The organism is Microbacterium sp. AK031, from assembly GCF_024807145.1.
GTDB lineage: Bacteria > Actinomycetota > Actinomycetes > Actinomycetales > Microbacteriaceae > Microbacterium.
Genome location: NZ_JANUCA010000005.1, coordinates 113,391 through 225,917 on the forward strand (window position 1 = coordinate 113,391; position 112,527 = coordinate 225,917).

At 66.4% G+C, this 112,527-nt stretch carries 114 protein-coding genes, 1 tRNA gene and 3 pseudogenes (2 of these 118 running past the window's edge); 29 read left to right on the forward strand and 89 right to left on the reverse strand.

What is annotated here, in order from left to right; translation table 11 throughout:
* A protein-coding gene (locus HDC95_RS11145) for a DUF3043 domain-containing protein (protein ID WP_259063551.1) crosses the window boundary here: on the forward strand, positions 1–491 show its 3' portion. 73 nt of this gene lie to the left of the window's left edge; the window shows 491 of its 564 coding nt (coding positions 74–564); its start codon lies beyond the left edge, outside the window; its stop codon occupies positions 489–491.
* Here the strand turns inward: HDC95_RS11145 and HDC95_RS11150 are convergent.
* The 25 genes from HDC95_RS11150 to HDC95_RS11270 all read right to left on the reverse strand — a co-directional run bounded on the left by HDC95_RS11150 (position 466) and on the right by HDC95_RS11270 (position 27,176).
* A complete protein-coding gene (locus HDC95_RS11150) occupies positions 466–1,500 on the reverse strand; it encodes a quinone-dependent dihydroorotate dehydrogenase (protein ID WP_259063552.1) in 1,035 nt (344 codons plus the stop codon). The two genes, HDC95_RS11145 and HDC95_RS11150, sit on opposite strands and share 26 nt — an antisense overlap.
* A gap of 10 nt (positions 1,501–1,510) precedes the next feature.
* Positions 1,511–1,987, reverse strand: coding sequence for a transcriptional regulator NrdR (nrdR, locus tag HDC95_RS11155; RefSeq protein WP_259063553.1), 477 nt, complete (start codon positions 1,985–1,987; stop codon positions 1,511–1,513).
* Between the two features lie 4 nt (positions 1,988–1,991).
* On the reverse strand, positions 1,992–3,275 hold the full coding sequence (hisD, locus tag HDC95_RS11160) for a histidinol dehydrogenase (RefSeq protein ID WP_259063554.1): 1,284 nt from the start codon (positions 3,273–3,275) through the stop codon (positions 1,992–1,994).
* A 46-nt stretch (positions 3,276–3,321) separates the two neighbouring features.
* Positions 3,322–4,587, reverse strand: coding sequence for a hypothetical protein (locus HDC95_RS11165; protein ID WP_259063555.1), 1,266 nt, complete (start codon positions 4,585–4,587; stop codon positions 3,322–3,324).
* A 117-nt stretch (positions 4,588–4,704) separates the two neighbouring features.
* Complete coding sequence (dnaE, locus tag HDC95_RS11170) at positions 4,705–8,175, reverse strand: DNA polymerase III subunit alpha (protein WP_371131271.1); 3,471 nt, start codon at positions 8,173–8,175, stop codon at positions 4,705–4,707.
* A 116-nt stretch (positions 8,176–8,291) separates the two neighbouring features.
* Positions 8,292–8,705 (reverse strand): GNAT family N-acetyltransferase, encoded by a 414-nt coding sequence (locus HDC95_RS11175; RefSeq protein WP_259063558.1) that lies wholly within the window; start codon positions 8,703–8,705, stop codon positions 8,292–8,294.
* Between the two features lie 37 nt (positions 8,706–8,742).
* On the reverse strand, positions 8,743–9,663 hold the full coding sequence (locus HDC95_RS11180) for an RluA family pseudouridine synthase (protein WP_259063561.1): 921 nt from the start codon (positions 9,661–9,663) through the stop codon (positions 8,743–8,745).
* 2 nt (positions 9,664–9,665) lie between these two features.
* Positions 9,666–10,298 carry a signal peptidase II gene (gene lspA / locus HDC95_RS11185; protein ID WP_259063563.1) on the reverse strand — a complete coding sequence of 211 codons (633 nt, stop codon included), beginning with the start codon at positions 10,296–10,298 and terminating at the stop codon, positions 9,666–9,668.
* A gap of 9 nt (positions 10,299–10,307) precedes the next feature.
* Positions 10,308–10,925, reverse strand: a complete 618-nt coding sequence (locus HDC95_RS11190) for a DivIVA domain-containing protein (protein WP_259063564.1) — start codon at positions 10,923–10,925, stop codon at positions 10,308–10,310.
* Positions 10,926–11,085: 160 nt separating this feature from the next.
* Positions 11,086–11,385, reverse strand: coding sequence for a YggT family protein (locus HDC95_RS11195; protein ID WP_259063565.1), 300 nt, complete (start codon positions 11,383–11,385; stop codon positions 11,086–11,088).
* A gap of 3 nt (positions 11,386–11,388) precedes the next feature.
* Entirely contained in the window at positions 11,389–11,865 is a 477-nt protein-coding gene (locus tag HDC95_RS11200; RefSeq protein WP_259063566.1) for a cell division protein SepF, read from the reverse strand.
* 40 nt (positions 11,866–11,905) lie between these two features.
* Complete coding sequence (locus tag HDC95_RS11205) at positions 11,906–12,613, reverse strand: YggS family pyridoxal phosphate-dependent enzyme (RefSeq protein WP_259063567.1); 708 nt, start codon at positions 12,611–12,613, stop codon at positions 11,906–11,908.
* Between the two features lie 5 nt (positions 12,614–12,618).
* The gene (gene ftsZ, locus HDC95_RS11210; protein WP_259063568.1) at positions 12,619–13,773 is read right to left on the reverse strand and encodes a cell division protein FtsZ; all 1,155 of its coding nucleotides are present in this window, start codon (positions 13,771–13,773) and stop codon (positions 12,619–12,621) included.
* 199 nt (positions 13,774–13,972) lie between these two features.
* Positions 13,973–14,926, reverse strand: a complete 954-nt coding sequence (locus tag HDC95_RS11215) for an FtsQ-type POTRA domain-containing protein (protein ID WP_259063569.1) — start codon at positions 14,924–14,926, stop codon at positions 13,973–13,975.
* Positions 14,927–14,929: 3 nt separating this feature from the next.
* The gene (murC, locus tag HDC95_RS11220) at positions 14,930–16,330 is read right to left on the reverse strand and encodes a UDP-N-acetylmuramate--L-alanine ligase (protein WP_259063571.1); all 1,401 of its coding nucleotides are present in this window, start codon (positions 16,328–16,330) and stop codon (positions 14,930–14,932) included.
* A gap of 12 nt (positions 16,331–16,342) precedes the next feature.
* Positions 16,343–17,422: a glycosyltransferase gene (locus HDC95_RS11225; RefSeq protein ID WP_259063573.1), complete on the reverse strand. Its 1,080-nt coding sequence runs from the start codon at positions 17,420–17,422 to the stop codon at positions 16,343–16,345.
* Entirely contained in the window at positions 17,419–18,612 is a 1,194-nt protein-coding gene (gene ftsW / locus HDC95_RS11230; protein WP_259063575.1) for a putative lipid II flippase FtsW, read from the reverse strand. Before ftsW ends, HDC95_RS11225 begins: the two co-directional genes overlap by 4 nt.
* Positions 18,581–20,116, reverse strand: coding sequence for a UDP-N-acetylmuramoyl-L-alanine--D-glutamate ligase (gene murD / locus HDC95_RS11235; RefSeq protein ID WP_259063577.1), 1,536 nt, complete (start codon positions 20,114–20,116; stop codon positions 18,581–18,583). The genes ftsW and murD overlap by 32 nt, the downstream gene beginning before the upstream one ends.
* Positions 20,113–21,228, reverse strand: a complete 1,116-nt coding sequence (gene mraY, locus HDC95_RS11240) for a phospho-N-acetylmuramoyl-pentapeptide-transferase (protein ID WP_259063579.1) — start codon at positions 21,226–21,228, stop codon at positions 20,113–20,115. Before mraY ends, murD begins: the two co-directional genes overlap by 4 nt.
* On the reverse strand, positions 21,225–22,637 hold the full coding sequence (murF, locus tag HDC95_RS11245) for a UDP-N-acetylmuramoyl-tripeptide--D-alanyl-D-alanine ligase (protein WP_259063580.1): 1,413 nt from the start codon (positions 22,635–22,637) through the stop codon (positions 21,225–21,227). Before murF ends, mraY begins: the two co-directional genes overlap by 4 nt.
* Before the next feature lie 28 nt (positions 22,638–22,665).
* Complete coding sequence (locus HDC95_RS11250) at positions 22,666–24,444, reverse strand: penicillin-binding protein 2 (protein WP_259063581.1); 1,779 nt, start codon at positions 24,442–24,444, stop codon at positions 22,666–22,668.
* A gap of 19 nt (positions 24,445–24,463) precedes the next feature.
* Positions 24,464–25,042, reverse strand: coding sequence for a hypothetical protein (locus tag HDC95_RS11255; RefSeq protein WP_259063582.1), 579 nt, complete (start codon positions 25,040–25,042; stop codon positions 24,464–24,466).
* Positions 25,039–25,977 (reverse strand): 16S rRNA (cytosine(1402)-N(4))-methyltransferase RsmH, encoded by a 939-nt coding sequence (rsmH, locus tag HDC95_RS11260; protein ID WP_259063583.1) that lies wholly within the window; start codon positions 25,975–25,977, stop codon positions 25,039–25,041. Before rsmH ends, HDC95_RS11255 begins: the two co-directional genes overlap by 4 nt.
* A gap of 100 nt (positions 25,978–26,077) precedes the next feature.
* Positions 26,078–26,509 (reverse strand): division/cell wall cluster transcriptional repressor MraZ, encoded by a 432-nt coding sequence (gene mraZ / locus HDC95_RS11265; RefSeq protein WP_259063584.1) that lies wholly within the window; start codon positions 26,507–26,509, stop codon positions 26,078–26,080.
* Positions 26,510–26,783: 274 nt separating this feature from the next.
* The gene (locus HDC95_RS11270; protein WP_259063585.1) at positions 26,784–27,176 is read right to left on the reverse strand and encodes a DUF3040 domain-containing protein; all 393 of its coding nucleotides are present in this window, start codon (positions 27,174–27,176) and stop codon (positions 26,784–26,786) included.
* Between the two features lie 87 nt (positions 27,177–27,263).
* On the opposite strand from HDC95_RS11270, the gene HDC95_RS11275 reads away from it, so the two are divergent.
* Positions 27,264–28,352: a polyprenyl synthetase family protein gene (locus HDC95_RS11275; protein ID WP_259063586.1), complete on the forward strand. Its 1,089-nt coding sequence runs from the start codon at positions 27,264–27,266 to the stop codon at positions 28,350–28,352.
* Between the two features lie 6 nt (positions 28,353–28,358).
* Here HDC95_RS11275 and HDC95_RS11280 read toward each other — a convergent pair whose 3' ends face one another.
* Positions 28,359–28,709, reverse strand: coding sequence for an Rv2175c family DNA-binding protein (locus HDC95_RS11280; RefSeq protein ID WP_396652697.1), 351 nt, complete (start codon positions 28,707–28,709; stop codon positions 28,359–28,361).
* Between the two features lie 130 nt (positions 28,710–28,839).
* Here HDC95_RS11280 and HDC95_RS11285 point away from each other — a divergent pair, with 130 nt between their 5' ends.
* Positions 28,840–30,036, forward strand: a complete 1,197-nt coding sequence (locus tag HDC95_RS11285; protein ID WP_259063587.1) for a LysM peptidoglycan-binding domain-containing protein — start codon at positions 28,840–28,842, stop codon at positions 30,034–30,036.
* A 74-nt stretch (positions 30,037–30,110) separates the two neighbouring features.
* Positions 30,111–32,054, forward strand: a complete 1,944-nt coding sequence (gene pknB / locus HDC95_RS11290; protein WP_259063589.1) for a Stk1 family PASTA domain-containing Ser/Thr kinase — start codon at positions 30,111–30,113, stop codon at positions 32,052–32,054.
* A gap of 31 nt (positions 32,055–32,085) precedes the next feature.
* Here the strand turns inward: pknB and HDC95_RS11295 are convergent, their stop codons facing one another.
* Complete coding sequence (locus tag HDC95_RS11295) at positions 32,086–33,426, reverse strand: class II 3-deoxy-7-phosphoheptulonate synthase (RefSeq protein ID WP_259063591.1); 1,341 nt, start codon at positions 33,424–33,426, stop codon at positions 32,086–32,088.
* A 38-nt stretch (positions 33,427–33,464) separates the two neighbouring features.
* The gene (locus HDC95_RS11300) at positions 33,465–34,151 is read right to left on the reverse strand and encodes a 1-acyl-sn-glycerol-3-phosphate acyltransferase (protein WP_259063696.1); all 687 of its coding nucleotides are present in this window, start codon (positions 34,149–34,151) and stop codon (positions 33,465–33,467) included.
* Between the two features lie 181 nt (positions 34,152–34,332).
* Between HDC95_RS11300 and HDC95_RS11305 the strand changes: the two genes are divergently transcribed.
* Positions 34,333–36,162 carry a long-chain fatty acid--CoA ligase gene (locus HDC95_RS11305; RefSeq protein WP_259063593.1) on the forward strand — a complete coding sequence of 610 codons (1,830 nt, stop codon included), beginning with the start codon at positions 34,333–34,335 and terminating at the stop codon, positions 36,160–36,162.
* 48 nt (positions 36,163–36,210) lie between these two features.
* Here HDC95_RS11305 and HDC95_RS11310 read toward each other — a convergent pair whose 3' ends face one another.
* Genes HDC95_RS11310 through HDC95_RS11320 form a run of 3 tightly spaced genes read right to left on the reverse strand, consistent with a single transcriptional unit; the run spans position 36,211 to position 42,023 of the window.
* Positions 36,211–36,702 carry a peptide deformylase gene (locus tag HDC95_RS11310; RefSeq protein ID WP_259063595.1) on the reverse strand — a complete coding sequence of 164 codons (492 nt, stop codon included), beginning with the start codon at positions 36,700–36,702 and terminating at the stop codon, positions 36,211–36,213.
* A complete protein-coding gene (locus HDC95_RS11315; RefSeq protein ID WP_259063596.1) occupies positions 36,702–38,573 on the reverse strand; it encodes a MinD/ParA family protein in 1,872 nt (623 codons plus the stop codon). Before HDC95_RS11315 ends, HDC95_RS11310 begins: the two co-directional genes overlap by 1 nt.
* A gap of 42 nt (positions 38,574–38,615) precedes the next feature.
* On the reverse strand, positions 38,616–42,023 hold the full coding sequence (locus tag HDC95_RS11320) for a pyruvate carboxylase (RefSeq protein WP_259063597.1): 3,408 nt from the start codon (positions 42,021–42,023) through the stop codon (positions 38,616–38,618).
* A gap of 93 nt (positions 42,024–42,116) precedes the next feature.
* Here HDC95_RS11320 and HDC95_RS11325 point away from each other — a divergent pair, with 93 nt between their 5' ends.
* Positions 42,117–42,929 (forward strand): ParA family protein, encoded by an 813-nt coding sequence (locus tag HDC95_RS11325; protein ID WP_259063697.1) that lies wholly within the window; start codon positions 42,117–42,119, stop codon positions 42,927–42,929.
* Positions 42,930–42,987: 58 nt separating this feature from the next.
* On the opposite strand, the gene HDC95_RS11330 is transcribed toward HDC95_RS11325, so the two are convergent.
* The 3 genes from HDC95_RS11330 to HDC95_RS11340 all read right to left on the reverse strand — a co-directional run bounded on the left by HDC95_RS11330 (position 42,988) and on the right by HDC95_RS11340 (position 44,806).
* Positions 42,988–43,533 carry a MerR family transcriptional regulator gene (locus HDC95_RS11330; protein ID WP_259063598.1) on the reverse strand — a complete coding sequence of 182 codons (546 nt, stop codon included), beginning with the start codon at positions 43,531–43,533 and terminating at the stop codon, positions 42,988–42,990.
* Between the two features lie 98 nt (positions 43,534–43,631).
* A complete protein-coding gene (locus HDC95_RS11335) occupies positions 43,632–44,321 on the reverse strand; it encodes a MerR family transcriptional regulator (RefSeq protein WP_259063599.1) in 690 nt (229 codons plus the stop codon).
* Entirely contained in the window at positions 44,321–44,806 is a 486-nt protein-coding gene (locus HDC95_RS11340; protein WP_259063600.1) for an FHA domain-containing protein, read from the reverse strand. The genes HDC95_RS11335 and HDC95_RS11340 overlap by 1 nt, the downstream gene beginning before the upstream one ends.
* A 100-nt stretch (positions 44,807–44,906) precedes the next feature.
* Here HDC95_RS11340 and HDC95_RS11345 point away from each other — a divergent pair, with 100 nt between their 5' ends.
* On the forward strand, positions 44,907–45,554 hold the full coding sequence (locus tag HDC95_RS11345; protein ID WP_259063601.1) for a copper resistance CopC family protein: 648 nt from the start codon (positions 44,907–44,909) through the stop codon (positions 45,552–45,554).
* Between the two features lie 9 nt (positions 45,555–45,563).
* Entirely contained in the window at positions 45,564–46,961 is a 1,398-nt protein-coding gene (lpdA, locus tag HDC95_RS11350) for a dihydrolipoyl dehydrogenase (RefSeq protein WP_259063602.1), read from the forward strand.
* Between the two features lie 48 nt (positions 46,962–47,009).
* Here lpdA and HDC95_RS11355 read toward each other — a convergent pair whose 3' ends face one another.
* The 7 genes from HDC95_RS11355 to HDC95_RS11385 form a co-directional block, all read right to left on the reverse strand.
* A complete protein-coding gene (locus HDC95_RS11355; protein WP_259063603.1) occupies positions 47,010–48,122 on the reverse strand; it encodes an NAD(P)/FAD-dependent oxidoreductase in 1,113 nt (370 codons plus the stop codon).
* Positions 48,109–48,825: a methyltransferase domain-containing protein gene (locus tag HDC95_RS11360; protein WP_259063607.1), complete on the reverse strand. Its 717-nt coding sequence runs from the start codon at positions 48,823–48,825 to the stop codon at positions 48,109–48,111. The genes HDC95_RS11355 and HDC95_RS11360 overlap by 14 nt, the downstream gene beginning before the upstream one ends.
* The gene (locus tag HDC95_RS11365; RefSeq protein ID WP_259063608.1) at positions 48,815–49,963 is read right to left on the reverse strand and encodes a type III polyketide synthase; all 1,149 of its coding nucleotides are present in this window, start codon (positions 49,961–49,963) and stop codon (positions 48,815–48,817) included. Before HDC95_RS11365 ends, HDC95_RS11360 begins: the two co-directional genes overlap by 11 nt.
* Positions 49,964–50,026: 63 nt before the next feature.
* Positions 50,027–50,674, reverse strand: a complete 648-nt coding sequence (locus HDC95_RS11370; RefSeq protein WP_259063610.1) for a CYTH domain-containing protein — start codon at positions 50,672–50,674, stop codon at positions 50,027–50,029.
* Complete coding sequence (locus tag HDC95_RS11375) at positions 50,664–50,879, reverse strand: response regulator (protein ID WP_259063612.1); 216 nt, start codon at positions 50,877–50,879, stop codon at positions 50,664–50,666. The genes HDC95_RS11370 and HDC95_RS11375 overlap by 11 nt, the downstream gene beginning before the upstream one ends.
* 50 nt (positions 50,880–50,929) lie before the next feature.
* On the reverse strand, positions 50,930–51,412 hold the full coding sequence (locus HDC95_RS11380; RefSeq protein WP_259063613.1) for an A24 family peptidase: 483 nt from the start codon (positions 51,410–51,412) through the stop codon (positions 50,930–50,932).
* Between the two features lie 76 nt (positions 51,413–51,488).
* A complete protein-coding gene (locus tag HDC95_RS11385; protein ID WP_259063615.1) occupies positions 51,489–51,779 on the reverse strand; it encodes a DUF1905 domain-containing protein in 291 nt (96 codons plus the stop codon).
* Positions 51,780–51,872: 93 nt separating this feature from the next.
* Here HDC95_RS11385 and HDC95_RS11390 point away from each other — a divergent pair, with 93 nt between their 5' ends.
* The 5 genes from HDC95_RS11390 to HDC95_RS11410 are packed head-to-tail and all read left to right on the forward strand — an operon-like array spanning position 51,873 to position 58,997.
* A complete protein-coding gene (locus HDC95_RS11390; RefSeq protein ID WP_259063616.1) occupies positions 51,873–52,661 on the forward strand; it encodes a hypothetical protein in 789 nt (262 codons plus the stop codon).
* Entirely contained in the window at positions 52,658–54,211 is a 1,554-nt protein-coding gene (locus HDC95_RS11395; RefSeq protein WP_259063617.1) for a DNA polymerase Y family protein, read from the forward strand. The genes HDC95_RS11390 and HDC95_RS11395 overlap by 4 nt, the downstream gene beginning before the upstream one ends.
* Positions 54,211–57,708 carry an error-prone DNA polymerase gene (locus tag HDC95_RS11400; RefSeq protein WP_259063698.1) on the forward strand — a complete coding sequence of 1,166 codons (3,498 nt, stop codon included), beginning with the start codon at positions 54,211–54,213 and terminating at the stop codon, positions 57,706–57,708. Before HDC95_RS11395 ends, HDC95_RS11400 begins: the two co-directional genes overlap by 1 nt.
* Complete coding sequence (locus HDC95_RS11405) at positions 57,653–58,576, forward strand: alpha/beta fold hydrolase (RefSeq protein WP_259063619.1); 924 nt, start codon at positions 57,653–57,655, stop codon at positions 58,574–58,576. The genes HDC95_RS11400 and HDC95_RS11405 overlap by 56 nt, the downstream gene beginning before the upstream one ends.
* Positions 58,566–58,997, forward strand: coding sequence for a GbsR/MarR family transcriptional regulator (locus tag HDC95_RS11410; RefSeq protein ID WP_259063620.1), 432 nt, complete (start codon positions 58,566–58,568; stop codon positions 58,995–58,997). The genes HDC95_RS11405 and HDC95_RS11410 overlap by 11 nt, the downstream gene beginning before the upstream one ends.
* Before the next feature lie 18 nt (positions 58,998–59,015).
* Here the strand turns inward: HDC95_RS11410 and HDC95_RS11415 are convergent, their stop codons facing one another.
* Positions 59,016–59,396, reverse strand: a complete 381-nt coding sequence (locus tag HDC95_RS11415) for a hypothetical protein (RefSeq protein WP_259063621.1) — start codon at positions 59,394–59,396, stop codon at positions 59,016–59,018.
* Between the two features lie 90 nt (positions 59,397–59,486).
* Between HDC95_RS11415 and HDC95_RS11420 the strand changes: the two genes are divergently transcribed.
* The 5 genes from HDC95_RS11420 to HDC95_RS11440 are packed head-to-tail and all read left to right on the forward strand — an operon-like array spanning position 59,487 to position 61,386.
* A complete protein-coding gene (locus HDC95_RS11420; protein WP_259063622.1) occupies positions 59,487–59,675 on the forward strand; it encodes a DUF4177 domain-containing protein in 189 nt (62 codons plus the stop codon).
* A complete protein-coding gene (locus HDC95_RS11425; protein WP_259063623.1) occupies positions 59,672–60,184 on the forward strand; it encodes a DUF2165 family protein in 513 nt (170 codons plus the stop codon). Before HDC95_RS11420 ends, HDC95_RS11425 begins: the two co-directional genes overlap by 4 nt.
* A 7-nt stretch (positions 60,185–60,191) precedes the next feature.
* Positions 60,192–60,491 (forward strand): methyltransferase family protein, encoded by a 300-nt coding sequence (locus HDC95_RS11430; RefSeq protein WP_396652698.1) that lies wholly within the window; start codon positions 60,192–60,194, stop codon positions 60,489–60,491.
* A 10-nt stretch (positions 60,492–60,501) separates the two neighbouring features.
* Positions 60,502–61,146 carry a DedA family protein gene (locus HDC95_RS11435; protein ID WP_259063624.1) on the forward strand — a complete coding sequence of 215 codons (645 nt, stop codon included), beginning with the start codon at positions 60,502–60,504 and terminating at the stop codon, positions 61,144–61,146.
* 27 nt (positions 61,147–61,173) lie between these two features.
* Complete coding sequence (locus HDC95_RS11440; RefSeq protein ID WP_259063625.1) at positions 61,174–61,386, forward strand: KTSC domain-containing protein; 213 nt, start codon at positions 61,174–61,176, stop codon at positions 61,384–61,386.
* A 10-nt stretch (positions 61,387–61,396) separates the two neighbouring features.
* Here HDC95_RS11440 and HDC95_RS11445 read toward each other — a convergent pair whose 3' ends face one another.
* Entirely contained in the window at positions 61,397–61,609 is a 213-nt protein-coding gene (locus HDC95_RS11445; protein WP_259063626.1) for a hypothetical protein, read from the reverse strand.
* A 17-nt stretch (positions 61,610–61,626) separates the two neighbouring features.
* Positions 61,627–61,962 carry a sugar ABC transporter ATPase gene (locus HDC95_RS11450; RefSeq protein ID WP_259063627.1) on the reverse strand — a complete coding sequence of 112 codons (336 nt, stop codon included), beginning with the start codon at positions 61,960–61,962 and terminating at the stop codon, positions 61,627–61,629.
* 173 nt (positions 61,963–62,135) lie between these two features.
* On the opposite strand from HDC95_RS11450, the gene HDC95_RS11455 reads away from it, so the two are divergent.
* Positions 62,136–62,840 carry an NADPH-dependent F420 reductase gene (locus HDC95_RS11455; protein WP_259063628.1) on the forward strand — a complete coding sequence of 235 codons (705 nt, stop codon included), beginning with the start codon at positions 62,136–62,138 and terminating at the stop codon, positions 62,838–62,840.
* A gap of 15 nt (positions 62,841–62,855) precedes the next feature.
* Here the strand turns inward: HDC95_RS11455 and HDC95_RS11460 are convergent, their stop codons facing one another.
* Both HDC95_RS11460 and HDC95_RS11465 read right to left on the reverse strand, forming a co-directional pair.
* Positions 62,856–63,518, reverse strand: coding sequence for a DNA alkylation repair protein (locus HDC95_RS11460; protein WP_259063629.1), 663 nt, complete (start codon positions 63,516–63,518; stop codon positions 62,856–62,858).
* 4 nt (positions 63,519–63,522) lie between these two features.
* Positions 63,523–64,200, reverse strand: a complete 678-nt coding sequence (locus tag HDC95_RS11465) for a histidine phosphatase family protein (protein ID WP_259063630.1) — start codon at positions 64,198–64,200, stop codon at positions 63,523–63,525.
* Between the two features lie 120 nt (positions 64,201–64,320).
* Between HDC95_RS11465 and HDC95_RS11470 the strand changes: the two genes are divergently transcribed.
* Positions 64,321–65,433, forward strand: coding sequence for a serine hydrolase (locus HDC95_RS11470; RefSeq protein WP_259063631.1), 1,113 nt, complete (start codon positions 64,321–64,323; stop codon positions 65,431–65,433).
* A gap of 74 nt (positions 65,434–65,507) precedes the next feature.
* Positions 65,508–66,170, forward strand: a complete 663-nt coding sequence (locus HDC95_RS11475) for a hypothetical protein (protein ID WP_259063633.1) — start codon at positions 65,508–65,510, stop codon at positions 66,168–66,170.
* Here the strand turns inward: HDC95_RS11475 and HDC95_RS11480 are convergent.
* The gene (locus HDC95_RS11480; protein WP_259063634.1) at positions 66,151–67,095 is read right to left on the reverse strand and encodes a DMT family transporter; all 945 of its coding nucleotides are present in this window, start codon (positions 67,093–67,095) and stop codon (positions 66,151–66,153) included. The genes HDC95_RS11475 and HDC95_RS11480 overlap by 20 nt on opposite strands.
* Positions 67,096–67,129: 34 nt before the next feature.
* On the opposite strand from HDC95_RS11480, the gene HDC95_RS11485 reads away from it, so the two are divergent.
* Positions 67,130–67,726, forward strand: coding sequence for a TetR/AcrR family transcriptional regulator (locus tag HDC95_RS11485; protein ID WP_259063635.1), 597 nt, complete (start codon positions 67,130–67,132; stop codon positions 67,724–67,726).
* A gap of 31 nt (positions 67,727–67,757) precedes the next feature.
* Here HDC95_RS11485 and HDC95_RS11490 read toward each other — a convergent pair whose 3' ends face one another.
* The 5 genes from HDC95_RS11490 to HDC95_RS11510 form a co-directional block, all read right to left on the reverse strand.
* Positions 67,758–68,129: a hypothetical protein gene (locus tag HDC95_RS11490; RefSeq protein ID WP_259063636.1), complete on the reverse strand. Its 372-nt coding sequence runs from the start codon at positions 68,127–68,129 to the stop codon at positions 67,758–67,760.
* A 127-nt stretch (positions 68,130–68,256) separates the two neighbouring features.
* Complete coding sequence (locus HDC95_RS11495) at positions 68,257–68,883, reverse strand: phosphatase PAP2 family protein (RefSeq protein ID WP_259063637.1); 627 nt, start codon at positions 68,881–68,883, stop codon at positions 68,257–68,259.
* Between the two features lie 396 nt (positions 68,884–69,279).
* The gene (locus HDC95_RS11500) at positions 69,280–69,819 is read right to left on the reverse strand and encodes a DM13 domain-containing protein (protein ID WP_259063638.1); all 540 of its coding nucleotides are present in this window, start codon (positions 69,817–69,819) and stop codon (positions 69,280–69,282) included.
* A gap of 38 nt (positions 69,820–69,857) precedes the next feature.
* Positions 69,858–70,928 carry a methionine synthase gene (locus HDC95_RS11505; protein ID WP_259063639.1) on the reverse strand — a complete coding sequence of 357 codons (1,071 nt, stop codon included), beginning with the start codon at positions 70,926–70,928 and terminating at the stop codon, positions 69,858–69,860.
* 20 nt (positions 70,929–70,948) lie between these two features.
* On the reverse strand, positions 70,949–71,941 hold the full coding sequence (locus HDC95_RS11510) for a DUF1852 domain-containing protein (RefSeq protein WP_259063640.1): 993 nt from the start codon (positions 71,939–71,941) through the stop codon (positions 70,949–70,951).
* Positions 71,942–72,065: 124 nt separating this feature from the next.
* Between HDC95_RS11510 and HDC95_RS11515 the strand changes: the two genes are divergently transcribed.
* Positions 72,066–73,007, forward strand: coding sequence for a LysR family transcriptional regulator (locus HDC95_RS11515; protein ID WP_259063641.1), 942 nt, complete (start codon positions 72,066–72,068; stop codon positions 73,005–73,007).
* 23 nt (positions 73,008–73,030) lie between these two features.
* Here HDC95_RS11515 and HDC95_RS11520 read toward each other — a convergent pair whose 3' ends face one another.
* Complete coding sequence (locus HDC95_RS11520; protein WP_259063642.1) at positions 73,031–73,624, reverse strand: helix-turn-helix domain-containing protein; 594 nt, start codon at positions 73,622–73,624, stop codon at positions 73,031–73,033.
* A gap of 283 nt (positions 73,625–73,907) precedes the next feature.
* On the opposite strand from HDC95_RS11520, the pseudogene HDC95_RS11525 reads away from it, so the two are divergent.
* Positions 73,908–74,192 (forward strand): annotated as a pseudogene (locus HDC95_RS11525) (integrase core domain-containing protein); the annotation flags it as partial.
* 68 nt (positions 74,193–74,260) lie between these two features.
* Here the strand turns inward: HDC95_RS11525 and HDC95_RS11530 are convergent.
* The 13 genes and pseudogenes from HDC95_RS11530 to HDC95_RS11590 form a co-directional block, all read right to left on the reverse strand.
* Positions 74,261–75,553 (reverse strand): annotated as a pseudogene (locus tag HDC95_RS11530) (IS256 family transposase).
* A gap of 239 nt (positions 75,554–75,792) precedes the next feature.
* Positions 75,793–77,529, reverse strand: a complete 1,737-nt coding sequence (locus HDC95_RS11535; RefSeq protein WP_259063643.1) for an acetolactate synthase catalytic subunit — start codon at positions 77,527–77,529, stop codon at positions 75,793–75,795.
* Between the two features lie 57 nt (positions 77,530–77,586).
* Entirely contained in the window at positions 77,587–78,498 is a 912-nt protein-coding gene (locus HDC95_RS11540) for a LysR family transcriptional regulator (RefSeq protein ID WP_259063644.1), read from the reverse strand.
* Between the two features lie 9 nt (positions 78,499–78,507).
* Positions 78,508–79,704 carry a branched-chain amino acid ABC transporter permease gene (locus tag HDC95_RS11545; protein ID WP_259063645.1) on the reverse strand — a complete coding sequence of 399 codons (1,197 nt, stop codon included), beginning with the start codon at positions 79,702–79,704 and terminating at the stop codon, positions 78,508–78,510.
* Positions 79,701–80,573 (reverse strand): branched-chain amino acid ABC transporter permease, encoded by an 873-nt coding sequence (locus tag HDC95_RS11550; protein WP_259063646.1) that lies wholly within the window; start codon positions 80,571–80,573, stop codon positions 79,701–79,703. The genes HDC95_RS11545 and HDC95_RS11550 overlap by 4 nt, the downstream gene beginning before the upstream one ends.
* Positions 80,570–81,310 (reverse strand): ABC transporter ATP-binding protein, encoded by a 741-nt coding sequence (locus tag HDC95_RS11555; RefSeq protein ID WP_259063647.1) that lies wholly within the window; start codon positions 81,308–81,310, stop codon positions 80,570–80,572. The genes HDC95_RS11550 and HDC95_RS11555 overlap by 4 nt, the downstream gene beginning before the upstream one ends.
* Positions 81,307–82,101: an ABC transporter ATP-binding protein gene (locus HDC95_RS11560; RefSeq protein WP_259063648.1), complete on the reverse strand. Its 795-nt coding sequence runs from the start codon at positions 82,099–82,101 to the stop codon at positions 81,307–81,309. Before HDC95_RS11560 ends, HDC95_RS11555 begins: the two co-directional genes overlap by 4 nt.
* Positions 82,098–83,048, reverse strand: coding sequence for a phosphotriesterase (locus HDC95_RS11565; RefSeq protein WP_259063649.1), 951 nt, complete (start codon positions 83,046–83,048; stop codon positions 82,098–82,100). Before HDC95_RS11565 ends, HDC95_RS11560 begins: the two co-directional genes overlap by 4 nt.
* A 35-nt stretch (positions 83,049–83,083) precedes the next feature.
* Positions 83,084–84,292, reverse strand: coding sequence for an ABC transporter substrate-binding protein (locus tag HDC95_RS11570; RefSeq protein ID WP_259063651.1), 1,209 nt, complete (start codon positions 84,290–84,292; stop codon positions 83,084–83,086).
* Between the two features lie 129 nt (positions 84,293–84,421).
* Positions 84,422–85,636 carry a CaiB/BaiF CoA-transferase family protein gene (locus tag HDC95_RS11575; protein ID WP_259063653.1) on the reverse strand — a complete coding sequence of 405 codons (1,215 nt, stop codon included), beginning with the start codon at positions 85,634–85,636 and terminating at the stop codon, positions 84,422–84,424.
* Positions 85,633–86,601: a MaoC family dehydratase gene (locus HDC95_RS11580; RefSeq protein WP_259063654.1), complete on the reverse strand. Its 969-nt coding sequence runs from the start codon at positions 86,599–86,601 to the stop codon at positions 85,633–85,635. Before HDC95_RS11580 ends, HDC95_RS11575 begins: the two co-directional genes overlap by 4 nt.
* Entirely contained in the window at positions 86,598–87,476 is an 879-nt protein-coding gene (locus tag HDC95_RS11585) for a 3-hydroxyacyl-CoA dehydrogenase family protein (protein ID WP_259063655.1), read from the reverse strand. Before HDC95_RS11585 ends, HDC95_RS11580 begins: the two co-directional genes overlap by 4 nt.
* On the reverse strand, positions 87,469–88,311 hold the full coding sequence (locus HDC95_RS11590) for an SDR family NAD(P)-dependent oxidoreductase (RefSeq protein WP_259063656.1): 843 nt from the start codon (positions 88,309–88,311) through the stop codon (positions 87,469–87,471). The genes HDC95_RS11585 and HDC95_RS11590 overlap by 8 nt, the downstream gene beginning before the upstream one ends.
* Positions 88,312–88,566: 255 nt before the next feature.
* On the opposite strand from HDC95_RS11590, the gene HDC95_RS11595 reads away from it, so the two are divergent.
* Positions 88,567–89,490: a fumarylacetoacetate hydrolase family protein gene (locus HDC95_RS11595; RefSeq protein WP_259063657.1), complete on the forward strand. Its 924-nt coding sequence runs from the start codon at positions 88,567–88,569 to the stop codon at positions 89,488–89,490.
* Between the two features lie 43 nt (positions 89,491–89,533).
* Here the strand turns inward: HDC95_RS11595 and HDC95_RS11600 are convergent, their stop codons facing one another.
* The 3 genes from HDC95_RS11600 to HDC95_RS11610 all read right to left on the reverse strand — a co-directional run bounded on the left by HDC95_RS11600 (position 89,534) and on the right by HDC95_RS11610 (position 92,374).
* Positions 89,534–90,910 (reverse strand): NADP-dependent succinic semialdehyde dehydrogenase, encoded by a 1,377-nt coding sequence (locus HDC95_RS11600; protein WP_259063658.1) that lies wholly within the window; start codon positions 90,908–90,910, stop codon positions 89,534–89,536.
* Positions 90,911–90,941: 31 nt separating this feature from the next.
* Positions 90,942–91,994 carry a tartrate dehydrogenase gene (locus HDC95_RS11605; protein ID WP_259063699.1) on the reverse strand — a complete coding sequence of 351 codons (1,053 nt, stop codon included), beginning with the start codon at positions 91,992–91,994 and terminating at the stop codon, positions 90,942–90,944.
* 306 nt (positions 91,995–92,300) lie between these two features.
* Positions 92,301–92,374: transfer RNA gene (locus HDC95_RS11610), tRNA-Pro, on the reverse strand.
* 187 nt (positions 92,375–92,561) lie between these two features.
* Here HDC95_RS11610 and HDC95_RS11615 point away from each other — a divergent pair.
* From HDC95_RS11615 to HDC95_RS11625, 3 genes are read left to right on the forward strand one after another with little or no spacing between them, the layout of a single operon-like run.
* Positions 92,562–93,143, forward strand: coding sequence for a GNAT family N-acetyltransferase (locus HDC95_RS11615; protein WP_259063659.1), 582 nt, complete (start codon positions 92,562–92,564; stop codon positions 93,141–93,143).
* 23 nt (positions 93,144–93,166) lie between these two features.
* A complete protein-coding gene (locus HDC95_RS11620) occupies positions 93,167–93,838 on the forward strand; it encodes a lysoplasmalogenase (protein ID WP_259063660.1) in 672 nt (223 codons plus the stop codon).
* Positions 93,839–93,855: 17 nt separating this feature from the next.
* A complete protein-coding gene (locus HDC95_RS11625; RefSeq protein ID WP_259063661.1) occupies positions 93,856–94,221 on the forward strand; it encodes an RNA-binding S4 domain-containing protein in 366 nt (121 codons plus the stop codon).
* 23 nt (positions 94,222–94,244) lie between these two features.
* On the opposite strand, the pseudogene HDC95_RS11630 reads toward HDC95_RS11625, so the two are convergent.
* A pseudogene (locus HDC95_RS11630) lies at positions 94,245–94,736 on the reverse strand (NUDIX domain-containing protein); the annotation flags it as partial.
* A gap of 80 nt (positions 94,737–94,816) precedes the next feature.
* On the opposite strand from HDC95_RS11630, the gene HDC95_RS11635 reads away from it, so the two are divergent.
* The gene (locus HDC95_RS11635) at positions 94,817–95,374 is read left to right on the forward strand and encodes a nucleoside phosphorylase (RefSeq protein WP_259063662.1); all 558 of its coding nucleotides are present in this window, start codon (positions 94,817–94,819) and stop codon (positions 95,372–95,374) included.
* A gap of 10 nt (positions 95,375–95,384) precedes the next feature.
* Here the strand turns inward: HDC95_RS11635 and HDC95_RS11640 are convergent, their stop codons facing one another.
* From HDC95_RS11640 to HDC95_RS11730, 19 genes are all read right to left on the reverse strand, one after another.
* The gene (locus tag HDC95_RS11640; RefSeq protein WP_259063663.1) at positions 95,385–95,660 is read right to left on the reverse strand and encodes a hypothetical protein; all 276 of its coding nucleotides are present in this window, start codon (positions 95,658–95,660) and stop codon (positions 95,385–95,387) included.
* The gene (locus HDC95_RS11645; protein WP_259063664.1) at positions 95,657–96,118 is read right to left on the reverse strand and encodes an alpha/beta fold hydrolase; all 462 of its coding nucleotides are present in this window, start codon (positions 96,116–96,118) and stop codon (positions 95,657–95,659) included. The genes HDC95_RS11640 and HDC95_RS11645 overlap by 4 nt, the downstream gene beginning before the upstream one ends.
* A gap of 194 nt (positions 96,119–96,312) precedes the next feature.
* On the reverse strand, positions 96,313–97,386 hold the full coding sequence (locus tag HDC95_RS11650; protein WP_259063665.1) for a Glu/Leu/Phe/Val dehydrogenase family protein: 1,074 nt from the start codon (positions 97,384–97,386) through the stop codon (positions 96,313–96,315).
* A gap of 99 nt (positions 97,387–97,485) precedes the next feature.
* Positions 97,486–97,986 carry an SRPBCC domain-containing protein gene (locus tag HDC95_RS11655; RefSeq protein ID WP_259063666.1) on the reverse strand — a complete coding sequence of 167 codons (501 nt, stop codon included), beginning with the start codon at positions 97,984–97,986 and terminating at the stop codon, positions 97,486–97,488.
* A complete protein-coding gene (locus HDC95_RS11660) occupies positions 97,983–98,357 on the reverse strand; it encodes a metalloregulator ArsR/SmtB family transcription factor (RefSeq protein WP_259063667.1) in 375 nt (124 codons plus the stop codon). The genes HDC95_RS11655 and HDC95_RS11660 overlap by 4 nt, the downstream gene beginning before the upstream one ends.
* A gap of 53 nt (positions 98,358–98,410) precedes the next feature.
* Positions 98,411–99,934 carry a ribosome biogenesis GTPase Der gene (gene der, locus HDC95_RS11665; RefSeq protein WP_259063668.1) on the reverse strand — a complete coding sequence of 508 codons (1,524 nt, stop codon included), beginning with the start codon at positions 99,932–99,934 and terminating at the stop codon, positions 98,411–98,413.
* A complete protein-coding gene (gene cmk, locus HDC95_RS11670) occupies positions 99,924–100,601 on the reverse strand; it encodes a (d)CMP kinase (RefSeq protein ID WP_259063669.1) in 678 nt (225 codons plus the stop codon). The genes der and cmk overlap by 11 nt, the downstream gene beginning before the upstream one ends.
* Positions 100,594–101,718, reverse strand: coding sequence for a prephenate dehydrogenase (locus HDC95_RS11675; protein ID WP_259063670.1), 1,125 nt, complete (start codon positions 101,716–101,718; stop codon positions 100,594–100,596). The genes cmk and HDC95_RS11675 overlap by 8 nt, the downstream gene beginning before the upstream one ends.
* Positions 101,715–102,527, reverse strand: coding sequence for a pseudouridine synthase (locus tag HDC95_RS11680; RefSeq protein ID WP_259063671.1), 813 nt, complete (start codon positions 102,525–102,527; stop codon positions 101,715–101,717). Before HDC95_RS11680 ends, HDC95_RS11675 begins: the two co-directional genes overlap by 4 nt.
* Complete coding sequence (gene scpB, locus HDC95_RS11685; RefSeq protein WP_259063672.1) at positions 102,524–103,114, reverse strand: SMC-Scp complex subunit ScpB; 591 nt, start codon at positions 103,112–103,114, stop codon at positions 102,524–102,526. The genes HDC95_RS11680 and scpB overlap by 4 nt, the downstream gene beginning before the upstream one ends.
* On the reverse strand, positions 103,104–103,976 hold the full coding sequence (locus tag HDC95_RS11690; protein WP_371131175.1) for a ScpA family protein: 873 nt from the start codon (positions 103,974–103,976) through the stop codon (positions 103,104–103,106). Before HDC95_RS11690 ends, scpB begins: the two co-directional genes overlap by 11 nt.
* A complete protein-coding gene (locus tag HDC95_RS11695) occupies positions 103,912–104,745 on the reverse strand; it encodes a ParA family protein (protein ID WP_259063700.1) in 834 nt (277 codons plus the stop codon). Before HDC95_RS11695 ends, HDC95_RS11690 begins: the two co-directional genes overlap by 65 nt.
* Positions 104,746–104,906: 161 nt before the next feature.
* Positions 104,907–106,334 carry an alpha-L-fucosidase gene (locus tag HDC95_RS11700; RefSeq protein WP_259063674.1) on the reverse strand — a complete coding sequence of 476 codons (1,428 nt, stop codon included), beginning with the start codon at positions 106,332–106,334 and terminating at the stop codon, positions 104,907–104,909.
* A 14-nt stretch (positions 106,335–106,348) separates the two neighbouring features.
* Positions 106,349–107,251 carry a site-specific tyrosine recombinase XerD gene (gene xerD, locus HDC95_RS11705; protein WP_259063675.1) on the reverse strand — a complete coding sequence of 301 codons (903 nt, stop codon included), beginning with the start codon at positions 107,249–107,251 and terminating at the stop codon, positions 106,349–106,351.
* A gap of 2 nt (positions 107,252–107,253) precedes the next feature.
* Positions 107,254–107,838 (reverse strand): NUDIX hydrolase, encoded by a 585-nt coding sequence (locus HDC95_RS11710; RefSeq protein ID WP_259063676.1) that lies wholly within the window; start codon positions 107,836–107,838, stop codon positions 107,254–107,256.
* The gene (locus HDC95_RS11715) at positions 107,831–109,528 is read right to left on the reverse strand and encodes a CTP synthase (protein ID WP_259063678.1); all 1,698 of its coding nucleotides are present in this window, start codon (positions 109,526–109,528) and stop codon (positions 107,831–107,833) included. The genes HDC95_RS11710 and HDC95_RS11715 overlap by 8 nt, the downstream gene beginning before the upstream one ends.
* A gap of 26 nt (positions 109,529–109,554) precedes the next feature.
* Positions 109,555–111,237 (reverse strand): DNA repair protein RecN, encoded by a 1,683-nt coding sequence (gene recN / locus HDC95_RS11720; protein ID WP_259063679.1) that lies wholly within the window; start codon positions 111,235–111,237, stop codon positions 109,555–109,557.
* The gene (locus HDC95_RS11725) at positions 111,234–112,157 is read right to left on the reverse strand and encodes an NAD kinase (RefSeq protein ID WP_259063680.1); all 924 of its coding nucleotides are present in this window, start codon (positions 112,155–112,157) and stop codon (positions 111,234–111,236) included. Before HDC95_RS11725 ends, recN begins: the two co-directional genes overlap by 4 nt.
* Positions 112,154–112,527, reverse strand: the end of a protein-coding gene (locus HDC95_RS11730) for a TlyA family RNA methyltransferase (RefSeq protein ID WP_259063681.1). Its footprint extends 424 nt past the window's final position; only the last 374 of its 798 coding nucleotides appear in the window; the start codon falls outside the window, past its right edge; its stop codon occupies positions 112,154–112,156. Before HDC95_RS11730 ends, HDC95_RS11725 begins: the two co-directional genes overlap by 4 nt.

A 112,527-nucleotide genomic window follows, 5' to 3' on the forward strand; every position in this document is an offset into this window, starting at 1 on the left:
CGAGCCGCGCCGAGCAGGAAGCCGCACGTCGCCGCCCGTTGGTCGCAGACACCAAAGAGGCTCGCGCCGCCGCGAAGCAGCAGATGCGCGAACAGCGCGAGCGTGCGCAGGCCGGCATGGCGGCCGGCGAGGACAAGTACCTCCCGCCGCGCGACAAGGGGCCGCAGCGTCGTTGGGTGCGTGACTACGTCGACGCGGGCTGGCACCTCTCCGAGTGGGTCATGGCACTCATGGTCGTCGTCATCCTCGTCTCGCTCATCCCCGACCCGACCTTCTCGTTCTTCGCCTTCATCGGACTGTGGGCGTTCATCGTCGTCGCCGTGATCGACATGGTGCTGCTCGGCATCCGCGTCAAGCGCAAGGTCGCTGCGAAATTCGGCAAGGACCGCATGGAGAAGGGCCTCGGCTGGTACGCAGCCATGCGCGCGCTTCAGATGCGCTTCATGCGCCTTCCCAAGCCGCAGGTCAAGCGCGGGCAGTACCCCGCCTGAGTCCCCTGTCGATCTGGCGCGCCCAGAGCGGTCCGCGGTAGAGGAACGCCGTGTAGCCCTGCACCAGCGTGGCACCGGCATCCAACCGCTCGCGGACATCTGCGGCGGTCTCCACTCCGCCGACCGAGATGACGCAGAACTCGCTCGGAACAGCGTCACGAACGACCCGCAGCACCTCCATCGCACGCTCGCGCAGCGGAGCTCCTGAGAGCCCGCCCGCACCGGCGGCTTCGACGGTGTCAGCATCCGTCTTGAGGCCTTCGCGGCTGATCGTCGTGTTGTGCGCGATGATCCCGTCGAGACCCTCAGACACGGCGAGCCGCGCGATCGCGACGATCTCCTCGTCAGGGAGGTCGGGCGCGATCTTCACCAGCAGCGGGGTCGACCCGGCCGCGGCCTTCACCGCACGCAGCAGTGGCGCAAGCGTCTCGACCGCCTGCAGGCCACGCAGGCCCGGCGTGTTCGGTGAGGAGACGTTGACGGCCAGATAGTCGGCGAGAGGCGCGAGTCTCGTGGCGCTGGCGACGTAGTCAGCGGTCGCGTGCTCGACCTCGACGACTCGGCTCTTGCCGATGTTCACGCCGATGACGGTCTTCGGACGGCGCCGACGCAGTTTCTCGAGGCGTCGTGCCGCAGCATCCGCTCCGGCGTTGTTGAAGCCCATGCGATTGATGACTGCGCGGTCCAGCACCAGGCGGAACAGTCGCGGCTTGGGGTTGCCCTCCTGCGCGATCGCGGTGATCGTGCCCACCTCGACGTGCCCGAATCCGAGGGCGGCAAGCCCGCGAACGCCGACGGCGTTCTTGTCGAACCCTGCGGCGACGCCGAGTGGCGAGTCGAATGTGAGGCCGAGCGCTTCGACCTGCTGCTCGTTCGACGGCGACGTGATCGCACGCGTGACCCAGGAGAACGGGGGCACGCCGAGCACGCGGATCACCACCATCGCGGCATGGTGGGCGAACTCGGGGTCGAAGCGCGTCAGGACGACGCGGAAGAGCAGCGGATACATCCCTGCCAGATTACCGGTCGGCGGGCTCCGTCTTGGACTGGGCGTGTTCAGCGCGCAGCTCGCTGATCACGCTCTCGAAGTCTTCCAACGAATCGAAGGCCTGATAGACGCTCGCGAAGCGCAGGTAGGCCACTTCGTCGAGATCGCGCAGGGGGCCGAGGATGGCGAGGCCGATCTCGTTGGCGTCGAGTTGGGAGACGCCGGTCTGGCGCACCGCCTCTTCGACCCGCTGAGCCAGGATGGCGAGGTCGGCCTCGGTCACCGGCCTCCCTTGACAGGCCTTGCGGACGCCGGAGATGACCTTCTCGCGGCTGAAGGGCTCCATGACGCCGGAGCGCTTGATCACGTTGAGGCTCGCAGTCTCGGTGGTGGTGAATCTCCCCCCACACTCCGGACACTGGCGACGTCGACGGATCGAGAGTCCGTCGTCGCTCGTCCGGGAGTCGATCACGCGGGAGTCCGGATGACGGCAGAAGGGGCAGTGCATGGTGTTACAGCGTAGTCGCTGGCGCGGCTGCTCCCTGGAAGCGTGCCTCGATCGCCTCGCCGTGTGCGGGCAGAACCTCGGCGTTCGCGAGCGCGACGACTCCAGCGCGCACGGACGCGAGGGCGGCGTGATCGTAGGAGATCACCTGCTGCGGTCGCAGGAACGTGTACGCGCCGAGACCCGGCGCGTAGCGCGCCTGGCCGCCGGTGGGCAGAACGTGATTGCTGCCGGCCATGTAGTCGCCCAGGCTGACGGGGGTCTGGTCTCCGACGAACACGGCACCGGCGCTGGTGAATTCGGATGCTGCGGCTTCGGCGTCCGCCAGGTGCAGTTCGAGGTGCTCGGGGGCATACGCGTTGCTGAAGGCGGTCGCCATGGCGCGGTCGTCGACCAGGACGATCGCCGACTGCGGCCCTGCCAGGGCAGCGGCCACTCGCTCGCTGTGTCTGGTGGCCGCCGCGAACTTCTCGACCTCGGTCGCGACGCGCTCGGCGAGATCCGCGCTGTCGGTGACGAGCACGGCGGACGCCTGCTCGTCGTGCTCGGCCTGACTGACGAGGTCCGCGGCGATCAGGCGTGCATCGGCAGCATCGTCCGCGACGATGAGGATCTCGGTCGCGCCGGCCTCGGAATCCGTGCCGACGACCCCGGCGACAGCGCGCTTCGCGGAGGCGACGTAGTTGTTTCCCGGTCCGGATACGACGTCGACGGGGTCGAGGTCGAGGCCGGGAACTCCCCACGCGAAAGCCCCGATGGCGCCGGCTCCCCCCATCGCGTACACCTCGGTGATACCGAGGAGCCCCGCCGCGGCGAGAATCACCGGGTGGATCCGGCCGTCCTGATCGTGCTGCGGCGGGGAGGCGAGCGCGATCTGCTCGACGCCGGCGACCTGCGCAGGTACGACGTTCATGATCACGCTGGAGGGGTAGACGGCTTTGCCGCCCGGGATATAGACGCCGACGCGCTGAACGGGCTGCCAGCGCTGGGTGATCCGCGCGCCAGGGCCGATCTCCGTCACACGATCATCCGGCACCTGGGCGGTGGACGCCTGACGCACGCGTCGGATCGTCTCCTCGAGAGCGGATCTGATCTCGGATGTGAGAGCTGCGACGGCGTCGTCGAGGTGAGACTTCGGCACACGGACGGCGTGTCCTGTGACCGCATCGAACTTCTCAGCCTGCTCTCGCAGCGCGTCCTCTCCGCGGTCACGGACGTCGTCGACGATCCGTGCCGCGGTCTCCAGCGCCTCTGCCCTGGCCTGGGTGGCCCGGGGCACGGAGGCAAGCATGTCTGCTGGCGAGAGCTGCTGCCCTCGCAGGTCGATCGTTCGCACTTCAGCCCTTCGTGATGTCTGCGATGTCGTGCAGGTAGCCGATCCGTCCGTCGTCGTGACGGATCACATACGCACCGCCACGATCTTCGATCACCAGAGCCCATGCGGTCGGCCCGATGCGGAACAACGGCTCACCGCTCTCGTCGTACACGTCGCGCTCCGTCGGCGCGAGCGCCCAGAACGGCTGCGACGACACGGCGGGCACGGCGTCGGACGCCTCGCTCGCATAGGTCGCCGACGGCGCGGGCACTGCGCGGGGCGACGTCGTGTCGAGGTCCTCGATGACGTCCGTGCGGTCATCGGCTGCCACATGTCCAGTGCCGTCCGAGAGCTGCGTGTCGTCCGAGTAGAGCGTGTCGTCCGCCCGGTCGGCCGATTCGCTTCGCGCGTCGGGTGCCACGGCATCCTGCTCGCCGTCGTCCTCGAGTCGTCCGCGCGATGTCCGCGCGTAGGCGGGAACGTAGTCACCGTCGTCGGCGCCGACTGTGGTTCCGAGACCGACATCTGCTCCGAGCCCCGACGTGCTGCGCCGTTCGCCGTTCGACGCGTGAGAATTCGACGACAGGCGATCGCCCAGCCCGAGGTGCGTCATATCGTCGGTCATGTGATCCTCGGCGAGTTCCTGTTCCACGACCGATGACTCCTGCGGCGCAGGGGCGGGCTTCTCAACACGCGGTCGCGCGATCACGGGCCGAACGGGGTTGGCGTTGCGGTGTGCGAGCGTGACGAGGCGTCCGTGGAAGTCGTCGCGCAGCCCGGGGACCAGCGGCGCGAACACTGTGAGTACGACGAGCGCGAGTGAAGTGATGAGCTGGAGGATCGTGAGCCACGTCAACGCGAACTCCCCCGTGGCCGCAGAGACCAACATGAGGTCCCAGTTGCTGGCAGCCCAGTAGAGAGCGCTCACCGAAAAGGCCACGGATGCGAACTGGTCGATTCCGAGCGAACCCACTCTGCGGATGCCGTCAGGCGAGAACCGGCGGAGCACGATGAGGAACACGGCGGCCGTCGGCAGCCCGAGAGCCAGAATCCACTGGATGCCGTGCCCCCACAGCGATGCAGAACCTTCGTACGCGTACACGGGGAAGAACGAGGTGACGAACGCGATGAACCAGACTCCGACGATGAGCAGCTCACGCAGCGTGAAGCCGGCGATTCCGTGCTGCGGGGCGACCTCTTCGTCGTAGAGCACGCCGTCGTCTTCCGTGAACGGCTCCGAGTCGGTGGAGGGCTCAGGATCGTTGGAGAGGGGGGATTCCGTGCTCATGACGCGTGGTCCTTTCATCGTGGCGCACTCGGACTGAACATGTGCGCCCAACGCGTCCCGATACTACCCTTTGTGCCCGTGCAGCGCGTCCGGAAGTGAGGGGAGAACTACCCCCGGTCATCCCAGGCATGTCGGGCCGAGAAGCGACTTCAGATCACCGAACAGGTCGGCAGAGACCTTCACCGGCATCGGCACTTCGAACACCTTCGCCGTGCTGCCTCTGTGCACCCTCAACACCACCTCGGTCTCACCGTTGTGGCGACGCAGAACCTCGGCGAGGTCGTTCATCACCCGCTCTGTCGCGCGCTGCTCGGCGAGCACCAGAGCGAGGGGACCTGCCGCATCGAACGAGCCGACATCGGGCGAGAACGCCGACTGCGCATGCAGGTTGAGGCCGTCATCCCGGCGCGACACCCGACCGCGTACCGCGAGGATCGCATCCTGCTGCAGCGTGTGCTGGAACTCGGTGTAGGTCTTGCCCATGAACATCACGGTGACCTCGCCGTTGAAGTCCTCGACGGTGATCATGCCGTATGGGTTTCCGCTGGCCTTTGCGACGCGGTGCTGCACGCTCGTCACGAGTCCAGCGACGGTGACCTGGTCGCCGTCCTGCAGGTCTTCCGAGGAGAGCAGGTTATGGATCGAGATCGAGGCGTGCTTCGCCAGCGGCACCTCGAGGCCGGCCAGAGGGTGGTCGGAGACGTACAGGCCGAGCATCTCTCGCTCGAACGCGAGCTTGTCCTTCTTGACCCATTCGGGACGAGCGGGAACCTTGGCGGGAACGGCTTCCTCGACGGCGTCGTACAGGCTGTCGAAATCGAAGCCGATGGCCCCCTGAGCCTCGTTGCGCTTCTGATCGACGGCTGCTTCCACAGCATCCTCGTGGATCTCCATCAGTGCGCGACGAGTGTCGCCCATCGAGTCGAATGCCCCGGCTTTGATCAGCGATTCCACGGTGCGCTTGTTCGAGACGTGCAGCGGCACCTTCTTGAGGAAGTCGTGGAAGGAATCGAAGTTCTCCTTCTCGCGCGCTTGGACGATGCCGTCGACGACGTTGCTGCCGACGTTGCGGACCGCGCCGAGGCCGAAGCGGATGTCGTCGCCGACTGCCGCGAAGAAGTTGATCGACTCTCGCACGTCAGGGGGCAGCACCTGAATGCCCATGCGCCGGCATTCGTTGAGGTAGATCGCCATCTTGTCTTTGGAATCGCCGACGCTGGTGAGCAGTGCCGCCATGTACTCGGCGGGGTAGTGCGCTTTCAGGTAGGCGGTCCAGTACGAGACAACGCCGTACGCGGCGGAGTGCGCTTTGTTGAAGGCGTAGTCGGAGAACGGCAGCAGGATCTCCCAGATCGCGTTCACCGCGCCGTCCGAGTACCCGTTGGCGTGCATTCCCGCCTGGAAGCCCTCGAACTGCTTGTCCAGCTCCGACTTCTTCTTCTTTCCCATCGCGCGACGGAGGATGTCTGCTTGACCCAGGGAGAAGCCGGCGACCTTCTGCGCGATCGCCATCACCTGCTCCTGATAGATGATGAGGCCGTACGACTCGTCGAGGATCTCGGCGAGCGACTCGGTGAACTCCGGATGGATCGGGGTGATCGGCTGCAACCCGTTCTTGCGCAGCGCATAGTTCGTGTGCGAGTTCGCGCCCATGGGGCCGGGCCGGTACAGCGCGATGAGTGCCGAGATGTCACCGAAGCTGTCGGGCTTCATCAGGCGCATGAGCGAACGCATCGGCCCGCCGTCGAGCTGGAACACTCCGAGAGAGTCGCCCCGGCCGAGCAGATCGTAGGCGCCCTGGTCGTCGAGTTCGAGATGCTCGAGGTCGAGCTCCTCGCCCCGGTTGGTGCGGATGTTGTCGAGAGCATCCGAGATGATCGTGAGGTTGCGCAACCCCAGGAAGTCCATCTTGATCAAGCCGAGGCTCTCGCACGAGGGATAGTCGAACTGCGTGACGATCTGGCCGTCCTGCTCGCGGCGCATGATCGGGATGATGTCGAGCAACGGCTCGCTCGACATGATCACGCCTGCCGCGTGCACGCCCCACTGACGCTTCAGACCTTCCAGCCCGACGGCACGGTCGAAGACCGTCTTCGCCTCTGGGTCGGTCTCGATCAGCGTGCGGAACTCGCTGGCTTCCTTGAATCGCGGATGCTTCGAGTCGAACATGCCGTCCAGCGGCATGTCCTTGCCCATCACGGGCGGCGGCATCGCCTTGGTCAGGCGCTCCCCCATGCTGAACGGGAAGCCGAGCACGCGCCCGGCGTCCTTCAGCGCCTGCTTGGACTTGATCGTGCCGTAGGTGACGATCTGCGCGACGCGTTCAGAGCCGTACTTCTCGGTGACGTAGTCGATCACCTCGCCGCGACGACGATCGTCGAAGTCGACGTCGAAGTCGGGCATCGAGACACGGTCAGGGTTGAGGAAGCGCTCGAAGATGAGGCCGTGCTCGATCGGATCGAGGTCGGTGATCTTCATCGCGTAGGCGACCATCGATCCGGCACCGGAACCACGACCCGGACCGACGCGGATACCGTTGTCCTTCGCCCAGTTGATGAAGTCGGCGACGACGAGGAAGTAGCCCGGGAAGCCCATCTGGAGGATGATGCCGGTCTCGTACTCGGCCCGTTTGCGCACCTTGTCCGGGATGCCCGACGGGTAGCGGTAATGCAGGCCGGCCTCGACCTCTTTGACGAGCCAGCTGTCTTCGGTCTCGCCTTCCGGCACGGGGAACCGGGGCATGTAGTTGGCCGCGGTGTTGAACTCGACCTGGCAGCGCTCGGCGATCAGCAGCGTGTTGTCGCACGCCTCCGGGTTGTCGCGGAAGAGCTGGCGCATCTCCTGCGCGGTCTTGATGTAGTAGCCGTCGCCGTCGAATTTGAAGCGATTCGGGTCGTCCATAGTCGACCCGGACTGCACGCACAGCAGCGCCGCGTGGGCATCGGCCTCATGCTGATGCGTGTAGTGCGAGTCGTTCGTGCCGACCAGGGGGATGCCGAGATCCTTGGCCAGGCGCAGCAGATCTGTCATGATCCGGCGCTCGATCGAGAGTCCGTGATCCATGATCTCGGCGAAGTAGTTCTCTTTGCCGAAGATGTCCTGGAACTCGGCTGCGGCTGCGCGCGCGGCGTCGTACTGCCCGAGTCGCAGGCGGGTCTGGATCTCACCGGACGGACAGCCGGTCGTGGCGATGAGGCCCTTGCCGTACGTCTGCAGCAGCTCGCGGTCCATACGCGGCTTGAAGTACTGGCCTTCGAGGCTGGACAGCGAACTCAACCGGAAGAGGTTGTGCATGCCCTCGGTGCTCTGGCTCCACATGGTCATGTGGGTGTACGCACCGGAGCCGGAGACGTCGTCGCGCTTCTGATCCGGAGACCCCCACGCCACGCGCGATTTGTCGCTGCGGTGCGTTCCAGGGGTGACGTAGGCCTCGAGGCCGATGATCGGTTTCACACCCGCATTGTTCGCCGCGTTGTAGAACTCGAAGGCCGCGAAGGTGTTGCCATGATCGGTGACGGCGATGGCCGGCATGCCGTAATCAGCGGCCGCCTGCGTCATCGAGTTGATCTTGGCAGCACCATCCAGCATCGAGTACTCGCTGTGCACGTGCAGGTGTACGAAGGAGTCGGATGCCACGTCTTCGAGTCTACGTCGGGGCGCCGACGTCGGCATTTTGATATGAGCAGTGCCCGACGGATCGGCCGTCAGAGATCGAGCCGCATGAGCACGCGTGGGAAGCCGTCGAGCACCGACCCGGTCTCCGCGGCCTGGCTGAACCCAGCCCCCTCGAAGAGCGCCTTCGTGCCGACGTACATCATGGTCTGATTCACCTTCTCGCCATGGTTGTCGACGGGATAGCCCTCGACGGCGGGAGCGCCGGATGCCCGGGCCGCCCAGCCCACTGGTTCATCCCCGAGATAGGCGATCACTCCTGGCGCGGGGTCGTGAGCGCGCAGCTCCCGCACCCGCTCCGCGCGGTCCGGACCGCGCAGCGCGACGTTCTCTTTGCTTCCGATCCGATAGCTCAGACAGAAGCACACATTGGAGGTCGGCTTCTTCGGCCCCAGAAGCACGGCGACATCGTCGAACACCGTCGCCGGTCGTACGTCGATACTCATATCCCCAATGTGCCGGTGGCCACGGACGATCCGCCGATCACTCCCCGCGCAGGATCTCCAACGCATGCACGAAGTCAGCAGGATACGGGGACTCGAACTGCACCCACTCCCCCGTCGCCGGGTGCGTGAATCCGAGCCGATGCGCGTGCAGCCACTGCCGGGTGAGTCCCAGCCGAGCCGCGATCGTCGGGTCGGCGCCGTAGAGCGGGTCTCCTACGCATGGATGCCGGTGAGCAGCCATGTGCACGCGGATCTGGTGCGTGCGCCCGGTCTCCAGATGGATCTCGAGAAGCGAGGCTCCTGGAAACGCCTCAAGCGTCTCGTAGTGCGTTATCGAATCCTTGCCCGAGGGCGTGACGGCGAACTTCCATGAGTGATTCGGATGCCGCCCGATCGGCGCGTCGATCGTGCCGGTGAGCGGGTCAGGATGCCCCTGCACGACAGCGTGATAGACCTTCTCGACCGTTCGCGTCTTGAAGGCGTGCTTCAACGCCGTATACGCCGATTCGGTCTTCGCGACCACCATGAGCCCGCTCGTGCCGACATCCAGCCGATGCACGATGCCGGCACGCTCGGCGGCACCGCTGGTGGCGACGCGGAAGCCCGCACCGGCGAGAGCCCCGAGCACAGTCGGGCCGTCCCATCCCTGCGACGGGTGAGCGGCGACACCGGACGGCTTGTCCACCACGACGATGTCGTCATCGTCATAGATGATCCCCAAGTCGGGTACGACGACCGGGATGATCCTGGGTTCTTCCTTGGGCTGCCACTCGACGCTCATCCAGCCGCCGGCGTGAAGCCGATCGGATTTGCCCAATGTCACGCCGTCCAGACTCACACCGCCGGCCTCAGCGACCTCTGCGGCGAATGTACGCGAGAAGCCGAGCATCTTCGCGAGGGCGGCATCGACACGTGCGCCTTCGAGTCCGTCCGGCACGGGCAGCGACCGGGATTCCATCTTCAGCCGGCCTGTTCGGGTTCAGGTTTGATCGATGCTTCAGACTTCTCGATGTCGGAGCCATGCTCCGCACCAGCGACTGCGTCAGCATCCGCATCCGCATCCGCATCCGACGCGATGTCATCCTTCTCACGGGTGCCGTCGAAACGCAGACCGAGCACGACGAGCAGGGCGACGGCGATCATGCCGCACACGATGAAGATGTCGGCGACGTTGAAGATCGCGGGCATCATCCACGGCATCGAGATCATGTCCACGACATGTCCGACGGCGAAACCCGGCTCGCGCAGCAGGCGATCCGTGAGGTTTCCGAGCACACCGCCGAGCAGCAGCCCCAGCACGACGGCCCACAGGCGAGAGCGCAGGCCGAACGACTTCCAGATGATGATGCCGGCGACGACGGTGAGTGCGATCGTGAAGATCCACGTCACCTCGCTGCCGAGCGAGAATGCCGCACCGGAGTTGCGGATGTAGTACAGCTGAAGGAACTCACCGAGAACCGGCACCACCTCGTGCAGCGGCAGATTCTCGATGGTGAGGTGCTTCACAAACTGATCGGCGGCCAGCACCAGGGCCGCGAGAACCGCGACGATGATGCCGGCCGCCGACCGACTGAGTGGACGACGTCCTGGCAAAGGGACGACCTACAGCCCGATGGCGGAGACCGGGGTGGAGTCCGTCGATGCCGACTTCTCGTCGAGATCGCGGAGCTGGCCCTCGATGTAGCCGCGGAGCTGAGTACGGTAGTCGCGCTCGAAGTTGCGGAGCTCGGTGATGCGCGCTTCCAGAGTGTTGCGCTCGCGCTCGAGGCGTGCGGACTCTTCGCGCTGCTTCGCCTGAGCCTCGGCACGGATGCGGTCGACCTCGGTCTGGGCCTCCGAGATGAGCTGGCTCTTCTTGGCCTCACCCTCGGCGACGTGCTCGTCGTGCAGGCGCTGCGCGAGCTCGATGATGCCGGCGGTCGCCGTGGTCGGGCCTCCGGCCGGGGCCTCGACGACGGGGGCGGGAGCCGCCGCGACGACCGGTGCGGGAACCTCGTCTACGACGGCGGGGGTCTCTTCGGCCGCAGCCGGAGCGGCCGGCGTCTCGCCGGACTCGTAGGCGGCGAGCTTCGTCTTCAGCTCGGCGTTCTCCTCGAGGGCCTTGCGCCACTCGACGACGATCTCGTCGAGGAAGTCATCGACCTCGTCCGGGTCGAAGCCGTCCTTGAAACGGACGTGCTGGAACTGCTTGGTGACGACGTCATCCGGGGTCAGTGCCATTGTTCTCGGCTCCTCTTTCGATGAGTTCTGTTGCCAGTGACTGAAGTGTGGCTCGGTATTGATCCGGCGCGTACCCGGGGCGCGCACCTCGGAGCAAGCATAGTCCCCGCTCGCAAGTGACGCGATGTGAGACGTGACCGACGGCGCCGGAAGGCCGCGCTCAGATGAACGCGCGCACTATCGACATCAGGATCAGCACGGCGAGCATGGTGAAGGTGAAACCGAAGTCCAGCGAGAGCGTTCCGATGCGCATTGGAGGGATGAAGCGCCGGAACAGCCGGATCGGAGGATCGGTCACCGTGTAGATGACTTCTGCGGCGACGAGGCCTGCGCCCTTGGGGCGCCATTCACGATTGAACAGCGGGATGTAGTCGAGTATCAACCGCGCGAAGAGCACGAAGATGTAGATCAGCAGGACCAGATGAATGATCGATGCGATCACCGAGACCAGTGCGGCCACGGCTTATGACTGATCGAAGCCCGCAGACTCCGGATCTGCGCTCGCGATGCCGCCATGACCCGACACTGCGATGTTCTCCGGAGAGAGCAGGAACACCTTGCTGGTGACACGCTCGATGCGGCCGTACAGGCCGAGGGAGAGACCGCTGGCGAAGTCGATCAAGCGACGCGCGTCGGCGTCGCTCATCTGCGACAGGTTGATGATCACAGGAACGCCTTCGCGGAAGCTCTCGGCGATCAGCTGCGCGTCGCGGTACTGCTTGGGGTGCACCGTGAGGATCTCGTTCACGGTGCCGGCCGAGGGCTGACGCACGGCAACGGGGCGACGCAATGGCGTCACCGGTGCCGGGGCGGCCTCTTCGTGCTCGCGATCGCGATCGCGGTGGGCCCGAACAGGGGCCGGGGCCACCTGCTCCTCGTAGGCCTCTTCCTCGTCGGCGAGTCCCAGGTACACCATGGTCTTCTTGAGCGGGTTTCCCATCGTGTCCTCCGTGTTCGACGTGGGCTGATCTGATTCGAGGTTAACCCCGGTCGGGCCGGGGTCCTGTGATTGCGGAGCCGATCCGCAGGTGTGTCGCACCTGCCGCGATCGCCTCGACGAAGTCGCCGGTCATGCCTGCGGAGATCCACGTGGCACTCGCGTCGACCGAGCGGATGTGGTCTGCAACGCCATGCAGGCGCGCGAAGGCGGATGCCGGTGCCTCATCGAGGGGCGCGACTCCCATGACGCCGCGCAATCGAAGGGACGGCAATGTGAGGATGTGCTCGGCGAGGCGCTGCGCATCGTCTGGTTCGACACCCCCGCGACCGGCATCGTCTGTGAGATTGACCTGAACAAGCACATCCAGCACGTCCTGCTCGCCTTCACCGGCCGGTGAAGCAGCTCTGTGCAGGGCATCGGCGAGCTTGATGCGGTCGACCGAGTGCACGGCATCCGCGCCTCGACGGATGGATGCGGCCTTGTTGGTCTGCGCCTGACCGATGAAGTGCCAGCGCAGACCATCGAGCGCCCGAGCGTCGTTCAGCTCGGCCCTCTTGGCCTCGAGCTCCTGCTGACGGTTCTCGCCGACGTCGCGCACCCCCACGGCGTGCAGTTCGCGCACGAGGGATGCCGGATGGAACTTCGTCACCACGATGCGGGTGATCTCTGCGGCGTCCCGCCCCGCCATGCGTGCAGCGTCCGCGATCTGCGAGTCGATCGCGGACAGCCGCTCAGCAAGCTCGGACAAGTCGCCTACTTCAGGAACTCGGGGATGTCGATGTCGTCATCTGCGAATGCCGGCTCCAGACTCGTCGCCGCGACACGCGGCGCAGGCTGCTGGGGGGCTTCGTTCCGCGTCGGTTCTGCCGCGGGTGCTTCCGTGTCGTCCGAAAGGGAGACCTCAGGCAGAGTGTCCGCCGCCGGGCGCGAGACGACCATCGGGTCGAGTCGCACTGAGGGCTGTCCGCCGTCGAACCCGGCCGCGATGACCGTGACGCGCACCTCGTCGCCGAGCGTGTCGTCGATGACCGTTCCGAAGATGATGTTCGCTTCGGGGTGAGCGGCCTCCTTCACGAGATCGGCGGCGTCGTGGATCTCGAAGATGCCGAGGTTCGATCCGCCCTGGATCGACAGCAGCACGCCGTGCGCGCCCTCGATCGATGCTTCCAGCAGAGGCGACTCGACGGCGAGCTCTGCGGCCTTGATCGCACGGTCGGCGCCGCGTGCGGAGCCGATTCCCATGAGAGCGGAGCCGGCGCCCTGCATGACCGACTTCACATCGGCGAAGTCGAGGTTGATGAGACCAGGCGTGGTGATGAGGTCGGTGATGCCCTGCACACCGGCGAGGAGCACCTGGTCGGCCGTGGCGAACGCCTCGATCATCGAGATGCCGCGGTCGCTGATCTCCAGCAGACGGTCGTTCGGCACCACGATGAGCGTGTCGACTTCTTCCTTCAGCTTGGAGACGCCGGCCTCTGCCTGGCTCTGACGGCGACGGCCTTCGAACGAGAACGGCTTGGTGACGACGCCGATGGTCAATGCGCCGATCGACTTCGCGATGCGCGCGACGACCGGAGCACCACCGGTGCCCGTTCCGCCTCCCTCGCCTGCGGTGACGAAGACCATGTCGGCCCCGGTGAGCGCCTGCTCGATCTCCTCGGCGTGATCCTCGGCAGCACGACGGCCGACCTCGGGGTCGGCGCCTGCACCGAGCCCACGGGTGAGCTCGCGGCCCACGTCGAGCTTGACGTCGGCATCGCTCATGAGCAGCGCCTGAGCGTCGGTGTTGACAGCGATGAACTCGACTCCGCGCAGGCCGAGATCGATCATGCGGTTCACGGCGTTGACGCCGCCACCGCCGACGCCGACGACCTTGATCACGGCGAGGTAGTTCTGGTTCTGGCTCATGGCCGGCCTCCGATGTGTTGAGCCTGGAAACGAATGTGAACCTTAAACCTCAACTAGAGGTGTAAAGTATTTCCCGGTATTGCGTTCTCTTGATCGAAGGTATGCGCCGCGAGGCCTCGCGGGCGCAACGACACGGGCGTGTCGCCGCTTTGACGTGCAATAACACCTGCTGCGCGCCGACCTCGGTCGGCGACGGGGATCAACCGGCGACGACGACCTCGGGAGAGGACACATCGATCTCCCGAGCGGCGGGGTTCGCGAGCATCGTCGACGCGAGCACTTCCGCCTTGAAAGCGGAACGATCCGCGCTCCCCCAGACCACCGTGAGCCCGCTTGAGAGCTTCAGCGTGACATCGTCCAGGGTCGATGCGGAGACATCGGTGACGATCGCGCGCACGTCGGCGGGCAGAGAGCGAACGACGAGGCCGACCGATTCGAAGGCATCGGATTCGATGCCCCCGTCCACGGCGATCACCGGCTGTCCCTCGGGGCGATCCGGCGTCGTCGACAGCGCGACGCCTGCCGCATCGACGAGGGTGAACCCGGCGCCGGACTCGATCACGCCGATCGGCGTGCGCTCCACGATCCGGACGACGAGATCGTGCGGAGGCTTGGCCTCGAGCGCATAGGTCTCGATCAGCGGGAACGCGATGAGCGCTGCTTTGACCTCGCTCTCGCTGACGAGCGCCAGCGGCGTGCCGACCTGGTCAGCCAGCGCGGCCTCCACGGCAGCCGCATCCAAGGCAAAGGCTCCGGCGACGGTGATCTTCTCGACGGCGAACAGCGGGCTGTATGCCGCCGCGACGCTGCCTCCGATCAGCAGTACCACGGCGCCGGTGGCGCAGAGCCAGATCAGACGACGACGGCGCGAGCGCTGGGTGAAGCGACGTATCTCTGCTCGCAGTGCCTTGCGACGGGCACGTGCGGCGCGCCAGACATCCCCGGCAGTGAGGCCGTCCGACGATTCGGGTTCTGCGCCGGCGGCATCCACTCGCGTCTCTTCGATACCCTCGACCGCCGAGGCCGCGCCCGCCGCCGGCTGTACGGCATCGCCCGATTCCGTGCGCGCATCGCGCGCACGGCGGGACGAGCGATCGGGTGCGGGCTTCGCCTGCTGCTCCGGCGGAGTCGGAAGCGGGGCCGGACGACGCATCGGTCAGGCTCCGGTCGTCCGCCGCAGTGATTCGAGCACCTGCGGGATGATCAGGTAGACGTTGCCGCAGCCGAGAGTGATGACGTAGTCGCCCTCGCGCGCGACCGTCGCCGTGTACTCGGCGGCGTCCTGCCAGGAGGCGACGTAGTGCACGCGCTCCTGGTCGCTGAACGCGTCGCTGACGAGCGCCCCGGTGACCCCTGGGACGGGGTCTTCACGCGCACCGTAGACGTCGAGCATGACCGTGTGATCGGCGTATGTCTCGAGCACTTCGGCGAACTCGCGATACATGTGCTGCGTCCGTGAATACGTGTGGGGCTGCTGAATCGCGATGAGGCGCCCGTCGCCGACGACACTGCGCGCGGCCTCGAGTGCGGCCTTCACCTCAGTGGGGTGATGCGCATAGTCGTCGAAAACGCTCACGCCGCGCTCGACCCCGTGCAGTTCGAATCGGCGTACGGTCCCCGCGAAGCCTTCGACGGCGCGAACGGCATCTACGAGGTCGTGGCCGAGCGTCAGGACCACGGCCACGGCTCCCGCGGCGTTGATCACGTTGTGCGCGCCCGGCACGACGAGCTGCATGCGTTCGCTGCGTCCCGCGTGCGTGATGGTGGCGGCAACGGGACCGGCGGTGGAGATCTCGGTGAGACGGACGTCGGCGTCGGGCGCGACGCCGAAGCTGATCACATTCTGATGAGACAGCCCCTCCCTCACGCGGAGCGCGCCGGGGTCGTCGCTGGAGATCACGACGGCTTCGCTCGCCGCGTCTGCGAAGCGGATGAACGCGTCGTGGAATGCGTCATCCGATCCGTAGTGATCGAGGTGGTCGGGGTCGACATTCGTGATCAGCGCGATCGCCGTGTCGTACAGGAGGAAAGTGCCGTCGGACTCGTCCGCCTCGACGACGAAGAGGTCATCCGATCCGGACGCGCTGGATGTGCCCAGCTGCTCGATCACTCCGCCGTTGACGAAGTTCGGGTCTGTGCCGAGCGACTGCAGCGCCGTGACGATCATGCCGGTCGACGTCGTCTTGCCGTGCGCGCCGGCGACAGAGACCAGTCGGCGTCCGCCGATGAGCCAGTGCAACGCCTGCGAGCGGTGGATCACATGCAGTCCACGCTCTTTGGCGGTGACGAACTCCGGATTCTCCGGCCAGATGGCGCCCGTGTGCACGACGGTGTCGGCATCGCCGAGGTTGGCCGCGTCGTGGCCGACATGCACGGTGGCCCCGGCAGCGGCGAGTGACCGAAGTGCGTCGCTGTCCGCGCGGTCGGATCCGGACACTCGGATGCCTGCTTCCAGGAACATCTTCGCGAGCCCGCTCATCCCGGATCCGCCGATCCCGATGAAGTGGGCTGCGGTGATGGACTCCGGGATGGGGAGGGAGAGGTCAGGTCTGATCATGTCCTGTCCATTCTAATTCGCGGCACTGAGCGCACGGTCGATCATCGCGACGACGTTCTCCGTGCCGGTGCGGGTGCCGACGTGCTCGGCGGCCGCGGCCATCCGGGTCCGGCGATCGGTGTCCCCCAGCAGCGGCACGATCGTGTCGCGGACCGTGTCACCCGTGAAGTCGCCGTCATGCTGCAGGATCGCGGCCCCTGCAGCGACCGCGGATGCGGCGTTCAGGCTTTGCTCGCCGTTTCCGACCGCGTAAGGCACGTACACGGCCGGGATGCCGAGTGCGCTGACCTCGCTGACGGTCGCAGAACCGGCGCGGGAGACGATCACATCGGCCAGCGCGAAGGCCAGATCCATGCGGTCGACGTAGCGACGCACGACGTATCCGGGGGCTTCCGGGTCCGCGAGGGCGCTGCGCTCCCCCGTCACATGCAGCAACTGCCATCCTGCCTCGAGCACGTCGCCCCAGGAGTCTGCGAACGCCTCGTTGAGACGCTGCGCGCCGAGTGAGCCACCGAAGACCAGGAGCACCGGCCGCGAGGCGTCCAACACGAAGTGCGCCGCGGCCTCCGACCGCGTCGCCGCACGATCGAGATCGACGATCTCGCGACGCAACGGCATGCCCACTACTTCGCTGCGCTTCAGCGGAGTGCCTTCGAAGGCGACGCCAACGCCGGCGGCGCTCCGCGCGCCCAGCACGTTCGCCAGCCCTGGCTTCGCGTTCGCCTCGTGGACGACGAACGGCACCTTCTCGCGGCGTGCGGCCAGATAAGCGGGTGCCGACGCGTAACCGCCGAACCCGACGACCACATCGACGCGGTGCTGTCGGATGTGCGCACGCACCTGCGCGATCGCCTTCCGGAATCTCCCGGGGAACGCCACAGCCTGCTTGTTCGGACGCCGGGGGAACGGAACCTTGTCGACGATCAGCAGTTCGTAGCCCCGTTCTGGAACGAGCCTGGCCTCCAGCCCCTCCTTGGTCCCGAGAACGAGAACGGTCGATTCCGAGTCGCGCTCCCGCAGCGAATCGGCGACGGCGAGCAGCGGATTGACGTGGCCGGCGGTGCCGCCGCCGGCGAGGAGGTACGTGGTCACCTGGTGACTTTACCCCGCGCAGGTGCGGGGATCGTGCGAGCGAAAGCGAGCAGCACGCCGCAGGCCAGGAGCACCGCGAGAAGCGCCGTGCCGCCCTGTGACATGAATGGCAGCGGAACCCCGAGCACGGGGAAGATGCCGATGACGACGCCGATGTTGATGAGCGCCTGGCCGATGATCCAGACGGTGATGCCGCCGGCCGCGACGCGGACGAAGGGGTCCGTCGTCTTGCGGATGATGTGGAAGGTGCCGACGGCGAAGAACGTGAACAGCGCGAGTACGACGAGACCGCCGATGAGCCCGAGCTCCTCGCCGACGATGGCGAAGATGAAGTCGTTCGCCGCAGCAGGGAGCCAGCCGTACTTCTCCTGCGAGTTGCCGAGACCGAGGCCGAAGATTCCGCCGTTCGCCATGCCCCAGACGGCATGGATCGACTGATAGCAGTCGTTCTCGTAGTTGGTCATATCGGTGCACACGGCCGAGATGCGTCGCATGCGGTCGGGGCTGAGCACAGCCAGGGCGGCGACTCCGACGACGCCGAGCAGCACGGGGATGATGAACAGTCGCAGCTTGACGCCGGCGAAGAACAGACACCCGAGCAGGATCAGCACCATCACCATCGCCGTGCCGAGGTCTCGCCCTGCGAGCACCGTGCCGATCACGAGCACTGCGACGGGGATCACGGGGATGAAGACGTGCTGCCAGATGCCGAGCAGCGCGCGCTTGCGCAGGAGCACGTATGCGACCCACAGCGCGAGCGCCAGTTTGAGGAACTCGGACGGCTGCATCGTGAATCCTGCGATTCGAATCCAGTTCTGGTTGCCGTCACTGCCCACACCGATGCCGGGGACGAACACCAGCAGTTGCACGATGGTGGCGAGGATCAGCGCCGGCCACGCCGTCCTCTTGAGAAACCGGAGCGGGAGTCGGCTGACCAGGAACATCAGCGGAATGCCGACGGCCGCGAACATCGCCTGCTTGATGGCGGTGTCCATCACACCGGACTCCGTGGCGCTCGTCGCCGAGATCACCATGATGATCCCGAACACCGTGAGCAGCAGCGCGGTCGAAGCGATGAGCATGTATTCATTCGACGGCGGCGTGAAGATGCGCCCGAGGGAAACTCGCGCGGCGAGCCCTCTGCCTGCTTGCCCCGCGTCAGTGCGCGGCGGGCGGGCTACCTGTGTCATCGGCGCTCCCCCGGTCGATCCACTTGCGCACCGCGTCGGCGAAACGGTGGCCACGGTCCCCGTAGCTGGTGAACTGGTCGAAGGATGCCGCTGCGGGAGCCAGCAGAACCGTTCCCCCGTCATCGGCGATCCCTGCGGCGAGTTCCACCACGCGGGTCATGACATCTTCAGTCTCGCCAGTGACCACCTCGATCACCGGCACCGCTGGCGCGTGTCGCTCGAATGCCGCGACCACCTCGTCGCGCTCGACGCCGATCACGAGCGCCGCGCTGGCGGTTCTCCCGGCATCCGCCACGAGATCGGAGAGATCCACGCCCTTGAGATCGCCGCCGACCACCCAGACGGCACCCGGGTAGGCACGCAGCGACGAGGCCGCGGCGTGCGGGTTGGTGGCCTTCGAGTCATCGACCCACGTGATGCCGGCATGACTAGCGATGACCTGGATGCGATGCTCGTCCAGCCGGAATGTCTGCAGCGCACGTCGGATCGCCTCTGGAGCCGTGCCGAGCGATCGCGCGAGCGCGCTGGCGGCGAGGATGTTCTCGACGATGTGCGGTGCGGCGAGTCCCGCCTCGGCGAGGTCTGCGACCGTGGTGAGCTCGAGCGCGCTGTGCGCGCGATCGGGGTGGAACGCGCGGTCGGCGAGGATGCCGTCGACCACACCGAGATCGCTCGGTCCTGGAACACCGAGGTCGAATCCGATCGCCCTCGCGCCCTCGATGACCTCGGCGTCCTCGACCATGATGCGCGTCGCCTCGTCGGCCTTGTTGTACACGCACGCCACGCGGGTGTTCCGGTAGACGAATGCCTTCGCGTCGCGATAGGCCTCGGCGCTCCCGTGCCAGACGAGATGGTCGTCGGCGAGATTCAGGCACACCGATGCGTACGGAACGAGTTCGCCCGCGCTGCTGCTCTGGCCGACGTACCAGAGCTGGTGGCTGGAGAGCTCCACCACGAGCACGTCGAAGCCGGCCGGATCGCGGACCGCGTCGAGCACGGGGATGCCGATGTTGCCGCACGGCGCCGCACGCAGACCGCCCTCGACGAGCAGCGTCGCCGTGAGCTGAGTCGTCGTCGTCTTGCCGTTCGTGCCGGTGATCAGCACCCATTCGGCGGGTGTGCCGTCACCGCGCACGACCTTGTCACGGACGCGCCAGGCGAGTTCGACGTCGCCCCACAGGGCGATGCCGGCGTCCTGCGTCCAGCGGATGATCGGATGCGTCGGCGAGAAGCCGGGGGATGCGACGACGACTTCCGGATCGAAATCGCGCAACACCTGCGACACCTCGTCGAGCGCGCCGAGTTCGAGGCGAGCGCCGATCACCGGCACGAGCCGTTCGTACTCCTCCTCGGCCGATTCCGACAGCACGAGCACATCGGCGCCCAGTTCTGCGAGCGTGTCCGCCACGGAGAAGCCAGTCACGGACAGCCCGAGGACGGCGACCCGCAGGCCCTTCCAATCCGCGTGCCAGCTGGTCAGGGCATCCAGTCGAGGGCTGTTCATCCGTCGACTCCAGTGAGCCATTCGACGTAGAACAGTCCGACTGCAGAGACCGCGAGCAGACCGGCGATGATCCACAGGCGCACGACGATCGTCATCTCGGACCAGCCGCGCATCTCCAGATGATGGTGGAACGGGCTCATCAGGAACAGACGCTTGCCGCGGGTGATCTTGAAGTAGAGACGCTGCACGATGACTGATCCGGAGGACAGCACGAACACACCGGCGATCACGAACAGCAGCAGCTCGGTGCGGGTGAGGATCGCCATCGCCGTGATGACGCCACCGATCGCCATCGACCCGACATCGCCCATGAAGACCTTGGCCTTTGGTGCGTTCCACCACAGGAAGCCGATGAGCCCTGCGGCGAACGATGCCGAGACGATCGCAAGACTGAACGGATCTCGGACTTCGTAGCAGGCGTCGAGAGTCCCAGGGTCAACGCCTGTACTCGTGCAGGATTGCTTGAACTGCCAGAAGGCGATCAGGCTGTACGCGCCGACGACGAAAACGCCGGCACCGGATGCGAGGCCGTCGAGGCCGTCTGTGAGGTTCACGCTGTTGGACGTGGCGATGCCGATCACGGCGATCCAGATCAAGTAGACGATCCAGCCGATGATGACACCGAAGGCGAACAGGTCCAACCAGGAGATGTCGCGGAACAGCGAGATGTAGCTACTGGCGGGCCTCTGGTCGTACTGATTGGGGAAGTTCAGGGCGACCACGCCGAACGGGATCATCACGACGAGCTGCCCGACCACCTTGCGCCAGCCGGAGAGACCGAGGCTGCGCTGGGACTTGACCTTCATGTAGTCGTCGATGAAGCCGACGGCTCCGAAGCCGACCATGAGCCAGAGCACGAGGATCGCCGACAGTGCCGGCTCGCTGCCACCGGCGTAGACACCTACAAAGTAGCCGACCATGGTGCCGACGATGAAGATCAGGCCGCCCATCGTCGGCGTTCCGCGCTTGGCGCCGTGGCTCGGATTCGCGATGTCTTCGGGGGTGCGGATCACCTGCCCCCAGCCCCACCGGCGGAACAGCCGCAGGAAGACGGGAGTCAGGAACAGAGTGAAGGCGAGCGAAATCGCAGCCGCCATGAGGAGTGATCTCACGAGAACAATTCTCCCAGACGATCGCCGAGATGCCGAAGGCCCACGGAATTGGATGATTTCACGAGCACGCGATCTCCGTCGCGGAGCTCCGTGCGCAGGTATTCGTATGCCGCGTCCTGATCAGGAAGGTGCACGGCCTCGCTGTCCCAAGACCCCTCGCCGACGACCGAGAGGTACAGGCGACGCGCCTCGGGGCCGACCACGACGATGCGCCGTATGTTCAGGCGCACGGCGAGCAGTCCGATCCGGTCGTGCTCCTCCCCTGCGCTCTCGCCGAGCTCGCTCATCGCCCCGAGGACCGCGACAGTGCGCTCGTCCGGTCCGGTGATCTGCGCCAGAGTCCGCAGAGCCGCAGCCATGGAGTCCGGGCTGGCGTTGTACGCATCGTTGATGATGCGCACGCGGTCGTTGCCGAGTGGCTGCATGCGCCAGCGCTCCGCGACCTCGACCGTCTCGATCCGGGCGACAGCGTCGGCGAGAGGCACGCCGAGAACGCCCGCGGCAGCGATCGCCGCAAGTGCGTTGGTGATGTGGTGAGCCCCGAGCACCTTCAGATGCAGGGGCAGGCTCGACTCCGCTGTCGTGATGAGCGCACGCGTGCCGTCCGCCGCCACCTGGACGTCAGTCGCGCGGACGTCTGCTGAGGAATCCTGGCCGAAGCCGACGATGTTCATATCGTGCGCCGTGGCTGTATCGCACATGGCGGCGACGCGGGAGTCGTCGATGTTCAGCACGGCGGTGCCACCGGGGCGTGAAGCCGCGATGAGTTCCGCCTTGGCCTTCGCCGTCGCCTCTATGCCGCCGAACCCCCCGACATGTGCCATGCCGACCATGAGGACGACGGCGACATCGGGCTCGACGAGGCCCGCGAGGTGGGCGATGCTGCCCGGGCCGGCGGCGCCGAACTCGCTGACCAGATACCTGGTGCTCTCCGTGACGCGCAGCATGGTGACCGGGGCGCCGACCTCGTTGTTGTACGAGTTGATCGGGGCGACCGTCTCGCCTTCGTCCTCGAGGATGCGGGCGAGGAGATTCTTCGTGGTCGTCTTGCCGTTCGATCCCGTGATGCCGACGATCTTCAGCCGGCCACCTGCGCGCACGCGCGCGACGACGGCGCGAGCGAGGTCGGCGAGAGCGGCGACAGCATCCGTCACGACCACCTGAGACACCGGGGCGTCGACGATGTGCTCGACGATCGCCAACGATGCTCCGCCTGCAGCCGCCGCGGCGACGAAGTGATGCCCGTCGGTCTCGGCACCCGGCTTGGCGATGAAGATGCCACCCGCGGTCATGTTCCTCGAGTCGGTGTCGACGGCTCCTGACACCGCGGTCTCCGCGGTGTCAGGATCTACGAGACGCAGGTCACCACCGGTGACTGCGGCGATCTCGGCAAGCGTCAGGGCGATCATGAAATCTCCATGCGCGGCTCAGTGCCGGCTATTTGAATTTGGGAAGCAGTTCGTCCATCGGGATGGTCGAGGGCGAGACGCGGTAGGTCTTCAGCACCTGCGTCATCGCCTGCTGGAAGGCGGATGCCGTGGCGGTGGACGATACAACCTTAGTCGGCTGGTCGAGCGTGACCACCACGACGTACTGCGGATCGTCCGCCGGAGCGAAGCCGACCATGCTCGTGAAGTACACCCCCTGCTTGTAACCGCCGTTCCCGTCAGGCACCTCACCGGTACCTGTCTTGATCGCGATCCGATACCCGGGGATCTCGATCATCTCGGACAGACCACCCTGCACAGCGACGTTCTCCAGCATCCTGCTCACCGTGTCGGCGGTCGATTCCGAGACGATCTGCTCGCGCTCGGGGGCATCAGGCTTCACGACGTCGCCGTCGTGGTTCGTGCAGGACTCGATGAGTGACAGATCGATCTTCTCACCACCGTTCGCGATCGCCTGATAGGCACCGGCGAGCTGCGGCGCCGTGACGGTGAAGTGCTGCCCGAACGTCGTGGTGTACAGCGATTGGGCATCCCACTCAGAGGCCGGGTGCAACACACCGGGCTCTTCACCGGGGAAGCCGATCGTCTTCTCGCCGACACCGAATTTCTGCAGATAGTCGAAGCGCACCTGCGGGTCGACCATCTCGCCGAACTTCGAGAGGGTGACGTTCGACGAGTCGATGAGCCCACCGGCGAGCGTGTAGTTCTCAGCACCGTGCACGAAGGCGTCATTGATGACGGCGCCGTTGGAGAACGTCTCCCTGCTCGCCGCGGACACTGTCGTATTTAGGTCAGCCGCGCCGGAGTCCAGTACTGCGGCGGCCGTGATCGCCTTGAATGGCGACCCCGGTTCGAACGTGTGCGTGAACAGCTTGGTGCCCCAGTCGTCGGGGGAAGAGGCGTTGAGGTCGTTGGGATCGAGGGAAGGCCATTCCGCCGCCGCACGGATCTTTCCCGTCTTCACTTCCACGACGGTGACCGTGCCGGACTGGGCGCCCATCCTCTGCGCTTCCTCCGAGATCATCTGCGTCAGGTACCACTGCAGGTCGCTGTCGATCGTCAACTGCACCGATCCACCGTCCTGCGCCTCTACCGTGCGGTCGCTGCCGGGGATGACGTTGCCATCCTTGCCGCGCAGATACGTGCGCTCGCCACTGGTGGGCGAGAGGCATTGCGTCTCGAGCTTCTCCACGCCGGACTGGCCGATTCCTGCGCTGTCGACGTAACCGATCACGTTGCCGGCGACCGCGCCGTTCGGATACACGCGCGTCTCGCGCGGTTTCATGTGCAGATAGATGAGTCCGAGGTCGCGCAGTTCCAGGAACTTCTCGGTGCTGAGGCCCTTCTTGAGCGGGTAGTACTGAGAATTCGGATCGGCCGCGAGCGTCTCAGCGACGCCTGTACGGATCTCCTCGGCATCCTGCCCGGTGATCGCTGCGATCTGGTCGGCCGCGTCAGCCCACGCCAGCTTTGGCGGGGTGTCGGCATCCTCGAGCAGCTTGATCACCTTCGGATCCAGCACAGCGTCATAGACGGTGACCCCGGATGCGAGCAGCGTGCCGTTCGCATCCACGATCGAACCGCGGCTGCCGTACAGCGGCACGGTGGAGCCGAGCTGACCGACCTGCAGCGAATCCTCTACGTGATCGTCTGCACTGACCACTTGGATGTCGACGAGACGGATGACGAATGCCGCCAGCACCGCGAGAATGACCGCGAGAGCGACGACCGTGCGGCGTCGTGGGCCGCGGGTCGCTCTTGTCGTCATGTCGCTCTCTCCCTCGTGCTCAGCGGGTCGTGGGGCTTGGAAGTCCGTCGGTGATGGGTGGGGGAAGATCCGGATCGACAGTCTCCGTCGTGCCGTTCGCGGATGTCACGGCTTCATCCGCCGCAGCCGTCGCGAGTTCCTTCTGATTCAGCAGTGCATTGTGCACGGCACCGGTGCCGTTCGGATCGATGGTGGATTTCCCGTCCGCACCGGCGTTGGCGCCCAGCACTGCGGAATCGCTGAGCCGCAGGTACGAGGCGGCGCCGGCGACCACCATCCCCAGCTCGGCTGCTTTGATCGCGAGCAGTTGGGGAGAACTCGTTCCGGCGAGTTCGTCTTCCAGAGCACTCGCCTGCAGGTTGAGCTCGCGCTGCTGAGAGGTCAGATCTGCGAGTACGAAGGAATCGTGGGTGATCGCCAAGGACAGCCCGATCTGCGCGATGCCGATGGCAGCCGCTCCCCCGAGCGCGATGAGCGCGTAGGCGAGCTTCGGCTTCGAACGCCGCGCAGGTGCGCTGACGGGCTTCAGCCGCCGAGGCGCCCGAGGCGCGGGAGCGATCGGCTCTGGCAGCAATGCTGCCGCTGACTGGCGACTCATGCTGCCTCCCGGATTCGTTCGGCAGCGCGCAGGCGCACGGGAATGGCTCGAGGGTTGCGTGCCTTCTCCTCATCACTGGCGAACTCGGCGCCCTTCGTGACGGTGCGGAAGCGCGGCGCGTGCTGTGGCAGTTCGACGGGGAGCCCTGCGGGGGCAGTCGAAGCGGATGCCGCAGCGAAGGCCTGCTTCACGAGACGATCCTCGAGCGACTGATAGCTCATGACGACGATTCGGCCGCCGACAGCCAGTGCGTCCATGGCTGCGGGGATCGCATCGGCGAGCACGCTGAGCTCAGAGTTCACTTCGATGCGCAACGCCTGGAACACGCGCTTGGCGGGATGGCCCGCGCGTTGCACAGCGGCCGGCGTCGCGGCCTGGAGCAGGTCCACGAGGTCCTGCGAACGCACCAGCGGTTTCTCGTCACGCGCCTGGACGATGAAGCGGGCATACCGTGCCGCGAGCTTCTCTTCACCATAGCGCTCGAAGATGCGCCGGAGGTTGCCCTCGCTGTACGTCGCGAGGACGTCGGCGGCGGTGGTGCCCTTCGTCTGGTCCATGCGCATGTCCAATGGAGCATCCTTGGAGTACGCGAAACCGCGCTCCGCCTCGTCGAGTTGCAGAGAAGAGACACCGAGATCCATCAGGATGCCGGAAGCGCCGTGCGCATGGATGCCGATCTCGTCGTAGACGGTGTGCACGAGCGTGATCCGGTCGGCGAAGCGCTCGAGCCGCTGGCCTGCGATGCGCAGGGCATCGGTGTCGCGGTCGAGCCCTATCAGGCGGATGTTGTCGAATCGTTCGAGCAGCGCCTCGGAGTGCCCGCCCATGCCGAGCGTCGCATCGACGAGCACTGCGCCGTCGTGCTGCAGGGCGGGTGCCAGCAACTCGACGCAGCGCTCGAGGAGGACCGGGGTGTGGATGTCGCGAAAGTTCATAATCTTTTCGGGTGACCTTCGACTCTGATCCCCCTCCGCTTCTCGACCCGGCACCGGGGAAGTGTGTCGGGGCGGGAGCGGCGGGGCATCACAGTCGAGGTCAGAAGAGTCCCGGAATCACCTCCTGTTCGAGTTCTGAGTAGTTGTCTTCGCCGGCGGCGAGGTATTCGTTCCAGGCCGCGGCATCCCAGATCTCGGCGTGTGCGCCGACGCCGGTGACGACGAGCTCCTTCTCGAGCCCCGCGTACTGACGGAGATGGCCGGGGATGGTGATGCGGTTCTGGCTGTCAGGCATCTCCGCGCTCGCTCCCGAGAGGAACATGCGCAGGAAGTCACGTGCCTGCTTGTTGCTGAGCGGAGCCTGCCGGATCCGCTCGTGCATCGCCTCGAATTCAGCCGTGCTGAAGACGTAGAGGCAACGTTCCTGACCACGGGTGACGACGATGCCGCCGCCGAGGTCCTCACGGAACTTCGCGGGCAGGATCACTCGGCCTTTGTCGTCGAGCTTCGGTGAATGCGTTCCCAACAACATCGGCCATCACCCCCTCTGCGTCCGGCCAACTCGAGGTGTCCCCCACTTTACTCCACTTTGCTCCACATTGATATGAGCAAACCGGGAAAGCATGGCATACCTGCTGCGGTCTGCGCGCGGCGGCCGCATGATTCCGCGGCAGAACTGAGCGCAAGGTCGGTGGAGGGGCGTGGAGGGAAAATGGAGGGAAGCTGTGTCGTCGGCGCTTCACAATCACCCGAGACGCAGAAAAGCCCGGATGCTCAATGCATCCGGGCTTTGGGAGGTGGGAAGGTCAGCGACCGTCTTGGCGGCGGTCCCATCGATCGTTCATACGATCCATGAACGAGGCTGAACTCTGCGGCGGCTTCGACGCTGCGCCGGCTCGGGCACGGGATGTGCCGCCGATACGCCGCACGGGAGTCGCCGCGAGAATGACGCCTGCGACCATCGCCGCGAATCCGATAACTCCGATGATGACGCTGGCGACAGCACCGAGTTGGCCACCGAGCGCGACGCCGGCCACCAGAGCGCCGATGCCGACGAGCAGCAGTACCGAGCCGTACACGAGATTGCGGTAGCTGAGCGTTCGATCGCCGGAGGGCGCGGTTACGATGTCTGCGTCGTTGTGCAGGAGATGGCGTTCCATCTCGTCGAGCAGACGCTGCTCCTGTTCAGACAGTGGCATGACGCCCCCCTTGGTTCAAGTGTCTTTCATTCTACGCTCGCAGAACCGCCGAGGCTAGTTATCAGCTGAGAACCTAAGCTGATTATCGTGCTCCCCTCCACGCCTGTCCAGGACGCGGTCTCCGCCCGCCTGGGTCGCTTCCTCACCACCATTGCATCCCAGTCGCAGGAGTACGGCCCGGATGCCGGGATGTTCATCGCGTCCGCGGCGGCCACTCTGCAGGGCGGCAAGCGGCTGAGGGCGCGGTTCTGTCACGCGGGCTGGCGCTCTGTCGCGCGCTTCTCCACGCGCGCAGCCGCAGAGTCGGATGCCCTCTGGGATCTCTGCGCCGCACTGGAGATATTCCAGTCCGCTGCGCTTGTGCACGATGATCTGATCGACAATTCCGACACCAGAAGAGGCGGCCCGGCCGCTCACCGTTCTCTCGAGCAGCAGCACCGGTCGCTGGCATGGTCCGGAGACGCCGAGTCGTTCGGACGAGCAGCCGCGATACTTCTCGGAGATCTTCTCGTCGCGTGGAGCGACGATCTGCTCGAGCAGGCACTCGCCGGCGTCGCACAGGCCCCTGAGGTACGACGCGAGTACGCCCGTATGCGCCGCGATGTCACCACCGGCCAGTTCCTCGATGTCGCAGAAGAGTCAGCCTGGCAGGTAAACCCCATCTCCGAGCACGCCGATCGCGCACTGCGCGTCGTGTCGCTGAAGTCCGCGAGGTACAGCATCGAGCAACCCCTGCTGCTCGGAGCAATGCTCGCGGGAGCGGACGAAGCCCAGCAGCAGTCGCTGCGCCGTTTCGGGCATCCGATCGGCATGGCGTTCCAACTGCGCGACGACGTGCTCGGCGTGTTCGGCGATCAATCGCTCACCGGAAAGCCGGCGGGCGACGACCTCCGCGAGGGCAAGCGCACAGTGCTGATCGCATTCACCCGCGAACAGCTGGACGCCTCGGCCCGCCGACTGCTCGACGAGCTGCTAGGGGATCCGATGCTCACTGCGGATCAGGTGGCGTCGATTCAGGCCACGATCGCCGAGTCGGGCGCGCTGGCGCAGGTGGAAGGACTCATCTCCGCTTACGCGCAAGAGGCCGACCGCGCCCTCTCGGGAGCGCGGCTCGACAACGCAGCGGTCGGCGAACTGCGAGACCTTGCGCGCGCAGCCACCGTGCGCTCCGCCTGAACCGGCTCAGGCCAGAGTGCGTGCGACGCGGCGCACCGCGCTCTTGTGCCCGTCGAGGAGTGCGGCGATCGGCGTGCGACCGAGTTCTTCCTCTTCGCTGAACAGCCAGTCGATCACCTCGTCATCGGTGAAGCCGGCATCGGTGAGGACGATGATCGTGCCGCGCAGCGAAGACAGCGGGTGTCCGTCGACGATGAACTGCGCGGGGACAGCGAACACGCCGTTCCGGCTCGATCCGACCAGATACTGCTCCGAGATCATCCGTCGCACGCGCCCCAGCGGTTCGCCGAGCCTTTCGACGAGGTGGGGCATCGTCAGCCATTCGATGGCTGTGGGTTCGGGGGCAGTCTCAGACACGTTTCGACTATCTCATCTTCGGCCCCGCATCGCACATCACCACTCCTTTCACTTCAGGCACATCAGCCACTTTGATTGACATCCGTTCACATACGTGCCAGCGTTTCAAGGTCAGTAAAGGGGGGAAACCTTGAGACCGAACACCATCAACAGACGTGCCAGATACGTCCAGCTCGGCGTTCCCGCTGCAGTTCTCGGCGTGCTTGCGAGTGGGATCAGCGCCGCACCCGCCAGCGCCGCCGCAACGTCGGAGCGCGGAGCAGAGAGTCGGCTCGCCGCACTGCCTCGGGTGCTTCCGACCGCGGCCGCACCCGCCACTTACACAGTGCAGGAGGGCGACACGGTCTTCTCGATCGCACAGCGCTTCGGCCTGCGCACGGTCGACGTGCTCACATGGAACGGACTCGGCTGGCGGTCGGTGATCTATCCGGGTCAGACTCTCACCCTCGCCGCGCCGGCGCCGGCGCCGGCGCCCGCTCCCGCAGCCCCGGCCCCCGCTGCGGCGACGCACACCGTGGTGGCCGGCGACACGATCTTCGCCATCGCCCAGAAGCACGGCACCTCTGTCGACAGCATCCTCGTCGCCAGTGGATTGAGCCGCGATTCGGTGATCTATCCGGGTCAGTCCATCGCAATCTCCGGCACGAGTGCGGCCGCGGCGGCACCCGCCATGACCCCGAGTCCTGCGGCGCCTGATCCGGCACCGTCCAGCGGTACGGCGCACACCGTGGTGGCCGGCGACACGATCTTCGCCATCGCCCAGAAGCACGGGACCTCTGTCGATGCGATCTACGCCGCGAACGGGCTGAGCGCGTCCTCGATCATCTACCCGGGACAGTCGATCGTCGTCGCGGCCGCAGCGCCTGCTCCCCTGACATCCGCACCGGCAGCGTCAGCGCCCGCCCCCGCGCAGACAGCGACTCTCAACGCACCGCAGGCCGAGAACGCCGCCATGATCATCCGGATCGGGCGCGAGCTCGGAGTCTCAGATCGCGGCATCGCGATCGCCCTGGCCACCTCGATGGTCGAATCATGGCTGCGCAACCTCGACTGGGGAGACCGCGACTCGCTGGGGCTGTTCCAGCAGCGACCGAGCACCGGCTGGGGCACAGCGGATCAGATCATGGATCGCGATCGCAGCATCCGTGTCTTCTACGGCGGCGCGCACGATCCCAACGGCACCACGACCCGCGGACTCCTCGACGTCGCCGGGTGGGAAGGCATGGCGTTCAAGGATGCTGCGCAGGCCGTGCAGATCTCGGCGTATCCGGACCGCTACGGCCAGTGGGAGGTCCAGGCCGACCAGTGGATCGCGCTGTATGGCTGATTCTCAGCCGATCCGGTGGCCGAAAGGGTGAGCCGCTCCGCTGTCTGTCAGCCACTTATTCATAGACTCTGTACGTGACGACCAATCAGCAGGCTGATCCCCTCATCGGGCGGCTTGTCGACGGCCGTTACCGGGTGCGTGCGAGAATCGCACGCGGCGGCATGGCCACGGTGTATGTCGCCACTGATCTCCGCCTCGAGCGCAGGATCGCGCTGAAGGTGATGCACGGCCACCTCAGCGACGACTCCGTATTCCAGAGTCGGTTCATCCAAGAGGCGCGGGCCGCCGCCAGACTCGCTGATCCGCACGTCGTCAACGTCTTCGATCAGGGTCAGGACGGCGAACTCGCCTACCTGGTCATGGAGTATCTTCCCGGCATCACGCTGCGCGAGTTGATGCGCGAGCAGCGCCGCCTCACGATCCCCCAGACCATCACGATCATGGACGCGATCCTCGCGGGCCTCGCGGCGGCCCACAAAGCCGGCATCGTGCACCGCGATGTGAAGCCGGAGAACGTGCTGCTCGCCGAGGACGGGCGCATCAAGATCGGCGATTTCGGTCTCGCCCGTGCCAGCACGGCGAACACCGCCACGGGGCAGCAGCTGCTCGGAACCATCGCGTACCTTGCTCCCGAACTCGTCACCCGCGGCACCGCCGACGCGCGCAGCGACATCTACGCACTCGGCATCATGCTCTACGAGATGCTCGTCGGCGAGCAGCCGTACAAGGGTGAGCAGCCGATGCAGATCGCTTTCCAGCACGCGACGGAGTCGGTGCCGCGCCCGAGCGCACGCAACCCCGGCGTACCTGAGCAGCTCGACGAACTCGTGCTGTGGTCGACCGAGAAATCGCCGGATGAGCGTCCGAACGACGCGCAGGAGATGCTCGATCGTCTGCGCGAGATCGAGCGATCGCTCGGAGTCTCCCCCGCAGCGGTCACTCCGACGACCACGCCCGTCCGTTCGCAGAGCGACTCGGGCGGCGTGACCACGGTGATGCCGTCGACAATGGTGCTCGAGGACGCGCCCGCGCAGGCGGCGTCGCAGCCTCTCGACAATGCGACCCTGTTGCGCCGACGCACGTCCAAGCGGCGTGCCCGCGGCGCGTTCCTGCTGGCGCTCGTGCTTCTGCTCGCCGTCGCCGCAGGCGGAGTCGGATGGTGGTTCGGATCAGGTCCTGGATCATTGATCGGTGTGCCGCCGGTGGCCGGCCTCAGCTATGAGGAAGCGGCCGCAGCACTGACCGAGGAGGGGTTCTCCCCTGTACAGGGCGAGGAGAACTCGACCGAGGTCGCTGCAGGCATCGCCATCCGCAGCGATCCGGCAGAGGGCACCCGTCTCGACAAGGGCACCGAGGTCACCGTCGTCATCTCCTCCGGACCCGCCGAGCATGCCCTTGAAGCGCTGAACGGCAAGACCGCAGATGAGGCGCGCGCTTACCTCGCCGACCTCGACATCACAGTCTCCGATGACGACCTCCTGCTGTACTCGAGGGCCGATGCCGGTGTGGTGATCAACGCGAGCGTCACTCCACGCGCCGGCGGAGACGCCTACGAGTGCGGTGAGGGATGCTCCGCTTTCGAGGCCGACACCGTCGACTTGATCGTCTCGCTGGGCGGACTTCCCGATGTGGTGGGGATGACAGCGTCCGAGGCGTCGTCCGCGCTGGCGGAGAAGGACATCCAGACCACGACCGTCGAGGAATTCCACGACTCCGTCGAGGAGGGCCGCGTGATCAGCGTCGCCGACCGCGAGGGCGGCGGAAACTGGCGTCCTGGCGACACGATGACGATTGTCGTCTCGATCGGGCCGCAGCTGTTCGAGGTCCCCGATGTGACTGGTCAGAATCGCGACTCTGCCGCGAAGACGCTGCGTGATGCCGGATTCGAACCGACGTGGAACCCGCTGTGGACGCCGTTCCCGAACGGACTGACCGAGGTCACCGGAACCGACCCGTCCGGCGGGGCCATGCGCCGAGCGGGCAGCGAGGTCACCCTCCTGATCCGCAGCGCCCTCTGACCGACGCTCGAACTCCCGCCTCGGGACGGACTCAGCGCTTCTCGAGCTCCTCGGCGACGAGGAACGCGAGCTCGAGGCTCTGCATGTGGTTCAGTCGCGGGTCGCACAGGCTCTCGTAGCGCGTCGCCAGGGCGGCTTCATCGATGTGCTCCGACCCGCCGAGGCATTCGGTGACGTCGTCACCGGTGAGCTCGACGTGGATGCCGCCGGGGAATGTGCCGACGGCGCGGTGCGCCTCGAAGAAGCCACGAACCTCGTCGACCACGTCATCGAAGCGACGCGTCTTGTAGCCGGTCGGCGTGGTGATGCCGTTGCCGTGCATGGGGTCGGTCACCCACAGCGGCTGCGCGCCGGACTCGCGAACGGCTTCGAGCAGCGGTGGCAGCGCGTCGCGGATCTTGCCCGCACCCATGCGGGTGATGAACGTGAGGCGTCCTGGCTCGCGGTTCGGGTCGAGCTTGTCGATGAGTGCCAGCGCCGTCTCAGGCGACGTGGTCGGACCGAGCTTCACACCGATGGGATTGCGGATCTTCGAGAAGTAGTCGACGTGCGCACCGTCGAGATCACGGGTGCGCTCCCCGATCCATAGGAAGTGCGCAGAAGTGTTGTACGGAGTGTCCGTGCGAGAGTCGATTCGCGTCATCGGGCTCTCGTAGTCCATCAGCAGACCCTCGTGGCCGGTGAAGAACTCGACGCGCTTGAGCTCGTCGAAGTCAGCGCCGGCTGCCTCCATGAACTTGATCGCACGGTCGATCTCGGATGCCATACGTTCGTACCGCTGATTGGCCGGGTTCTGCGCGAAGCCCTTGTTCCAGGAGTGCACCTCGCGGAGGTCGGCGAACCCGCCCTGCGTGAACGCACGGATCAGGTTCAGCGTCGAGGCGGCAGTGTGGTAGCCCTGCAGCAGTCGGCCGGGGTCGGCCTGGCGCGAGCCTTCGGTGAAGTCGTAGCCGTTGACGATGTCGCCTCGGTACGCGGGCAGCGTGATCTCGCCTCGGGTCTCCGAGTCGCTGGAGCGCGGCTTGGCGAACTGCCCGGCCATACGCCCCATCTTGACGATCGGCATCGACGCGCCGTACGTGAGCACCACTGCCATCTGCAGCACGGTCTTGATGCGGTTGCGGATCTGCTCTGCGGTCGCTCCCGCGAACGTCTCAGCGCAGTCACCGCCTTGCAGTAGGAACGCCTGACCGGATGCCGCGCGCGCGAGGCGCTCGCGGAGGTTGTCGACCTCACCCGCGAACACCAGCGGCGGAAGAGTCGCGATCTGCGAAGACACGTCTGCGACGCGGTCCGCATCGGGCCAGGACGGCTGCTGCTTGATGGGAAGTGCGCGCCAAGCATCCAGGGCGGCGTCGTGCTGCTGAGGCATCTCCCCAGCTTACTGGCCGGGAGCGCCCCGCTCTGTCGTCAGGAGCGCGCCGGAATCCGATCCTTCACCGACGAGGCGTAGACGTCGTCGTACTGCTGCTCACCCAGTCGCTGCAGAGCGACCATGATCTCGTCGGTCACTGAGCGAAGGATATAGCGATCGTTCTCCATGCCCTCGTAGCGGGAGAAGTCCAAGGGCTCACCGATGACGATTCCCACCCGTACGATGCGTGGCACGGTACGACCGATCGGCATCGCGGTGTCGGTGTCGACCATGACCACGGGAACCACGGGAACCTTCGCCTCGAGCGCCATCCGCGCGATCCCGGTGCGGCCTCGGTACAGTTTTCCGTCGGGGCTGCGCGTGCCCTCCGGGTAGATACCGAGCAGATCTCCTCGGCCGAGCACCTGAAGCCCCGTGTTCAGCGAGGCCTCGGAAGCCTTCCCCCCGGATCTGTCGATCGCGATCTGACCGCTCGCCTTCATGAAGAAGCGCGTCGCCCAGCCCTTGATGCCTCGACCGGTGAAGTAATCGCTCTTTGCGAGAAAAGACATCCTTCGGTCGATCAGCACCGGCAGGAACACCGAGTCGGAGACGGACAGGTGGTTGCTCGCAAGGATCGCGGCGCCGTTCTTGGGCACGTTGCTGCGACCCACGATCCAGGGACGGAAGATCGCCTTGACCGCGGGGCCGATCACGACGTACTTCATCAGCCAATAGAACATCGTCACGAAGTCTATCGTCGGGCTCGCCGCCGTCTGTCGTGACACTCGTGAACCGATGCCGCAATGCGCGCGACTGAGTCTCAGTGATCGCGTGACTCGATTCCAAAATAGCCCCGATTCGGCAACCTTTGTGCCCTAGACTCAGGGAAACCCGTGCCCGACCGGTACCGAAGGAGTTGCCGTGGTTCAATTCGAAGTTCCCGCGATCGTCCCTGCTGATCCCGATGCGAACGTCACCGATCTGCTGGCCAAACGAGTCGAAGCAACCCCTGACCGGGCGCTGTTCTCCGTGCCGAGCGGTGACGGATGGCGAGACATCAGCGCCGCCGATTTCCAGACAGCCGTGGTCGCTCTCGCGAAAGGCTTCGTCGCCGTCGGCGTCGAGCCGGGCGAGAAGGTCGGCTTCCTCGCGCGCACCACCTACGAGTGGACGCTGGTCGACTTCGCGCTGTTCTACGCCGGGGCCGTGATGGTGCCGATCTACGAGACCAGCTCGCCGTCGCAGATCCAGTGGATCCTCGAGGATTCGGGAGCCACGGCGCTCATCGCGGAGTCCGCTGATCATTTCGCGAAATTCGACGAGGTCCGCGGCGATCTTCCGCTGATCCGCGAGGTCTGGCAGCTGCACCTCGGAGCGATCGACACCCTAACGGCCGCCGGTGTCGCCGTCGAAGATGCGGAGATCGAGCGACGTCGCAACATCGCCGTCGGATCCGACATCGCCACCCTCATCTACACGTCGGGCTCGACCGGCCGCCCCAAGGGCTGTGTGCTGACCCACAGCAACTTCGTCGAGCTGTGCCGCAACTCCGCCAAGGCGCTCAATGCCGTCGTGGAGACCCCAGGGGCATCCACGCTGCTGTTCATCACCACGGCGCACATCTTCGCCCGGTTCATCTCGCACCTCAACATCCACGCCGGCGTGCGCACGGGACATCAACCGGACACGAAGCAGCTGCTGCCGGCCTTGGGTTCGTTCAAGCCGACCTTCCTCCTCGCGGTGCCTCGCGTGTTCGAGAAGGTGTACAACTCCGCGGAGCAGAAGGCCGAGGCCGGCGGCAAGGGCAAGATCTTCCGCGCCGCTGCGACCGCGGCGATCGAGCACTCGCGCCTCCTCGAAGAGGGCAAGAAGATTCCGTTCGGCCTGAAGATCAAGTTCGCACTGTTCGACAGGCTCGTCTACAGCAAGCTTCGCGCGGCCATGGGCGGCAACATCGTCTATGCCGTGTCCGGCTCGGCTCCCCTCGGTCCGCGACTCGGCCATTTCTTCCACAGCCTCGGCGTCGTGATCCTGGAGGGCTACGGCCTCACCGAGACCACGGCTCCCGCGACCGTCAACCTCGCCGACAAGTCGAAGATCGGAACGGTCGGTCCCGCACTCCCCGGCGTCGGAGTCCGCCTCGCAGACGACGGCGAGATCGAGGTCAAGGGCATCAACGTCTTCAAGGAGTACTGGAACAACCCGGAGGCCACGGCCGACTCCTTCCACGACGGCTGGTTCCGCACCGGCGACATCGGCAGCTTCGACTCGGAGGGCTTCCTCACGGTCACTGGCCGCAAGAAGGAGATCATCGTCACTGCCGGCGGCAAGAACGTCGCGCCGGCCGCGCTGGAGGACCCGATCCGCGCCAATCCGATCGTCGGTCAGGTGGTCGTCGTCGGCGACCAGAAACCGTTCATCTCCGCACTGATCACGCTCGACTCGGAGATGCTGCCGACCTGGCTCGGGAACAACGGCCTCCCCGCCGGGATGACGCTGGCCGAGGCGTCGAAGAACGACGCAGTCCGAGCCGAGGTTCAGCGCGCGGTCGACATCGCCAACGGCAACGTCTCGCGTGCGGAGTCGATCCGCAAGTTCACGATCCTCGACAAGGAGTGGACCGAGGACAGCGGACACCTCACCCCGAAGATGTCGATCAAACGCAACGTGATCATGTCGGACTTCGCCGATGAGATCGCCGCCATCTACGACGAGCCGGTCAACACCACCAACGTCCCGATCGGCGGCTGAACCCGTCGCGATGAGAAATGCCCCCGCCGAGGCGGGGGCATTTCTCGCTCAGAACCAGTCGCTCTCGCGAACCTCGCGCATCGCGATCTTGCGGTCCTCCGGCGAAAGCCTGGTGAGGTAGAGCCTGCCGTCGAGATGATCTGTCTCGTGCTGCAGCGCCTGAGCGAGGAGCCCCTCCCCCTCGAGCACCACCGCGTTGCCTTCCAGATCGATCCCCTCGACGCGTGCCCACGGGTGACGCAGCGCGTCGTGCCAGAGACCGGGCACCGAGAGGCACCCTTCCCCGGTGGGGACCGGCTCGCCGCGCACCTCGGTCAGCACGGGGTTGAGAACGTAGCCGATGTCGCCGTCGATGTTGTAGCTGAATGCCCGTGCGGCCACGCCGATCTGCGGAGCCGCGACACCCGCGCGCCCAGGCAGCTCCACTGTTTCGACGAGGTCGGCGACGAGCGCTCGCACGCCGTCATCGATCTCATCGATCGGCGCGCACACCGTGCGAAGGACGGGGTCGCCGAAGATGCGGATCTCGCGAACCGCCATCAGTTAGCGCTCGCGCGAAGGCCCTCGACGAGGGATGCGGCAAGCTCACGAGCAGCCTGCCGCGTCTCGGGCTGCAGATTGGTGAACACGATCGCACCGCCACCGGCGATCTGCGAGTCGTACGGCATGCGCACGACGTTCTTCGCACGCGTGGCGAAGTGCGCCTCCAACTCGTTCAGCCGCACGAGCGGGCTGCCCGGCGTGGACTGGTTGAGCACGACGATCGAGCGTCGTGCCAGCTCGGCGTAGCCGTTCGTCTCCAGCCATGTCAACGTCTCGGAGGCGAGCCGCGCCTCATCGACGCTGAGCCCGGAGACGATGATGAGCTGATCCGCCAGATCGAGGGTGGCTCCCATGACGGAGTGCACGATGCCGGTGCCGGTGTCAGTGAGAACCAGTGAGTAGTAGTGCGCCGCGACGTTCGCGACATCACGGTAGTCCTCATCGTTGAACGCCTCAGCGATGCGCGGGTCCGCATCCGACGCGAGCACGTCGAGCCGGGTGGAGTCACGGGCGACGATCGAGGAGACGTCGTGATATCCCTTGACCTCATCACGGATGCGCACGAGGTCGCGCACCGATCGGGTGTGCGTGCGCACGATGCGGTCGGCCAGCGTGCCACGGTCGGGGTTCGCGTCCACCGCGATCACGCGGTCATCGCGAGCATCCGCCAGCGCCATTCCGAGCAGCGCCGTGATCGTCGTCTTACCGACACCGCCCTTGCGTGACAGCACAGGCACGAATCGCGCGCCTCCAACGAGGGGTGCGGAGATGCGTGCGGTGAGGGCCTTGCGCGCGCGAGCGCGTTTGCCGTCACCGATGTTGATGCGTCGCCCCGACGCCGCATAGAGGAAGTGGCTCCATGCACCTTCCGGCTCCGGCTTCGTCACCTGATGAGGATCGAGCAGCCGGTCGGCGGTCAGCAGGTCAGCGGACTCGCGCGTCGACTGCCCGAGCTGGTCGCCGAGCCGCTTCGAGGTCAGCGCGACCTCGGGTCGAGCCACGGCCGGCCGTTGCGCGATCGTCGCCTCTGCGGGTTTCGGATCTTCTTCGGAGTTCGTCACGATCTCGTTCTTCGCTTTCTCTGCCGGAACGGATGCCGCGGGCGTCGGTGTCGGGGATGCCGAAGCATCCTGCTTCAAAGCGGCGGCGATCCACGCCGAGGTCGCACTCTCGCCACGCTGGGACGGCTCTTCTGTCGTTTCCGCTGGGGCGGGCTTGGCCGGTGCAGACTTGGGCAGCGCAGGCTCGGCCGGCTCGGGCGCGGTGCTCGTCGTGGGTCGCGCGCGCGGCTTCTTCTTGGCCTTCGGCTTCGCGTCCGCTGGGGTCTCGGCGGGCGCGGCCGCAGCGATGACGACCGGATCGACGATCACGTCGGCTGTCAGGGCCTGAGAATCTGCTCGTTCTTCGGGCGCAGCATCCGCCGGCTCGTCCGATATGGTCTCTGAATCGTCCGTCGCCGCTGACACGGGCTCGGCCTCGCGCTCCGGCTCCGCGACCGGCTCGACGATGCCTTCCTCGACCTCGTCCGCCGGGTCTTCCGACGTCGATCCGACGGATGTCGCTGCGGGCTCTTCCGCCGGCAGCTCGATGATGATCCCGATCCGATCGTCTTGGATGCGACCTACGTGCGCGTCGGCCGCAGGTGCCTCCGCGATGTCGATCGGCGCGTCGATGACGAGCTCCGAGAGTATCTCGCCGTCCACAACCGCATCGTCGACAAGATCGTCATCCTCATGCTGAGGAAGGGCGACGCTCACCTGCGCGGTCTGCCCGAGTATGCCGATGCCGGTGGTGTCCAACGAGGCGGCCTCGTCGAGCACGCCGCGGCTGTCGTCCTCCGCGGAGTCTGTTTCGTTCTTCGGTGTCACTGTGTCACTCCAAGCTTGTGCGAGCGTGTCGCCCGCACAAGATTACTGGGCAGGACGTATGACGACCAAAAGGTCGCCGGCATCCACCTGCTGAGTGGCGCCGATCGCGAGACGGTCGACGACGCCGTCCACGGGAGCGGTGATGGCCGCCTCCATCTTCATGGCCTCGATGGATGCGACCGGTTCGCCGGCACGCACAGCGTCGCCGACCTCGACCTTGAGCGACACCACACCAGAGAACGGCGCGGCCACCTGACCTGGCTTGGATGTGTCGGCCTTCTCGACTTCGTGCGCATCGACCGCGATCGAACGGTCCCGCACGAAGACCGGTCGCAACTGCCCGTTCAGCGTCGTCATGACGGTGCGCATGCCGCGATCATCCGCTTCGCCGATGGCCTCGAGTCCGACGTACAGCTGCACGCCGCGATCGATCTCGACGAGGTGCTCCTGGCCCTGTACGAGGCCGTAGAGGTAATCACTGGTGTCGAGCACCGACAGGTCGCCGAACACCTCGCGCTGCTGTGCGAACTCGAGCGTCGGCGCGGGGAACAGCAGCGCGTTCAGCCGCTCACGTCGCTCCAGGCTGGAGCCGGCCAGCGCCTTCTCGTCGTCGGCGGAGATCTCGGTGAGACCGACGCGCACCTCACGCCCGGCGAGCACCTTGGTCCGGAACGGTTCGGGCCACCCGCCAGGGAGATCGCCCAGCTCCCCCGCCATGAATCCGACGACCGAGTCCGGCACGTCGTACTTCTCCGGGTTGGCCTCGAAATCGGCCGGGTCGGCGCGCACCGCCGCAAGATGCAGGGCGAGATCGCCGACAACCTTCGATGAGGGCGTCACCTTGGGGACGCGGCCGAGAATGCGATCGGCTGCGGCGTACATGTCCTCGATGAGTTCGAAGTCATCCGCGAGGCCGAGTGCCTTGGCCTGCTGGCGCAGGTTGGAGAGCTGTCCGCCGGGGATCTCGTGGTGGTACACGCGGCCGGTGGGCCCTGGCAGTCCGGACTCGAACGGCGCGTACTGGTTGCGCACCGCCTCCCAGTAGGGCTCGAGGTCGGAGACGGCATCCAGGTCGATGCCGCTGTCGCGTTCGGTGTGCACGAGCGCTGCCACGAGGGACGACAGCGAGGGCTGACTCGTCGTGCCGGACAGCGGTGCGGATGCCGCATCCACCGCATCGACACCCGCTGCACTCGCGGCGAGCAGGGTCGCGAGCTGCCCACCTGGGGTGTCGTGCGTGTGCAGGTGCACCGGCAGGTCGAAACGCTCGCGCAGAGCCGTGACGAGCTTCGCTGCTGCGGCCGGCCGCAACAGCCCTGCCATGTCCTTGATGGCGAGAACATGCGCCCCGGCATCCACGATCTGCTCGGCGAGGCGCAGGTAGTAGTCCAGCGTGTACAGATCTTCGGCCGGGTTCAGAAGATCGCCGGTGTAGCAGAGGGCGACCTCGGCGATCGATGTACCGGTGGCACGCACGGCGTCGATCGCTGGACGCATCTGCGAGACATCGTTGAGCGCGTCGAAGATGCGGAAGATGTCGATGCCACTCGCCGCGGCCTCCGCGACGAACGCCTCTGTGACCGCACTCGGGTACGGCGTGTAGCCGACCGTGTTCCGCCCACGGAGCAGCATCTGGATGTTGATGTTCGGCAGTGCCGTGCGCAGCTTGTCGAGCCGCTCCCACGGGTCCTCCCCGAGGAAACGGAGCGCGACGTCGTACGTCGCCCCTCCCCAGGCTTCCACCGACAGCAACCCTGGAGTGAGCCGAGCGAGATAGGGAGCGACGGCGACGAGGTCGCGTGTGCGCACACGGGTGGCCAGCAGCGACTGATGCGCGTCGCGGAAGGTCGTGTCGGTGATGGCCAGCGCAGTCTGCTCTCGCAGGCTCCTGGCGAAGCCCTCCGGCCCCAGCTCCAGAAGTCGCTGGCGTGACCCGGGGGCAGGCTCTGCGTTCAGATCGACGCCCGGCAGCTTGGTCACTGGGTCGGGGACACCGGGGTGTGCTCCGTTCGGCTTGTTGACTGTGACGTCGACGAGCCAGTTCAGCAGCCTCGTGCCGCGGTCCTTCGACACACGCCCCTGGAGCAGGTCTGGACGCTCGTCGATGAACGAGGTACTGATGTCGCCGGAGACGAACGCGTCGTCGGCCAGCAGCGCCTGCAGGAAGGGGATGTTCGTGGAGACGCCACGGATGCGGAACTCGGCCAGCGCCCGACGTGCGCGGCCGACTGCGGCCTCGAAGTCGCGCCCGCGGCAGGTGAGCTTGGAGAGCATCGAATCGAAGTGCGGGCTGATCTGGGCGCCCTGGTGCACGGTGCCGCCGTCGAGGCGGATGCCGGCGCCGCCTGGCGAACGATAGGTGGTGATCTTGCCGGTGTCCGGACGGAATCCCTGAGTGGGGTCCTCGGTCGTGATGCGGCACTGCAGGGCCGCGCCGCGCAGGCGGATGTCGCCCTGCTGCAGGCCGAGCTCGGCGAGAGTCTCGCCTGCGGCGATGCGCATCTGCGACTGCACGAGGTCGACGTCGGTGACCTCCTCGGTCACGGTGTGCTCCACCTGGATGCGGGGGTTCATCTCGATGAAGACGACTTCACCGGTGCGCTCCCCCGCCGTCTCGAGCAGGAACTCGACCGTGCCGGCGTTCTCATAGCCGATCGAACGGGCGAAGGCGATCGCATATTCGTGCAGGGCAGTGCGGATGCTGTCGTCGAGGTTCGGTGCGGGAGCGATCTCCACGACCTTCTGATGACGACGCTGCACGGAGCAGTCGCGTTCGAACAGGTGCACAGTGTCGCCGGTCTTGTCGGCGAGGATCTGCACCTCGATGTGCCGAGGGCGTACGACGGCCTGCTCGAGGAACATCCGCGCATCGCCGAAGGCGCTCTCCGCCTCACGCATCGCCTCGGAGAGAGCGGGGGCGAGCTCGCCCTTGGTCTCGACGCGGCGCATTCCGCGGCCCCCGCCGCCGGCGACCGCCTTCGCGAACAGCGGGAAGCCGATCTCGTCGGCCTGGGCGACCAGCGCGTCGACGTCGGAGGATGCCTCAGTGGAGCGCAGCACGGGCACGCCGGCCTCGATCGCGTGGTGCTTGGCCTCGACCTTGTTGCCGGCCATCTCGAGCACCTTCGACGGCGGACCGATGAAGACGATGCCGTTCGCCGCCGCCTTCTCGGCCAGCTCTGGATTCTCGGAGAGGAAGCCGTAGCCGGGATAGATCGCGTCGGCGCCGGACTCGAGCGCCACGCGGATGATCTCATCGACGTCGAGATACGCGCGAACAGGGTGGCCGCGTTCACCGATCACGTAAGCCTCGTCGGCTTTGAGCCGATGCTGAGAGCCGCGGTCCTCGTACGGGAAGACTGCGACTGTGCGCGCTCCCACCTCGAATGCCGCCCTGAACGCGCGGATCGCGATCTCACCGCGGTTGGCCACAAGAATCTTCTGGAACATGCACACCTCTGATGACTCGTTGTACGCCGAATTCGACGCTCACGGGGCGGGGCTGAGTGTGCTCCAAGCCTAGGGGAAGGTAACGTGGTCTCCGTGCACGTACTCAGCGTCAGCTCTCTCAAGGGAGGCGTCGGCAAGACGACCGTGACACTCGGACTGGCCTCAGCGGCTTTCGCCCGAGGTGTCCGGACCCTCGTCGTCGACCTCGACCCGCAATCCGATGTGTCCACGGGCATGGACATCCAGGTCGCCGGACGACTCAACATCGCCGATGTCCTGGCGAACCCGAAGGAGAAGGTCGTCCGTCAGGCGATCACCTCCAGCGGCTGGGCGAAGGTGCACCCCGGCACGATCGACGTGCTCATCGGCAGCCCTTCTGCCATCAACTACGACGGCCCGCACCCGAGCGTGCGCGACGTGTGGAAGCTCGAAGAGGCACTCGCCGCTGTCGAGAGCGACTACGACCTCGTGCTGGTCGACTGCGCGCCTTCACTCAACGCCCTGACCCGCACGGCGTGGGCTGCGAGCGACCGCGTCATCGTCGTGACGGAGCCCGGTTTGTTCTCTGTGGCCGCTGCCGATCGCGCGCTGCGCGCGATCGAGGAGATCCGTCGTGGCCTCTCCCCCCGTCTTCAACCGCTCGGCATCGTCGTCAATCGCGTGCGCCCGCAGTCGATCGAACACCAGTTCCGCATCAAGGAGCTGCGTGACATGTTCGGCCCGCTGGTGCTCTCTCCTCAGCTGCCGGAGCGCACCTCGCTTCAGCAGGCGCAGGGAGCTGCCAAGCCGCTGCACATCTGGCCAGGCGATTCCGCTCAGGAACTCGCCGCCGACTTCGACCTGCTGCTGGACCGGATCGTCCGTACCGGACGAGTCCCCGTGCCCGAGAACGGCGCCCAGGCCTGATTCAGCGATACGAAAAACGCGCCCAGCATCGCTGAGCGCGTTTTTTATCGCGCGAGGGTCAGGCGGTGCGCTTGGCGCGTCGCGCACCGAGCTCATCGACGGGGTCTGGCGCGGTGGGGTCGAACTCGACGAGTGTCGATTCGACCTCGCGCAGCACCTTGCCGACGGCGATGCCGAAGACGCCCTGCCCGCGGCTGACCAGGTCGATGACCTCATCGTTCGACGTGCACAGGTAGACCGACGCGCCGTCGCTCATGAGCGTTGTGCCTGCCAGATCGCGGATGCCGGCCGCACGCAGCTGCTCGACCGCGATACGGATCTGCTGCAGCGAGATGCCGGTGTCGAGCAGACGCTTCACGAGCTTCAGCACGAGAATGTCGCGGAAGCCGTACATGCGCTGCGATCCGGACCCGCTGGCGCCGCGAACGGTGGGTTCCACGAGTTCGGTGCGCGCCCAGTAATCGAGCTGACGGTACGTGATCCCTGCAGCGCGAGCGGCGACCGCACCGCGGTACCCGACCTCGTCGTCCATCGCAGGCAGACCGTCCGTGAAGAGGAGTTCGGTGACGAACCGCGGGTCGCCTGACAGCTCATCCGCATTCATATAAGTCCTCCTCGAAGCAGTTAACTCAACGCTAGAGCAGTGCCCCGGCACCGGCAATGACATCCGCCCATCGCGGAAGGTGTGTCGCAACCAGTTCGTTACGAAAGCACTCGGGTGAGCGCTTCCTTGACGAAGAGTGAGCGCACCTCGTCGATCTTGGTGGCGAGTTCCGGCGCCATCTCGCGCGCCTTTCCCCTGGACGTCGCATCCGTCCGGCGAAGCAGCGCCGACATCGCCGATTCGATCAGCGAGACCTCGCGTTCGGCGCTCTGACGCAGAGTGCGAAGGTGGCGCGGTTCGATCCCGTGGCGATCGAGGGCGACGAGACTGCGCAGAAGTGTGACGGTCGTCTCCGGATAGTTCTCGGCCGCCGCGATGATGCCGGTGCTGATGGCGTCGTTCAGGATCTGAGGGCCTGCGCCGGCTGCGGAGAGCAGCTCATCACGTCGATAGCGCCGGGGAGCCGGAGTGATCGACGGCGGCGGCGGGAATGCAGTCGAGGCGTCGCCGTTCGCCTGGGCCTCGTCCAACTGCTCGCGGATGACACTCAGTGGCAGATAGTGATCGCGCTGCAGCGTGAGCCCCAGTCGCAGACGTTCGATATCGGCCTGTGAGAACTTGCGATAGCCCGAATCGGTGCGCGATGGGCTGACGATGCCCTGCACCTCGAGGAAGCGCAGCTTGCTGGAGGTGAGATCCGGAAACTCGGGAGTGAGGCGGGCGAGTACCTGACCGATACTCAGAAGACCCGCGGACGCAGAGCGATCGCGGGCGTGAAGCGCCACCATCAGTCGTTCGCCGCCGGAAGATCAGCGGTCGATGCGAAGAAGTTCAGCCGGAACTTGCCGACTCGCAGCTCATAGCCGTCCTCCAGCGTGCTGCGATCCACGCGCTCGCCGTTGACGTACGTGCCGTTGAGCGAGCGCTGATCGGTGATCTCGAAGGCATTGCCGCTTCGGGTGATCTCCGCGTGGCGACGCGAGACGGTGACGTCGTCGAAGAAGATGTCGGCCTCAGGGTGGCGTCCGATGGTCGTGACGTCGGTGTCGAGCAGGTAGCGCGCTCCAGCCAGGGCGCCCGAGCGGACAAGCAGCAGCGCAGACCCGGCGGGGAGCGCCGCGATCGCTGACTGCTCGACGTCGGTGAGCTCTGCGCCGAAGGGCACGAAGGAGAGATCGGAGTCGTGTCCGAACGTCTGTGTGGCGTCGTGCCTCTGCTCGCCGCCGCGATGAATTGCGGCATCGCCTGCAGATCGGCTGTCGTTGTCTGTCACGGTGGCCCTCCTCTGACTCCAGACTATCTGATCACGCACCGCCGACGGGAGGGTGTGTACGAGTCAGCATCCGCACACCGGGGTTTCCTATGCTGAGACTGTGCGCACCCTCACACTTCGACGTTCTCCTGCCCCATTCGCGCTGGCGACGACATTGCTCGTCGCCTTCTTCCTGCTCTTCGCATGGCCCCAGTCCGCAGCGGCTCACGACTCGCTCATCGATTCCGATCCGGCCGCCGACTCGACGGTCGACACTCTTCCCGCCGAACTCACGCTGACCTTCAGCGCCGCGCTGATCGGTGGCGAAGGCGCGACCGAGGTCGTGGTGCTCGATGCCGAGGGGAACAACGTCGCGGAGGGCGAGCCCGAACTGGACGGCGCGATCGTCATCCAGCCGCTCTCGCCTGCTGCGGCCGCAGGGCAGTACCACGTGATCTGGAAGGTCGTCTCGAGCGACGGTCACCCGACATCCGACGACTTCGGCTTCACCGTGAGCACCAGCACCGCGGGTGACACGACTCCGAGCACCGAGTCCCCGGCGGCTCCGCTGGAATCCTCGGCCACGCCGACCGCAGCACCCACCGTGGCGGAGGACCCGAACATGACCTCCGGGTTCTCGGTCTCAGCGCCCTTGCTGATCGGCGCAGCCGTGATCCTGCTCATCGTGGCTTTCATCGTCTTCACGCTCGTGCGCAGCAGACGCCGATCGAACCCCCACGCCGGTTCCGACGACCCTGCAGAGCGATAGGCTCTAGGCATGCCACATTTCGACGTCGTCATCCTCGGCGCGGGCCCCGGCGGTTACGTCGCCGCAGTCCGCAGCGCACAGCTCGGTCTGAAGACCGCGGTCATCGAAGAGAAGTATTGGGGCGGTGTCTGCCTCAACGTCGGCTGCATCCCCTCCAAGGCTCTCTTGAAGAACGCCGAGCTCGCTCACACGCTGAATCACAAGGCCGAATTCTTCGGCATCTCCGGTGAGTTCACCATCGACTACGGCAAGGCGTTCGACCGCTCGCGCGAGGTCGCCAACGGCCGCGTCAAGGGCATCCACTTCCTCATGAAGAAGAACAAGGTGACCGAGTACGACGGCCGCGGCGCCTTCACGGGCCCGAAGGCCATCTCCGTCACCAAGACCGACGGCACAGCCGAAGAGGTCACCTTCGACAACGTCATCATCGCCACAGGATCCAAGGTCCGTCTGCTGCCTGGCGTCGAGCTCAGCGAGAACGTCGTCACTTATGAGGAGCAGATCCTCAGCCGCGAGCTGCCCGAATCGATCGTCATCGTCGGCGCCGGCGCCATCGGCATGGAGTTCGCCTACGTCCTCACGAACTACGGCGTCAAGGTCACGATCATCGAGTTCCTCGACCGCGCACTCCCGAACGAGGATGCCGATGTGTCGAAGGAGATCACGAAGCAGTACAAGAACTACGGCGTCGACATCCTGACCTCCACGAAGGTCGAGAAGGTCATCGACAACGGTTCGTCCGTCACGGTCACGTACACCGGCAAGGATGGCAACCAGGCCTCGATCGAGGCCGGCAAGGTGCTCATGTCCGTCGGCTTCGCCCCCAACGTCGATGGCTTCGGGCTCGACAAGACCGGTGTGAAGCTCACCGAACGCGGCGCTATCGACATCGACGATCACATGAAGACGAACGTCGACGGCATCTACGCCATCGGCGATGTCACCGCGAAGCTGCAGCTCGCCCACGTCGCAGAGGCGCAGGGAGTCGTCGCGGCCGAGACCATCGGCGGAGCAGAGACCCAGACGCTCGGCGACTACCGCATGATGCCGCGCGCGACGTTCTGCTCGCCGCAGGTCGCCTCGTTCGGCCTCACCGAGCAGCAGGCCAAGGACGAGGGCCGCGAGATAAAGGTCTCCACCTTCCCGTTCATGGCCAACGGCAAGGCGCATGGGCTCGGCGAGCCCGTCGGCTTCGTCAAGCTGATCGCTGATGCGGAGCACCTCGAGCTCATCGGCGCGCACATGATCGGCCCCGACGTCTCAGAGCTCCTCCCCGAGCTGACGCTCGCGCAGAAGTGGGATCTCACCGCCTTGGAGCTCGCCCGCAACGTGCACACGCACCCGACGCTGTCGGAGGCGCTGCAAGAGGGCTTCCACGGCCTCGCAGGTCACATGATCAACTTCTGATCACCACCAGGACGTCCCGGCAGACGATATCTGCCGGGACGTTCTGCGTCACAACCCGCGCATGGTGATCAGGTCAGCGGTGCTTCGGCGCAGCGGCGGTGAGCCGAGAGCCCTGATCAGCGTGTTGCGAACGCCCAGACCGAGGCCGTACACGGGGTGCCCCATGGTCATGTAGAACGACGAACGTCGCTGGGCACGAGCGGCAGAGCGCAGCGCGCCGCGTTCGTATGCGCTGAAGTCGGGCGTCGTGCTGAGCAACGACCGCTCGATTGCGGCCGCGAGATGTCGCGCCCCGCTCCAGCCGAGATTCATTCCCTGTCCGCCGATCGGGCTGGTCTCGTGCAGCGCATCCCCGACGAGCACCACCCGGCCGACGGCTGCTCGCGCCGCACGATGCTGCCGTGCTCGAAACCGCGTGGTCGCGAGTGTCGAACCTGGACGGATGCCGGTGCGCTGCTCGATCTCCTGGGCGAAGGCGGCTCCATCATGCAGCCGGTCCAGCGGATCCGCCACCACCCATCGCCTCCGGCCCTCGGGAAGCGGAAACGACTCGACGATTCCACCTGGTTCGCAATACAGTCGCACCGTTGTGCCTGGATCGTCATCGGCGACGTCCGCCATCGCATAAGAGCCGCTCCCCGGTCGCTCGTGCCATTCGATGCCGAGCCTGCTGCGGATCCCACTGCGCATGCCATCTGCCGCGACCACGACGGAAGCCGTGGATACATGGCGAGCACCATCTGTCTCGATCGACAGGCGCACGACCTCTCCCTCATCGCGAACATCGCGTACGACGTGACCGAGATGCACAGCATCCGGCTGCAGCTGAGCGAGGCGCTCGACGAGCAGCGCATGCGTGCGGTGCTGCGGGAGGATCAGCACCTGCTGCCGCGCCGTGAAGGAGACTGCGGCGAGCACTCGGCCGCTGCAGAGCACCTCGCCCCCGTCCAACGCCAGCGCCCGGCGACTGGCATCCCCTCCCACTCCCACCGCGTCGAGCGCCGCGACGCCAGGAGGATGGATCCCGATCGCCCGAGAGCGTTCGTCGCCTGCGAGTCGCCGCTCGTACACGGCCACATCGATCCCGTCCTGAGCCAGAAGGCAGGCCAGAAGAAGGCCGACGGGTCCGCCGCCCACGATCGCCACGTCATGGTCCGGCATCTGGCACCTCATACCGCAACTCCAGCCGCGAAGGAAACGCCGTCCGCACCTGCCAGTCGCTGGGGATCGCGTCGGAAAGCTCGACCGGCGTGTACGCCCGGCGGATGCTGGTGAGCCCATCGGCACGGATGAAGGAGCCCGCAAGCAGGTTGCTCGCGAATGGCAGGGTGCCCGCGGCGAACCCCAGGTATGCGAGCCGACTGCGTGCGATGTCCCGATGGATGACGACACCACCGCGGGAGATGAGCGCGGCAGAATCCCGCAGCAGCGCCGTCAGCTCGGCATCGCTCAGGTGGTGCAGCAGATGGTTGGAGATCACGATGTCGAAGACCTCTCCGGCATCCACGAGTTCGCTCGTAAAGGCACAGCGATACTCGACGCCGCCGCGGCGGCCTCGTGCCCACCGGATGGCTCTCTCGTCGGCATCCAGTGCCGTGACCTCGACCGCCAGCCCGTCGCGACTGGACCAGGCGGCGAGCGCCCGTGACACATCCCCGCCGCCCGCGCCGACGTCGAGAACTCGCAGCGACTGCTTTCGCGCCCGCGGACGGATGTCCCGTCGGTACACGGCTCGCCATCGCGAGACGACCGCATTGATCAGGGCGAAGCGCTCGTAGGTGCGCTCCAGCATCGCGTGATCCGCATCCGGATCGTCCATCAACTCACGTTCGTCGACGGCGCGAGCTGAGAGATCAGCTCTCATGGCTCCCCGGTGCCACGACGGTCATCAGCGCGCACTCGGCCGTGAGCCCCGGGCCGAACGCCATCGCCGCCACGCGTTCGCCGTTCTGTGCGCCTTCGTCCAGGATCCGCTGCATGACGAACAGCACCGTCGCGCTGGACATGTTGCCGTACTGCCGCAGCACCTCCCTCGCGGGTACGAGCTGCGCGTCCGAGAGGAGCAGCTTCTCCTGGACCCGATCCAGAATGCTCCGGCCACCGGGATGGATGGCCCAGTGCGCAATGTGCTCTCCGATCGAATCGTCCGCGAACGCCCCGGCCAACGGCTCCTCCGCTGCGTACAGCGGCCTGAGCGCATCGTGGATGTGATCGCCGATGAGCTGCGGAACCGCCGTGGACAGGACCATCTCGAACCCGTGGTCCCCGATCGTCCATGCCATGTCCTCCTTGCCCTCCGGGATGATGCCGGTGTGGAACCGGTCCAGGGCGAGGCCGGCGACCTCGGAGCCGAAGGTTCGCGAAGTGACGAGCCCAGCCGCCGCACCATCCGCGAACAGCGACGTCGCCACGATCATGTCCGGGTCGTCGGTCGAGCGCAGATGCAGCGTGCACAGCTCCACACTGACGACCAGCACCACGGCATCCGGATCTCCGCCGCAGAACTCGCTCGCCGCACGCAGCGCGGGCATCGAGGCGTAGCAGCCCATGAAGCCGAAGTGCTGACGACGCACGCCGTCTCGCAGTCCGAGGGCGCGGACGATCTCGTAATCCGGGCCCGGCGCGTAGAACCCCGTGCAGGAGACGGTGATGACGTGCGTGACATCGGCAGCGGTGATGTCTGGGTCCGCATCGAGCGTGCGTCTGGCCGCCTCGACGAACAGCCGCCCCGCCTCACGGATGTACACCTCGTTGCGCGCCTTCGTACCCGGCTCGAGCAGCAGGCCGGTGTCGCGGTCGAAGAACTGCGGCTCATCGTTGTCAGCGGTGAACGACAGCTCTTCCAGCACCGTGTGCCGGGTGTCGATCCCCGATCCGTTGAACGATGCCGAGACGATGCGCTTGGCCAGGCGACTGATCTCCGGCTGCGCGGCGAAGACGTCGCGCACCTCTTCCTGCACCAGCACTGTCTCTGGGACGATCGTCTGAATGGAACGGAGCATGGGAGCAGGCGTCATGTGTGTCACTCAAGCACGACACGGGCTTCGCAGGGAAGGGGGTTGCGCTCAGAATCCGAGTGCGCGGGCGAGCTTCGATGCGGATGCCGCATGCCTGCCGCCCGCGGAGAAGATCGCAGCCTCGACCGCAGTGAAGAAGGCCTCACGCCCCGCAGCATCCGCGGGTGCGGCAGGGCCCAGCTCCATCTCCCATTCGCGCCATTCGCGCTCTGTCCCAGAACGAAGATCCGTGGCGTGCACGCGATCATCGACGAACTCGGCGACGACGCCATCCGGTCCTGTGAGCAGATAGGCCGTGCGGTCGTTGCGGATGCGCGCGAGCGGGGTGAGCGGATCGGTCGTCCATTCCGAGATCGCAGTGGCGACGGCAGCCGGCACTCCATCGGTCTCACCGAGCGGCCACCCCAGTTCGAGTCGGCCATCTCCCTGACGCGGACCCTTGACGTGCCAGCCCTCGTCCGGCCCTCCGGTGCGGCGACGCAGCGCCACGCCGGCGCGCGACAGCGCAGCATCCGCGGTGTCGAAGTACCGGGCATCGAGCGCGCGATGCTCGCCGGAGGTCACCGCATCCACGCCCGGAGCCGCGTCCCAGACCGGCAGGGGCGTAGCCGTGTCGACGTCGTACTTGCGCTCGACCTCGACCGTGCGAGAAGGCTCAGAGTTCGATGAACCGGTCTCAGATGGATCAGTCGTCACTGGGCGTGATGTCGTCGCTGGACTCGACGAACCAGAATCCCACCTCGGTGGGTCCGTCACTCGCGCCGGTGTTCGCCGCGGCGCTGCCTCGTCGGTAGATGACCTGAGTCGCGCCGTACGGAGCGATCAGGCTGTCCTGCTCGATGTTCTCGAGCGGAAGGATCTGCCCGTCGAGCGGGCCGTCGTGAAGTCGTGCGATTGCCATGTGCTCACCATAGTCCTGAGTGCGTCGGTCGTGAGTATGGCGCACGGTACTCATCCTGCGGCGACGCCGAGCGCTGCACCGATGATCATCCAGGGGCCGAAGGCGATACGTGTGGAGCGGTCCGCCCGGCGGAACGCCATGAGGGCGAGAGCGTAGAGCGCGCCGAGGACGAAGGCGGATGCCGCACCGACGGCGAGAGCCTGCCACCCGTGCCAGCCGAGCACCAGGCCGATGACAGCCGCGAGCTTCACGTCTCCCCCGCCTATGCCGCCTCTGCTCGTGGTGCGCAGCACGGCGTAGAGACCGCCGAGCACCAGCATCCCGATCACACCGCCGATCAGGGAACCGCTGCGACCCGTCACGAGGGCGTCGATTCCCGCCAGCGCCAGCACCGCAGCCAGCGTCGGCAGCACGATCCGGTTCGGCAGCCGGTGCGTGCGCGCGTCGATCACGAGCAGCCAGACTCCGATGCCGACCAATCCGATGTGCACGAGCACGACGATCACGTCGTGCAGCACCGGTGCAGAAGGCATGCCGAAAGGCTACGAGAACGGCGGATGTCACGGGTGGGGCCTGTGGATAACCCGTCGGGTGGCTCGTCCGAACGTCTCAGAGATCGATGATGTCGAGATCGACGGTGAGCATGTCGCCTTCTTCGATGCCCTGCGCGTCGCGGATCGCCTTCTTCAACGGCAGCACGAATGCGGTTCCGCTGAAGAAGATCGAGGTCCGCCAGACGGAGGCGCCGATCCGGGCCTGCACCCGCAGCGAGCCGAAACCCCGCTGCGGCGCGGGCAGCTCGCGAAGCTCCAGCGAGAGCTCCTCAGGCAGAGTCGCGAAATACCACGCCTCCACGCGCTTGTCCCAGCGCGTGACCGGACTCTCGAACTCGATCTGCATGCGTCAACGCTAGCGCGTCACCCGTTGTCAGATGTACGAATTACCATGAGAGCACCACTTGCTTTATTCGCAGATAGATTCGAGGATGGATGCATGGGCACCGCATTCCCCGCCCCCTCCGCTCTCCCTCGCGAGGGCAACGCCTCCCGCGAGGGCAACGCCTCCCGCGCGCAGGAGGTGTACCGCCTGCGCGGCGAGATCGCCCGCATGCAGCGGCGGCGCAGCGATGTGCCCTTCCTCCCCCTCGATCCCGCCCTCGAGGGCCTCCTGCCCGATCCCGGGCTGCGGGTCGGCTCCTCCTACTCCCTCTCTCCGTCACCCAGCCTCCTGGGCGCTCTGCTCGCCGCCCCCTCGCAGAAGGGATCGTGGTGCGCGATCATCGGCATGCCCACGATCGGCGTCGAGGCGATGGCCGGCTTCGGTGTCGAGTTGGAGCGTCTCGTCCTCGTGCCGGATCCCGGTCCGCGCTGGCTCACGGTCGCCACTGCGCTCTCCGAGGTGATCCCTCTCATCGCGGTGCATCCGCGCAGCAGGGTCGCCGACGCCGACATCGCCCGGTTGAACGCACGCCTGCGCGATCGCGGCTGCACACTGCTGGTGACTGCGCCCTGGCCGCAGAGTGAGGCGACGATCCGCGTGGAGGAGACCGAGTGGCACGGCCTGGGCTCCGGCTGGGGGCTCCTCGCCGATCGCACCGTGACCCTGCGCGCATCAGGACGGCGACATGAGGCTCCGAGCCGGGTGCGGGTGCGAATGCCCACCTCTCTCGGCCGCGTGGATGCCGCGCCGGCACCCCTGCGTCCGGTGGCGCCGTTGCCAGTGCCCGCACACGCATCTCAGCCGATCACCGTCGAATCCGACAGGTGGGCGGTGGCCGGATGAGCATGCCTCCTCGTCATCTCGTGCTGTGGCTGCCGGACTGGCCGGTGCGGGCGGCACTCGGAGCGCCACCTGGGGATGAGCCCGTCGCGGTCGTGCAGGCGAACATCGTGATCGCGTGTTCGTCATCCGCCCGTGCACAGGGAGTACGTCGAGGCCAACGCCGTCGGCTCGCGCAGACTCGCTCCCCTGCGCTGCGCCTGATTCCGGCAGACGCCCGCCGTGACGAGCGGGCCTTCCTGCCCGTGCTTCGCCTGCTGGAGGAGCTGGTGCCCGGCGTCCAGCCGCTGCGCCCTGGACTCGCCGCACTGCGCGCCCGCGGCGCCGCGCGCTACTACGGCGGAGAGGAGCAGTCAGCGCTGCACCTCATCGAGGCCCTCGCCGAGCACGATCATCCCGGCACTCGCGCGGCCATCGCCGATGGACTCTTCACTGCAGAGCAGGCTGCGCGCCTGGCTGCACCGGCCCTTGTCGTCGCCCCTGGCGGATCGCAGGAGTTCCTCGCCCCTCTCCCCGTGCAGGCGCTGGGAGACGAAGAGGTGACCGCGCTGCTCGAGAGACTGGGCATCCGCACCCTTGCGGAGTTCGCCGCGCTTGCCGAGACCGACGTCCGCGATCGACTGGGCGAGCGCGGTGCGCGGTTGCATGCTCTGGCCTCCGGCGCCGATTCCCGGCCGCTGGTACCGCAGCATCCCGAGCCGGAGCTCGCCCGCGAGATCGTGTTCGAGAGCCCTCTCGAGCAGGCTGATCAGGTGGCGTTCGCGGTGCGGCAGACAGCGGATGCCGTCACCGCAGCCCTCGCAGAACTCTCTCAGGTGTGCACCGAGGTGCGGATCGATCTGACCGACGATGACGGAGCGATCTCGACGCGGGTGTGGCTGCACCCCACCTCCTTCGAGGCGAGCGACCTGGTCGATCGGGTGCGCTGGCAGCTGGAGTCTCTTTCCGCCCCCACGAAGTCCGGCACTGCGAAAGCCGACACCGCGACGTCCGATCGCGCGCCTGTCGGTATCGCCGAGGTGCGGATCATGCCGACCAGGGTCGATGACAGCGCCCACCATCAGCCAGGGCTCTTCGGGCAGGGGCCGCAGCAGCGGCTGCACCACGCCGTCTCCCGAGTTCAGGCGATGCTCGGTCATCGCGGCGTGGTCACCCCTGTTGTCGTCGGCGGGCGCCGCCTCGTCGATCGGCAGCTGCTCCAGCCCTGGGGAGACCGGGTCCCTTCGGAGCGCGATGCCGCCCTGCCCTGGCCCGGCAGTCTGCCTCCGCCGTATCCGTCCGAGGTCTTCAACCCGCCGCTGCCTGCACGAGTGGCTGGGGCAGATGGCACGCCGCCGCGGGTGGATGACCGTGGCGAGCTCTCCGCCGCCCCGGCATGGATCGAAGAGACAGCAGTTTCGAGTTGGGCGGGTCCATGGCCGCTGCGCGAGCGCGCTTGGGACAAAGACCAGGCCCGCCTCGCACAGCGTCTCCAGATCGTCGACGAGTCGCAGCGTGCCTGGCTGGTGCTCTGGGAAGACGACTCCTGGTGGGTCGAAGGGCGGTACCGCTGATGGGCTGGCACAACCCTCCGCTGACTTGGAAGGAGCTCGAGCAGACCCTCAGCGGGCGCGCACCCTCTGAGCCGGCAGAGCCCAGGCCGCGACCCGATCCAGGGCCGGTCAGCCACCGACGGGTTCCGACAGCCCCGCCGACGATCACCCCACCCGAAGACGCCGTGCCGTACGCCGAGCTGCACGCGCACACGTCGTATTCGTTTCTCGACGGCGCTTCATCCGCCGAAGAACTGCTCGCCGAGGCCACTCGACTCGGACTCACGGCTCTCGCGATCACCGACCACGACGGCTTCTACGGCGCCGCCAGGTTCGCCGAGGTCGCCGATCTGATGAAGACCAGGGCGCTGGCCGAAGGACAGCGCGGAGCGCAGAGCGAACTGCAGACCGTCTTCGGCGCCGAGCTGTCGCTCGGGCTCCCCGCTCCGCAGGGCGGCGTTCCCGATCCCGTGGGAGAGCATCTGCTGGTGCTGGCTCGCGGACTCGAGGGATACCACCGCCTCTCGGGGGCGATCACCAGGGCGCAGTTGCGCGGCGGCGAGAAGGGCCGCCCGATCTACGACCTCGATGACCTGGCAGCGAGCGCGGACGGGAACTGGACGATCCTCACCGGATGCCGCAAGGGCGGTGTGCGCCAAGGGCTCGAGGCAGGCGACGCCGCGGCACCGCTGCGCCGCCTCGTCGACCTGTTCGGCCGAGACAGCATCGCCGTCGAGCTCTTCGACCACGGCGATCCGCAGGACACCCGCCGAAACGACGCCCTCGCCGACCTCGCCACCGCCCACCGTCTTCCCGTGGTGGCGACGAACAACGTTCACTACGCGACTCCGCAGCGCGCCGGACTCGCCGAGGCGATGGCGGCGGTGCGGGCGGTGCGCAGCATGGACGACATGGACGGCTGGCTGCCCTCCCACGGTGCAGCGCATCTGCGCAGCGGTGCGGAGATGACCGCGCGATTCCAGCGCTACCCCGGCGCGATCTCGCACGGCCTCCTCATCGCCGCGGAGTCAGCCTTCCCGCTGCGCCGTGCCCGTCCTGATCTGCCGAGGCAGAAGGTGCCGGAGGGGCACACCTCGATGAGCTGGCTGCGCCGACTGGTGTGGGATGCCGTCCCCGCCCGTTATCCCCGCCTCGACGCTGACGGACGTGCCAGGATCGAACGCGAGCTGAACGTGATCGAGGAGAAGGACTTCCCCGGCTACTTCCTGATCGTGCACGGCATCGTCACCGAGGCGAAACGCCGCGGCATCCTCTGCCAGGGCCGAGGGTCTGCCGCGGCGAGCGCCGTCTGCTATCTGCTCGGCATCACCGCGGTCGACCCGATCCTCTACGGCCTGCCGTTCGAGCGCTTCCTCGCCAGCACACGCGAGGAGGAGCCGGACATCGACGTAGACTTCGACTCCGGCCGGCGCGAGGAGATCATCCAGTGGGTCTACAGCGAATACGGGCGCGAATGCGCGGCGCAGGTGGCGAACGTCATCCAGTACCGCCCGAAGAACGCCGTGCGCGACATGGCGAGGGCGCTGGGCTACTCCCCCGGTCAGCAGGATGCCTGGTCGCGTCAGGTCGACGGCTGGGGTGCGGATCTGATGCCGGTGGACGGGCACGACATCCCCGAGACGGTGCTGGAGTACGCAGGCGAGGTGCTGAAGGCGCCGCGGCACCTCGGCATCCACTCCGGCGGAATGGTGCTCACCGCCCGCCCGGTGGGAGAGGTCGTGCCCGTCGAGCACGCCCGGATGGAGAATCGCACCGTCATCCAGTGGGACAAAGACGATGCCGCTTGGATGGGGCTGGTCAAGTTCGACCTGCTGGGGCTGGGAATGCTCGCCGCACTGCAGAGCTGCTTCGAACTGATCGCCGCCTCCACCGGGGAGAGCTGGACGCTGGAGACCATCCCCAAGGAGGAGCCGGCGGTCTACGACATGCTCTGCCGTGCTGACTCGATCGGAGTGTTCCAGGTGGAGTCCCGCGCGCAGATCGGTCTGCTCCCCCGGCTGCAGCCACGCTGCTTCTACGATCTCGCCATCCAGATCGCCCTCATCCGGCCCGGCCCGATCCAGGGCGGCGCCGTGCACCCTTTCGTCCGGCGCAAGATGGAGAAGGATCGCATCGATGAGGAGAATCGCCGGCGAGCGGCCAGCGGCGAAGCTCCTGTGCCGATGGATATCCCCTATCCGCACCCGGTCCTGAAGCTGGCGTTGGAGCGCACCCTCGGTATCCCCATCTTCCAGGAGCAGCTCATCCAGATGGCCACGACGATCGGCGACTGCACGGCCGACGAGGCCGACACGCTTCGGCGTGCCATGGGCTCCAAACGCGGTCTGGAACGGATCGACAGCATCCGCAAGCAGCTCTACGCAGGAATGGAACGACACGGGCTCTCCCCCGAGCAAGCCGATCGCATCTACGAGCAGATCCAGGCGTTCTCGAACTTCGGCTTCGCCGAGTCGCACTCCCTGTCGTTCGCGCTGCTCGTCTACGCCAGCTCCTGGCTGAAGCTGCACTACCCCGCCGCCTTTCTCGCCGGCCTCCTGCGCTCTCAGCCGATGGGCTTCTACTCGGCGTCGACACTCACCGCCGACGCCAGACGGCACGATGTGGAGGTGCGGCGCCCTGACCTGCACGCATCGGCGGCCACAGACTCTCTGGAGCCCCTGTCTCTGGAAGATCGGTCGGATTCCCCCGCGCCGACCGGGCGGGACTCCTGCCGCACGTACGAGCAGCCGACTGCGCCTCGTTTCGATCGGGACGCACCGGATGAGTCGGCAGCGCACCGCCGCGATGGCGGGTTCGCCGTGCGTCTGGGCCTCAGTGAGGTGCGCGGGATCGGGAAGCCGATGGCGGAGCGCATCGTGGCCGAACGCGAAGCGAACGGCCCCTATCGCGACCTGCATGATCTGGTGCGGCGCACGGATGCCACATCGGCTCAGCTGGAGGCGCTGGCCACGGCGGGCGCCTTCGAGTGCCTCGGGTTGAAGCGACGCGAGGCGATCTGGCTCGCAGGTGCCGCTGCCTCCGATCGCGCCCGCTTCCTCCCCGGCACGACCGTGTCGGTGCAGCCTCCGCTGTTCACCGACCAGACGAGCTATGAGCAGTTGTCCGCCGATCTCTCCGCCACCGGCGTCTCCACGGATGACCACCCGATGGCGCATTTCCGTTCCGCTTTGGGTGAGCGGGGCGTGCTCACCGCCGCGCAGCTGAGCGAGCATGAGGTCGGCAGGCGCATCGAGGTCGCCGGTCTCGTCACCCACCGGCAGCGTCCGGCGACGGCGGCGGGTGTCACGTTCCTAAACCTCGAGGACGAGCACGGACTCGTCAACGTCGTCTGCTCGACGGGGGTCTGGAACCGCTATCGACGCATCGCGCGAGACTCGCCGGCTCTGATCGTTCGAGGCATGCTGGAGCGCTCCCCCGAGGGCGTCATCAACGTGCTGGCAGATGGGTTCCAAGATCTGCGTACCGGGATCGAGCATCGATCTCGCGACTTCCGATGAGCGCTTCTCGGGCACCACCATTCCCGTCTTCTGCTATTTTCAGAGAATGGTGAAATTAGATCGGATGCTGCCCCGCCCCGGCTGCAACCTGCGTTTCTCCGACACTGAAGGAGAGGGCCACGCCGTCGTCTTCTCGCACGGTGCAGGTGTCGATCATGCGATGTTCGATGAGCAGGCACGCGCGGCGCAGGCAGCCGGTTTCCGGGTCATCTACGGGGATCTGCGCGGGCATGGCGCCTCTGTTCTCGATGACGGCATCCGCTTCCGCGCAGCGGACGTCATCGACGACCTCGTGTCGCTCGTCAGGCACCTCGGACTGGAACGACCGACGCTGATCGGCCATTCGCTCGGCGGCAACCTGTCGCAGACCGTCGTGAAGCGCCATCCGGATCTCGCCGGTGGGCTCGTCGTCATCGACTCCACCTGGAACGCCGGGTCGCTGACGACGATGGAGCGCTTCGGACTGCGCCTGGCCGCACCGCTTCTCGCGCTGGTTCCCTCGGGACGGCTCCCCGACTTCATGGCGAAGGCCTCCGCGACGACTCCTGCCGGAATCTCCTACGCCCGTGAGCGATTCGCGCGAATGCCGAAACAGGTGTTCCTCGACGTCTGGCGAGCCACACTCTCACTGGTCGATCCCGACCCGGACGCGCGGACGCCCGTGCCGCTCACGCTCATCCGCGGCGCGGAAGATCGCACCGGGAACATCCGTACGGCGATGCCCCAGTGGGCGCAGGCCGAGGGCATCACGGAACACGTCATCCCCGCGGCGGGCCACATCTCGACGCTCGATGCGCCGGAAGCGGTCACCGCCGTGATCTTGGAGACGCTCGCCGTTCAGAATCGGAGCAAAGAACATGGACGATGAGCGTCAGAGATTCATCAACACCGTGGGTGAACTGCTCACATCCTGGAACCTCTCCCGCGCCACCGGCCGCGTGTACGGCTATCTGCTCGTGAGTGCAGAGCCCGCGTCGTCGGATGAGCTCCGTGCCGCGCTGTCGCTGAGCACGGGGGCGGTGAGCGCGTCCATCCGCGAACTCGTCTCGTGGGGGCTGGCACGGACCATCCCCCAGCCGGGCAGCAGACGGCTCCTCGTCGAGGCTGCAGGCGGATTCGAGCAGTTGCTCGCCGCGAGCCATGAGCGTGCGCGCGCGTTCGTACGCACGCTGCGTGCCGGCGAGGACGTCGTCGAAGGCGAACAGGCCGTCTCGCGCCTGCGCGACGTCACCGACCTCTTCGAGGCCTACATCGATTCCGGAGATCGGATGCTGCGCGAGCGCACCTGACCGCCCGCATGCTCGCGCTCACCAGAAGCGCGGCGGCTCCGGCTCCGGGACGGTGTCAGCCCCGCCCCAGCGGAGCGCTTCGTCGCGTGCAGCGTCGGCCGCGGCATCCGCCCCGCGCAGCGCGATGTCAGCCTCCGCCGAACCCGGTCCGGTCGGTTCGATGAGAAGCGTCGTCGTGACGCCGCCTCTCGTCGGGGCGATCACGCACTCGATGACTCGGCCTGTCCAGGTCGCGGCGCCCGCTGCCGGAGTCGCTTCCTGCCGATAGCGCACCCTGGTCTCCAGGTCGTGCAGCACGACGACGGATCGTGTTCCGGAGTCATCGACCCGCTCGACCACCTCGACGCGATGCCCGTGGGGAATCGGTGCCGGCACCGAGATCGTGATCGTCCTGTCCATGGCTCCAGCCTATGAGCTCAGCGCCCGCAGACAAGTGGAATTGACGTCTTCACCGACCGATGCCAAGGTGAGGCACCAGGAGGTGCTGTCGTGCATGAGTACTCGTTCGTGAACATTCCGGTCGTCCGCCGTCGAGGAGGCACTGCATTGAAGGGCGATTACCGCGATGTGATCCATGACCGGGCCGCAGACGGCTGGGAGTTCGTCCAGGCGATCCCGTTCGAAACGGACATGCACCCGCACCTCGATCTGGTGTTCACACGAAAGGTAGAACAATGAGACACCCGCTTCGCCTACTTCAGGCCTTCACGCTGTTCTGTGCCGGGCTCTTTGGCCTCTTCGTCTTCCTGGGCAACTTGATGGACTACGACTCGAACTATCAGTTCGTCAAGCATGTGCTGTCGATGGACACGACATTCGAGGGCAACGCTCTCATGTGGCGCGCGATCACCGCCCCCTGGGTGTGGATGGTCGGATACATCGGCATCATCGTCGCGGAGGGCATCTTCGCTGCACTAGGGCTGATCGGCGGCGTGAAGTTGTTCCTGCGGCGTCATGCGGACCTCGCGACCTTCGACAGGACACGCACCTGGGGCTACGCCGCCTACGCGATGGGGTTCGCGATCTGGTTCATCGGCTTCATCGTCGTCGGATCCGAGTGGTTCGCGATGTGGCAGTCCAGCAGTTGGAACGGCAAGGACACCGCCATGCCGCTCGCTATCCTCTGGGCAGGCTTCGCCGTGCTGCTCGCGCTGAACGAATCGGAGCACGCGGTCGAGGCGAAATAGACTCCCCATGCCCGCACCCCGTCTCGATTCACGCGCGGGACGAACGTACTTGGCCGGGATCGCGCAGGGAGTGGCTGTCGGGCTGATGATCGATTCGTGGCTGGTCGTCGTGTACGCGCTGTGCGGCTCGCTGGTGTGGAACTGGGTCGTCCGTCCTCTTGAGGAGGTCGATCTCGAGGAGCGATTCGGCGCCGAATATGCCGAGTATGCGCGTGCGGTGCGGTGCTGGATGCCGCGGCTCACGCCTTTCCTTCCAGCACGTGAACATCCCGTGACTCAGCGGAGATCCACAGGCGCCGCCTTCTAGCCTGGAGAGCATGGATGCCGGAGCCGAGAACCTGAACGCGATCGCCGCCTGGGCGGTCACCCTCATGGAGACTCTCGGTGGCCCCGGCGCAGGGCTCGCCATCGCCCTCGAGAATTTGTTCCCTCCACTGCCGAGCGAGATCATCCTGCCACTGGCCGGATTCACCGCGGCACAGGGAACGCTCGGTCTCGTCGAAGTGCTGATCTGGACCACCGTCGGATCGGTGGTGGGCGCGCTCGCCCTCTACGGCATCGGCGCGTGGCTCGGCCGGCGGCGGATGTACGCGATCGTCGAGCGGATGCCGCTCATCAAGGCGGCGGACGTCGAACGCACGGAGGAGTGGTTCGGCCGGCATGGTTCCAAGGCGGTCTTCTTCGGGCGCATGATCCCGATCTTCCGCAGTCTCATCTCGATACCCGCGGGTATCGAACGGATGCCGTTGCTGCGGTTCACGCTGCTCACGACGGCCGGCAGCGCGATCTGGAACACGATCTTCGTCGTCGCCGGGTACTTCCTCGGTGCGAACTGGCACGTCGTCGAAGAGTACGCCGGCGTGTTCCAGAAGGTCGTCATCGCGGTCGTCATCGTGGCCGTCGCCGTCTGGATCGTGGTGCGGGTGCGGCAGTTGCGGCGCAACAGGCTGGCCATCGACTGACGCGGATGAGCGGCATAGGCTTCCGGCATGAAGCGCCGTCGAGTGGAGTCCTCAGCGATCCGCTCGATCGGCTATCACAGTGACCTCGCCATCTTGGAGATCGAGTTCACCAGCGGCGACGTCTACCGGTATCACGCAGTGCCGCCGTCGGTGCACCGTGCGCTGATGGATGCCGAGAGCAAAGGGCGCCACTTCGTCGCGCATGTCCGAGATGTGTACCCGACCGTACGGGTGATCTGAAGGCTGCGCGTCACTCCAGCGGACGATCATCGTCCTCCGGCACCTCGAGCGATTGCTCATGCAGGTCGGCAGGGTCGGCGTCGGCGCGGCTGCCGTCCGGCGGATCGGTGTCCGCCGTCTGCTCGGGGTCGAATCCATCCTCGAGCGCGGGCCGCTGCTGCTCCTGCACGTCGGCTTCCGATGCATCGCCGGTCGCACCTGAACCGTCACTTGTCCTCATCATGCTCTCCTCCCCGTTGATCAGGCGTCCTCGGGCGCGAGGTCGCCTTCGCCTTCGTCACCCAGGTCAGCGATCACAGGATCTTGCCCCTGCGATTCCGGCTGCGAGTTCGATCCGTGCAGGTCCTCTGCGGGCACCTCGTCGTCGGCCGCGGGGATCTCGTCAGGATCGCGCCCCGTCGCCGTCGTCACGTCGAGGTCATCCTCGGATGCGCCTTCATCGATTGCTTCCGTCCTGTCCCATTCGGCCTGAGCCGGGTCGTCGGCAGGGTCCTCCAGTGCGGTGGCATCGCGATCGCGAAGCGGCTGCACGCTCTCCGGATCGCCGGTGGATTCAGCGTTCGGTGTCGATGTCATGTCTCCTCCTTGGTCTTGGGGGACGCGAGCGATGCGCTGATCCCACTGTGCTCAGTCTCCCCGGCCCAGCGCGAGGCGCTCAGGGGGTTGAAGATGCGGTGACCGACGGCTACAGTCCCCGGCGTCGTCGCCGAGATGACGCCCGGGGGCGGCCAGCGCCGTACGATGACCAGGTGGGGAGCGAAGCGCGCAGGATTCAGACGCTCGGCGTCATCGGCGCCGGTCGCCTGGGCACCGTGCTCGCTCGGCTCGCGGCATCCGCCGGTTATCGCGTCATCGTCGCCGGGTCCGGTGCTCCTGCTCTCATAGCTCCCGCGATGAGAGCCATCGGCGCGACCGCGGCGACCGTCGCGACGGTCGCCGCCGAGGCGGATGCCGTGGTGCTGGCGCTGCCGCTCGGTCAATATCGGATGCTGCCGGCCGAGGCGCTGCGCGGCACTCTGGTGATCGACGCCATGAACTACTGGTGGGCGTCCGACGGCATCCGCGATGACCTGAGCGATCCACGCACGTCGACCAGCGAGCTCGTGCAGGCGCATCTCGTTGGCGCGCATGTCGTCAAGGCGCTGAGTCATATGGGCTACCAAGACCTCGAGGATGAAGCCCGCCCACCGGGGAGCCCCGGGCGCAAGGCGATCGCGATCGCCGGTGACGACGCGCAACAGGTCGCAATGGTCGCAGCGCTCGTGAACGATCTCGGCTTCGATCCGGTGCTCGCCGGGCCGCTTTCCGCCGGCATCATGCTGGAACCGGGGGCCGAGGCCTTCGGCGCAGATGTCGAGGCGGCGCGGCTGCGAGAGATGCTCGAAGGCTTCCCTGCTTCACAACGGGGAATCGTCGTGGCGCGGGCGCGCGGCGAAGCATCCGGTCAGGTGTGACGCGCGGCCGGATCTCTAGCGCAGCTTGGAACGCGCTTCTCGACGCACCGACGCGGCGAGACGGTCACCCATCCTGTCGAGAAAGGCACGCACCTCATCGGGCGCGACCGCACCGGCATGCTTGAGTGCGATTCCGACCGGCTTGCTCACGATCGGATCGCTGTCCGCGGCGAGTTGCTCCGCGAGACGCAGCAGGTCGGCTATCCCCTCCGGATATGCTGGACGTGTGAAGGCGAGTGGCGCCGTCATCGCGGTTCGCCTGCGCAGGGGGTCCGCCGAGGCGGCGAGACTGAACAAGGGGGCGCGTGACCTGTCGCGAAGGAAGACGCCGATGACCCGAGGCGCCGATCGATCCACCATGTCCCAGGAGGCGATCGCGTCGTGTCGCTCCAGGTAGAGATCGTAGAGCTCCTCGCGCTCGGCCTCCGAGATCCGTGGGCGTCGCGCTCGGAAATCCATGATGCAGAACGCTGCCAGTCGCGGTTCATACGGCGTCTCATCGAGCAGTCGCATGATCTCGTCGAGCGGCATGGCGCTGTGCAGCTTGGCGAACTCGAACAACGTCCCCATCCGGACACCGAGCACCTCCGCGCCACCTTGATAGTGCCGATTCGGATGGGCTTTCAGGTCCGCGACATGATGCAGATCGTCAAGCAGCGAGTTCGCCGTCGACTTCATGACATCACTCCGGCGAGGCGGCCGCGTCGGCCTGGAGATGTGTCCTGGGAAGGTGCGAGATCGGGGGCACGTTGATGCCGAGGATGCGCGCGCGTCCCGGCCAGTTCGACTCCCCCGCATACGGAAAGTCGAGTTCGAGCAGCGCCGAATTGTCGAGCGCAGGGAAGATGTCGCGATACCAGTCGGGGTCGAGTCCGACGAGTTCGCAGAGCATGAGTCGCATCAGCGTCGCATGCCCGACAACGAGCACATGCCCATCAGGGAACTCGGCGGCGAGCTCATCGAGCACCGGCATGGCGCGGGCGATGCCGTCGCGGCCGGACTCCCCTCCCGGCAGTGGATGCTGCGCGGGCTGCCGCTCGAATTCGGCCCAGTCGTCGGGGAACGTCGCGGCCAGCTCCGCCGGAGACATCCCCTCACCGCGTCCGAAATCGATCTCCACGAGACGGGGATCGATGCGGAGCGGCAGGCCCGCGGCCTCAGCAGCGGGCTCTGCTGTCAGCCGCGCGCGGCCCAGTGGCGAGGCGACGATCGCGGCAAGTCCGGCGGTGCTCGCCCACGACGCGAGCCCGGCCGCCTGCGCGATGGCGTCAGGCACGAGAGCCACATCGGACGACCCCGCGTAGCGATGTTCGGCATGCCATTCGGTCTCACCGTGCCGGGCGAAGTAGAGCGTCGTCATGTGCTCTCCGATCTGTTCCTCTGATCGTAGGTGCAAGCCCCTGCATCACTCGAACACACGTGCCCGGGTGGAGCAGAGCTAGTCTTGGGCCCACCGCGAATTCCGATCAAGGAGCACCTCGTGTCCGATGCCCTGCACGATCTCCTCGTCCGTCACGTCGAAGCCGGCACGATGCCCGGAGCCGTCGGCACAATCGGAGAAGACTGCGAGCCGATCGCTGTCGGCCTCGCCGCACCCGGCGGGCCACCGCTGCAGACCGACGCGATCTTCCGCATCCAGTCGATGACGAAGGCGATCTCCGCCGTTGCGACGCTGCGTCTCGTACAAGACGGCATGATCACTCTGGACGATCCGATCACGGCATGGATGCCAGAATTGGCCGAGCCGCGGGTGCTCCCCCATCCCGATGCGCCGCTGGAGGATTCGCGACCCGCGCAGCGTCCGATCACCGTGCGCCATCTGCTCACCAACCAGTCCGGATACGGCGCCATGACCTCTGACTCTCCACTGCGACAGGCGATGATCGACGCAGGTGTGGAAGCCGGAGCCGAGCCGGTGGATCGCGGCGCGCAGGACTGGCTCGATGCGCTCGCCGCGCTGCCGCTCGCGTTCGAGCCCGGCGAGGCATGGCGCTACCATCATTCGTTCGGCATCCTCGGCATCCTGCTCGGTCGCATCACTGGTCGGCACACCCAGGAGGTGCTCGACACGACGGTGTTCACACCCTCGGGCATGCGGGACACAGGGTTCACCGTCCCGAAGGAACAGGCGCACCGCCTCCCGCCGGCATTCCGGCACGGCGCAGCGGGATTCGAACAGTCCGAACCCGCCGGTGCGGGCTTCTACGTCGAGCCAGCGCCGTTCGATGTGAGCCACTCGGAGCTGGTCTCGACTGTCGTGGACTACCACGCGTTTCTTCGGGCACTGATCGACGGCCGCCTGATCGACGCGGAGTTGCGGGACGGCCTGCGCAGCGATCAGGTGAACGCGTCGGCGAAGCAGCCGGACAGCTTCGTCCCCGGCTTCTGGGAGAACGGCGGCTGGGGCTACGGCGTCTCCGTCGTGACGGGCGGCGTCCACCGCGGCCGGTTCGGCTGGTCAGGCGGTCTCGGAACTGACTTCTTCGTGGACCCCGACGGCACGATCTGCATCGTCATGACACAGGTCGAGATGGACGACAGTGTGTTCGGACTGATCGGCGAGCTGCAGGGGCTGCGCTGCTCTCCTTCGTGACGGTGACGTGTGTCATGCCTTCCGGTGACATCCCGACACTTCTCGAAGCGCGCAATCTCGAGTGCGATAGGAGTATGACAACCGAATCCACTCACGTGAAGCGCCCAGCACACGTGCCGCTCTGGCGTCGCCCCTTCCGGATCATCCGCGACAACAGGCGCGCCTACCTCATCATCAACGTGGCCGCATACGGCCTGGCTCTCATCGGGTTCGCGATCGGGCTCCTCTTCCCCCACCTCAACGCGGCACAAGTCGCGGGCCTGGAAGAGGACGGCACCGGCGAACTGGTGCGCTGGCTGGTGAACATCCCGCCGCTGTTCGCACTCACGATCCTGGGAGTCAACGTCTTCCGGCTCAGCCTGCTGACCATCGTGCTGCCGTCGCTCATCGTCCCCTTCGCAGGTCTCGCATTCTTCGGATACTGGGCGGTCGAGACCGGCATCACTCTCGTTCCGGCATCTGCCGAGGGGTGGGTGGCGCTCATCCCCCACTCGCTGACGTTCGCCATCGAGCTCCAGGCATACATCCTGCTCCTCCTCGGCGCCTACCTGCTGGGCAAGTACTGGCTGCTGCCCCGCACAGTCGGCGCGAAGAATCGTCGTCAGGGATATCTCCGAGGCCTCCAGCGGATCGGCCTGCTCGTGCTGCCTGCGCTGGCGCTCCTCATCATCGGCGCTGTCTGGGAGGCGTACTCGTTGCGTTACTTCGTCCACCCGCTCAGCCAGATGCTGCTGTAATCCTTGTCTCGCCGTGTACTGGGTGCCGCGAATCGCCTGCCTCGCTCGTCAGTACGGTGACCACACCTGCGCCGCATAGCGCGAACCCGAGAAGCGTCACGATCGTGAGCGGCTCACCGAGCAGGAGCGCCCCCGCCGCCGCGGTGGTCGGGGCGACGAGGAAGAGGAGGGCGTTCAGCGCGGTAATGCCCACTCGGCGCAGCAGCCACCAGTACAGGCCGTACCCCGCAAGCGTGGGGAACGCGGCGGTGAATCCGGAGGCGAGCCAGAAAGCGACGGATGCCGGCGGGATGAGCGCGCCGAAGATCGCGGCGACCGGCACCAGCGCCACGGCGGTCACGGTCACATGGATGGTGAGCGTGACGAGCGTTCCGGTCCGCGGCGCCGAGCGACGCTGGAGGAAGGTGCCGATGATCAGACAGGCCATCGCAAGGGCTGGCCAGAGATAGGCGGCCGGATGCGCGGTGGAGTCGTCGAGCTGGGAACGCACGACCAGTAGGACTCCGCCCGCTCCGACGACGAGCCCGACCCATTGCGCTCCGCGGACTCTCAATCCCAGCAGCGGGCCGACGAGCATCGCGACCACGAGCGGTTGCACCGCATCGATCAGCGCCGTGGTGCCGGTGGCGACGCCTTCCGCGATCGCAGCGTAAACCGCCGTGCAGTAGCCGAACTGCGCGAACAGGCCGATGAGCGCCTGGTTCCGCACATCCGCTCGCGTCACGCCGCTGGCGGCGCCCGTGAATGCGACGACTGCGAGTAGGACCACGGCGAGTGGGACGAACCGCCACACGAGCAGAGCCAGCGGCGAGACGTCGACCGTGGCGATCGCCGGCACGAGGAATCCCGAGCTCCAGCTCAGGACGAAAGCCGCAGACGCCGCCACCGTCACCCCTGCACGAACTATACCGATCTGTTTACTCATGCAGGCGACTATACAGGTTGGTATACTCGATGTCATGACCGTCCCCGTCCCCGAACTCGCCCCGCTCACCCCGGGCGCCACCCGAGTGCTCGACGCCGCCTCGCGGCTCTTCTACGAGCACGGCATCCACGCGGTCGGCGTCGACACGATCGCCGAAGCCGCCGGAGTCACGAAGAAGACGCTCTACGACCGGTTCGGCTCGAAGGAGGCGCTGGTCGTCTCATACCTGCAGCACCGGGATGCGCGTTGGCGCGCGCATGTCGCCGACCACCTCGCCCGTGAACCCGAGCCCGGAAAGGCACGCATCCTCGCGGTGTTCGACGCGGCGATCAGCTGGTCGGACGAGAACAGCCCGAAGGGATGCAGCGCGATCAACGCGCGCGCCGAGATCGGCGACGGTCACGACGGACACCCCGTCTTCCCCGAAGTCGCCCGGCAGAAGGCGTGGCTGCTCGAACTGTTCGTCGTCCTGTGCGGTGAGGCGAATGCCTCGGACGCGGATTCTTTGGCTCAGGACCTGATGCTCCTCTACGAGGGCGCGATCGTCACCGTCGGCATGGAGACCTTCGCGCAACCGTTCGAGGTGGCAAAACGCCTCGCGGGTCGGATGCTGGAACAGGAGTTTTCCTGATCGGCGCCCGCATCACGATCTGCGAGCCAAGTCAGCCGCAGAAGGTCGAGACCGAGTCCTTGAGCTGATCGATCGCCTCGATCGTCTCGGGCGCCTGCAGGTCGGTCATGCCGCCGATCTGCTGCGCGCCTGAACTGATGAGATCCCCGAGCTGTCCGTCGACGTCCGCCGCAAGAGTGTCCAGTGTCATGACGAGCTGGTCGCGGGCCGCATCAACCTGCTCCGCCGACGCCCCACCCTGATCGAGCAGCGTCTGGTACTGCGCGTAGGCGTCGTCGATCGTCGTGCAGGTGGCCTCGACATCGACACCCATGGCGTCACCCGCGATCTGGGCCACTTGCGAGCAGCCCGAGACGAGGAGGCCGGCGGCGAGGACGAGCGGAACGATGACGATGCGGCGCATGCTTCGAGGGTAGTTGCACGACCTGAGGAGAAGCCCGAGCGCGCGGTACGATTCCTTGCGTCGCTGACCAGACTCCTGGCGAACCCGCTCAGCATCATCGCCTGAGATTCCGACCGACGGGATGCCCTCATTGCCTTCTCGACGCGCGTCGCGCTCGTTCCCAGGTGAGGCCTGCTGCCGTCAACAGCGCAGGCACCATGAGCCCGACGAGCACCCCGGCAGCGACGTCGTGCACGTAGTGCATGCCTTCGAGCACGCGCCCGATGGCCACGATGAGCGCGATGGATGTCGCGAGGATAACGAGCCATACCCGTTGCGTCGCGAGCGCGATCACCCAGACCGCAGCGAATGCGAGGGTGGCATGATTCGACGGCAGCGAGAAGTCCGCGATCGGGCACTCACCAGCCGTCGGCCACTGGGTGCACGGTCGCAGCTGACCGATGAGCGGCTTCGCGCCTTCGCTCACCGCGTACGCCGCGGCCACACCGAGCGAGGCGAAGACGGTCGCCGGGCGACGCTCGGGAGCTGCGTGCCACGCCCAGACGAGTGCCGCGGCAGTAACAGCAGCCAACAGCATCAGAAAGCCGTCGGAGAGGAAGGAGACGCCTGCCAGCGCTGAACCGATCGAGGTGATCAGTCGCGTCGCGACGACGCTGAAGCTGGCGCCCGGGTAGGGCGCGATGAGAAGGGCAAGCGCCACAACGGCGATCACAAGAAGCGGAAAGTTCGAACGGCTGAGTACAAGACTGCGCATTCTCGCCACGGTACTGACGCGCTGCGCACCGCGAATCCGGCTCGAGGAGCATCCTTGCCATCCTGCCGATGTATCCGATGTATCCGAGCCCTGCTGCCCGCGATGAAGCAGAACGGCGAATGCGCCAGGAATGCCAAGCAATTCTCGTCGAGGAAATCAGTGATCCTCTACGTCGTCGAGGCACCCGGCTCGCCGAGGGTCGATCTGAGAAACGGGAGATCGACCGCGGGAAAATCGGAGATGTCCATGCTTTGACGCTACTGGACGCATCCGCACCCGCCAGCGTCGCACGGGCACAGCATCCGGATGCTCGACTGTGCTCCGGATGCATCGACTGCGGCAATGGAAGCGACGACGATCCGTGGCTTGGGCCGCAAGTGGCCGAGGGAGACCCTCTTATCCGAGTTGCGCAGCCCCGAAGCCGACGCTGAACTGCACGCACCACAGCGAGACGCTGCGGTAGGCGCTGAGGTCGACCTCCGCGGGGATGTCATATATCTGGTTGCCCTGGTTGCCCTTGATGACGCCGAGGTCGAAGTAGGCGGCGCCACCTGCCAGGAACCACCCGTCGAAGCCCTCGACGGCATCTGCAGCGCTGAGCCAGACGTGCACGTCCGGGCCGTTGGTGGTGTCGAGGTTCTCGATTGCGAGCACACGCGTGCCGTCCGGGTTCTCGATGATTGAAGCTGTACCCGTTGTCGCGTGCTCCTGACTGACGAAGGTGCCCGTCGCGAGTACCACCGGAACCGGGTCGGCAGTCGGAGTCGCGGAGGAACCCGGGACTGGCGTGTCGGAGGGTTGGGATGTCTGAGCCGTTGGCAGCACCTCGTCGACCCGCACGTCCGTGAACAGCAGCCATGGCTGGAACACGAGTACCCCGACGACCAGGACACCGGCAGCTACGATGCCGCCGACGATGACAAGTCTCCGCTTCATGGGGGAAGCATAGCGGCGCGCCTTGGCAAGATGTCGGCTCACAGGGTGGGAATGCCAGAGTCTCCCTGCGGATGGTCTTTCTCAGCCGCGAGTTCTTCGCGAAGGATGTCGGCACCAGCGCTGAGCGCGCGCAACTTCCCGCGCGCGACGTCGCGCGGCAGCGGCGCCAGGCCGCAGTTCGTGCTCGCGATGAGCTTGTCCGCGTCGACGAAACGAAGCGCATCCCGCAGGGTGTCGGCGACCTCCTGCGGGGTTTCGATCGTCTGGCTGGCCACATCGATGGCTCCGAGCATGACCTTCTTACCCCGGATGAGGTCAATGAGGTCCAGGGGCACGTGGGAGTGGTGGCTCTCGAGCGAGATGGTGTCGATGCTCGAGCGCTGCAGAAGCGGGAACGACTTCTCGTACTGGCGCCACTCCTCCCCGAGAGTCGCCTTCCAGTCGGTGTTCGCCTTGATCCCGTAGCCGTAGCAGATGTGCACCACGGTCTCCGCGCGCAGCCCTTCGGCCGCCCTCTCCAGCGCTGCCACGCCCCAGTCCTGCACGTCATCGAAGAAGACGTTGAAGGACGGCTCGTCGAACTGGATGATGTCGACTCCGGCCGCCTCGAGCTCCTTCGCTTCCTGATTGAGGATCGTCGCGAACTCCCATGCCAGTTTCTCGCGGCTCTTGTAGTGGCGGTCGTAGAGGGTGTCGATCATCGTCATCGGGCCGGGCAGTGCCCACTTGATCGGCTGATCGGTCTGTCCTCGGAGGAACTTCGCGTCCTCGACGAACACGGGCTTCTCGCGGCTCACGGCGCCGACGACCGTCGGCACGCTCGCGTCGTACCTGTCGCGGATCCGGACCGTCTCCCGCTGTTCGAAATCGACACCGGAGAGATGCTCGATGAACGTCGTCACGAAGTGCTGGCGCGACTGCTCTCCGTCACTGACGATGTCGATACCCGCGTGACGCTGCTCCTGGACGGCGATGCGCAGCGCATCCTGAGTGCCTTCGACCAGTGCATCACCCTCCAACTTCCACGGCGACCAGAGGGTCTCAGGCTGGGCGAGCCAGGACGGCTTCGGCAGGCTGCCGACGATGGAGGCAGGAAGCAGCGTGTTCATGGTCGGCGATTCTCCGTTGGTCATCCGACAGGAACGAGGGAGTTGGCTGCCCACTGTTCGAGGAGTTCTCCGTGCGGCTTCATGAGGTGTTCGTGCGCAAACTTCCCCTGCTCGGTCGCAAGGCGGCTGCGCTCGTCGCGATCATAGGCGATCTTCGTCACCGAGTAGTCCTGCTGCTCGAGGCTCGGCTGATAGACGCTCGCCGCTGCCGAGTTCGCGTTGTAGATCTCCGGTCGGTAGATCTTCTGGAACGTCTCCATCGTGCTGATCGTGCCGATGAGCTGGAGGTTCGTGTAGTCGCCGAGCAGATCGCCGCGGAAGTAGAACGCGAGCGGCGCGACGCTGCCGCGCGGCATGAAGTATCGGACCGAGAGCCCCATCTTGCCGAAGTACTCGTCGGTCAGCGAGGGATCCTTCTGCTCGTACTCGACGCCGAGGATCGGATGGTGATTCTCGGTGCGACGGTACGTCTTGCTCGTCGAGACACTGATGCAGATCACCGGCGACCCAGTGAAGCGCTCCCGGTAGGCCGCCGAGTCGAGGAAGTGCTGGAAGAGCTTGCCGTGCAGATCACCGAAGTCGGCGGGAACGGCGAACCCGCCTGCGGCCTCACTGGCGGCCGGCAGCCGCACACTGAAGTCGAAGTCGCGGACGTAGGACGAGAAGTTGTTCCCCACGATCCCCTGGCTGCGCTTTCCGGTGAGACGGTCGAGGATCCGGATGTCCAGGACCTCGAGCAGCGGGAACTCCTGATCCTCACCCTCGGCGGCGAACTGCACCGCGACGGACACGATCTCGAGTTCGACGGTGTAGCGGTCGCGATTCGGGTTGTCCCAGTCCGCGAGATCGTTGAACCGACGGTCGATCATCGTCAGGGCGTTGCGGAGGTTCTGCTGACGCTGCTCGCCACGCGCCAGATTGGCGAAGTTCGTGGTGATCCGAGAATCGTCCGATGGAGAGTAGTCCTCGTCGAAGCGGGTCTTCGTGATTCGGAACGTGAATTCGTGCGCCATGGAGGTGCCAATCGGTGAGCTGATCGACCGGGCTCGGCCTCGCAAACAGGGGTCTCTCCATGGTGACGGCTGCGCGGCCCATCGAGAAATGTGATGCGGCTATGCCGTGACATAGTCTGAAGCTATGGCTAAGCGCTCAAGCGGCATCACTCTGCAGCAACTCACCTACTACATCGAGGTGGCCGCGGAGGGCTCGATCAGCGCTGCCGCGGATCTGCTCTATGTCGCCCAGCCCACCATGTCCGCGGCGATGAAGGATCTGGAGGGCAGAGTGGGGCGCGTTCTGCTCCTCCGTTCCGCCCGGGGTGTGACGCTCACCACCGACGGTGCGGAGTTCTTGGGGTACGCCAGGCAGGTCGTCGAGCAGGTCGCGCTCCTCGAACAGCGATACCTCGGGCGGCCTCCGTCACGGCGCCTGCTCGGGGTGTCGACGCAGCACTACTCGTTCGCCGTCGACGCGCTGGTACGGATGGTGAAGGCGAACGCAGCGGCCGAGTACGAGTTCTCGCTGCGGGAGACGCGCACATGGGACATCATCGAAGACGTCCGCACCCTCCGCAGCGAGCTGGGGATCCTCTACCAAAACGACTTCAACCGGAACGTCATCGGCAAGCTGCTCCGGGACTCCGGGCTCGCTTTCCGCCCGCTCTTCGTCGCCGAGCCGCACATCTTCATCTCCCGCAAGAACCCGCTCGCGTCTCGAGATCGCGTCACCCTCGCCGATCTGGCCGACGTACCTCGTCTCACGTTCGACCAGGGCGCGAACAACTCCTTCTACTTCGCCGAGGAGATCCTCTCCACGCTCTCGAGTACGCAGGAGATCCGGGTCTCGGACCGCGCGACCATCTTCAACCTCATGATCGGGCTCGACGGGTACACCATCTCGACAGGCATCATCAGCGACGACCTCGACCCCGAGATCGTGGCCATCCCGCTCGATGTCGACGAGCGCATCGAGATCGGCTGGATCGGCCACTCCGCGATCCCCCTCACCGAGCAGGCGCAACGTTTTCTCGCCGAACTGCGAACCGTTGTCTCGGGATTCGGTGTGACATTGCTCGGCTGACCCTGTCCGCCGGTCGGTCCGTATCAGTGTTCGTGATCACCACTGGAGGCGTGCACATGGGCCCGCTGGCCCTGCCTTCCGACCAGGCTGAGGTATTCGACCGGCCCCGCGCTCGTCGCCCCGAACCAATGCGGTGTGCGGGTGTCGAACTCAGCCGCTTCGCCTGCCTGCAAGCGCAGATCCTGGTCGCCGAGCACCAGACGCAGGGTGCCGTTGAGCACGAAAGCCCAGTCGAATCCTTCATGTGAGCGCAGGTCCGGCATCATGTCGTCGCTCCCGGTCGGGAGAACGAACTTGTACGCCTGGACGCCTCCGGGACGGCGAGTGAGCGGGATGATGACCGACCCGTCAGCGCACGCCATCGGCCGCAGATCGATACGGGGATTCGCGGTGCGGGGCGCGTCGACCAACGAGTCGAGAGTGACGCCGTAATAGCGGGCCAGCGGGAGCAACTGCTCCAGCGTCGGGCGCCGAAGGCCTGCTTCCAACCGTGAGAGGGTGCTCGTCGAGATCCCGGTCTCGTCGCCGAGCGTGGTCAGGGTGATGTCGCGACGCAGCCGAAGGTGCTTCAGGCGAAGACCCACGGTGTCGAGGGTCTGATCGAAGTGTTGGCTCATGCTTCTATTTTGCCATTCGGCAAGATTGATTGCCAACTCGTGTGTTCTGAGTGATCCTGATATTGACATCACGGACAAACGGGAGGAAAGCGCCTTGCGCACCACACATGATCACGGTCGGGCGAGCGCATGATGAACGAGTTCGACAAGGACTACTGGGAGGATCAGTGGAGCCCCGCCACCTCGGGCCGCGAACGCCAGCTCCCCGTCAACCCCTATCTGACGGCCGAGACCGCGCATCTGCCCGTCGGCACAGTCCTGGATGCGGGCTGCGGAACCGAAGCGAAGCAGGAAGTTCCTGCGCGCCTTGTCCCGTCACCGACTGGTCGGTTCGATGGGACGCGTGGCCTCCTGCGGAGACAACGCCGCCATGGAGAGCTTCTTCGCTCTGCTGCAGAAGAACGTCCTCGACCGCCGCTCCTGGACCACCCGTGAGCAGCTGCGCATCGCGATCGTGACCTGGATCGAGCGGACCTATCACCGACGTCGTCGACAGGCCGCTCTGGGCCGTTTGACCCCGGTCGAATTCGAGACCATCATGAACACGACCGTCGCACTGGCGGCGTGACTACAACTGTCACCTATCCGTGCAGCAGTCCCGACTATTTCAATAGCGGTGTTTCCGGCGGTTTTTCATTAGTAGGTCTCTGCGGCCGGCCAGCGGTAGGCGAAGGTGATGGCGAACGCGTTCAGCGCGGGCTTCCAGCGCATTGTCCATCGGGTGCGGCCTCGTCCGGTGGGGGTCGAGGCTACGGGTGACAAGATACAGGCACTTCAGTGACTTGCTCGGTCGGGAAATGGCCCCTGGCACGGACCGCGCGACGATATCTGGCGTTGAGGGATTGGATCGCGTTGGTGGAGCAGATCACCTTTCGGATCTTGACGTCGTAGTCCAGGAACGGGGTGAACTCTTCCCACGCGGATTCCCAGAGCCGGATGATCGCCGCGTATTTCTTGCCCCATTTCTCATCGAGCTTTTCCGGCGCTGCCCGGCCGGCGTTCGGGTTCGGGGCGGTATAGATCGGCTTCACGTCACGCTTGAGCGCGTCCCAGTCCTTCTTCGACGCCAGCTTGAACGTGTTGCGGATCAGATGAATGATGCACGTTTGCACCGTCGTGCGCGGCCACACACTCTCCACCACCTCGGGCAGTCCTTTCAGCCCATCGCAGATCAGGAAAAACGTGTCTCTGACGCCCCGGTTCTTGATGTCAGTGAGGACGCTCATCCAGAACTTCGCCCCGTCGCCCCCGGTGCCGACCCACAACCCGAGGACGTCCTTCTCGACAGCGAGGGTGACCCCGATAGCGGCATAGACCGGCCGGTTCGCAACCTGCCTATCCCGGATCTTCACCACGATGGCGTCGATGAAGATCGCCGCATACACCTCGTCCAACGGACGCGCGGACCATTCGTTCATCTCCTCGATCACCCTGTCCGTGATCCTCGAGATCGTCTCCTTCGAGACCGAGGCACCATAGATCTGCGCAAAATGCGCGCTGATCTCACCCGTCGTGAGCCCATTCGTATAGAGCGACAACACGATCTCATCAACCCCGTTCAAGCGCCGCTGGCGCTTCTTCACGATGACCGGCTCGAACGACCCATCACGATCACGCGGCACCTCGATCTGAACATGCCCGGTCGCCTCCGTCAGGACCGTCTTGGACCGGGTGCCGTTCCGCCCGTTCGCAGACTCTCGGCCAGGCTCGCTCTGGTGCTTCTCATGCCCGAGATGCCCCGTCATCTCCTCATTCAGCGCTGTCTCCAGCACAGACTTCGTGAACTATTTCAGCAGCCCGTCAGAGCCCGTCAGAGCCCGTCAGAGACAGGCCCTGCTCTTTGGCCAGACGGACCAGCTCTCGGGCCGCGTCAGCCTCCGCCGACGGCTCAATCTTCTTCTTCGAACTCACACCATCCAGTGTCGTCATCACGGCACCTTCCCGCCGAATCTCACTTCAGCGCATCGGGCCGGAAACACTGTTTAATGCACAGTCCCTCCTCAGGTCGCGGAGGCGGACGGCCACCTGCGTTCGATAGAGAAGCATCACGGTAGAGACGGGATCGCGCGCGGCTGCTGCAGATGGGGAGGGCTCGCGACCCGGTATGGCAAGCTTGCTGTCGTAGACCCGGCCGCGGTCGCTCTTAACAGGGTGATTTCCTGGCCCAACTACTTGGCAAATACATCCTGGTCGTGCGGATCCCAGATCGTGATGGGAGGCTTGCTCTCGGGGTTCGCGATCACCTCGACAAGCACCGGCCCCTGCACGGCGAAGGCCTCATCGAGCGCCGCGCCGAGCCCGGCGGGGTCGCTCACGCGCAGCGCGGTCATACCGACCGAGCGGGCGACCGCGGCGTGATCCACGGCCCCGAAGTCGATCGCCGAGGTGTGCGACCCGAACTGATGCAGCTCGGCATGCTTCTGGAAGCCGAGGATCGAGTTGTTCAGCACGATGAGAACGACATCGAGCCGCTCGCGCACGGCCGTCTCGAGCTCGCCCCAGACGTGGCCGAACCCACCGTCGCCGCTGAGGCAGACCACACGACTGCTGGGGCTCGCGGCCTTGGCCCCGAGAGACATCGGATACCCCCATCCGAGACCGGCGAGGCCGCGCGGGGTGAGGAAGCGCTGGCCACAGCGGCGTGCACGCAGGTAGCCGGTGACCCACAGCGTCGAGAAGCTGGCGTCAGCGACCACGATGTCGTCTACGGTGAGCCGTTCGTCGAGCACCTCCATCACGTGACGAGGATCGATAGCGCCATCGGTGGAGACCACCTCGTCCCGGATGCGCGAACCGTACTCCCGGGCACCCGCGGCCGCCTCCTCACTCTCCACCCGTCGCGCCGACAGAGCCGGTGCATCCGAATCGCCGAGCCCGCCCGTCCCCCGAAGATCGTGGAGCTCCCCCAGCGCCTCGGAGAGCGCCTCCAGTCCCAGGCGCGCATCGCCCGCGAGCCTGATCGCCTCATAGTTGCGCCCGATCTCGGTGCCGTCGATATCGAGGTGGATGACAGTCGCCTCCGGCGGCACGAGCGTCCAGGCATCCGTCCCGTTCTCGTTGGTACGAGTACCGACGAGAAGTACGGCGTCGGCGGCGAGCAGTCGCTTGCGCAGGGGGTGGGAGGGGGCCTCGACTCCCATCGCGTTGCCGATCACGCCGTACGAGAGCGGGTGATCTTCGTCGACCGCGCCCTTGCCCATGTTGGTGGTCGCCACGGGCAGCAAAAAGCGCTCCTGCAGCTGAGCGATCGCCTCCGACGCACCGGAGAGGTGGACACCTCCACCAGCGATCACCACGGGGGTGCGGGCATCGGCGAGCACCTGCGCCGCCTCGCGCACGCGGGCGGGGTCGGGGCAGACGCGGTCGAGCGGAAAGTCACCGAGCCGTTGCTCGCGTCGGGGCTCGCCCGCCTCCGCGGCGAGCATGTCCTTCGGCAGCATGAGCGCGACCGGGCCAGGACGCCCGGTTGTGGCCTGCACTATCGCCATATCGAGGTAGTCGTCGATACGCTCGGGCGACGGTAGCTTGCGGCTCCATTTGGTCACACCGGCGAAGAGCCGGTCATGGTCGAGCTCCTGAAAGGCGTTGCGATCCTGACGGTCGGCGGGCACTTCCTGCACCAAGGCGAGGATCGGCACTGAGGCCTTCATCGCCTCAGCGAACGGTGGCACGAGGAGAGTAGCGGCCGGTCCGTTCTGCGCGGTTACGACGGTCATCCGGTTGCCGATGCGCGCCGCCGCATCGGCCATCGCCCCGCCCGCGTTCTCCGTGCGGTATACGATCTGCCGGACGCCGACGCGCTCGGCCTCGAGCACGAGCAGGCTCGGCAGACTCTGACCGAAGAACTGGGTGATGCCGTGACGGAGCATGGCCTGGGCGACGGCTTGGGCGACGGTTCTAGTCATACTGACAGCGTCCTCTGCTTCGCAGTGAAGCTCCAATAGCGGTTGCAGGCCGAGTGATTACCTTGCGTTATCGGCTATGCGACCCTGCATCCACGACTTCGCGAAGTCGACGAACCGTTCAGCGGCAGGTGAGAGGTGCTGGTCCTCGCTCCACGCGAGTCCGTACCCGACCGCGGGCACGGGCGCCCGAAACGGGCGCAGTACGACACCCGGCGGGCAGAGCATATCGGCACGCGCCTGGTCGAGCACTCCGATTCCGACGCCGGCGCGCACAGCACGCAGCACGAATGAGGCGTCGGCCTCCTCATGCACGTTCGACGGGCCGCGATCCCCCCAGATCAGCCGCACGAGCTCGTCGTAGTAACCGGGCGACTGCCGCCTCGGCCACATCACGATGCGCTCGCCATGCAGCGCTTCGGGGTCGATCGACTCGTCCACAGCGAGCCGGTGCCCGACGGGCAATGCCGCGACGAGCTCGCTCGTGCCGAGCGAAAGGTACTCGATGCCGTCGGACTCGAGCAGAGGCAGGCGCACGAAGGCGACATCGGCGTCGCCGTGCCGCAGGAGCGCGCAATTGTGGGCGGTCCATCCCGATTCGACCTCGATGGACAGCTCCGGGTGGAGCTCGCGGAACTGCGTGAGCATCTCGGCGGTGCCGAGCTCGGGGGTGGACCGATTGTGCGCGATACGCAGCTTGCCGCTGACCCCGCTGCTGAGCGACTTCGCTAGAGCGCCGAAGGTCTCGGAGTGCCTGAGAAGCGACTCGGCCTCGGGCAGCAGCGCCTCCCCGGCCTCGGTGAGGCTGACACCGCGGCGGCTTCGCTCGAAAAGTCGCACGCCGATCTCGTTCTCGAAGACCTGAATCTGCTGCGAAAGCCCCGGCTGGGCAATATGCAGCTGCGTTGCCGCTCGGCCGAAATGCAGTTCGTGCGCGAGTACAGCGAAGTAGTGAACTCGACGTAACTCCACTGTGCGACTCTATGCCTTCTGCCTTGGCAAGAGCTTGATGACCCGATTTCGCACCCAGCCCCATAGTCGGATGGCACCCCCGGCGACCCCTTCGTGAAAGAAGAGTACGACGACGATGACCGCGAGGGCGAACACCGCACCGGGCAGCACGTCGAAGTGAGAGGCGCCGAGCGGGATCGAGAAGCCGTCCAGATTCAGATGCAGCCACCATACCAATGCGCCGCCGACGATGGCACCGCTGAGCCGGCGCATGCCGCCGAGCACGACCATCATGAGGAACTGCAGTGAGAAGGCCAGGCTGAACGAGTCCGGCGTGATGATGCCGAGCACCATCACGTACAGGCCACCGCCGACGCCGGCGACGCCGGCTGCGAGGATGAAGGAGCTGATGCGGTAGCCGAACAGCGGCACGCCGCTCGCCCGGGCCGAGACCTCGCTGAACTCGAGCGCACGCAGGGCGAGGCCGTGCCGCGAGCCGGCGATGGAGGCGAGCGCGAGCGCGATGAGCACGAGGAAGAGCACGACGACGACGTACTGCATGGTGGCGTTGCCGAAGAAGTCGCTGCCGAGAATGAAGGGGCGGTCGAGAATCAGTCCGTTCGCGCCGCCTGTGAGCGCTGACAGGCCGTCGATCTTGATGAGCGGCGGCAGAGCGACCACGAGCGCGAGCGAGACCATTGCAAGGTAGAGCTCCTGCAGACGCAGCGCGATAAGACCGATGATGACACCTGCGAGCATCGCGGCAAGGCCGCCGAGCAGGATCGCGAGCACCCAGGGCACGCCCTTGTCGAAGCAGACGGCGAACGTATAGGCACCGATGGCGGCGAGCGCTCCCTGCCCCAGCGACATCTGACCGGACAGGCCGGTGATGAAATACTGGCTCATCGCGATGATGGCGAAGGCGGCCGCGATGGTCGCGTTCTCGATGCTCATGATGCTGGGCAGCGCGAAGGGCATCAGCACGACCGCGCCGATCGCGACACCGGCGAAGCCTGCCTGGGCGAGTGCCCTTCGCAGCACGAGGGCGAGCAGACTGCCCACAGCGATGCCGATGATCGTCGCGAGCAGGTTGCTGGCGAGGAACACGCAGCAGACCAGGCCGACTGCGACTGTGACGAGGCCTGTGAGCAGCGAGGGAGCGACGGGACGGGTCGCGCCCCGAGCCTCGACCGCTGGGCGGAAGGCCCGCAGGATGCCGGCGGTCATGGACGTACCACCTTTCCGCGCCCGAAGAATCCTTGCGGGCGAATGAGCAGAACGAGGACGAGGAGCAGGAATGCGATGGGGGTGCGCAGTGCAGCGGCACCGTCGACATAGGTGCCGAGGATGCTCTGGGCGAGGCCGAGGATCAGGCCACCGAGCACGGCGCCGAACGGACTCGAGAGACCGCCTACGGCCATCGCGGCGAATGCGAGGATCATCGGCATGACCATCATGGTCGGTTCGAGCAGCAGCAGGTTGGCCGAGAGGATGCCGGCGATGCCACCCACGATCGCTGCGAGAGCCCAGCCGACAAGGTACACGCGGTTGGGCTCAATGCCCACGATGCGGGCCGCGGTCTCGTTGCTGGTGGCGCCCTGCAGGCCCAGGCCGAGCTTGGTGAAACGGAAGAAGATGGTCACGATGGCCATCGTGACGACGGCGATGATGAGCACGACGATCACCGTGATGCTGATGCGCACCCCGCCGAACTCCACGCTCCCGCTGCCGAAGATCGGCGGGAAGGCCTTGGGGATGCCTGTCCAGAGGCTGAGGGTGACGCTAGCAAGGAACGTGAACAGGGCGAGCGTGAGGATCGCGATGTTCATGTGCTTGGCCCGGCCGCGGATGCGCCTGATCAGCAGTGAGAATACGGCGATGCTGAGGGCTGCGGAGATCGCGAGGGCGAGTATGACCGCGATCGGCCACGGCACTCCGGCGATGATGAGCGTATAGCTGAGGTAAGCGGTGAGCGTGGCCATCTCGCCCTGGGCGAAGTTCACGACGCCCGTCGCGCGATAGATGAGCACGAGGGCGAGTGCGAGTGCGGCGTATACGGATCCGTTCGCAATGCCGATGATGATCTGTTCGATCACAGCTCCTCCTCCTGAGCGCCGAGCGCACCGAGATAGTGTTCGCGAACTGTCGGGTCCGCTGCCAGCTCCGCGCCGGTGCCGCTCAGCACGACGGAACCCGAGGCGATGACATAGCCGCGATCGGCGATGCGGAGCGCGGCCGCCACGTTCTGCTCGACCATGAGCACGGTGAGCCCATCGGCGCGGTTGAGCTCGACGAGGGCGTCGAGGATCTGGGCCGAAACGAGCGGAGCCAAACCGAGTGAGGGTTCGTCCAGCAGCAGCAGTCGCGGCTGCCCGATGAGAGCACGCGCGATCACGAGCATCTGCTGCTCACCGCCGGAAAGCGTGCCGGCCCGCTGCGTCTTGCGCTCCTCGAGCCGTGGGAAGAGCTCGAACATGCGGGCGACGTCGGCGCTCTTGGCGTTCCGTCCGCGGAAACGGTAGGCGCCCAGGTGCAGGTTCTCGAGCACCGTCAGGTCGCCGAACACCTGACGCCCCTCCGGCACGTGGCCGAGCCCGCGACGAACAGCGAGCGAGGGTGCCTGGTTGGCGATCTGCGCGCCATCCAGCTCGATGCTGCCCGATGCGACACGCACAAGACCGGTGACGGCGCCCAGCAGCGTCGTCTTGCCCGCCCCGTTCGATCCGACGAGCGCGGTGATCTCGCCCGCGCGGGCTTCGAGAGTAAGGCTCTCGAGAGCTCGCACCGGGCCGTACGCCACGCAGAGATCCTGGACTCTCAGACTGCCGCTCATACGATGCCCCCTTCCTCGGCCGCGGCACCCAAGTAAGCCTCGAGCACGGCCCCGTCGGCGCGTACTTCTGCGGGCGTGCCGTCGGCGATCTTGCGTCCGAAGTCGAGCACTGCGATGCGTGAGCACAGCTTCATGACCATGTCGACGTGGTGCTCGATGAGGAGGAAGGCCCCGATCCCGACGTCGCGCTGAAGGCCGGAGATGACCTCGGCGAGCTCGTCGGCCTCGGCATCGTTGAGCCCGGCCGCAGGCTCGTCGAGCAGCAGGAGAGAGGGGTTCGACGCAAGCGCACGCGCGATGTCGACGCGGCGCTGCTGGGGGAAAGGCAGTTCATCGACGCGGCGTTCGGCGAGGTCGGCGAGATCGAGCAGCTCGAGGGTCTGCAGAGCAGCCTCGGTACGCCGCCGGGTCTCCAGCCATGCTCGCGGCAGGCGCAATGCGTAAGAGAGCATGCCGACGGAGCCCGTGTGGTGGGCGCCCACGAGCACGTTCTCGAGCACGGTCAGCTCGGTGAACAGGTGCACATGCTGGAAAGTGCGGGCAAGGCCGCGCTCGGTGAGCTTTTCCGGAACGAGCTTGTCGATGGGCTCGCCGCGGAAGACGATGCTGCCCGCGTTGTGCGAGAAGGTGCGCGAGAGACAGTTCACGAGCGTCGTCTTGCCCGCACCGTTGGGACCGATCAGCCCGTAGGCGTCACCTTCACCTATGGTGATCGAGACGTCCTTGAGCGCCTGGACACCACCGAAGGCGATGCCCACGCCGGTGGCCTCGAGCAGATTGTTCGTGGTCATACGGTCTCTCCTAGAAGAAAGCGGCGGGGGTTGTCGAAGCAGATCCGCTGGATGGTCGCCGGCGAAACGCCGGCATCCGCCATGCCCGGCAGCACCACATCGGAGATGAGCCGGTATCCCTGCGGATTGCGCTCAAGGCCGTTACGTGGCTCGATGCTGTGCGAGTAGTCGACGGCCCAGTCGTGCGAAAGCAGCAGCTGGCGCTCGAGACCGGCGTCGATCAGCGCCACCACGAAGTCGATGCGCTCCTGCAGGTTGGGGCCGAAGTCGCCGGGGAACCGGTCAAGGCCGATGAAGCACCCGCGTCGCGCGAGCTCCACGACGTACTCGAGGTCTGCGGCATCATTGCTGTGACCGATGCACACGTGTCTCGGGTCGGCGCCTGCCTCGACCAGCCGCTCGAGCTGCTCGAAGCCGTCGCGGGTGAGGGTGGACGAGTGGGTGTACACCGGCGCCCCGGTCGTGCGGCTCGCGATGCCGGCTGCCCGGAAGATCCTCTTGAACTCGTCGCTGACCGGGCCCTCGCTCGCGACCTTGATCACGCCGGCCCGGATCGACGTGCCGGCGATTCCCTCGGTCAGCTCCTTGACGAAGATCGCGGCGACCTCCTCCGGTGTGCGCCGATAGAACGAGCGCGGCGCGTCCATCCAGCAGCCGGTAGCGGCGACGATGTGGATGTCGCTCTGCACAGCGACGCGATGCACGAATTCGATGTTGCGGCCGAGGTCGTGGGTGGTGAGGTCGACGATCGTGCGGAAGCGGGTGCCGAGCAACGCGCTCAGCGCCGATACGGCCCTCGTCTCGAGCTCTTCATGATCGCCGAGCAGCTCAGGGTACGACTCCCAGATACCGGCACTCGAACAAACGACGTGCTCGTGCGGCAGGATCCAGCCGAGCTGATCGGCCGGCACCTCCCCGCGCACGGTCGCTATCGCGCGTGTGGTCATAAGAATCGCCCCCTGAACTCTCGGTCGTCCGCGACTCAGCCGCAGATGGGATCGCTGATGAAGTCGAACGTCATCTCAACGTTGTAGCGGGTCATCGCCATGCAGCGGATCGCGTCGTGGTTGTCGGCCGAAACCGATACCTCACCGATCACAGGCAGGCCCTGCACATCGCTCAGGTCCTGCACGGCCTCGACCAGGCCCTCGCGAGTCGGGTTCTCGCCCGCGGCCTCGAGTGCGGTCATGAAGAGCTTCGTCGAGCCGAAGGTCTGCATCGAGCTCGTTCCGACCGGGATCGAAGGCGAGTACTTCTCCATGAGCTCGAGGTATTCGGCCACGGCTTCGTTGCTGTCATCGAGCGTCGGGAAGCTGGAGCCGGCGATCAGACCCTCGAGCGCGTCAGCGCCGGCCTCGGCGAGCACCGCAGGATCGTTCGCGTTCGAGCTGATGATGAGCGGCGCGTCCCAACCGGTGTCGTGCATCGTGCGCGTGGCGAGGATCGCGAATTTCGCGAGCACGAACGAGACGACAACCTCGGCACCCGCAGCGCGCAGCGCGGCGATCTGGCTCGACACGTCGGAGTCAGAGCTCTCATACGGCTGCTCCGAGACGATCGAGTCACCGGCGAGATCCTTGAACACGGTCTGAAAGCTCTTGCCGAAGTCGTCGTTCTGGTAGAGGACGCCGATCTTCTTGCCTGCCTGCTCTTCCTGCAGATAGTCCCAGATGAGTTCGGGCTCGGCGCTGTACGAGAGCTGGAAGGTCGTGATACCCGGGTAGGTGTCGGGGTCGTTGAACTGCGGAGCACCCGTGATGATGCCGAGGTTGGGGATGCCCTCCTCGGTGAGGTAGCGGGCGACCGCGTCGTTCACGGGGGTGCCGGGGGTCGAGACGAAAGCGAACACGTCGTCCTTCTCGACGGCCTCGCGGGCCGAGGCGAGCGACTTGGCGGGGTCGTAGCCGTTGTCGTAGACCTTGAGCTCGATCTCCTTGCCGTTGATGCCGCCGGTCTCGTTGACGTGCTCCACGTATGCCTCGATGCCACCCTGGTAGATGGGGCCATAGTTCGCGGCCGCTCCCGACAGCGGCAGCAGTGCCGCAATCTTGATCGTGTCGCCTTCGACAGGCTCACTACCGCCGCCGGCGCTATCCGCGCCGCCCGAGGTTCCTGCCGCACAACCCGTCAGCAAGAGGCTTGCAGCGGCGACTAGGCCAACGCTCTTGAGCATCCAACTTGATTTATTCATCGTTCTTTCCTCTCCGAAAGAAGGCGGCGTTCGCCCTGCCCTGCCATGTTGCTCCAACTGTGAAATGTGCGTCCAATAGTGGCTTGCACCGCTGTCATAGCCAGCGGCTATCAAGCCGGGTGGACCCTGTCAGGCGTGCGGCGCCGTCGCGGTTCGACCGAACGCGCCTTGCGCGCGGAGCTGCTCGACGTCTGCGGCCTCGAGCCCGAGCCAGTCCTCGAGAACGCCGGCGTTGTGCTGTCCCAAGCCCGGTGACGGACGCAGCTCCGGGGTGGGGGCGGCGGACATTCGTACGACCGGTCCCGCGAACTCTACCTCACCCGCCACCGGGTGCTCGATGGTCGCGAAGAACTCGCGATGTCGCAGTTGCGGGTTACTCAGCACGTCGTCGACGGTGGCGACCTTGCCCGCCGGCACCCGGGCTCGGCGCAGCGCATCGAGCATCTGCTCGGAGTCGAGCCCGCGCGCCCAGCCCGAGATCTCTTCGGTCAGGGGCCCGATGTTCTGCAGCCGCAGGGCGTTCGTCGAGTAGCGCTCGTCGGTGAGCAGATCGGGGCGCGCCATCGCGCTCGCCAGCGAGGCGAACAACGAGTTCGTCGACGCGCTGAGCTGCACAAAGCCGTCTCTCGTCTCGAAGACGTCCGCCGGTGCCGCGTGAATGCTGCGGTTTCCCTGCCGGCTCGGGACGACGCCGGCCGTCGAATAGCCGGGGATGAACGTCGCCGACAGCGAAAGCAGGCTCTCTACCAGCGACACGTCGACGTGCTGGCCCCGCCCATCCCGCTCTCGCGAGAACAGAGCGAGCACGGCGCCCAACGCCGCATGCAGAGCTGCCGAGTAGTCGGCCACATAGAAACCGGCGCGCACGGGTGGGCCACCGGCCTGACCGGTGACCGACTGCAGCCCGCTCGTGGCCTGCGCGACCGAGTCGAAACACCCCTCCTGCGCCTGCGGGCCGGTCTGCCCGTAGCCCGATACCGAGACGGTGACCAACCCCGGGTTGATCGCCGTGAGGCGATCGGAATCGAAACCCATGTCGGCGAGCGTCCCAGGGCGGAAGTTCTCGATCAGCACATCGGCCTCGGCGATCAGACGACCGAGCAGATCGAGACCCGCCTCTGACCTGGTGTCGACCGTGACTCCCCGCTTATTGCGGTTGAGCGCCATGAAGTAGGTCGATTCGCCGTTCACGTGCGGCCCGGACAGGCGCGAGGGGTCACCCGACGGCGTCTCCACCTTCACGACGTCAGCACCCATGTCGCCCAGGATCAGGCCCGCATGGGGTCCAGCGATCCAGCGCGAGATATCCAGCACGCGGATGCCGTGCAGCGGCGCCGCACTCATCGAGGAATCCTTGCGTACGCGACCGATACGACGCGGCCCGCCGAGTTCTTGGTGAACGCGTGTGCCAGCACCTCGTGTTCACCGACCTCGTCGACCACGATCGTCGAGGTGAGTTCGGTTCCTACGAGGACCGGGGCGATGAAAGTGAAAGCGAACTTCGAGCCGTGCAGCGCGGACTCGCCGAACTGCCTCACGATCGCGGAGATCACGTGCGAGGCCGAGACGAGGCCCTGGGCGACGGGCGCGTCGTAGCCGCTCTCCGCCGCTTTCTCGGGTGAGATGTGGATGCTGCTGCGCCGGATCGGCTGTGGTTGGTCATAGGCCCACCCGAACGGGAAGCCCGAGAACACGACGCTCTGCTCGTACGAGACAGCGCGTGCGGGGTCGAGGATCACCGCACCCACGGCCGGTTCATCCCCGGGCCGCAAGACCGGCGCGTCGGCGGGTACCTCGTCGGTGACTCTGGGCAACTGATCGGCCCAGTTCTCGGGCTGATCGGGCGAGTCGGCTTCGCCGAAGCGCTCGAAGCCCACTGTCTCTGTGGCGACCATGCGTACTAGTTCGGTGCCGTCTGCGCCGGTCAGGGTGCTCAGGCACGAGCGGTGTCGTCTGCCGCGCCGGATGAACTTCGCGATGTGGCTGCCCATGATGCGTACGTGCTCACCGACTCGCACGGGCCCGACCACATCGATCTGCGCACGAGTGTGCAGTCCGCTCACCATCGGAGGGCTGCAGTCATAGCCGAGCAGGAAGAGCTTAAGCAGGTCATTGATGAAGAGGGTGGGCGGAACCAGCGGCGCATCGCCGAGGCCTGCCACGTAGCTGTCGGGCTCATCGCCGATGGCGAAGGTGTGCGCGCGCACCGCGCTCGCACCGACCCGCCCCTCGACGCAGCCCAGGTCGTCGCCGACCGTCAGGTTCTCCCAGCCGAACCTCGGCGGAGAATCAGGAGTCACCACCGTCATTTCTCTGTTCCTTCCGTGGACAGGTCTTCGTGTTCGTCGTATTCGAAGAAGCCGCCGCCGCTCTTGCGTCCGACGCGTCCTTGAGCGACGAGTCGCTCAAGGGTCGTAGAGACGCCAGTGCCGCGCTCGGCGGCATAGGCGCGCTCGATGAGCTGCACTGTGTCGAGCCCGACCGCATCCATGCGCTCGAACGGGCCCTGTGGGGGCTGAGGATCGAGCGCGCGGCAGATCTCGTCGACCTCGGCGGGCGTCGCGATCCCCTCGTCGACGATCGCGAGCGCTTCGCGCTTCACCGACGCCCAGATGCGGTTGTAGAGCAGCCCGAAACTCTGCCTGCGCAACACGAAGACACGGAACCCGAGTTGCTGCATGAAGCGATCGACCGCCTCTACTCGGGCACCGTCGCTCGCGCCCGACGGCATGAGCTCCACGACCCGTCGCTCCCACGGACGCACATAGAAGTGCAGGTTGATCAGGCGTGCAAGCGAAGTCTGGTGTTCGCCCTCGGCTTCTGCGACGAATCGTGACACCGGCATCGAAGACGAGTTCGACGCCACCGTCGCGCGCGGAGCTGCTCGAAGGAGCTCTGCGATGACGGCACGCTTGAGTTCGAGTTGCTCGGGCACCGCCTCGATTGCGAGCTCCACGGCGTCGTCGGGGGCCAGGTGCGCAGCACGCAGCACGATCTTCGTGGAGCACTCCGAGCGGCCCTCGCCCGCCAGGAACGCGTCGATCCACTCCCTCGCCGATTGGCGCTGATCCGGATCGGGATCGACGATGCGAACGTCCGTCGCTCCCCGGAGCGCGAGCGCCGCCGCGATCTGGCGTCCGATAGTCCCGGCACCGGCGACCAGCACGACTCCACGTTCACGCATCGCGTGCCGCCACCCCGAGGTTCGGCGCGATCGCCGAGAGACCCGCGTCTACGGGGAGAGTGACGCCGGTGATCCAGCTTGCGGCGCGCGAGAGCAAGAACGCGACCGGACCCGCGACGTCCCAGGAGCTCCCCTCCACACCCAGCATCGAAGCGGCCGCGCGGGTACGGCGCCGCTCTTCGCTCAGGCCCCGGTTAGCCACCATTGGCGTATGGAGGAGGCCGGGCGCAACCGTGTTGACGCGCACGCCGGCGGGGCCGTGGTGGCCCGCCATCGTCTGCGACATGCCGATCACCGCAGCCTTCGTCGTCGGATAGCTCAGACCGTGGTGGCCACCACGGATGCCCGCCAACGATGAGATGTTCACGATTCCGCCATGGGTGCGCTCGAGATCGGGCAAGGCGATCCGCGTGGTGACGACCATAGATGTCACATTGATCTCGAACGCGGCCGACCAGCCGTCGAGGTCCACCGCCGCCGCCGTGCCGCCCGGGCCGCCGATGCCGACGTTGTTGACGAGGCCGCTGAGCGGACCACGCTCGCGGCGCAGGCGCTCCACGGCCGTAACCACCTGCATCTCATCGGTCACGTCCGCCCCCAGCGCGATCATGCGCGCGGACGCCGTCGGATCAACCGTCACGAGCCGTTCCACCGTACGCTGCGCGCTTGTCAGATCGACATCCAGCACGCCCACGCTCGCCCCAGCCAATGCCGCATACGCCGCGATCGCCGCGCCGATGCCCCAGAGGTCCTTGGGTGCGCTCTGGCGTCCTTCATGAGGGCCGGAGGCGGCACCGGATCCGGCGCCAGTGACGAGGACCACCTCGCCGCTCAAGGAGATCAGCGGCTGAGCGGGGACTTCGTGATGCAAGGCGCCACCTTTCGTCGGACTGGATCCACAGTGTGCGAACCGGCCATGCGGCGCGATTCGGATACTGTCCACACTCGTGCAGCGCTTCGAACCACGTCCAATAGGCAATCTCTAGCGGCTGATACCGCCCGCTTATCTGCCCGGAGGGATCACTGCTGCCTATCAACCCATCGGTGATACTTAGTTGCATCCTCCCTGCCGAGAGTCGAGGCTGGAAGTGTGAGATACGCGCAGACCATGGTCGACGGATTCCCCTATATTGTTGCGAGCGACGAGGCAGGCAGCTGGCGGCGCTCCGACACGCCCGGCGAGCTTTTCGCGCTCATCGCGCAGGGGAAGGACGCTCTGCTCATCGAGACCGACCGTCTGCTGCACGTGGGCGCACACCTCGACGAGGGCGAGGTGGCGATCGGCGCCTCGTTCGGCACGCCCCCGACCGTGCGCGACTTCTACGCCTTCGAGGATCACGTCAAGGCCGGCCGTCACTCGCGCGGCCTCGACATGGATCCGCTCTGGTATGGCCAGCCCGTCTTCTACTTCTCCAACCCCTACGCCGTAAGCGGCGCCGGCGATGTACGGGCGACACCGCGATCTGCCGAGTTCGATTTCGAGATGGAGGTCGCAGCCGTACTCTGGGGCGGCGGTGCGAACCTCGCGCCATCATCCGCGGAGGAGCTGATCGCGGGCTACTGCATCATGAACGACTGGAGTGGCCGCGACGTGCAGCGCGAGGAGATGCGCATGTCGATGGGGCCGGTGAAGGGCAAGGACACCACGACCTCGCTGGGCCCGATCCTCGTCACCTCCGATGAACTCGAGGACGCGCGCCGGGGCAACGGCTTCGACCTGACCATGCGGGTCTCGGTGAACGGCACCGAGCTCTCGGTATCGAATCTCGACGATATCCACTGGAGTTTCGGCGAGATGATCTCCTACGCCTCCCGCGGCACCGAGGTGCGCGCGGGAGACGTCATCGGCAGCGGAACCGCTAACGGCGGATGCCTGCTCGAGCTGCGCGCGCGCGCGGGCGGTTCCGCCATCGACTGGCTGCGGCCGGGCGATGAGGTCGAGATCTCGGTCGATCGTCTCGGCACGCTGTGCAACACAGTACGCGCCGCCGAGTCTGTGATTCCTCTGCTCTGACGGCCTGCGGCCCCGGCGCTTGTGCTCGCTACATCGCGGAGCGTTATCTCCTCCACACCGTCTTGAGATTGCAGAATTCGCGCACGCCGACCGCGGCGAGTTCCCGCCCGTAACCCGAGCTCTTGATGCCTCCGAAAGGCAGCTCGGGAAAAGAGGCGGTCATGCCATTGATGAACACCGCACCGGCATCCAGGGTACTGGTGAAGAATTCATGATCGTCGGGATCGGTCGACCAGACTGACGAGCCCAGACCGAACGTCGTCTGATTGGCGATGTCGGCTGCCTGCTGCCGATCATCTGCGCGGTAGAGAGACGCCACCGGCCCGAACGCCTCCTCCATCACGATTCGCATGTCATCGTTCAAGTCGGCAAGCAGCGTCGGCGGATAGAACCACCCTGAACGATTGGGCACAACGCCTCCGGCGAGCACGGCCGCGCCCTTGGCCTTGGCGTCTTCAACCAGTTCTGAGAGTTCATCACGGCCCGACTCCGTCGCGAGCGGCCCTATCTGGGTGGCAGGATCCATCGGATCCCCCACCGTCAGCGCTGCCAGTCGTTCAGCGAACATCGCGGCGAACCGCTCGTAGACGTCGGCGTGCACGATGAATCGTTTTCCCGCGATGCAGGACTGCCCATTGTTCTGCGTTCGTGTCAGGACCGCGACGTCTACGGCCTCATCAAGGTCCGCGCTCGGCATAACGACGAAGGCGTCTGATCCGCCGAGCTCCAGCACCGTCTTCTTGATCTCACGACCGGCAGTCGCGGCAACCTCCCGGCCGGCGTGTTCCGAGCCGGTGAGAGTCACGGCCTTAACACGGTGATCGCGAATGACATCGGCGACGTCGCGTGAACCGATCAGGAGCGAAGCGAATGATCCGGGTGGGAAGCCCGCACGCAGGAACAAGGTGTCGAGGTAGAGCGCAGACTGCGGAACGTTCGACGCGTGTTTGAGGAGGCCGGCATTTCCCGCCATGAGGGCCGGCGCGGCGAACCGCAGGACTTGCCACATCGGGTAGTTCCACGGCATCACCGCAAGCACAACGCCGAGGGGCTCGTAGCGCGTCCCGGCATAACTCGCGTTGACCGATGACGGATCCTCGACTCGTTCGGGCGCAAGAAACTCCTCGGTGTGCTCCGCATAGAACCGCAGCCCTTTGGCCGATTTGAGGACTTCCGCCTGGGCTTGAGTAAACGGCTTGCCCATCTCGAGGGTGAGGATCCTCGCGACGGCATCACCGTCGGCTTCGAGAAGGTCCGCAGCCGTGCGCATCCAGCGCGAGCGCTCAGCGAAAGTGGTGGTGCGCAGGCTGCGAGTTGCGCTGTCGGCGAGACTGATGCGGCGTTCGATCTCCGCAGCCGTGTGCGGCTCGAAGGTCTTCTCCACGATCCCCGTGGTCGGATTCGTCGTTGCGATCGTCATCGGCGTGCCTTTCGGTAAATGCGAGTCGAGCTCAATGGGCCAGTTGCGCCAGCACGGCGTCGCGGACATCCTGAGTGGAAGACGTGCCGCCGAGGTCGCGAGTGCGGACCCCGTTTGCGATGACGGCTTCGAAGGCAGAGATCAGGTCCGCGGCGGCCGCGTGCTGACCCAGGTGTTCGAGCATCAGGGCGCCTGTCCAGATCTGCCCGATTGGGTTCGCGACTCCCTTGCCGGCGATGTCGGGCGCAGAGCCGTGCACCGGCTCGAAGAGTGAGGGATAGCGGCGCTCCGGGTTGAGATTCGCGCTGGGGGCGACCCCGATCGAACCGGCAACGGCGCCCGCGAGGTCCGACAGAATGTCTCCGAACAGATTGGACGCCACGATCACGTCGAAATGCGACGGATGCGACACCAGCTTCGCCACAAGCGCATCGATGAGGATGCTCTCGACTTCGATGTCATGGCGCAGCGCGGCTTCGGCGACTACTTCATCCCAGAACGGCATCGAATGGATGATCCCGTTGGATTTGGTCGCCGATGTCATCCTGCCGCGGCGATTGCGTGCGTACTCGGCGGCGAAGCTGGCCACTTTCTCGATGCCCTTCCTGGTGAAGACATCGACTTGCATCGCCATGTCCTGTGAGCGCCCCCGATACGCACGACCGCCGATTTCGGAGTACTCGCCCTCGTTGTTCTCGCGCACGATCACGACGTCCAGCTGGTCGCCGCCCGCGACCGGGCTGGTCACCCCGGTAAGGGCTCTGACGGGGCGCAGGTTGACGTACTGCTCGAACTCACGCCGGATCGGAATCAACAGCCCCCACAGCGTTTCGGTGTCGGGAATATCGGGCGCGCCGACCGCGCCCAAAAAGATCGCGTCGTGGTGCGCCATCTTCTCGATCGCATCGGAGGGCATCATGCTCCCGGTCCGGCGATACAGGTCCGAGCCCCATTCGAGCGGAGTCCACCTCACGCTGTGCTCGTGACGGGCGAGCGCGGCATCGACGCATGCCATCGCGGGAGGGACGACCTCTTGTCCGATTCCATCCCCGGGGATCACGGCGATCGACGCGATGGTAGCCATTACTGTACGTCGATCCGTTGAGCGAGGAACATGGGGCTGCTCGTATGGCGCATTTACCCAGTCTTGTCGCTCAATCCATCGATGGCCAATAGCTAGAATCAACGTCGCGATATTCCGCGATTATCACGAATCGGAGCCGGCCTGCGGCATTGATGAAACCGCCGGAACGTGCCACAGGTGCGCAGTTCGTGGGTCGCGCGATGGACATCGGCAGCCACGGTGGGATGTTTCCATAAACCGCTCCGAAGGGGATCACGGAGACGACGAAACCCAGGCGAGAAACATGCTCTCACCTGGGCTTTTCTGTCGGGATGACAGGATTTGAACCTGCGACCCCCTGACCCCCAGTCAGGTGCGCTACCAAGCTGCGCCACATCCCGTTGTTCACCTTTCAGGCTGAACCAGCCGCTACCGCACTTGACCCCCAGTCAAGTGCGCTACCAAGCTGCGCCACAGCCCGTTGTCCTCCGCTCTCGCGCAGGCAACTCCACTATCTTAGCCGCACCCGGGCGCCATCGCGAACCGTCACTCTTGCCCGTGTCGGTGATGCGGCGTAGCCTGCCCGACATGCCGACGATCACGACGACGCTCGCGAGCCCTGACGTCTGGGACGACATCCAATACGCTCTCAGCGGTGGTGGCGACGGCCGCAGCTGCCAATGCGTATGGCCGGTGCTCACGAACAAGGAATGGGAGACCACCGACCTCGACCAGCGCACGAAGCTGTTCCAGCAGGAGGTGGCATCCGATCGCCCGCCCGGCATCGTCGCCTATGTCGACGGCGACGCTGCCGGCTGGGTCCGCGTCGGGCGACGACCGGCGCAACGCCGCCTCGCGCGCACACGCAACATCGTTGCCACGACCCACGAAGCGCTCGATGACGAGAGCGTGTGGGCGGTCAGCTGCTTCGTCGTCCGCAAGGAACACCGCGGCAAGGGTCTCAACGCCGCCCTTCTCGACGCGGCCATCGAGTTCGCACGAAGCTCCGGGGCTCGCGTCATCGAGGGCTATCCGATCGACACGGCCAAGACGAACGTCCGCGTGAACGACCTGTTCCACGGCGCCCTCTCCACGTTCCTCGCCGCCGGATTCGCCGAGATCCCCGGGCCGAAGCCGGAGCGTCCCCTCGTCACCCTCGAAGTCGCCTGACGAAGCCGCTCTACGATGGAGGGATGCAGCGCAGCGTCCCGATGAGAACCCTCCTCCCCTGGGCGTTCCTCCCGTACATCGCGATGTCGCTCGTGCACGTCGCAGCCCTCGCCCTGCAGAGCGACATCGCACCTCCCACCAAGCTCTGGCTGATGCCGCTTCTCGCCGTACCGGTCATCGTGTCGCTCAGACTTCGCCCCGTGCTCGCGATCGGGCTGCTGCTCGCAGCGATCGTCTTCTCATGGCTCGGTGACGGCGCCGGCGCACTCTTCCCCGCCGGCCCCGAGCTGCCCTTGATGCTGCTCTTCTTCGGGCTTGCCCATATCGCATACATCGTGGTGTTCATCCGGGTGCTGAGCGTGCGCCGGATGCCGTGGTGGGCGCTCGTATACGCCGCATGGTGGATCGCCATGATCATCACGCTCGGCCCTCACACCGGTGCGCTCCTCCCAGCCGTCGCCGCGTACGGGGTCGTCCTCGGCGGCACGGCCGCCTTCGCCGCCCGCTGTCATCCGCTCATCGCCACCGGCGGCGTGTTCTTCCTCCTCAGCGACACCGTGCTCGCCTTCCGGCTCTTCCTCGCCGACGTCATGCCGCATTGGACCAGCCCGCTCGTCATGCTCACCTACACGCTCGGGCAGGGCCTCATCGTGGCCGGCGCTCTCGTGGCACTCCGAAAGCGCAGCGCCCGATGACCGCACAGAATCCGATGATGACCAAGCCAGTCCGGGTGGACAGCTGGTTGTGGGCGATCCGCGTCTACAAGACGCGTTCGGCCGCCACGACCGCATGCCGCGCCGGGCATGTGCGCGTGAACGGCGAGAAGGCCAAGGCCGCTCAGACCGTGAAGCCCGGCGATGAACTGCGCGTGCGCATCAGCGGCTTCGATCGCATCCTGGTCGTGCGACAGACGCTCGTGAAGCGCGTGGGAGCACCGGTCGCCGCCCTTGCCTACGACGAGCGCACACCTCCACGCGAACCGCAGGCGATCATGGGCATGCGAGATCGCGGCGCGGGGCGTCCGACGAAACGTGAGCGCCGCGATATCGACAAGCTGCGCGGGCGCGACGATTACTGACGCGCTGCCGAGTACGGTCAGTCGAGCTCGGCGCGAAGGCTCGGCCAGGATGCTGCGAAACCCGGATGCAGCGGACGATCGGCGACCTCGTCCAGCGGTACCCACTCGAGCGCCACGCTCTCCGGGTCGCTGATCACGGGCGTGAACTGCTCGACCACATCGGCGACGACCGTGGTGTACGACCAGATCTTCAGATCCAGCACGCTCGTGAAACGGACTTCGACGGCACCGGGCGGGATTCCCGCTTCTTCGGTCGCCTCGCGCAGCGCCCCGTCGATGGCCGACTCGCCCTCATGCAGTGCGCCACCCGGCAGCCCCCAGGTTCCACCGAAATGGCTCCAGCTCACCCGATGCTGAAGCAGAATGCCGCGCTCGGCATCGACGGCGAGAAGACCAGCGGCGCCGAACCGGCCCCAGTACTTCTCCCCCGTGTCGGCGACGACCCAGGCGTCGCCGGGATCGCGCGGCCCGTCGGGGCGCCGCGGTTCACCGGGTGCAGGAGGAACGATCGTCACCCCTCCAGCCTTTCACAGCATCCGCCGTTGTGCGCCTCCGACCGACGCGAGACGTAACCCGTGTCTGGGACAATGAAGCGGTGAAGCTTCTCGTCGCCGCCCTCGAATCCGAACTCGTCGCCTTCTCCGGACCACTGGACGGCTTCGACCGTCTCGTGACCGGACCCGGCAAGCTCAAAGCCACCTACGGCCTGACCCGCGCGCTCGACGCCGGCACCTATGACGAGATCCTCGTGGTCGGCACCGCCGGCGCCCTCGATCCCGACCTCGATGCCGGCGTGTACGAGATCGACGTCGCCTTTCAGCACGACGTCCGGGACGAAGAAGGCGTGGCCGGCCAGCACGTCTCGATGCCGCCGCGTATGATCCTCGGCAAAGGCACGACCACCATCGCCACGGGCGACAGCTTCATCGACGACGCGGATGCTGTCGTCGGCATCCGCGCACTCGGCGGTCAGCTCGTGGACATGGAGTCATACGCGTACGCCTGGGTCGCGACGCAGTTCGGCGTGCCGATCCGCATCTGGAAGGCGGTGTCCGACCGCGCCCAGGATGACGCGAACAACACCTGGAACGAAGCCGTCACCGGGTGCAGCCACCAATTGCGCGATCGCGTCCGCGACGAGTTCGGCGTCTAGCTGAGCCCGCTCACAGAGCGGCGGCCAGTACGGCCGCAAGGCCTTCCCGCAGGTCCCTGACGAAATACTCGGGTACTTCCAGCGACGGGAAATGTCCCCCGGAATCCGGAAGATTCCAGCGAACGATCTGTCGATACCGCTCCTGCGCCCAGGCCCGAGGAGTGCGCGACTCGATGTCACCGGGATACATGGCGATGGCCGACGGGACGTCCACTCGAAGATCGGGATCGAGCGAGTGAGGACTCTCGTAATAGATGCGCGCGGCCGACGCACCGGTTCGCGTCAACCAGCGAACTTGTCCAGAAGCCAGGAGAGAAGCCCGACCGGTGAGTCGACGAGCGAATAGCCGATGGTCTGAGGCCTGGTCGCCTGCTGCTTCGCGTACGCACGGTGATGCTGCCAGAAATCGCGCGTCTCCTCGGTCCATTCGCGTTCGACCGCCGTCAGAGCATCCGTCGTCATCCCCGGCGGCGCCAGCGCGAACGTCGTGTGGATACCGAGAACGTGCTCCGGGAAGCTGCCGCCAAGAACCGTGGTGACGTTGCCTCCCCAGTCTCCGCAGTGGGCGACGAACCTGCTGTAGCCCAGCCTTCCCATCAGCTCCACCCGTGCGGCCGCTATCTTCTCGACGCCCCACCCGGTCTTGGTCGGCTTGTCGCTGTACCCGAACCCCGGCAGTGACGGGACCACGACGTGAAACGCGGGTGCGCCGGCGTCTTCAGGATCTGCCAACTCATCGATCACATCGACGAACTCGACGATGCTGCCCGGCCAGCCGTGCGTCAGGATCAGCGGAGTGGCATCCGCGCGCGCAGGTCATCCAGATCTGCAGCGGACGCGCGGGCTTCGAATGAGTGAACTTCGTCGGTCGAGTGTGGCATATGACCTCCTTCGGAAATCGTGTCATATGCCTACGACACTCAGAGCGACGAGCCCATTTAGTGCAGCACTGGCGTCTCCGCACCGGCACGCAGGCGCTCAGCGGCGAGCTCTTCCGCAGCAGCCAGCGGTGTGATCCCGCGCGCCTCGGAGTCGGCGAGGATCCGGCGCACCGTGTCGCCGATGTGCGTCACGCGATCCATGATCTCTGTGCGGGAACCCCGCTTCTTGGCCTCGTGATCGAGGTAGATCACGCCGCCGGCGTTCACGACGAAGTCGGGCGCGTACAGGATGCCGCGCGCGGCTAGGCGGTCGGCGCCGCTGTGCGAGGCGAGCGGGTTGTTCGCGGGCCCGCAGACCGCCGCCGTGTCGAGCGCATCGATGACCTCATCCGTGAGCAGCCCTCCGATACCGGCCGGCACGAAGACGTCCGAGGCGACGAGGTGCTCCTCACCGGGCTCCACCCATGTGGCGCCGAGTTCCCCGGCGAGGTGACGGCGCTCGGGGTTGACATCGGTGACTGTCAGCAGCGCACCTTCCGCGGAGAGCCGCACGGCGAGACGTCCGCCGACCTGGCCGAGCCCCGAGATCGTGATCCGCCGGCCTGCGACATCTGCTGAGCCGGTCGTGCGCTCCAGCACAGCACGCAGCGATTCATAGACGCCGAGGCTCGTGGGTCCGGCCGGCTCGCCCGATCCGCCGGATGCATCCGGAAGACCGACGACGTGTGTCGTCCGCTCGGCGACGACCGCCATGTCATCCATGGTCGATCCGACGTCCTCCGCCGTCCGGTACAGCCCGTCAAAGGACTCCACGGCATCGCCGAGATCGAGGAACGCGGCACGGCGCCGCTCGGCGTCGAGCACAGTGCCCGTCTCCATCCGGATGACGGCCTTGCCGCCACCGGCATCGAGCCCAGCGGTCGCGTTCTTCAACGTCATCGCGGCAGAGAGCCGCAGGGCATCGCCGAGAGCGTCGCTCCAATGCGGGTACGTCCACAGTCTCGCACCGCCGAGCGCTGAGCCGAGCACAGACGAGTGCAGAGCCACGGCGATGAACAGGCCGCTGCGTCGGCCTGTGATCACCTCCACGCGTTCGTGGGTGAAATCGGGCAGGGGCAGGGTGTGCGTCATCGCATCCTCTTTCGGCGGGCCTTGTGGGCGCGGCTGTGGGTGCCGCGTGATTACGGCATCCACCTCCATTGCACCACCAACTGCGCCCCCGGGCAACAGTCAGACGGTCGGCTGCACCAGCGCGGCGTACTCGCGGCTCATGGGAGCGTGGATCGTCTCGAAATCCTCCAGCGTCGGCATCCGATCGGCGTGAACCGCGGCGACGAGTCTGTCGAGGTACCACTCCCAGCCGGGACCGGTCTGCTCGAGCGTCTCAGCGTCGACATCCTCCTGCGTCAGCACCAGTGTGGTCGTCCCGTCGACCGCGGTGAGCTCGGCCGTCAGACTCCAGGTGCCGTACTCGTCGGTCACGCGGACGGACAGCGCCTTCGGCGGTTCGCATCGCCGGATCTCGTACGGTACCGCCGGCATCGGCTCGGCTTCGGCGTTCATCGCCACCGAGACCGTTCCGGTGGATGGGTCTCCGGTCCACGTGCCGAACCAGCGGCTCAAACGGTCGGATTCCGCGATACTCGCCCACACGTCGTCGATCGTGGTCTTGAACTGCCGCGTCAGCACCAGAGTGTGCTGAGTGCCGTCGAATCGTCCTGTCAGGGTCATGCGATGTCCTCCTTCGAATGGGCGCTGTTCGATGTGGACTCACTGCGTCTGCGATCTCGTGCGGCTCGGTGAACCTCGGTGTCGAGGGCGTCGAGATGATGGGCCGTGATGGGGGCTCGGTCGATCGTCAGCGCGCGCAGCAGCTCGTCCACCGCAGCCAACGGTTCGACAGCGATCGCGTAGTGCCGTTCTCGTCCGCTGACCTCGGCACGGACCAGACCGGCATCGCTCAGGATACGCAGGTGCTTGCTGATCGCCGGGCGCGAGATCGATTGATCAGCCGCGAGGTCGACCACGCGCGCGGGGCCACGGACGAGTCGCCGCAGCAGCTCGCGCCTGACCGGGTCAGCGATCGCTCCGAATACATCCACGACAGAACGGTAACCGATTGGTTACCGTTCTGTCTACCCTGTGCGCTCGGCGATCAGCGCTGGCGCTTCTCCCGCACGCGCATGTTGATCACGATCGGAGTGCCGTCGAACTCGTACAGCTCGCGCAGGCGGCGCTGGATGAAGCGGCGGTAGCCCGGGTCCAGGAAGCCCGTCGTGAACAGCACGAACGTCGGCGGGCGCGTCGACGCCTGCGTGCCGAACAGGATGCGCGGCTGCTTTCCGCCACGCAGCGGGTGCGGGTGCTCGGCGACGAGCTCGGAGATGAAGGCGTTGAACTTGCCCGTCGGGATGCGGCGATCCCAGTTCTCCAGCGCCGTCTCGAGCGCGGGCACCAGCTTGTCGAAGTGACGACCGGTCTTCGCCGAGATGTTCACCCGCGGAGCCCAAGCGACGTGAGCGAGGTCCTGCTCGATCTCGCGCTCCAGGTAGCGGCGGCGATCCGCGTTCTCCAGGTCGATATCGTTCAGGCGATCCCACTTGTTGAACGCCAGCACGAGGGCCCGGCCGGATTCCAGCACGAGGTCGATGATGCGCACGTCCTGCTCACTGATCGTCTCCGAGACGTCGAGGACGACGACGGCGACCTCGGCGCGCTCCAGCGCTGCTGACGTGCGCAGCGATGCATAGAAGTCCGCGCCCTGCGACAGGTGCACACGACGGCGGATGCCGGCGGTGTCGACCAGGCGCCACAGCTTGCCGCCGAGTTCGACGACCGTGTCGACCGGGTCACGGGTGGTGCCGGCCAGCTCGTTGACGACCACGCGCTCTTCGCCGGCAGCCTTGTTCAGCAGCGACGACTTGCCGACGTTCGGGCGTCCGAGGATCGCGACCCGACGCGGACCGCCGATCTCGTACTTCGCCACCGACGAGATGGACGGCAGCTTCTCGAGCACGGCATCCAGCAGATCGGCCACTCCGCGGCCGTGCACGGCCGAGGTCGGGTACGGCTGGCCGAGACCGAGGCTCCACAGGGAAGCGATCTCCGGCTCCTGACGGGCATCGTCGATCTTGTTGGCGACGAGAAAAACCGTCTTGCCACTCTTGCGCAGCAGCTTCACGACGTGCTCGTCGGTGGAGGTGGGCCCCACCATCGCGTCGACGACGAACAGCACGACGTCCGAAAGGTCGATCGCGACTTCGGCCTGGGCAGCGACCGCGCGGTCGATGCCCTTCGCGTCCGGCTCCCACCCGCCGGTGTCGACCAACGAGAAGCGCCGGTCGTTCCATTCGCCCTTGTACGTCACGCGGTCGCGGGTGACGCCGGGGGTGTCCTCGACGACGGCCTCACGGCGCCCGAGGATGCGGTTCACGAGGGCGGACTTGCCCACGTTCGGGCGTCCGACGATCGCGACGACAGGAAGCGCAGGCAGGAACTCGATCCCACCCTCCCCCTGCGTGATGCCGGCCAGCAGCGCGGCGTCATCCTCATCCAGGTCGTAGTCGGCGAGACCGGCGCGCAGAGCCTCAGCACGCTGTTCGGCGAGTTGCTCGTCGAGCTCGTCCATCTTCTCGGCGAGGCGGTCGGGACCGCCTTCGTATTCTTCTTCAGCGGCCATGTTCCGCTCCTTGCTTTCGTTCGATCACCGCGAGTACGGCGTCGATGGTCTGTGGGAAATCGAGGTGCGTCGAATCGACGACCTCCACGCCTTCTGCGGCGTTGAGGAAGTCGACGACAGCGCTGTCCGAGGCGTCACGCTTGTGCAGCGCTTCGGCCACGACAGCGGCGTTCTCGCCGGCGAGTTCGCCGGCGCGTCTGGCCGCCCGCACCTCAGGGGCGGCGGTGAGAAGTATGCGCACCGGCGCGTCAGGCGCGACCACTGTCGTGATGTCGCGTCCTTCCACTATGACGGCCGGGTAAGAGGCCGCCGCCACCAGCGAGCGGAAGTATATGTTGACCTGCTCGCGCACGGCGGGCACACGGGCGACGCCGCTGACCGCTTCGGACACCCGCGGCTCGCGGATCGCGGCAGTGATGTCGCTGTCACCGATCGCGACGGTGCGGTCGTCGGGGTCCAGACCGAGACGAAGATCGAAATCGGATGCCGCGGCGACGACCGCATCGGCGTCATCCGTTTCGGCGCCGCGGTCGAGGACGTGCCAGGCGAGCGCACGGTAGGCAGCGCCGGTGTCGAGGTATCCGTAGCGGCGCGAACGGGCGACGGCCTTCGAGACGCTCGACTTGCCCGAACCGGCCGGCCCGTCGATCGCGATGAATTCACTCATTGGTCGCTCCTGCAATGCGCCATCCGCGCTCCTGCAGCCCGTCGATCGCACCGCGCAGCGCGGCCGGGGCCACGCTGATCTCTGCGAGGCCGAACTGCGCGCCTGGCGAATGCTCCAGGCGCAGATCTTCCACGTTCACTCCGAGCTCGCCGAGCTCCCCGAACAGGCGGCCGAGCTGGCCGGCCCTGTCGTCGACCATGACGACGAGCTGCTCGAACTTCCGGTTCTGCCCGTGCTTGCCCGGCAGCCGCTCCACGCCGTCGTTGCCCTGGCGGATCGACTCGGCGACAATTCGCCTCGCACCCGGCTCATCGGGCGCGCGCAGCGCATCCGACACCTCTCTGAGGTCGGCAGCGAGTGCATCGAGGATCTCCACGACCGGCTGCGCGTTGGCCCCGAGGATCTGCACCCACAGCTCAGGGGCGGATGCCGCGATGCGCGTCGTATCGCGCACACCCTGTCCGGCGAGGCGCAGCGCGCCCTCGTCTGCCGTCGCGAATCGTCCGGCCAGCAGGCTCGCCACGACCTGTGGCACGTGCGAGGTGAGTGCGACCGAGCTGTCGTGCTCCTCGGGGGTCATCTCCAGCGGCATCGCCCCGACATCGAGGGCCAGCGACTCGACGAGGGCGAGGTCGGCAGCACGCGTCTCCTGATCACGGCAGACGACCCATGGGCGTCCGATGAACAGATCGGCTCGTGCCGAGATCGCTCCTCCGCGCTCGCGTCCGGCGAGCGGGTGCGAGCCGATGTAACGGGTGGTGTCGACGCCGCGCTCCTTCAGCGCACGGAAGGGCTCGAGTTTGACGCTCGCGACGTCGGTCACGACCCCCTGCGGGAATCGGTCGAGCTCTGCTTGGATGACGTCGGCTGTGACGTCCGGCGGCACGGACACGACGATGAGCGCCGGAGCGTCGTCTTCGCGCTCGACGCGTCCTGCGCCGTAGTCGATCGCGAGACGCAGCTGAGCAGGCGAAGTGTCCGACAGCACGACGTCGATGCCCTTGGCGCGCAGTGCGAGCCCGATGCTCGCGCCGAGCAGACCGGCGCCGACGATGCGGACCGTCCCCGAGAGCCGCGGCGCGATGCCGCTGCCATTGGTTCTGGCCGTGTCGCTCACTCGGTCTCCTGGACGTCTCCCGGCGTGGCGTCCGCAGGGGAATCATGGCGCGCGAGAGTCAACAGCGCACCACGTTCGATTTTACTCAGTTCTCGCGTCTTCCCCGCAGGGAGCGTTCCCAGGTGGAGCGGGCCGAACTGGCGGCGGACGAGTTCAGTGACCGGGTGGCCGACGGCGGCCATCATCCGGCGCACGATCCGATTGCGTCCGGAGTGCAGGGTGAGCTCTACCAAGCTCGATTCCGAACCGACCTTCGAAGTGTCGAGCAGTCGCGCTTTGTCCGCCTTGATCGGACCGTCCTCCAGGTCGAACCCCTTCGTCAGCTTCGCGATCGTCTGAGCCGTCACGATGCCCTCGACCTTCGCGATGTAGACCTTGGTGACGCCGAACGACGGATGCGCGAGAACATGCGCGAGCTCGCCGTCGTTGGTGAGGATGAGCAGGCCACTGGTCTCGGCATCCAGTCGACCGACGTTGTAGAGCCGCTCCTCGTAGTCCTCCGTGAAACGGCGGAGGTCCGGCCGTCCGTTCTCATCCTTCATGGTGCTGACAACGCCGGTGGGCTTGTTCAGCATGACGTAGCGCTTGGAGACGTCGAGCTGGATCGCGGTCCCGTCGACGTCGACCAGGTCGGTCTCGGGGTCGATGCGCCGGCCGAGCTCTTCCACGACCACGCCGTTGACGCGGATACGTCCTTCGACGATGTACTGCTCCACCACCCGCCGGGATGCGACGCCCGCAGCGGCGAGCACCTTCTGCAGTCGCACGCCCTCCGGCGCGGTTGGCGAGTCGGTCGGGTTGTCAGTCATCGTATGGTTCCTTCTTCGAATCCGTCTGCCCCATCGTCGAGCAATGGAGAGATCGGGGGCAGCTCGTCGAGCGAGTTGATGCCGAGGTTCTGCAGCAGCGCGTCTGTGGTGCCGTAGTTGATGGCGCCGGTCTCTGAATCGGCGAACAGTTCGGTGATGAGTCCTCGCGCGAGCAGTGTGCGCACGACGGAGTCGACGTTCACCGCGCGGATCGACGCCACCTGACTACGGGTGACCGGCTGTTTGTACGCGATCACCGCGAGCGTCTCGAGGGCCGCCTGTGAAAGGCGAGCCGGGGCTTGACCGCCGACGAACTCGGCGACCAGCGCGTCGTGATCGTCTCGCACGTACAGCCGCCAGCCACCGCCGACCTCACGCAGCTCGAATCCGCGGCGAGGGCCATGGCCGTTGCCGTCGTAGTCCTCGACGAGCGTTTCGATGGCCTGCCGTACGGCGGGTACCGGGGCGGCGACCGCCGCCGCGAGAGCGACGAGGCCGAGCGGCTCATCGATGATCAGCAGGATCGCCTCGAGCTTCTCGGTCAGTGGCGTCTCGGTCACGGTGTCGACAGGCGTCTCATCGGTCATAATCGGCCCCCAGGCTCGCAAGTGTCTCGTCCGACCAGGAGTCGGCGGCCCAGCGCAGCGTCAGCTCGCCGAGCGGTTCCAGTTGTTCGAAGGACAGCGCCGCGTGCCGGTACAGCTCGAGCACGGAGATGAATCGCGCGACCACGATGCCCGGCTCCGTGGAGCCGGCGATCAGCTCGCGGAACGTCAGGGATTCGGCGCTGCGCAGCAGCGTCACCACGATCGCCGCCTGCTCCCGGATGCTGACCAGTGGAGCGTGGAGGTGATCGAGCCCGACGCTGGGGATCTCCTTGGGCGCGAAAGCGAGCAGCGCGATGGCCGCGAAGTCGTCCGCGCTGAGTGTCCACACCAGCTCCGGCGTCCGAGCGCGGTGCTTCTCATCCAGACGCACGGCCCGCACATGGCGGCGATCCTCACGTTGCAGACAGCGCGCGAACCAGGTGGAGACCTCCTTGAACGCGCGGTACTGCAGCAGACGGGCGAACAGCAGGTCACGCGCTTCGAGCAGAGCGACGGCCTCGGCATCGACGAGCTCGCCCTGCGGCAGGAGCCCGGCGACCTTCATGTCGAGCAGCGTCGCTGCGACGACGAGGAACTCGGATGCCTGGTCGAGCTCCTTATCGTCGCCGTCGATCTCTTTCAGGTATGCGATGAACTCGTTCGTCACCGCGCTGAGCGACACCTCGGTGATGTCCATCTCGTGCTTCGAGATGAGATTGAGGAGGAGGTCGAATGGGCCGTCGAAGTTCGTCAGCGAGACGCGGAACCCAGAATCGGACTCAACAGGCTCAATCGGTTCAAGCGACGGCGCCACGGGCGACCAGCTCCCGCGCCAGTCGCAGGTACGCCTGTGCGGCGGCATGCTCCGGCGCGAATTCGGTGATGGGCACCCCTGACACCGATGCGTCGGGGAACTTCACGGTGCGACCGATCACGGTCTCCAGCACGTCGTCGCCGAATGCCTCGACGACGCGCTCCAGCACCTCACGCGAATGCAGTGTGCGCGCGTCGTACATCGTGGCGAGGAGCCCGTCGAGCTTGATGTCGGGGTTGAGGCGATCGCGCACCTTCTCGATCGTCTCGATGAGCAGTGCCACACCACGCAGGGCGAAGAACTCGCACTCCAGCGGGATGAGCACGCCGTGGCTCGCAGTCAGTGCGTTCACCGTGAGCAGACCGAGGGAAGGCTGGCAGTCGATCAGGATGACGTCGTACTCCGCCGCCACCTGTCGCAGCACGCGCGCCAGGATCGTCTCACGGGCGACCTCGTTGACCAGGTGCACCTCGGCGGCCGACAGGTCGATGTTCGCGGGAAGGACGTCGAGCCCTTCCACGCCGCTGGGCACGATGACATCGTGCACGTCGCGCTTCGTGTCGAGAAGTAGGTCATAGATCGTGGGAACGTCATGAGTCTGGATGCCGAGACCTGCGGAGAGCGCACCCTGCGGGTCGAAATCGACGGCGAGCACCTTGCGGCCGTACTCGGCGAACGCCGCGGCAAGGTTGATCGACGTGGTCGTCTTGCCGACCCCGCCCTTCTGGTTGCACAGTGCGATGATGCGAGCAGGGCCGTGCGAGTCGAGCGGAACGGGTGTGGCAAAGCCGTGGTACGGACGCCCAGTGGGTCCCATCGGGGTGTCGCCGACGTTCGACGTCTTGCCCTTGGACTTCGCCACTTTCTGAGCCACCGATTCTCCTGCTTCCCTCGTGCTTGCTCGATTCTAGCGATCATGCGCCGATCCACGGTGTTTCACACCCGGCGATCCCGCACACGCGCGCGCCGTCTGCCGCGTCAGGACGCTGTGAGGTCGGAGGGACGGAGTGCGGCGAGTCCACTCAACGTGACCGGTCCACGAGCGGCATCGATCTGAACGATGAGTTCCGTGATGGGCTGCGCCGGCACGTCCACGATGCGTCGATAGCCGACCGATCGAAGCTGTGCCAGCTTCCGCGGCACGCCCGAGGCCGTCAGCCCGATGATCAGGACCTCGTCGATCTGCTGACCGCGGGTGATGTCCTCAGCGACCATGATGCCGTCGATCGTGACCGGTTCGTCCCAGCGGATCCGGATGGACGGGGCCGGGTCGTTCTCGGACGGTGTCCATACCCGGAAGCCGGGAGCGATGTCACCGCTGGATGCCTGCCAGTCTCCGTTCTTCGCGACGTCACGACGGGCCAGATCTCGTATGAGGGATCCGCGGGTGGAGAGCACCTGGAGATCGGGCTCGGTGACGAGTCCCCGCCGATCGGGCGGGATGTTCAGCAGGAGCGTGCTGTTGCCGCCCACCGAGCGGCGGTAGATCTCGAAAAGCTCCTCCGGCGTGCGGACGCGGTGATCCTCTGACGGGTGGTGGAACCACCCGGGACGGATCGACGTGTTGATCTCCGCGGGATACCAGATCAGCTCGTCCGACACGGCGGTGATCGCATCGCGGCTGCCCAGGTCGTCCTCGTCCGAGCGGACGAGTCGGGAGAACTCCCCGTCGTCGGCCTGTTGAGAGCGTGAGGCGACGCGCTCGGCATCCTGCAGCGACGCCGGCACGACGCTCCACTCGTCCAGGCGAGTGCGGCCGGCCTCGTTTCCGCACCAGCGGACGTCAGGACCGCACACGCTGATCACCGCATCCGGCTGCAGCCCGCGCACCACCTCGTAATAGCGCTCCCAGTCGTAGTACTGCGTCCTTCCGTCGGCGCCCGCGCCGTTGGCTCCGTCGAGCCATACCGAGAAGATCGGACCGTAGGCGGTCAGCAGCTCCGTCAGCTGAGCGACGAAGAAGTCGTCATACGCCGCGCCGGAGCCGTAGGTCGTCTCGGTGCGGTCCCACGGCGACAGGTACACGCCGAATGCAAGCCCTGCCGCCGCGCATGCCTCGGCCGTCTCCCGCACGAGGTCGCCGCTTCCCCCGCGCCACGGACTGGCGGCGACTGTGTGCGCCGAGTGCGCACTGGGCCACAGCGCGAAGCCGTCGTGGTGCTTGCAGGTCAGGATGAGCCCGCGCATCCCGGCGGACTCGGCCGCAGCGACCCATTGAGCGGGATCCACCTCCTCAGGGTCGAACAGAGCAGGGTCCTCGTGGCCCGATCCCCATTCCCGGTCTGTCATCGTGTTCATTCCGAAGTGGATGAAGCCGTAGAACTCACACTGCTGCCAGGCGAGCTGGCGAGCGCTGGGACGCACCGCAGCGGCCTCTGCGATGCGCGCCGCCGCATTCCTGCTCACTGATCTGCCTTCCGTCACCGCGCGCGCGGATGCGAGGTCGCGTAGATGTCGCGAAGCGTGTCGACCGACACATGGGTGTAGATCTGCGTCGTCGCGACGGATGCATGCCCCAGCAGCTCCTGCACCACGCGTACGTCGGCGCCGCCCTGCAGCAGATGCGTGGCGAAGGAGTGCCGCAGCGTGTGCGGTGAGACCTCGGACGTGATGTGCGAGGCCTCGGCCGCGGCGCGGATCACCAGCCAGGCGCTCTGGCGTGACAGCGGCGCACCGCGCGCTCCGAGGAATAGCCGCGCGGACGCCCTGCCCTTCGCCGCGAGGGCGGGCCTCACGCGAGTGAGATAGGCATCGACGGCATTCCGCGCGAAGGACCCGATCGGCACGATGCGCTCTTTGGACCCTTTTCCGCGCAGGCGCAGCACGTCGCCATGTGCGAGGTCGTCGACATCCAGGCCCACTGCTTCGGACACACGCGCGCCCGTCGCGTAGAGCAGCTCCAGCAGTGCACGATCGCGGATGCCGATGGGCTCCTCCGCCGATGGCGCTGCCAGCAGCCGCTCGACCTGATCGATCGTGAGCGCCTTGGGCAGCCGCTGCGACATCTTGGGCGGCCGCAGTCTGCCTGTCGGGTCCTCCGACTCGATTCCCTCGCGTATGAGGAAGCGGTGCAGACCGCGCACGGATGACTGCAGGCGGGCGAGACTCGTCGCCGCCGGCGGCGGCACCTGGCTCGAACGGTCGGAGATGAATCGGCTGATGATCGCGCCGGTCACCGCCGTCGTGTCATCGATTCGCGCCTCGGTCAGCCAGTCGAGGTAGACGTCGAGATCGCGGCGATACGCCCCGACGGTGTGCTCGGAGAGCCCGCGCTCGATCGTGACGTGCCTGAGGTAGGCGTCGATCGCACGATCCAGGCGCACGATCAGTCCCGCATTCTCCGCTCGGCCGCGAGAACGCCGAGGGACAGGATGCCGTTGCGCAGTCGCCCGTCGAGCACGGCGTCGACAGCATCCGAGAGCGGAATCCATTCCACTCGGATATCGGCCTCTTCATCCTCGCGGGCATATGCGGCCGGTGCGGCCTCGATGCCTGTGGCCAGGTAGATGCGGATCATCTCACTGTTGCCGCCAGGCGTCGTCCAGGTCGACACCAGCATCTGCCAATCGCGGGCGACGAGGTCGGCCTCTTCCGCGAGCTCGCGCTGCGCGGCGACCAGAGGGTCTTCTCCCTCGATGTCGAGAAGGCCGGCGGGAAGTTCCCAATCACGGTGTCTGATCGGATGCCGGTACTGCTGGATCAGGAGCACCCGGCCGTCATCATCCAGGGCGAGCACCGCGACCGCTCCGGTGTGATCCACGTACTCGCGGACGATCTCCCCGCCGCCGTACGCGATGCGGTCGGAACGCACGTCCCACACCCAGCCCTTGTAGACGACGTCGCTGCTCACGACCTCCGGCTCGAACGGCTCGTCTCGCAGCAGCGACGCCGTGACCGACGTCTCAGTCATCGGCGGAGACGTCGAACAGCTCACTGGAACGGTGACGCTCGATCGCCGCTCCGATCAGGCCGCGGAACAGCGGGTGCGGTGCCGTCGGACGCGAGCGCAGCTCGGGGTGCGCCTGCGTGGCGATGTAGTACGGGTGAACGTCGCGGGGAAGCTCGACGTACTCCACGAGGTCGAGGGCGGGATTCAGGCCCGAGAACACGAGCCCCGCATCGGACAGGCGGTCGCGGTACGTGTTGTTGACCTCGTAGCGGTGGCGGTGACGCTCGGATGCCTGTGCGGTGCCGTACAGCTCGCGCGCGAGCGTGCCTTCGCCGAGTTCTGCCTCGTAGAGGCCCAGACGCATGGTGCCGCCGAGGTCGCCGCCGTCGAGGATCTCGACCTGCTCGGCCATCGTCGCGATGACGGGCTCCGAGGTCTCGGGGTCGAACTCGCTCGAGGAGGCACCGGCGATGCCTGCGACGTTGCGGCCGTACTCGATGACCATGCACTGCAGTCCGAGGCAGAGGCCGAGCGTCGGGATGCCCTGCTCGCGGGCGAACTTCAACGCGCCGAGCTTGCCCTCGATGCCGCGGATGCCGAATCCACCTGGCACGCAGATGCCGTCGACGTCCGACAGCGCCTTGGCTGCGCCCTCCGGCGTCTCGCAGGAGTCGGACGGGATCCAGCGGATGCTGACATGCGCCTCGTGAGCGAAGCCACCGGCCCGAAGTGCCTCTGTGACGGAGAGATACGCGTCCGGAAGGTCGATGTACTTGCCGACCAGGCCGATCGTGACCTCGTGCTTCGGGTTGTGCACGGCCTGCAGCACCTTCTGCCAGCGCGACCAGTCGACCTCGGATGCGGCCTTGGTGTCGAGCCCGAGCCGGCGCACGATGTACGAGTCGAGCCCCTGGTCGTTCAGAGTCGACGGGATGTCGTAGATGCTCGGCAGGTCGACGGTGTTGATCACGCCTTCGGCATCCACATCGCACATCAGCGCGATCTTGTTGCGGTTGCTGTCGCTGACCGGACGATCGCTGCGCAGCACCAGCGCGTCCGGCTGGATGCCGACCTGGCGGAGTGCTGCGACGGAGTGCTGCGTCGGCTTGGTCTTCTGCTCGCCGGAGGCACCCATGAACGGCACGAGCGAGACATGCACGAAGAACACGCTGTCGCGTCCGAGCTCGTGGCGCAGCTGACGCGCCGCCTCGAGGAACGGCTGCGACTCGATGTCGCCGACCGTGCCGCCGACCTCGGTGATGATGACGTCCGGCTTCGGAGTCTCGCCCGCCTGCAGGCGCATGCGGCGCTTGATCTCGTCGGTGATGTGCGGGATGACCTGCACGGTGTCGCCGAGGTACTCGCCACGGCGCTCACGCGCGATCACCTGCGAGTAGATCTGGCCCGTCGTGACGTTGGCGGCCTGCGACAGGTTGATGTCGAGGAACCGCTCGTAGTGCCCGATGTCGAGGTCGGTCTCCGCACCGTCGTCGGTGACGAACACCTCACCGTGCTGGAACGGGTTCATCGTGCCCGGATCGACGTTCAGATACGGGTCGAGCTTCTGCATCACGACGCGCAGTCCGCGTGCGGTGAGCAGGTTGCCCAGGCTGGCGGCCGTCAGGCCCTTACCCAAAGACGAAACGACACCACCGGTCACAAAGATGTGCTTGGTCGTGTCGTTCTTGGGCCCCGCGTCAGAAGAGTTCATCACGGGCTTCGATCCTAACAGTTCGCTCAGACCGCAAGGCTGAGAAGTTCTCGGGCATGGGTGATGGCGGCATCCGAATCGGTCAGTCCCGACAGCAGCCGCGCCATCTCCGCTTCCCGGTCCTCCCCCTCCAGACGACGCACACTGGACGCGGTGACCGCGCCATCGTTGGCCTTCACGACGGAAAGATGGTTGGAGGCGAAGGCTGCGACCTGCGCCAGGTGAGTCACCGCGATGACTTGCGATGTCTCTGCAAGCCGGGCGAGTCGCCGCCCCACTTCGATGGCAGCGGCGCCGCCGATGCCGGCATCCACTTCGTCGAAGACGAACGTCGGAACCGGGTCTGTGCCGGCGATCACGACCTCGATCGCGAGCATCACACGCGAGAGCTCTCCGCCCGAGGCACTCTTCGCGACGGATCGCGGTTCAGCCCCAGGGTGCGGTGCCAGCAGGATCGCGACGTCATCGCGTCCGTGGGTGCTCTCGGCGCCCTCACGGACCGCGACCTCGAGACGGGCGTCCGGCATGGCCAGCGCGTGCAGTTCCTCCGTCACAGCGGCGCCGAGGCGTGCTGCAGCCTCCGTCCGCGCTGACGTCAGTGCTGCCCCCGCGTCGTCGAGCGCTGCCCGTGCGGAGTCTCGCTCTGCCTGCAGCCGCTCCAGACGATCGTCGTCGTCATCGAGCTCCGCGAGTCTTGCAGAACCCGTCTGCCACAGCTCGAGGGTCTCATCCAACGAGCCGTGCGAACGGATCAGCGTGGTGAGGGCCGCGCGTCGCTCCTCGACTGCGGCGAGCTCGTGCGGCCCTGTCTCATCGAGGTCGGCGAGATATGCGGAGAGTTGGCCGGCGAGATCAGCGATGCGGTATCCGACGTCGGCGATTCCCTCGGATATCTCGGAGAGCGCCGGGTCGGTCGCGCGCTCGAGGTTGCGTCGTGCTTCGGCGATGAGAGCGGATGCGTCGGCTTCGCCTTCTTCGCTGGAGAGAGCGTTGTGCGCGAGGGATGCCGCGAGTCGAAGCTCCTCGGCGTTGGAGAGTCGCTCGGCGCGCTCAGCGAGCGCGACGTCCTCCCCCGGTTCGGGTGCGGTCGCCTCGATCAGCGCGAGCGCCTCGCGCAGTCGCTGCGCCTCGTCGGCGCGGAGGTCACGGTTCTCGACTATCTCGGTGATCTCGGCGTCCAGCTCGCGCCAGCGCGTGAATGCTGCCGAATAGATCTCCACGGCATCGGTGATCGGCGCACCGCCGAAGCGGTCCAGCGCGTCGCGCTGGGCCACCGTCGAACGAAGACGCAGCTGCTCGGACTGCCCGTGAACCACGACGAGCTCATCCGCGAGGGACGAGAGCACTCCCGCAGGCGCTGCCCGTCCGCCGACGCTGGCGCGGCTGCGTCCTTCTGCGCTCAGGGTGCGCGACACGTACAGTTCGCCACGGCCGTCATCGAGCGGCTCGAGATCGCCGCCGGCATCCGAGACGATGTCTGCCACCGCGCCGGACTCCGGCACGATCCACACGCCGGCGACGGAGGCCTGCGCAGCGCCCGCTCGCACGGCGCCGGAGTCGGCGCGCTGTCCGAGCAGCAGGCCGAGCCCCGTGACGACCATGGTCTTTCCAGCACCGGTCTCACCGGTGATCGCGGTGAACCCTGGACCGAGCGGCAGCACGGCGTCCGCGATGACGCCGAGTCCCTGCATCCGCATCTCCTCGATCACGCCGGCGCTCCCCCGTCCTGTCCGCGCCACCCGGCAACGGGCAGCTGGAACTTGCGCACCAGGCGCTCCGTGAAGGCGGTCGGGTGCAGGCGTGCGAGACGCACAGGGCGCGATGAGCGACGAGCGACCACGCGCGCACCAGGCGGAAGGTCGTGCGAGCGTCGTCCGTCACACCAGAGGATGCCGGTTCCGGTGGTTCGTTCGAGCATCTCGATCGCGACCGACGCGTCAGGGCTGACGACGAGCGGCCGGGCGAAGAGTGCGTGTGCCGAGAGCGGGATGACGGCGATCGCCTCGACGCTGGGCCAGATCACCGGGCCTCCGGCCGAGAAGTTGTAGGCGGTGGAACCGGTCGGCGTGGAGATGACCATACCGTCGCAGCCGTAGCTCGACAGCGGACGACCGTCGATCTCTACGACGACCTCGATCATGCGCTCCCGGCTCGCCTTCTCGACAGTCGCCTCGTTCAGCGCCCATGTCTCGAAGACGACCTGACCGGCGGCGTCTTTGACCCGAACTGCCAGGGCCAGACGCTCCTCGACCGCGTAGTCGCGAGCGATCACGCGGTGAACTGCGTCGTCCATGGCGTCGCGTTCGATCTCGGCGAGAAAGCCCACGTGCCCCATGTTGATCCCGAGCACGGGCGCGCTGTTCGCACCACGAACGAGTTCTGCGGCGCGAAGGATGGTGCCGTCACCGCCGAGCACGATCGCGAGTTCCAGATCGTCGACGGCGACGTCTTCGCCCAGTGCGTCGACGTCGCTGAAGTCTCCGTCGACGGCAGACAGCTCAGCGCGGTCGTCTGAAGCGAGCACCGGACGCGCCCCTGCTGTGCGGAGCAGGTCGATGACGCGACGGGCTGCTGCGACCGTGTCCTCTCGACCGGCATGAGCGACGACCAGGATGTTGCGCTCGTTCATCGTCCTCCCGCCAGTTCGTCGATCCGCTGTCTCCATTGTGTCGGATTGCTCCCTCTGCCGGGCGCCATGTGGACGAGGAATTCAGCGTTCCCGTGCGTGCCGAGGATCGGGGACGCTGCGATGCCGAGCATGCCGAAACCGGAATCCCACCCGTTCCAGACCACTCGGGCGACGGCATCCGCTCGCGTGGCGGGGTCGGTGACCAATCCCCCGCGCACGGCCGTGCGTCCGACCTCGAACTGCGGCTTGACGAGCAGGACGATATCGGAGCCGGATGCCGCGACAGCGGCGACTGCGGGCATGACCAGTTCGAGCGAGATGAACGAGAGGTCACCGACGATCAGATCCGGCGCATCCGCCTCACCGGTCG

Bases quoted from the DNA above. Each gene is read 5' to 3' on its own strand.
- HDC95_RS11150 (WP_259063552.1), bottom strand. From the start codon at position 1,500: ATGTATCCGCTGCTCTTCCGCGTCGTCCTGACGCGCTTCGACCCCGAG.
- nrdR (WP_259063553.1), bottom strand. From the start codon at position 1,987: ATGCACTGCCCCTTCTGCCGTCATCCGGACTCCCGCGTGATCGACTCC.
- hisD (WP_259063554.1), bottom strand. From the start codon at position 3,275: ATGCTTGCCTCCGTGCCCCGGGCCACCCAGGCCAGGGCAGAGGCGCTG.
- HDC95_RS11165 (WP_259063555.1), bottom strand. From the start codon at position 4,587: ATGAGCACGGAATCCCCCCTCTCCAACGATCCTGAGCCCTCCACCGAC.
- dnaE (WP_371131271.1), bottom strand. From the start codon at position 8,175: ATGCTGGATGGTGCTGCCAAGATCAACTCGATGACGCAGGCGGCCGCT.
- HDC95_RS11175 (WP_259063558.1), bottom strand. From the start codon at position 8,705: ATGAGTATCGACGTACGACCGGCGACGGTGTTCGACGATGTCGCCGTG.
- HDC95_RS11180 (WP_259063561.1), bottom strand. From the start codon at position 9,663: ATGGAATCCCGGTCGCTGCCCGTGCCGGACGGACTCGAAGGCGCACGT.
- HDC95_RS11190 (WP_259063564.1), bottom strand. From the start codon at position 10,925: ATGGCACTGACCCCGGATGACGTCGTCACCAAGCAGTTCCAGCACGTC.
- HDC95_RS11200 (WP_259063566.1), bottom strand. From the start codon at position 11,865: ATGGGAAACCCGCTCAAGAAGACCATGGTGTACCTGGGACTCGCCGAC.
- ftsZ (WP_259063568.1), bottom strand. From the start codon at position 13,773: ATGAGCCAGAACCAGAACTACCTCGCCGTGATCAAGGTCGTCGGCGTC.
- HDC95_RS11215 (WP_259063569.1), bottom strand. From the start codon at position 14,926: ATGCGTCGTCCGGCCCCGCTTCCGACTCCGCCGGAGCAGCAGGCGAAG.
- murC (WP_259063571.1), bottom strand. From the start codon at position 16,330: ATGATCAGACCTGACCTCTCCCTCCCCATCCCGGAGTCCATCACCGCA.
- ftsW (WP_259063575.1), bottom strand. From the start codon at position 18,612: ATGACACAGGTAGCCCGCCCGCCGCGCACTGACGCGGGGCAAGCAGGC.
- murD (WP_259063577.1), bottom strand. From the start codon at position 20,116: ATGAACAGCCCTCGACTGGATGCCCTGACCAGCTGGCACGCGGATTGG.
- murF (WP_259063580.1), bottom strand. From the start codon at position 22,637: ATGATCGCCCTGACGCTTGCCGAGATCGCCGCAGTCACCGGTGGTGAC.
- HDC95_RS11250 (WP_259063581.1), bottom strand. From the start codon at position 24,444: ATGACGACAAGAGCGACCCGCGGCCCACGACGCCGCACGGTCGTCGCT.
- HDC95_RS11255 (WP_259063582.1), bottom strand. From the start codon at position 25,042: ATGAGTCGCCAGTCAGCGGCAGCATTGCTGCCAGAGCCGATCGCTCCC.
- rsmH (WP_259063583.1), bottom strand. From the start codon at position 25,977: ATGAACTTTCGCGACATCCACACCCCGGTCCTCCTCGAGCGCTGCGTC.
- mraZ (WP_259063584.1), bottom strand. From the start codon at position 26,509: ATGTTGTTGGGAACGCATTCACCGAAGCTCGACGACAAAGGCCGAGTG.
- HDC95_RS11270 (WP_259063585.1), bottom strand. From the start codon at position 27,176: ATGCCACTGTCTGAACAGGAGCAGCGTCTGCTCGACGAGATGGAACGC.
- HDC95_RS11295 (WP_259063591.1), bottom strand. From the start codon at position 33,426: ATGCCTCAGCAGCACGACGCCGCCCTGGATGCTTGGCGCGCACTTCCC.
- HDC95_RS11300 (WP_259063696.1), bottom strand. From the start codon at position 34,151: ATGTTCTATTGGCTGATGAAGTACGTCGTGATCGGCCCCGCGGTCAAG.
- HDC95_RS11310 (WP_259063595.1), bottom strand. From the start codon at position 36,702: ATGGCGGTTCGCGAGATCCGCATCTTCGGCGACCCCGTCCTTCGCACG.
- HDC95_RS11320 (WP_259063597.1), bottom strand. From the start codon at position 42,023: ATGTTCCAGAAGATTCTTGTGGCCAACCGCGGTGAGATCGCGATCCGC.
- HDC95_RS11330 (WP_259063598.1), bottom strand. From the start codon at position 43,533: ATGAATGCGGATGAGCTGTCAGGCGACCCGCGGTTCGTCACCGAACTC.
- HDC95_RS11335 (WP_259063599.1), bottom strand. From the start codon at position 44,321: ATGGTGGCGCTTCACGCCCGCGATCGCTCTGCGTCCGCGGGTCTTCTG.
- lpdA (WP_259063602.1), top strand. From the start codon at position 45,564: ATGCCACATTTCGACGTCGTCATCCTCGGCGCGGGCCCCGGCGGTTAC.
- HDC95_RS11355 (WP_259063603.1), bottom strand. From the start codon at position 48,122: ATGCCGGACCATGACGTGGCGATCGTGGGCGGCGGACCCGTCGGCCTT.
- HDC95_RS11360 (WP_259063607.1), bottom strand. From the start codon at position 48,825: ATGAGAGCTGATCTCTCAGCTCGCGCCGTCGACGAACGTGAGTTGATG.
- HDC95_RS11365 (WP_259063608.1), bottom strand. From the start codon at position 49,963: ATGCTCCGTTCCATTCAGACGATCGTCCCAGAGACAGTGCTGGTGCAG.
- HDC95_RS11375 (WP_259063612.1), bottom strand. From the start codon at position 50,879: ATGGCAATCGCACGACTTCACGACGGCCCGCTCGACGGGCAGATCCTT.
- HDC95_RS11380 (WP_259063613.1), bottom strand. From the start codon at position 51,412: ATGCCTTCTGCACCGGTGCTGCACGACGTGATCGTCGTGCTCGTGCAC.
- HDC95_RS11385 (WP_259063615.1), bottom strand. From the start codon at position 51,779: ATGCAGATCGAGTTCGAGAGTCCGGTCACGCGCTGGGACAAGCGCGTG.
- HDC95_RS11390 (WP_259063616.1), top strand. From the start codon at position 51,873: ATGGGCACCGCATTCCCCGCCCCCTCCGCTCTCCCTCGCGAGGGCAAC.
- HDC95_RS11395 (WP_259063617.1), top strand. From the start codon at position 52,658: ATGAGCATGCCTCCTCGTCATCTCGTGCTGTGGCTGCCGGACTGGCCG.
- HDC95_RS11400 (WP_259063698.1), top strand. From the start codon at position 54,211: ATGGGCTGGCACAACCCTCCGCTGACTTGGAAGGAGCTCGAGCAGACC.
- HDC95_RS11405 (WP_259063619.1), top strand. From the start codon at position 57,653: ATGGGTTCCAAGATCTGCGTACCGGGATCGAGCATCGATCTCGCGACT.
- HDC95_RS11410 (WP_259063620.1), top strand. From the start codon at position 58,566: ATGGACGATGAGCGTCAGAGATTCATCAACACCGTGGGTGAACTGCTC.
- HDC95_RS11415 (WP_259063621.1), bottom strand. From the start codon at position 59,396: ATGGACAGGACGATCACGATCTCGGTGCCGGCACCGATTCCCCACGGG.
- HDC95_RS11425 (WP_259063623.1), top strand. From the start codon at position 59,672: ATGAGACACCCGCTTCGCCTACTTCAGGCCTTCACGCTGTTCTGTGCC.
- HDC95_RS11430 (WP_396652698.1), top strand. From the start codon at position 60,192: ATGCCCGCACCCCGTCTCGATTCACGCGCGGGACGAACGTACTTGGCC.
- HDC95_RS11435 (WP_259063624.1), top strand. From the start codon at position 60,502: ATGGATGCCGGAGCCGAGAACCTGAACGCGATCGCCGCCTGGGCGGTC.
- HDC95_RS11440 (WP_259063625.1), top strand. From the start codon at position 61,174: ATGAAGCGCCGTCGAGTGGAGTCCTCAGCGATCCGCTCGATCGGCTAT.
- HDC95_RS11445 (WP_259063626.1), bottom strand. From the start codon at position 61,609: ATGATGAGGACAAGTGACGGTTCAGGTGCGACCGGCGATGCATCGGAA.
- HDC95_RS11450 (WP_259063627.1), bottom strand. From the start codon at position 61,962: ATGACATCGACACCGAACGCTGAATCCACCGGCGATCCGGAGAGCGTG.
- HDC95_RS11460 (WP_259063629.1), bottom strand. From the start codon at position 63,518: ATGAAGTCGACGGCGAACTCGCTGCTTGACGATCTGCATCATGTCGCG.
- HDC95_RS11465 (WP_259063630.1), bottom strand. From the start codon at position 64,200: ATGACGACGCTCTACTTCGCCCGGCACGGTGAGACCGAATGGCATGCC.
- HDC95_RS11475 (WP_259063633.1), top strand. From the start codon at position 65,508: ATGACAACCGAATCCACTCACGTGAAGCGCCCAGCACACGTGCCGCTC.
- HDC95_RS11480 (WP_259063634.1), bottom strand. From the start codon at position 67,095: ATGAGTAAACAGATCGGTATAGTTCGTGCAGGGGTGACGGTGGCGGCG.
- HDC95_RS11485 (WP_259063635.1), top strand. From the start codon at position 67,130: ATGACCGTCCCCGTCCCCGAACTCGCCCCGCTCACCCCGGGCGCCACC.
- HDC95_RS11490 (WP_259063636.1), bottom strand. From the start codon at position 68,129: ATGCGCCGCATCGTCATCGTTCCGCTCGTCCTCGCCGCCGGCCTCCTC.
- HDC95_RS11495 (WP_259063637.1), bottom strand. From the start codon at position 68,883: ATGCGCAGTCTTGTACTCAGCCGTTCGAACTTTCCGCTTCTTGTGATC.
- HDC95_RS11500 (WP_259063638.1), bottom strand. From the start codon at position 69,819: ATGAAGCGGAGACTTGTCATCGTCGGCGGCATCGTAGCTGCCGGTGTC.
- HDC95_RS11505 (WP_259063639.1), bottom strand. From the start codon at position 70,928: ATGAACACGCTGCTTCCTGCCTCCATCGTCGGCAGCCTGCCGAAGCCG.
- HDC95_RS11510 (WP_259063640.1), bottom strand. From the start codon at position 71,941: ATGGCGCACGAATTCACGTTCCGAATCACGAAGACCCGCTTCGACGAG.
- HDC95_RS11515 (WP_259063641.1), top strand. From the start codon at position 72,066: ATGGCTAAGCGCTCAAGCGGCATCACTCTGCAGCAACTCACCTACTAC.
- HDC95_RS11520 (WP_259063642.1), bottom strand. From the start codon at position 73,624: ATGAGCCAACACTTCGATCAGACCCTCGACACCGTGGGTCTTCGCCTG.
- HDC95_RS11535 (WP_259063643.1), bottom strand. From the start codon at position 77,529: ATGACTAGAACCGTCGCCCAAGCCGTCGCCCAGGCCATGCTCCGTCAC.
- HDC95_RS11545 (WP_259063645.1), bottom strand. From the start codon at position 79,704: ATGACCGCCGGCATCCTGCGGGCCTTCCGCCCAGCGGTCGAGGCTCGG.
- HDC95_RS11555 (WP_259063647.1), bottom strand. From the start codon at position 81,310: ATGAGCGGCAGTCTGAGAGTCCAGGATCTCTGCGTGGCGTACGGCCCG.
- HDC95_RS11560 (WP_259063648.1), bottom strand. From the start codon at position 82,101: ATGACCACGAACAATCTGCTCGAGGCCACCGGCGTGGGCATCGCCTTC.
- HDC95_RS11565 (WP_259063649.1), bottom strand. From the start codon at position 83,048: ATGACCACACGCGCGATAGCGACCGTGCGCGGGGAGGTGCCGGCCGAT.
- HDC95_RS11570 (WP_259063651.1), bottom strand. From the start codon at position 84,292: ATGAATAAATCAAGTTGGATGCTCAAGAGCGTTGGCCTAGTCGCCGCT.
- HDC95_RS11575 (WP_259063653.1), bottom strand. From the start codon at position 85,636: ATGAGTGCGGCGCCGCTGCACGGCATCCGCGTGCTGGATATCTCGCGC.
- HDC95_RS11580 (WP_259063654.1), bottom strand. From the start codon at position 86,601: ATGACGGTGGTGACTCCTGATTCTCCGCCGAGGTTCGGCTGGGAGAAC.
- HDC95_RS11585 (WP_259063655.1), bottom strand. From the start codon at position 87,476: ATGCGTGAACGTGGAGTCGTGCTGGTCGCCGGTGCCGGGACTATCGGA.
- HDC95_RS11600 (WP_259063658.1), bottom strand. From the start codon at position 90,910: ATGACGATCGCAACGACGAATCCGACCACGGGGATCGTGGAGAAGACC.
- HDC95_RS11605 (WP_259063699.1), bottom strand. From the start codon at position 91,994: ATGGCTACCATCGCGTCGATCGCCGTGATCCCCGGGGATGGAATCGGA.
- HDC95_RS11615 (WP_259063659.1), top strand. From the start codon at position 92,562: ATGCCGACGATCACGACGACGCTCGCGAGCCCTGACGTCTGGGACGAC.
- HDC95_RS11620 (WP_259063660.1), top strand. From the start codon at position 93,167: ATGCAGCGCAGCGTCCCGATGAGAACCCTCCTCCCCTGGGCGTTCCTC.
- HDC95_RS11625 (WP_259063661.1), top strand. From the start codon at position 93,856: ATGACCAAGCCAGTCCGGGTGGACAGCTGGTTGTGGGCGATCCGCGTC.
- HDC95_RS11650 (WP_259063665.1), bottom strand. From the start codon at position 97,386: ATGACGCACACCCTGCCCCTGCCCGATTTCACCCACGAACGCGTGGAG.
- HDC95_RS11655 (WP_259063666.1), bottom strand. From the start codon at position 97,986: ATGACCCTGACAGGACGATTCGACGGCACTCAGCACACTCTGGTGCTG.
- der (WP_259063668.1), bottom strand. From the start codon at position 99,934: ATGGCCGCTGAAGAAGAATACGAAGGCGGTCCCGACCGCCTCGCCGAG.
- cmk (WP_259063669.1), bottom strand. From the start codon at position 100,601: ATGAGTGAATTCATCGCGATCGACGGGCCGGCCGGTTCGGGCAAGTCG.
- HDC95_RS11680 (WP_259063671.1), bottom strand. From the start codon at position 102,527: ATGACTGACAACCCGACCGACTCGCCAACCGCGCCGGAGGGCGTGCGA.
- scpB (WP_259063672.1), bottom strand. From the start codon at position 103,114: ATGACCGATGAGACGCCTGTCGACACCGTGACCGAGACGCCACTGACC.
- HDC95_RS11690 (WP_371131175.1), bottom strand. From the start codon at position 103,976: ATGCCGCCGCACAGGCGTACCTGCGACTGGCGCGGGAGCTGGTCGCCC.
- HDC95_RS11695 (WP_259063700.1), bottom strand. From the start codon at position 104,745: ATGGGACCCACTGGGCGTCCGTACCACGGCTTTGCCACACCCGTTCCG.
- HDC95_RS11710 (WP_259063676.1), bottom strand. From the start codon at position 107,838: ATGACTGAGACGTCGGTCACGGCGTCGCTGCTGCGAGACGAGCCGTTC.
- HDC95_RS11715 (WP_259063678.1), bottom strand. From the start codon at position 109,528: ATGAACTCTTCTGACGCGGGGCCCAAGAACGACACGACCAAGCACATC.
- HDC95_RS11725 (WP_259063680.1), bottom strand. From the start codon at position 112,157: ATGAACGAGCGCAACATCCTGGTCGTCGCTCATGCCGGTCGAGAGGAC.